Genomic DNA, 107,481 nt, shown 5'->3' with positions numbered 1-107,481 from the left:
TGGCGAAGATCAAGGTAGCCAATCCGGTCGTCGAGCTCGACGGCGACGAGATGACCCGCATTATCTGGCACTTCATCAAAGAGAAGCTGATCCACCCCTATCTCGACATCGACCTGAAGTACTACGACCTGAGCGTCGAGCACCGCGACGCCACCAACGACCGGGTCACGGTCGAGGCCGCCGAGGCGATCAAGAAGTACGGCGTCGGCGTCAAATGCGCCACCATCACGCCGGACGAGGGCCGGGTGAAGGAGTTCAACCTCAAGGAGATGTGGAAGTCGCCCAACGGCACGATCCGCAACATCCTCGGCGGCGTGATCTTCCGCGAGCCGATCATCTGCAGGAACGTGCCGCGCCTCGTGCCCGGCTGGACCCAGCCGATCATCGTCGGCCGCCACGCCTTCGGCGACCAGTACCGCGCCACCGACTTCAAGGTGCCGGGCAAGGGCCGCCTGTCGATCAAGTTCGAGGGCGAGGACGGCACGGTGATCGAGAAGGAGGTGTTCAAGTTCCCGGATGCCGGCGTCGCCATGGCGATGTACAACCTCGACGAGTCGATCCGCGAGTTCGCGCGCGCGTCGATGAACTACGGCCTGAACCGCAAGTACCCGGTCTATCTCTCCACCAAGAACACCATCCTCAAGGCCTATGACGGCCGCTTCAAGGACATCTTCGAGGAGGTGTACCAGAACGAGTTCAAGGCCAAGTTCGACGCCGCCGGCATCATCTACGAGCACCGCCTGATCGACGACATGGTGGCCTCGGCGCTGAAGTGGTCGGGCGGCTATGTCTGGGCGTGCAAGAACTACGACGGCGACGTGCAGTCCGACACGGTGGCGCAGGGCTTCGGCTCGCTCGGCCTGATGACCTCGGTGCTGATGACGCCGGACGGCCGGACGGTGGAGGCGGAGGCCGCCCACGGCACGGTGACGCGCCACTACCGCGAGCACCAGAAGGGCAAGGAGACCTCGACGAACTCGATCGCGTCGATCTTCGCCTGGACCCGCGGCTTGGCGCACCGGGCCAAGCTCGACGACAACGCCGAGCTCGCCCGCTTCGCCGCCACCCTGGAGAAGGTCTGCGTCGACACGGTCGAGGCCGGCTTCATGACCAAGGACCTGGCGCTGCTGGTCGGAGCCGAGCAGAAGTGGCTCTCCACCACCGGCTTCCTCGACAAAATCGACGAAAACCTCAAAAAAGCCATGGCCGCTTAAGCCACCTCATCGCTATGGCTGGGCCTTGTCCCGGCCATTAGGAACGAGAGACAACGACCGATCCAAAGCCCGGCTCCATGCCGGGCTTTTTTGTTGCACGGGTCGCCGCAGCAAGCTTGATAATGTTCTTATTTTGTTCTAAGAATTTATGCATATTTGAGAACCAGTGGATAGTTTATGTCCTCATCGCCCTCCTTTCAGCGCGAATTGCTCGGTGCGCGAAAAGCCCTCGCCATCGCACAGCTTGAACTCCGGAGCCTGCGCCTCGCCCTCGCACATAAGCTCTTCAACCCCAACCAACCGCGTGTTCCGGCTGGGAGTCCTAATGGTGGACGATGGGTGGGAGAAGGCGGGAGTGGCGGCGAAGCCCGCGTCGAGACCGTCAATTGGCCTGCCCGTCGAAGTGGAGGAACCCGCACCATTCGCGGGCGGACCTATGAAACCTCTCCCACTCAGGAAACACTTCTTGCAGCGACGGAGGCGCGTGCAACGGCGCTCGTGCGCGAAGTCCAACGCCGGGATCCGAAATGGAGGCCGCGACCTAGCATCTACGAAGGAGTCGAAGGCGAAATCCTGGCCCATCAGGCCACCGCCGTGCAAGCCACCGCGCGCCTGCGGGAATTGAGGGCACAAGAGCCTGTTTGCCGACCGTTAGGGGAGACTTCTCCACTTTCGCGCGGAGACTCGCTGAATGGCATTTACACTATCCCAACTTCGGAATTCCGAGAATTGCTGGTGGCCGTCACTCCCGGTTCTGAGATTATTCCGTCGCCCACCGGATATCGAGGCCAATGGCTTCGGCAGCCGGACGGCTCCATCTTTGGCGTTCGATGGAGCGAGCGGTACGGCGTAACGTTAGATGTTATTCGCAGCAATAATCCAATGGTCCGGCCAGGCGATAAGGTGCATCAGAAATGACCGACGAACCACGTGAAAAGCGTTCCGGAAAACCGCTGACCGAGTATGTCAAACTAATTGCCGAGGAGCTTCCCATCGACGCTGTCGGCATCTGGCAGATTGTACCCGCCGGACGTTTCGGTTTCGGATTTGAGGGCGAGGCGCTGACCGATTTCGTGCGCCGCTGCATCGCCGAGCTTCTCTCGCGCGGCGCGGTGCCTGTGGTCGGCGGTGGACAAAGCGAGCATGAGTGGATTGTGCAGCGGCAATACGGTTCCACGCCCGCAGAGATCATCGACAACGTCGTCCGTGAATGGCTGGCAAACGGCGCAAAGGACGAAGATCCCGGCGGCCTCTGGTTCGCGCTGCGAGAATACGCCTGGATGCCACCAGAATGAAAGGCACGGCCAAAAATGACCGACGAACCTCGCGAATGGCGTTCCGGGAAACGTTGAGTGAATACATCAAGCAGGTCGCTAACGAATTGCCTGTCGACGCGGTCGGCATGTGGCAGGTCGTGCCTGGAGGACGTCATGGGTTTGGCTTCGAAGGCGAGGCTCTGACCAATTTCGTGCGCCGCTGCGTCGCCGAGCTCCTGTCCCGCGGCGCCGTGCCGGTGGTCGGCGGCGGACTTGATGGCGAGCATGAATGGATCGTGCAGCGGCAGTATGGCTCCAAACCTGAAGACATTGTCGAGAACGTCGTGCGCGAGTGGCTGGCGAACGGCGCCAAGGACGAAGATCCAGGTGGATTGTGGTTTGCGCTGCGGGAGTATGCTTGGACGCCGCCATCGTAACTTTTCGGAGAAGGAAGAAGATCATGACAGATTACAAACCCACTCATACCGGCGGCTGCCAGTGCGGCGCGGTCCGTTACGCGCTCATGTCCGAGCCGACCCATACCAGCATCTGCCATTGCCGCATGTGCCAGAAGGCTTTCGGCAACTACTTCTCTGCGCTCACCGGCGTTTCGCGCAAGGATCTGGTCTGGACGAAGGGGCAGCCGGGCATCTTCAAGAGTTCTGAGGCCGTGGAGCGGAGCTTCTGCCGTGACTGCGGCACGCCGCTGACATTTTCCTATGTGGAGCAGGACCGCATCACCGTCTCGATCGGCAGCCTCGACGAGCCGGGCCGGGTGATGCCGGAAATCCAGTACGGCCTCGAGAGCAAACTCCCCGCCTTCGAGGTGCTGCACACCCTGCCCGGCCAGCGGACGGAGGATTACGCAACCCCGGACGACTTGAAGAAGATGGCGTCGCGCCAGCACCCGGACCACGACTGACGTCAGCCGGGGTTTGGCTACGAGATCTTCCGTCCCCCGCGAGCCTTGGCGACCTTGTGCACATGCTCCGCGATGGACGGGTTCGCCTCCAGCAATTCATGAAGATCGTCGGCATCGAGGACGAGCAGCCTGCAATGGGTCGACGCCTTCACGGTGGCGGAGCGGCGGCGGCGCCTCAGGATCGCCATCTCGCCGAAGAAGTCGCCCGGCCCGAGCCTCACATGCTCGCCCGGCAGCACCACCTCCACGTCGCCGGAGGCGATCAGGTACATGGAATGTGCCTCGTCGCCCTTGCGGACGATGACCTCTCCCGGGGTGCAGCTGCGCGACCGGAGGCATTGCATCACCGTGGCGATTTCGTGCGCGTCGAGATTGGCGAAGAGCGGCACGCGGGCCACCATGCTCCAGGTCACCACGAAGTCGCGGCGATGGATCTCCCGCGAGAAGGCGCTCGCGATGATGCCGACCGGCAGGGCCAGCATGATCAGCCCCATGACGGCCGTCACGGCCGCGATCACCCGTCCGACGGGCGTCAAGGGCACGGCGTCGCCGTAGCCGACCGTGGTCAGGGTGACGATCGCCCAGTACATCGCCTCCGGGATCGTCCCGAACGTGTCGGGCTGTACCTCCCGCTCGGCGAGGTTCATGGCCGAGGCCGCAAGCAGCATGGCGCCGATGAGGATGACCCCGCAGGCGACGAGCGCCCGGCGTTCCGCATAAATCGCTTCGGCAAGGCTCGCGAGGCCCGGCGAATAGCGCGCGAGCTTGAAGAACCGGAACAGCCGCAGCAGCAGGAAAGTCCGCAGGCTCTCCACGTTCCAATAGGCGAGATAGAACGGCAGGATGGCCAGAAGATCGACGATGGATTGCGGATGCATGGCCCATCGCAGGCGCGCGCGCCATGGCCTCATGTGCTGGAACGGCGGATATTCCGGCGCGCACCAGAGACGCGCGATATATTCCAAGGTGAAGATAAAGCCGCTGACGACCTCGATCAGGAGAAAGAGCGTGCCGTGGCTCTGCTGGATCGACGGGACGCTTTCGAAGACGACGGCCGTGACATTCACGGCGATCAACAGGATCAGGCCAAAATGAACAGCGTGAACGACGGGGTCGTTCACGCTGCTGCGTTCGAGGATTTCGTAGATCCTGCGCCGCGTCGGGTGTGGATGAACCCTCGACACGGCGCCCGGCCTCATGCGGCGTCGGAAAGCGCCGCTTCGATGGCGGCGAGAGCCGCTTCGGCCTGCGCCCCGTCGGGACCGCCGGCCTGGGCCATGTCGCGGCGACCGCCGCCGCCCTTGCCGCCGAGCTTCTCCGACCCGACCCGCACGAGGGCGACCGCGTCGACCTTCGCCGTCAGGTCCTCGGTCACGCCGACGACGATGCCGGCCTTGCCGTCCTCAGCCACACCCACGATGGCAACGACCCCGGAGCCGAGGCGCTTCTTGCCCTCGTCGGCGAGGCTCTTCAGGTCCTTCATCTCGACGCCGGTGACCGCGCGGGCCATGAGCTTGATGCCGGCCACGTCCTTGACCGGATCGCCACCGCCCGCAGCGCCGCCGCCCATGGCGAGCTTGCGGCGCGCCTCGGCGAGGTCGCGCTCCAGCTTGCGGCGCTCTTCCAGCAGGGCCGCGAGGCGCGAGGAAACCTCGTCCACCGGGGTCTTGAGAAGGCTTGCGACCTCGCGCAGCTTGCGGCTCTCATCCGCGAGGTAGCGGCGGGCGGCGTCGCCCGTCATCGCTTCGAGGCGGCGAACGCCCGCCGCGACCGCGCCCTCGCCCACGATGGTGATGACGCCGATATCGCCCGTGCGGTTCACGTGCGTGCCGCCGCAGAGTTCCACCGAGAAAGCCCTGTTGGCCTCTCCCTTGCCCATGGAGACGACCCGGACCTCGTCGCCGTACTTCTCGCCGAACAGCGCGCGGGCGCCGGACTCGATGGCCTCGTCCACGGCCATGAGCTTGGTGACCACCGGCTCGTTCTGGAGCAGCACTCTGTTGGCGATCTCCTCGACTTCCTTGAGCTCCGCATCCTCAATGGGCTTGGGATGGCTGAAATCGAAACGCAGGCGGTCGGGAGCCACCAGCGAGCCCTTCTGCGCCACGTGGTCGCCGAGCACCTGGCGCAGGGCCTCGTGCAGGAGATGGGTGGCCGAGTGGTTGGACCGGACGGCGAAGCGGCGCTCGTGGTCGACCGTCAGTTCCAGGGACTGATTGAGCTTCAGGGAGCCGTGCTCGACGGTCACATGGTGCACGAACAGATCGCCGAGCTTCTTCTCGGTGCCGGTCACGAAGACCCGCGCGCCCTCGCCCTGCATCACGCCGGTATCGCCGACCTGACCGCCGGATTCGCCGTAGAATGGCGTCTGGTTGAGGACCACGAGGCCGGTCTCGCCGGCCTTGAGCTCCGTCACCTCCTGGCCGTCCTTCAGGAGCGCCAGGACGATGCCCTCGGCGGCTTCCGTGTCGTAGCCCAGGAACTCAGTCGCGCCCGTGCGCTCCTTGACGGAGAACCACACGGTTTCGGTCGCGGCCTCGCCCGATCCGGACCAGGCGGCACGTGCCATCTCGCGCTGGCGCTTCATCGCGGCGTCGAAGGCATCCGTGTCGACGCCGATGCCCCGGGGCTTCAAGGCGTCCTGGGTCAGGTCGAGCGGGAAGCCGTAGGTGTCGTAAAGGGTGAAAGCCGTGTCGCCGGAAAGGTTCTGCCCCTTGGTAAGGCTGCGGCTTTCCTCGTCGAGGATCGACAGGCCCCGCTCCAGGGTCTTGCGGAAGCGGGTTTCCTCCAGCTTCAGGGTCTCGGTGATCAGCGCTTCGGCGCGGATCAGCTCAGGATAGGCCTGTCCCATCTCGCGCACGAGAACCGGCACGAGGCGGTACATGAGCGGGTCACGCGCGCCGAGCAGCTGCGCGTGGCGCATGGCGCGGCGCATGATGCGGCGGAGCACGTAGCCGCGGCCCTCGTTCGAGGGCAGCACGCCGTCGGCCACGAGGAAGCACGAGGTGCGCAGGTGGTCCGCGATCACCCGGTGCGAGGCCTTGCGGTCACCCTCCGGCGCCACGCCGGTGGCATGGGCCACGGCCTCGATGAGGGTGCGGAACAGGTCCGTGTCGTAGTTCGAGTACACGCCCTGGAGGATCGCCGAGATGCGCTCCAGCCCCATGCCGGTGTCGATGGAGGGCTTGGGCAGGCCGATGCGGTTGCCGGGCTCGATCTGCTCGTATTGCATGAACACGAGGTTCCAGAACTCGAGGAAGCGGTCGCCATCCTCCTCCGGGCTGCCGGGAGGGCCGCCCCAGAGCTTGTCGCCCTGGTCGATGAAGATTTCCGAGCACGGGCCGCAGGGGCCGGTATCGCCCATCTGCCAGAAATTGTCCGAGGTCGGGATGCGGATGATCTTGGAATCCGAGAAGCCGGCGATCTTCTTCCAGAGGTTCGCCGCCTCGTCGTCGTCGTGGTAGACGGTGACCAGCAGCTTGTCCTTCGGCAGGCTGAATTCCTTGGTGATCAGCCCCCAGGCGAGCTCGATGGCCCGCTCCTTGAAGTAGTCGCCGAAGGAGAAGTTGCCGAGCATCTCGAAGAAGGTGTGGTGGCGCGCCGTGTAGCCCACATTGTCGAGATCGTTGTGCTTGCCGCCCGCGCGCACGCATTTCTGCGCCGTCGCGGCCGTGCTGTAGGGACGCTTTTCGGCTCCCGTGAAGACGTTCTTGAACTGCACCATGCCGGCGTTCGTGAACATCAGGGTCGGGTCATTGCGCGGCACGAGGGGGCTCGAGGCCACGACCTCATGGCCGTTCTTGGCGAAGTAATCGAGGAAGGCCGACCGGATTTCGTTGACGCCGCTCATGGAACTCTTAGCTCGGAGTAAGGGGCTCGATCGCCCGTAGTGCTCATGTTTCGGCCGTTTCTAGACGTCCAGGCTTCACCTGTCGAGGTGGCGCTTCGTCCAAAGTGCGACCTCGAGGCCCGTATCGTGAGGGCGAGGCCCGGGAACCTTCGGCTCCCGCTGCCGTCGTCTCCGCGGAATATACCAAGGACAGGCAGCGATGAGCGAACGTAACCCACCGTCCAGAGCCAGTATTGCGGGCCACCCGATCCATCCGATGCTGGTACCCTTCCCCATCGTCTGCTTCACCGGCGCGCTCGCGACGGACATCACCTACTGGCGGACGGCCGACATCATGTGGTCGAACTTCTCCGCCTGGCTTTTGACCGTCGGCCTCCTCATCGGAGGCTTGGCGGCGCTGGCGGGATTGATCGATTTCCTGAGCAGCCGCTCGATCCGCGCCCAGACGCCCGCATGGCCTCATATGCTCGGGAACGTGCTTGTTCTGGGGCTGTCCCTGCTCAACGCCTTGATCCATAGCCGCGATGCCTGGACCTCGGTCGTCCCGACCGGGCTGGTCCTCTCGGCCGTCGTCGTGCTCCTCATGCTCGTGACGGGCTGGCTGGGCTGGTCGATGGTCTACCGCCACCGGGTCGGAGTCCTGTCATGACGGCGTCAATCCGAATCGGCCCTGGCTGGATCGCTCTTCTGGGACTTTCCATGCTGGCCCTCGCCGGTTGCGAGGACGAGGGATCCTTCGACACGCAAAGCCAGATCGGCCCCAATCCGGCTCTGCCCGAGCCGAAGCAATACCTCGTGCCGCCCATGCGCCTGGCAAAGCCCGTGGGATGGGGCGCGAGCGAGACCCCGAAGGTCGCCAGCGGTCTGAAGATCCAGGCCATGGCCCGGGACCTGGCCAATCCCCGGGTCGTCTATCCCTTGCCCAACGGCGATGTGCTGGTGGTCGAATCCGGGGGACCGAACACCGAACCGACCGAGCGGCCGAAAGATCTCATCATGGGCTGGATGATGGCCTCCGCACACGGCAGCACGAAACCCGGCAACCGGATCACTCTCCTGCGCGATGCCAATGGCGACGGCGTGCCGGAGACGAGGACCATCTTCATCGACCACCTCAACTCGCCCTATGGCGTCGCCCTTGTCGGCGAGGATCTTTACGTCGCCAACACAGACGCGATCATGCGCTACCACTATACCCAAGGGCAGACGCAGATCACGGAGCCGGGCACCAAGCTGACCGACCTGCCCGGCGGCCCCATCAACCACCATTGGACCAAAGCCCTCACGGCGAGCCCCGACGGATCGCTGCTTTACGTTGGCGTCGGCTCCAACAGCAACATCACCGAAAACGGCATGGAGGCGGAAAAGGGCCGCGCGGCCGTGTGGGAGGTGGATCGGGCGTCCGGTCGCGCGAGGATCTTCGCCGGCGGCATCCGCAACCCGACGAGCCTCGCCTTCGAGCCGCAAACCAACGTCCTCTGGGCCGTTGCCAATGAACGCGACGAGCTGGGCCCCAATCTGGTTCCCGACTACCTGACGTCCGTTCGCGACGGGGCCTTCTATGGCTGGCCTTACAGCTATTTCGGCCAGCACATCGACCCGCGCGTGATGCCCCAGCGGCCGGATCTCGTCGCGAGCGCCATTGTACCGGATTATGCACTGAGCTCGCATGTCGCTCCGTTAGGCCTTGCTTTCTACACGGGCACCAGCCTGCCGGAGGCCTATCGCGGCGGGGCGTTCGTCGGCGAGCATGGGAGCTGGGACCGCGACCACTTCAACGGCTACAAGGTCGTGTACGTCCCCTTCCAGAGCGGCAAGCCAAGCGGGAAGGCGCAGGACGTGGTGACCGGCTTCCTGTCGGGTGAGGACAGCGCCCATGGCCGCCCCGTGGGCGTCGCGGTGGACAGGACCGGAGCCCTGCTGATTGCCGACGACCTGGGCAATGCGGTCTGGCGCGTCACGGCCGGTCAATGAGGCAGGCAGGCCCGCCTGAGAGCGGCCCGAGAAAGGAAAAGACCGCCGCGATCACTCGCGACGGCCTCTCTTTGCCCTTGAAGGAGAGCAAAAGCTTATTCTGCGGAACCCTCGTCCAGGTCGTCGGCGGTCGGGGTCGCCTGCTCCAGGATGCGGTCGGCGAGAAGGCCGGCATTCTGGCGGATGAGCGCCTCGATCTTGCCGGCAACCTCCGGGTTGTCGCGCAGGAACTGCTTGGCGTTCTCGCGGCCCTGGCCCAGGCGCTGGCTGTCGTAGGAGAACCAGGCGCCGGACTTGTCGACGATGCCGGCCTTGACGCCGAGATCGATGAGCTCGCCCACCTTGGACACGCCCTCGCCGAACATGATGTCGAACTCGACCTGCTTGAAGGGCGGAGCGACCTTGTTCTTGACGACCTTCACGCGCACCGAGTTGCCGATCGGATCATCGCGATCCTTGAGCGTCGAGACGCGGCGGATGTCGAGGCGCACGGAGGCGTAGAACTTCAGGGCGTTGCCGCCCGTGGTCGTTTCCGGCGAGCCGTACATGACGCCGATCTTCATGCGGATCTGGTTGATGAAGATCACCATCGTGTTCGAGCGCGAGATCGAACCGGTGAGCTTGCGCAGGGCCTGGCTCATGAGACGGGCCTGGAGGCCCGGCTGGACCTCGCCCATCTCGCCGTCGAGCTCGGCCTTCGGGGTCAGCGCCGCCACCGAGTCGATGACGAGCACGTCCACCGCGCCGGAGCGCACGAGGGTATCGGCGATCTCAAGAGCCTGCTCGCCGGTGTCGGGCTGGGAGATCAGGAGATCGTCCAGGTTGACGCCGAGCTTGCGGGCATAAACGGGATCGAGCGCGTGTTCCGCGTCCACGAAGGCGCAGACGCCGCCCTTCTTCTGGGCTTCGGCGATGGTGTGCAGCGCCAGCGTGGTCTTGCCGGACGATTCCGGCCCGTAGATCTCGATGATGCGGCCGCGGGGCAAGCCGCCCACGCCGAGCGCGATATCGAGGCCGAGCGAACCCGTCGAGACGGTTTCGATTTCCACCGGCTGCTGGCCCTTGCCGAGCCGCATGATCGAGCCCTTGCCGAAGGCACGCTCGATCTGAGAGAGCGCCGCGTCGAGAGCTTTCGATTTGTCTTTATCCATTGATGAGCTTTCCACCAGTCTCAGGGAGGACTGTGACATGACCTAACATCCTTATGGCAGGAGGAAGAGTGAATCTCAACGCGGTGTTGAGAGAATATATGTACTCACTTTGTTCCTACCCGCAAGTTCTTTTTTCGTTCTCATTAGAGAATTCATAGAACCCGCGCAGGGCACGTTGCCGCAGGGTTAAAAATCAATTAATTCAATGATTTACCGAGCCATCGTCTGCTTCACGGTCTCGACCAGCTGGCGCAGGCTGAAGGGCTTGGGCAGGAAGTTGAACTCCTCCCCTTCGGGCAGGTTCTTGCGGAAGGCTTCCTCGGCGTAGCCGGAGACGAAGATCACCTTCAGGTCGGGATAGAGCTTGCGCAACTCGCGCAGCAGGGTCGGGCCGTCCATTTCCGGCATGACCACGTCGGAGACCACGAGATCGACCGGGGCGCCGCGCTCCTGGATGATCTCCATCGCTTCGATTCCGGAGGCAGCCTCCAGCACCGTGTAGCCGCGCGCGGAGAGCGCCCGGGCATTGACCGCGCGAACCGGATCCTCGTCCTCCACCAGGAGGATGGTCCCCTGCCCGGTCATGTCGGCGGCGGGCTTCTTGGGCGCGTCGGCCTTTGCTTCCTCGGGAGCCTCCTGAACCTCCGGGATGTGGCGCGGCAGGTAGATCCGGAAGGTGGTGCCCTCGCCTGGCTTCGAATCCACGTCGATATAGCCGCCCGACTGCTTGACGATGCCGAAGACCGTGGAGAGGCCGAGGCCCGTGCCCTTTCCCACTTCCTTGGTGGTGAAGAACGGCTCGAAGATCTTTTCCAGGATCTCCTGCGTCATGCCCGATCCCGTATCGGACACCTCGACGACCACGTAATCGGCCGGCGGCATGGCGCTCACGTTCAGGCGGGCGGCCTCCGCGGCCGAGACGTTCCCGGTGCGGATCGCGAGCTTGCCGCCGTTGGGCATGGCGTCGCGCGCATTGACGGCGAGGTTCACCACCACCTGCTCGAACTGGTTCACGTCGGCCTTCACGAACCAGAGATCGCGGCCATGGCTGAGATCGAGTTCCACCCGCTCGCCGAGCAGGCGCTTGAGCAGCATGGAGAGATCATAGAGCCGGTCGTTCAGGTTCAGCACCTCCGGCCGCAGGGTCTGGCGGCGCGAGAAGGCGAGCAGCTGGCGCACCAGGCTCGCAGCCCGGTTCGCATTCTGCTTGATCTGCATGATGTCCTGGAAGGACGGATCGGTCGGCCGGTGGTTGGCGAGCAGCAGGTCGCTGTAGCCGATGATGGCCTGCAGCACGTTGTTGAAGTCGTGCGCGACGCCGCCGGCCAATTGGCCCACCGCGTTCATCTTCTGCGATTGGGCGAGCTGTTCCTCCACCTTGCGGAAATCGGTGGTGTCGAGGGCGTAGAGAATGGCCGTCTCGCCGTCCGCACCCGTATCACCCACGGGCGTCACCCAGACCCGGACGGAACCGCCGCTATCCCCCGTGGTCTGCAGCTCCAGGGGTGGGATGTCTCCCCGGTTTTCCGCCGCCGCCTTCAGAGCGGCCTCGATCGGCCCGCGCTCGCGGAAGGTGTCGAGGATGGATGCCCCGCCCGCCCCGCTCTCGGCCGCGCGCGTCAGCGTGCCGAACAACTTGGTGAAGGGAGCATTGGCATGGACGATCCGTCCGGCCTGGTCGACCGTCGCGATGGCAATCGGCGTGTTGTTGAAGAAGCGGGCGAAGCGCACTTCGGCGGCCCGCTGTCCCTCGTCGACCTCCCCTCCCGCCGAGCGGTTGAGGACCAGCGTCCGGGATGGACCCATCCGGCCGTCCTGCCCGAAGGCGATGCGGTGATACAGCCGCACGGGCAGGAACTGGCCGTTGCGGCGGCGCAGATCGAGATCGAAGGTCTCCGTGCGCACGCTGCCCGGCTCGCCGGTGAATGACGTCATCAACGACACCACATCGCGGGGCACGATGTCGGTGAGGCTCAGACCGCCGGAGCCGACCTGGGCGAGATCGTAGTCGAGCCACGAAGCGAGGGTCGCGTTGAGATAGATGATCGAGCCCTCGGGATCGACCGACAGGAATCCCGCCGGGGCGTGATCGAGATAATCGATGGCGTGCTGGAGCTCCTGGAAGACATTCTCCTGCCGCTCGCGTTCGTGCGTCACTTCGCTGATGGTCCAGAGCGCCGCCTGTCGGCCCCTGGGGCGCGGCACGGGGCGCACGCGCACGCGATACCAACCGAACTCCTGCGCACCGCTCAACGAAGGCGAGAGGCGGATTTCCTCCGCGCCCGTGCGATGCTCGCGCGCAGCCTGGGCCAGCCGATAGATCGCCTCCGAGACTTCGGGCGCACCCATGAACAAACGCTCCACGGGACGCACTTCCCCGCCCTGCAGCCCTGCGATGGAAAGGTAGGATTCGTTGGCATAGGTGATGCGGCCGTCGTCTTCGATCACCACGAGGCCGTTGCCTGACGTATCGGCCATGAGCTTGGTGATATCGTTTCGCGCCGTCTGACCGGAAAATTGAACGACCCCGATGGCCATGGCGAAAAGGAAGAAGACGCCGGCCATGGCGAAGAATGCGAGAAGCCCGAGGATCAGCGGCTGTGTCTGTTCGACATCCAGAAACCGCAAGCTAAGGGTTGCGCCGACCAGAACGCCGGCCAGGAGAAGGACCCATCCGATATGGCCGGGACGGTCAGAACGGTCGATGGCCGCGCTCTTTGGCGTGTCGCCCTCGTAAGCCATGGAGTTTCAACTTCCTCAAACGGAGCCGGATGTGTCTTGAGGCACAGGCTGCAACGTTGCAGCCAACCGCTCGATCTTCGTCGCTCATCATACGCGCCAATTATTGATCGACCTCTAAGGCGGAGCCACGAGCCGATGCAAGCTCTCTTCAGCCCAAGAAGAGCTGCAGAGATACGATTTCGCCATAGGAAATCCCTATTTTCCTTGATGAAAAGGGGATCAGACCCATTTTGGTCCCATCATCGAGGACCGATCCTCATCCACATGCCGCGTCGAAAGCAGCGCTCGTTAACCATCTGTTAACCTTGTCGCTGGCTTTGGCGGTCAATGTGGTACAACCAACACAGAACCGGCCTGCAAGGGCCTGCACAACGCTTGAGAGTTCATCGTGTCATCTCTTTTCGGTATCGAAGCGTCACGGGCAGTCCAATTCGCGATTGCGTTCGCGATCATTCTGATCCTCCTCGTGCTCTTCGGTGTAGTCTTCCGCAAGCTGACGGGCGCCCGGCTCATGATGCCCGGCAGCGATCGCGGCCGCGGCAGCCGTCAACCCCGGCTCGGCATCGTCGATGTCTACGACCTGGACCGGCACCGCCAGCTCCTTCTTCTGCGCCGTGACAACGTCGAGCACCTTCTTCTCATCGGCGGTCCGAACGACGTCGTCATCGAGACCAATATCGTCCGGGTCGCCGGTGCCCGCATTCCCGCGCAGCCCAGCGACGCGGGCGTCGAGCGCTTCGAGCCGACCCTGGACCAGCCGGCCCGCCCGCCGCAGGTGGAGACCAACGGCCGCCCGTCGATCGAAAGCCAGCTCGCGGCCCAGCTCGGCGCCTTCGTGCGGCGTCCCTCGGATGAATCGGATATCGACGAGGAGCTCGCACCCGTCGCCTCGGTGAGCGCCCCGGTTCCGGCCCATCCGGAGCCCGTGCTGAAACCGGATGCCGTTTCCGTCTCCGCCGCCCCGACCATCCAGGGCCTGCGCGCCGAGGCGAGGACGCCCTCGTTCCAGAACGCTCCGTCCGCTCCCACACCGGCCGTGGAGCGCCCCGAGCCGCGGCCGGCCTTTACGCCTCCGCCGTTCCAGTCCCGCGCGACGCCGGTCCCCCCGGCTCCTCCGGTGCAGCCTGAGCCGGTCCGCCCGCCGGAGCCCGCGCCGGTTGAACAGCAGACCGCCTCGCCGCGCCCGGCGTCGGAGGCCGGTCTCCTGTCGGACATGGCCAAGCAGCTCGAAGAAGCCCTGAAGCGCCCGGCGAGCCCTGTCCCGCCTCCCACGATGTCTCCTCCGGCCGAGCCCGCTGAGAGCATCAGGGACGAAGAGCCGGCTCGGGCCGATGCCGAACCCGTCGCCGCTTACGACGATCGTCAAGACGAAGAGCCTGTCGAAGAGGAGGCGGAAGTAGCCCCGCCGTCCAAGCCCGCTCCTGCTCCGGAGCCCCTGCGCCCCGTGCCGCCTCCCCCGCCCGTGACGGCTCCGCTCCCGCCCCAGGCGAAGGAGGCGCCGGCCGCTTCGCAGAAGCCGACGGATCCGTTTTCCGTCGAGGATATCGAGGCGGAGTTCGCAAGGCTTCTCGGACGCCCGCTGGATCCGACCAAGAAGGGCTGAGTTCTTTCCAAACCGGCAAAGAAAAAGGGCTCCGCAAGCGGAGCCCTTTTTTGATCTGGCAATGGAAGGTCTCAGTCGTCCCGGTAGACCCGCTCGTTTCGCTCGTGGCGCTCTTGAGCCTCGAGAGAAAGCGTTGCGATGGGGCGCGCCTCAAGGCGCTTGAGGGAGATCGGATCCCCGGTCTCCTCGCAATAGCCATAGGAGCCGTCCTCGATCCGCGCGAGCGCGGCATCGATCTTGGCAATGAGCTTGCGCTGGCGGTCGCGGGCACGAAGCTCGATGGCGCGATCTGTTTCCGAGGAGGCGCGATCCGCAAGGTCAGGATGATTCTCGTTCTCGCTCTGCAAGGTGGCGAGAGTTTCCTGAGCCTCTTTGAGGATATCGTGCTTCCAGCGGATCAGCTTGCGCCTGAAATATTCCTTTTGCCGTTCATTCATGAAGGGCTCGTCTTCTGTCGGACGGTAACCCTCATCAATCACGATGTCTGTCATGTTCAGCCGTTCTTCCCCGATGAACCGTGGCGCCCCTATATAGGCAAGCAGGATCGGGGACAACGAGATTAAGTGTCATCGATTTGTCTAACGGGCCCGGGCACCACTTTTGCACCTCGAAAAGTCCGGCAAGAACGATTTGCCGCACCCCTAAAGTATCAGTCGCCACGATGCGTCAGCCCCGGGGAGAAGCATCGGATGGGAACCTAATGGCGGGTCCGATGCTTCAAGAGGCCGCCGCCTCGGCCCGGCTGATCAGCTCGCCGGCCACGTCGCCGATCTTGGGCGTCTCCTCGCGGATGAAGGGCAGCGGGCGGCAGACGGACAGCGCAGCAAGGCCGAACCGGGCGGTCATCAGTCCGTTCAGAACGCCTTCCCCGAGCTTGGCCGAGATCCTCGCTGCAAGCCCCAATCCCAGAACCTGCTGCATGAGGCTGTCGCCCACGGCCATGCCTCCCGTCACCGCGAGGTGGTTGAAGGCGGCCTTGGCGAGCCGCAGGAAGCCGAACAGGCCTGGCCGCCCCCCATAGATGCGCGCGAGCGTCCGCAGCAGCCGCACGGCCGCGAAGATGACGAAGGCCACGTCCACGATGGCCCGGGGGCTCACCGCCGTCACGAGGGAGACCTGCTTCGCCGCGCCGGCGATCGCCCGTTTTGCCTGGGCGTCGAGAGGGGCAAGGAGCTCCCGCTCCGCAAAGGCGAGACGATCGTCCGCATCGATGATCTCATCGGTCAGGCCGCGCAGGCGGGCGCTCCCCTGAGCCGCCGAGGCTCGACCTCCGTAGAGGCCCAGAAGATCCGACACGATCCCCTTCGCGGCCTTGTGGTCCTTGACCGCAAGGGCGTCGATGGCGGCCTCCCGCAGGCTTTCGATCTTCTGTTCGCGCCAGATCCCCGCCACCTCCCGGCCGATGATGGCCAGGAAGGCCAGAACGGCCAGGACGGCGAGAGCCAGCGCCACCCAGCCGAGCCAGGGCGCGATGGCGTAGAGATCGACGATCAGGTTCTCCACTGCGAGCCCGAGCCCCAGCAGCAGGAGGCCCGACAGAGCGGAGAGCAGGATGCCGAGCCATGGCGCTCGGCGCTTCTCGCCCATGGGCACGACGATACCGTCGGCGGCCTCGATGGCGTCGAAGGGCTCCTCCGTCACCTGCACGGCACCGGCCGTGACGTTCGGATCGTCGAGACGATAGGCGCGGGGTTGGCGGCTCATGCGAAACGATCCCCCAGCAGGAATTCAAGGGCCCGGTCGAGACGGATATGGGGCATCCTGGCCATGCGGCCCGCCGCATCGACCGGCAGCTTCGGCGGGCGGAAGCGCGGAAAGCGGAACGAGCCCGGCGGGATGGCTCCCTGAAAAACGGCCTCCGGGGTCTCCGGCAACTCGCCGGGAAAGATGGCGGCTTCGGCTTCGCCGTCGAAAATCTCGTCCCCGACCCGTTCACCCGCCTCGGGAACGCCCGTGACGGCGCGCAAGGTCTCGCGGCCCTCGCGGATGGTCGTCTCGCGCGTGGCGCGCACGGAGGCGAGCGCCACGGTTCCGACCCGCGCACCGGCGGCCTCGGTCCGGCGCGACGCGCGGTTCACGAGAAGGCGCAGGATCGCGTCCAGCCGGTCGTGATCCGTATGGTGGATATGATCGGCCTTGGTCGCGGCGAAGAGGACCCGGTCGGCCCGCGGAGAGAACAGGCGGGACAGGAGCGTGTTGCGCCCGATCCGGAAGGCCATGAGCACCCGGTCGAGCGCCTCTTCCAGTTCGGCGAGGGCCACTGGCCCGGCATCGATGGCCGCCAGTACGTCGACGAGCACGATCTGGCGGTCGATGCGCTGGAAATGATCGCGGAAGAAGGGCTTGACCACATGGGTCTTGTAGGCCTCGAAGCGGCGTTCCATGAGAGCCGCGAAGCTGCCCGGAGCAATCGGCTGCCCATGGGGCAGATCGACCGGCGCGAAGGTCAGCGCGGGCGAGCCTGCCAGGTCGCCCGGCATGAGGAACCGGCCCGGCGGCGTGGTGGCGACGGCTTCGGAATCGGCGCGCAGAACCGTGAGGTAATCCTTGAAGGCCTCGCTCGCCCGTGAAGCGAGCATCTCGTCGGAAGAGCCTGCGGGATCGAGGGTTTTCAGGGTTTCGTGCCAGCGGCCCGCCGCCGCGATCCGGTCGCGCTTGCGGCTCGCCTCGATGGTCTGCCGGGACCACTCGGCATAGCCGGCATCGAGAAGCGCGAGATCGAGCAGCCATTCGCCGGGATAATCCACGATGTCGAGGGCGAGCGAGGCCGGGCCCGTGCGCCAGCCGGACTTGCGCTCGTATTCGACATCCACCCGCAACTCGCTGATCCGGTTCGTGGATTGCGGCCAGCGGCGGCTCTCGGTGAGGGCCGCCATGTGCTCCTCGTAGGGAAAGCGCGGCACCACGTCGTCAGGCTGGTGAGCCAGATTCGCCCGTCGGATGCGCCCTTCGGCAGAAGCCCGGAAGGCCGGCAGGTTCGTGCCGCGCGTGAGATGATGCACGAGGGCCGTGGTGAACACGGTTTTGCCGGAGCGGGCGAGACCTGTCACGCCGAGGCGGAGAGAGGGCTGGATCAGCTGCCCGGAGACCTCCCAGAGAGATTGCGCGGCGGACCCGGCGCGGGAGGCGAAATCGGTGATGACAGACACGGGGCTCCGTCGGGTTCCAGGTGATGCCAAGCTTGTTCGTGAACGGGAACATGGTGCTCCGGTTCCCGATTCACAAGCCCGGTCCGAGGCGTTGCCGCCTCGGACGTGGACCGTGCCTGTAAAGGAACGATCAGATCACCAGGAAGTCGTGATAGTCGAGAAAGGCGCCCTTCTTCACGGTCGCGAACTTGACCGCCTTGGTCTTCCCCGTGCCATCGGCATCATAAAAGAGGGATCCGGTTTTCTTGTCGTAGATGATCCGGTCGTCCTTGTCGTGCGCCTTCTTGCCGGCATAGAACATGGAGGCTTTGAGGGCGCCCGCCTTCTTGCCGAGCTTGGTGAAGACGGCATTCTCCAGCGCAATCGTATCGTCCGCCGCCTTGAAATCGAGGATGCTGTCCACGTTCAGGACGGCATCAGGCAAGGTATCGAACACGAAACGGTCCTTGCCTGCTCCACCTGTCAGGACATCCGTGCCGAGGCCGCCAGCAATCGTGTCGCCGCCGAGGCCGCCGTTCAGGGCGTCGTTGCCGCCCTGGCCGTTGAGCTGGTTGGCGCCGTCGTTGCCGGTGACCGCATTAGCGATGTCGTTGCCCGTGGGATTGATCGCCGCCTTGCCGGCTTGCGCGAGCAGGATTTCGACCTCTGCCAGCGATCCGAGCGTGAAGCTCGCGGAGGCCGTCACCGTGTCCGTGCCCTCGCCCGCGAGTTCCGTCACCATGTCGAGCCCGTCGACGAGATAGCTGTCATTGCCGACGCCGCCGCGCAGGTCGTCCTTGCCGGCACCGCCATCGAGCACGTCGTCGCCCTTCCAATCGGTGATCGTGTCGTCGCCTGCCCCGCCGATGAGCTTGTCGTTGCCCTCGCCGCCATCGAGCTGGTCGCGCCCGGCGCCGCCGTCGAGCGTGTTGGCGCCGGTATTGCCATACATGGTGTTGTCGAGGTCATTACCGGTCCCGACGAAGTTTCCGGAACCCTCGAAGGCGAGGTATTCAATGTTGGCGGCGAGCGTGTAGCTGACCGAGGCGAGCACCCGGTCGAAGCCCGCGCCGGAATCGACGACCACGTCGCCCGCGTTGTCGACCCAGTAGAGATCGCTGCCCGCACCGCCTTCCATCCGGTCGGCGCCCGCACCGCCCATGAGCGAGTCGTCCCCTTCGAGGCCGATGAGTGTGTTGTTGCCGGTATTGCCACGGATGAAATTCGCCACGGCATTGCCGGTGCCGGAGATGTTCGCAGAGCCCGTGAGGGTGAGATCTTCGAAATTGACGAAAAGTTTGTAGGCGTCGAAATCCACCTGCACGGTGTCGCGGCCTTCGCCTTCGGCCTCGATGCCATTCAAGGTATGGTCATCGGCATCGATGACATAGGTATCATCGCCTAAGCCGCCGACGAGGCTGTCCGCTCCCGCACCGCCCTTGAGCACGTCGGCACCCTTGCCGCCTTCGAGGGTGTCGTTACCTGCGAGACCATCGAGCGTGTTGTTGCCGTCGTTGCCGAAGAGTTTTTCAGCAAGGTCACTGCCTGTGCCGTCGATATTGGCTGTGCCGATCAGATAGAGTTCCTCAACATAACGTGCGCCCTGCGTCGTAAGGTTGAAGCCTGTCAAGGTGTAAGCCTTGTCGTTCCCCCCTCCATCAAGCTCGGAAATACGGTCGAGGGTATCGACGTAGTAGACATCGTCCCCATCGCCTCCCTGCATGGTGTCAGTTCCAGCGCCGCCGACGAGAGTGTCATTATTGGCCCCGCCGTCGAGAATATCGTTTCCATCTCCGCCATTGAGTGTATCGTTCCCTGCATAACCAAACAGGAAGTCTTGGCCGGCGCTTCCGGTAAGGCTATTCGCGACTGTGGTGCCGATCACAGTACCGGCAACCGTCAGGACAGCATTTTCAATGTTTGGGTTGAGGTAAAGCGTACCTGCTTCGTAGCCGACAATCACCGTGTCATTGCCGGAATCCGGCTGTTCGCTGACGTTATCTCCGGCTGAATCGACATAGTAGGTATCATTGCCAGCACCTCCCGCAAGGACATCGTTCCCCGCGCCGCCGTCGAGCGTGTCGTCATTGTTCCCGCCGTCGAGGGTGTCGGCTCCGTCTCCACCTTCGAGGCTATCGTCGCCATCAAGGCCCCACAGCCAGTTCTTCCCTGCATTTCCGACAATTCTATTGTCGAGTGCATTACCGCTCCCGGTGAGATTGGCAGTGCCCGTCAGGATCAGGTCCTCAATGTTTGCACGGCCCGTGGCATTGAAATCGAACGAAACAGAGGCATAGACGATATCGTGTCCAGAATCCTCGCCAGAGACTTCGATCAGCAGCTCTTGATTACTATCGACATAATAGGTGTCATTCCCGAGTCCGCCGACAAGCGTATCCTCGCCTAAGCCGCCGTCGAGCACATCGTCTCCGCGCCCGCCGGACAGGCTATTCACCCCATCGTTGCCGAGTAGGTAATTGTCGAGATCGTTGCCGATCGCGTCGATATCGATAGTGCCGGTCAGAACGACATTCTCGATGAAGGCGAGAGCCGATTGCCCCGTGAGCGTCAAATCGACAGAAGACTGACTTTCGATCGTGTCCGTTCCGCTATCAGCGGTCTCCTCCTCGATGACATCGTTGCCGGCGGACAGGATATAGGTGTCGTCACCCATGCCGCCTCGCAGGGTATCGGCTCCCTGTCCGCCGTCGAGGATGTTGTTGCCGGTATTGCCTGTGATCGTGTTGTTCTGATCGTTCCCGACCACATTGGCATTGCCATCGCTTACCGCGAGGACGTAGTCCGTCTCGGTCTCTAGAGTATATGTCTTCGTCGCCGGATCATACGTCGCCATCATTGCCCCCAAATTTATAGTTAAACTTTGTAACGTATCAGTTGGCGAGTAGCAATTTTGTGTCATAGAATAACGTTGACAATCCCGGGCGGCGAAGCTTTGGAGTCGTCCGTCAGGGCGGCGCCGCCCTATTGCTCCCGCGTCTGGCCCGTCCGCGCGCTAGCCTCGATGCGTTTGATGGCACGCTGAACGGCCTCCTCGACCAGATCGGGGCTCGCGCGCAAGGTCCCCAGCTCGAAGGCCGACATGGCGAGCATCACGTGGGTCAGGTTCGGTTGGGGCGCTCCGTCCTGGGCGAAGAGTTTGAGGTCGTCATTGGGACCAAGACCTAAACCTTCGACCATGCGGCTCGCGTAGTTGCGGTGGCGCTGGTCCTCGGACGGGCAGGCGGACGCCACCTGAACCTTCGGGATAGGCTTGGGAGCCGCCGAGGCGGTGATCGCCAGTTCCCTGGCGGGTTTGCGGCGGACAACGGCGGCCGGTGGCGGGGACGGCTTCGGCTTCTCGCCCATGCCCTCGGCGATGCTCGGCACCCGGTATTGCGGGGTCTTCGGAGCTATCGGGATCACCACGGAAACGCGGCCCGGTTTCCCGCCCGGACCGGCTTTGGCCGTGTAGCGCACGGCCCCGCCCTGCTTGCGGCGAGAGGCAAGATATTGCGCCCGCACGGTCCCGCCGATGCCCCTCACTGCCAGCAACGCGATGTCCCCGAGGCTGGTGGCGACGTTGCACTCGGCCGGGGCCCAGCGGCGGACGATGTCGAGAGCGGATTTGCGGTTGAACTCGAGATAATAGCGCCGCAGCAGGATGGCGGCGGCATCGGCCCCGTGATCGGCCGAAGCGAAACCCACATGGCCCTCATTGTCGGTCGCGAGCTCGCCGTTCCAGCGGGCACTCTTGATGCACCAGTAATTGTTGAGCTTCACGCAGCGGGTCACGAAAGGCCGCTCGGCCTTGAACAAGGCCACCATGGCGACGACGGGCTTCGGCTCCAAGGCGCCCATGGCCTCACGACGCCAGTTGGTCACCTCGCGGGTGGCCGGCTCGTAGCGCGCCTGGAGAGCCTGGGTGTCCTGGCCGGATTGCGACGCGGCCTCGCTCGCCTCGCGGACATCACCCGGCAGCAGGCTGCCCAGAGCAAGGGCGAGCATCAGAATCGTCTGTGGCGTCATGATGATCGGCCCCCGCTCCGGCCGAAGACGATGGAAAGGCTTTCAGGAAGAACGATGATGGAGCCGCGAGGTTCAGTCTCAAGGCCCGGCGGTGTTTTTCCCGGACGGATGGCACGCAGGCTGACGGAACTCCTCCGCGAATCCGGCGATCAATCCCGACTATGGAACGAACGTGATCTCAGGGCATATCTGACTTGCAGCAGAAGTCCGGACAGAATTCTCTATTCTCCTCTAGATGGGTGTTCCCGGAACGCGATGGACACAATGGATCAACCACCGAACGAGAGCGTGCGGGACAACCCGGCACCCACCCTGAGCCATGCCGAAATCCGCACGATCATTCTCGGCGTCATGCTGTCGATGTTCCTGGCGGCTCTCGACCAGACCATCATCGCGACGGCCCTCCCGACCATCGGGCGCGAGCTCGGCGACCTGGAGCACCTGCCCTGGATCGTGACGGTGTATCTGCTGACCTCCACGGCCGTGACCCCGCTCTACGGCAAGTTCAGCGATTCCTATGGCCGGCGCGTCACCATGCTGATCGGCATCGTGATCTTCATCATCGGCTCCATCGCGTGCGCGCTCGCGCCCAACATGATCGTCCTCATCCTGGCGCGCGGCCTGCAGGGCATCGGCGGCGGCGGATTGATCGCGCTGGCTCAGACCATCATCGCCGACATCGTCGCGCCGCGCGAACGGGGACGCTATCAGGTCTATTTCGCCAGCGTGTTCATGACGTCGAGCCTGCTCGGGCCGGTCCTGGGCGGCTTCTTCGCCCAGCATCTGCACTGGTCGGTGATTTTCTGGATCAATCTGCCGCTCGGTCTCCTGGCGCTGACCATCGCGTTCCATTCCCTGAAGAAGCTTCCCCGCTTCGAGCGCCCGCATCGACTCGACGTGCTCGGCGCGCTTCTCCTCGTGGCCGCGACCGTCGCGCTGCTCCTGGCCCTGAGCTGGGGCGGGCTGCGCTACCCCTGGGCCTCCCTGCCGATCCTCGGGCTCTTCGCCGCCTCCGCGGCGCTCTGGGTGTTGTTCGCGGTTCGCATGCGCCTGGCGCCGGAACCGTTGATCCCGCCCGGAGTGCTTCACAACTCCGTGGTGCGCATGGCCGTGCTCGCCGCCTGTTTCGGCATGGGCACCTATATCGGCCTCACCATCTACCTGCCTGTCTATTTCGAAGCCGTGCGCGGCCTCTCCGCGAGCCTGTCCGGTCTTGCTCTCATCCCGCTCATGGCCGGAACCGTGGTCGGCGCGACGATGTCGGGCCGCAGCATGGCGAAGGTGAAGCACTACAAGCGGCTTCCGACGGTTGGCCTCATCGTGGCCATGGCGACGACGGGCGTGCTTGCAATCTATGGCCAGTCCCTGTCCATCGTGACCGTGGAGATCATCCTGGCCGTGATCAGCGTCGGCCTGGGCACCGTCCTGCCCGTCACCATGGTGACGACCCAGAACGCGGTCGCGCCCCATCAGATGGGGACCGCGACGGGCACGGCCAATTTCTTCCGCTCGCTCGGCGGCGCCTTCATCGTGGCGATCTTCGGCGCCATCGTGCTCGGCGCCTCGGGCCTGGGCGGAGCCACGAGCTTCGAGTCCCTGGGCGCGGTTGCGGCCCAGAGCGGCGTCGACCTGGGCGATGTGTTCAGCTACGTGTTCATGGCCGCCGTCGTCGGGTTCGGGCTCTCGCTCGCGTTTCTGCTCGCCCTCGAGGAGCGCCCCCTGCGCGGCAGCGCGGTCAAGGCCGCCGAGGCGGCGGTCGCCGACTGAGCGTCTTCTCTCATCGCCGATTCTGGCGAAGAAGCGTCCAGAGGAGCGAACCGGCGAGAATCAGCAGAAGGATCGTGCCCACAGTCGTAAAGACCGCATCGGCCCGCGACGCTCCGGCCGGCGGGAGCATGGGCGCATTGGGGTCCTGCTCGATGGCTGAGCGCCCAGCCGCAACCTTGAGGATCCTCGGCGCTCCTCCCTCGCCCGATATGGCCGGGAGGACATGGAAGGCAGGCCGGACGGAAGGCTCGACGGGCATCGATCCTCTCCTTCATCGACGGTCGGCGGGTCTCCTGAAAGTTAATGGCCCTGACGCGCCCCGGTTTCGCTGAACCTGCGGCGTCATGGCTGGGGAAAGTCCATTTCGCCTGTGGAGGACTGCACGTTCCCCGGCACTTCCTTAAGCCTTGCCGTGTTAGGACCGTGCCCGATCGTTTCGGAGTATCGCAAGAGGGAGGCTGATGAAGGTCGGCATCGACATGGGATTGGCGTCCTCCGCCCCGGGGGGACAATCGGCGTTGCTCGACCTGGAAGAGCTTCTGGCGACGCGTCTGCTCGTCCAGGGCAATTCCGGTTCCGGCAAGTCGCATCTCCTGCGCCGCCTTCTCGAGCAGAGCGCCAACCTCGTCCAGCAGGCCATCATCGACCCTGAAGGCGATTTCGTCACCCTGGCCGACAAGTTCGGTCATGTGGTCGTGGATGCGTCCCGCAGCGAAGGCGACCTTCAGCGCATCGCCGCCCGCGTGCGCCAGCACCGGGTCTCCGTGGTCCTGAGCCTGGAAGGCCTCGACGCCGAAGCGCAGATGCGCTGCGCGGCCGCCTTCCTGGGCGGCCTCTTCGATGCGGAGCGCGATTACTGGTATCCCATGCTCGTGGTGGTGGACGAGGCGCAGCTCTTCGCCCCCGCCGCCGCAGGCGATGTCTCGGACGAGGCGCGAAAAGTGTCCCTCGGCGCCATGACCAACCTCATGTGCCGTGGCCGAAAGCGCGGATTGGCCGGCATCATCGCCACCCAGCGCCTCGCGAAGCTCGCCAAGAACGTGGCGGCGGAGGCCTCCAACTTCCTCATGGGCCGCACCTTCCTCGACATCGACATGGCCCGCGCGGCCGATCTCCTGGGCATGGAGCGCCGCCAGGCCGAGATGTTCCGGGACCTCGAACGCGGCCATTTCGTCGCTCTTGGCCCCGCCCTGTCGCGCCGCCCGCTGCCGATCCGCATCGGCGCGGTCGAGACCTCGACCCGCAGCGGCACCTTCAAGCTCATGCCCCTGCCGGAGCAGCCGAAGGAAGAGGCCCGCGACCTCATCTTCAAGGCCGGCGAGGACGAGATTGCCGCCCGCCCGGTCATGCCCCGCCGCGCGCCCCCACCACCGCCGGCGCCTTCCACGAACGATCTCCTGGCCCAGCTCGCCCGCACGAGACCCGCCGCCGCGCCGGAGCCTCAGGCGGAGGAAACCGACCAGTCCAAGGCCGAGCGCGACGCCGCCCTCGATGTGATCCTGCGCGAGATCCTGGACGATCCGGAAGCCGCCTTCCGCTCGGTGGCCGTTCTGTATCAGGACTTCCTCGTCCGCTGCCGTATCCGCCGCGTCTCCGGCGAGCCGCTCAATCTCAACGCCTTCCGCCGCCGTCTGGCTGTCGCCCGCGCGGGCGTCGACACCGCGACCGCCGAAGGCTCCGAATGGGACAGAGCGGTCGCCTTCGCGGCCGATCTGGCGGAGGACATCCAGGGCGTGTTCCTGCTCATCGCCCGCGCGGCCATGGAAGGCACACCCTGCCCGCCCGACGGCGAGATCGCCCGCGCCTGCGGCAGCCGCTCGCCCGGCCGTGCCCGGCGCCTCATCGCCTATATGGAAAGCCGCAACATCGTCGTGACCCGTAACGACCCGCGCGGCCTGCGCATCATCGCGCTCCCCGATCTCGGCTGGGAAACCGGCCCTGGCGACCCGAACGCCTTCGAGGAGCCGCAGGCACCGGAGACGCGGGACCTGTTTGCGATGGGGTAAGGGCCCGATCGCGCTTTTTTTTCGAAGTGACAGACGCCTTGTGATGTCACTCATCAATTAATTTGTCAGTCATTCGTCACCCCGCGGACAAAGATCATTGCATCATTGCGCCCCGTTGGTCCCGTTGATTCGGGCCAAAGCCGCCGAGATGCACCGATGTTCCGCTTCTTCGAGACCCGGATCGACTTCACCAGGCCTCCTCCGGAGGAATCGCCGCCGGACAATCTCTGGGGGTTCTACTGGCACTTCATCGCCCAGGCGAAGGGGCTCTTCGTGGCCCTGTTCGCGCTGGGCTTCGTGCTCGCCGTGGTCGAGGCGCTCGTGCCCTGGCTCATCGGCCGTCTGGTCAATGCGATCTCGCATACCTCGCCCGAAGGCATCTTCCATGAGGCCGGGCCGCTGCTGATCGCCATGGGGACGATCATCCTCGTGGTGCGGCCGGTCGGGACGATCCTGTTCCGGCTTTTGGTCAACCATTCCCTGGCGGTCTCCTTCACCACCATGGTCCACTGGCAGAACTATTGGCATGTGGTGCGCCAGCCCCTGGGCTTCTTTCAGGAGGATTTTGCGGGCCGCATCGCCAACCGGGTGCTGCAGACGGGGCGCCCCTTGCGTGAGACGATCCTGTCGGTGGCCCGCGCCGTCTGGCAGATCCTGATCTTCGGCGCAGCCTCCATCGGGCTTCTCGGCACGCAGGACTGGCGGCTCGCCCTGCCGATGACAGGATGGTTCATCCTTTACGCAACCCTGCTCGCTGTCGCCCTGCCGCGCATCCAGAAGCGCTCCCGCACATCGAGCGAGGCGCGCTCGGCCGTGACCGGCAAGGTGGTGGACAGCTTCACCAACATCATGACGGTCAAGCTGTTCGGACGCCGCAAGGACGAGGACGAATACATCAGCGAGGGCTACCGCTGGCTCAACGATGCCTTCATGAGCCAGCAGCGCATCAATACGCTCTATGTGGCCGGCCTCACCTTTTTGAACGCCATCTTCCTGGTCTCGACGGGCGCCATGGCCGTGTGGCTCTTCAGCGCGAACCGTATCGATGCGGGCACCATGACCACCGCCCTGCTGCTCTCGACCCAGATCGTATCCATGTCCGGTTGGGTGGCCTTCGAGGTCATGGGCATCTTCGAGAATGTCGGCACGGTGCAGGAAGGCATGAAGACGATCTCGCGGCCTCTGACCATGCAGGACAAGCCGACCGCCAGACCATTGACGGTGACCCGCGGCGAAATCCGCTTCGATCGCATCGGCTTCTCGTACGGCGACGGCGACAAGGTCCTTGACCGGTTGAACCTCACCATCCGCCCCGGCGAGAAGATCGGCCTCGTCGGGCGCTCCGGTGTCGGCAAGACGACGCTCGTGAACCTGCTCCTGCGCTTCTTCGAACCCCAGGACGGTCGGATCATGATCGACGGACAGGACATCGCCGATGTGCGGGAGGAAAGCCTGCGCTCGCAGATCTCGGTGGTGACGCAGGATACGTCGCTGCTGCACCGTTCCATCCGGGAGAACATTCTCTACGGGCGGCCTTCTGCGGGTGAGGAAGCCATGCGCAAGGCGGCGCGTCAGGCCCATGCGATCGAGTTCATCGAGCGTCTCGTCGACGGGCGCGGGCGGCGCGGCTTCGACGCCCATGTGGGCGAGCGCGGCGTGAAACTCTCCGGCGGCCAGCGCCAGCGCATCGCCATCGCCCGCGTGATCCTGAAGGACGCGCCGATCCTGATCCTGGACGAGGCGACCTCGGCCCTGGATTCGGAGGTGGAGGCCGCGATCCAGGAATCGCTCTCCACCCTTATGGAGGGCAAGACGGTGATCGCCATCGCCCACCGCCTGTCGACGTTGCAGCTCATGGACCGTCTGATCGTGATGGACGATGCCCGGATCGTCGAGGAGGGCACTCACGAGGAGCTTCTGGAGAACGGCGGCCTCTATGCCGGCCTCTGGTCGCGTCAGTCCGGCGGGTTTCTCCCGGCGCGCAGGGGCGTGGCGGACGAGGCGGTTTAGAGGATCGTTCGCATCGCATCGGCCGATGAAGTTTCGCTCCCGGCATGAGACGACCTCCACCGTCATGGCCGGGCTTGTCCCGGCCATCCCGATCCGGTGAGGCGCGGCGCTTTTAGCAATCGGGATCACCGGCACAAGGCCGGTGATGACGTGAAAGGTGGTCAGATAAGCAGGATGATCGCGAGAGAAGAGCGATGCCATTCCGCCTCGCCTGCCCCGCTAAAGATGAACGTCCCCTCCCTTCCCTATCGGCACGAACCTGATAGGGTTCGCGCCGGTCCCATTTTTGAGATAAGATAACATTATGCATAACGACCGATTGAGCCTTGAGGCCATCGCCCTCCATGTGGATGCCAAGGCACAAGATTATTGCGATTTGAGCGACCGCATCTGGGCCACGCCGGAGCTGGCCTTCGAGGAGCATCGCGCCGTCCGGGAGCAGATCGCCGTGCTGGAGCGCGAGGGATTTCGCATCACGAAGAACGTCGGCGGCATGGCGACAGCCTTTATCGCGGAGTTCGGCAAGGGCGGCCCCGTTGTCGGCATCCTCGGCGAGTTCGATGCCCTGCCCGATCTGGCGCAGGAATCCGGCCTCACCGAGCACCGTCCGACCGTGACGGGGACGCCGGGGCACGGCTGCGGCCACAATCTGCTGGGAGCGGGTTCCGCGCTGGCGGCCGTCGCCCTCAAGGACGCGCTCGAGGCCGAGGGGATTGCCGGAACCGTGCGCTATTACGGCTGCCCGGCGGAGGAGAGCGGCTCGGGCAAGACCTTCATGGCCCGCGCCGGCCTGTTCCACGATCTCGATGCCGCCTTCTGCTGGCATCCGAGCGTGGTGAACGAGGTCCAGACCAGCTCGTCTCTCGCCTGCATCCAAGCCTACTTCCGCTTCAGGGGCCGGGCGGCCCATGCGGCGGCGGCGCCGCATGTGGGCCGCTCCGCGCTCGACGCGGTCGAACTGATGAATGTGGGCGTGAACTACATGCGCGAGCACATGCCTTCGGATGCGCGCGTGCATTACGCCACCACCAACACGGGCGGCAATGCGCCGAACGTGGTTCAGGCCTTCGCGGAATCGCTCTATCTGGTGCGCTCGCCCCATCTGCCCGATACGGAGCGCCTGTTCGAGCGGGTGAAGAAGATTGCCGAAGGCGCGGCCCTGATGACGGAGACCACCGTCACGGTGCAGATCACGGATGCCACCTCCAACGTGCTGCCCAACAAGGCGCTGCAGGAAGCCATGTACGAGAACATGCGCCGCCTCGGCCCGCCCGATTTCGACGCGGATGATTTCGCCTTCGCTCAGAAGCTGCAGAAGGCCGCCCTGACGGACGAGGAGATTCTGGCGAGCGTCAAGCCGCACGATCTCTCCCTCAAGACCAAGGTTCTGCACGACGGCGTGCTCGCCATGCCCGTCCGCGAGGCGGTAATGATGGGCACCACGGACGTGGGCGACGTGAGCTGGATCGTGCCGACAGTGCAATGTCACACGGCCTGCTTTGCGATCGGCACCCCGTTCCACACGTGGCAGCTCGTGACTCAGGGCAACCTGCCCGCCGCGCACAAGGGCATGGTGCTGGCCGCCAAGGCCATGGCGGCGACCGCCGCCGATTGCCTGCGCAATCCCGATCTCATCGCCCGCGCCAAGGTGGAGCTGAAGGAGCGCAATGGGGGCCGCGACTACCTCTGCCCGATCCCGGACGACGTGACGCCCGACGATCTGCGTGCCAAGGCAGCCTGATTTACCTAATCTATAAGAGCCCTCCTCTCCGTCCGATCACGTCGGCATGGAGGGCTCTCCCGCAATGAACCGTCGGAACTCATGTCCGCAAGCTTTTCGATCCGGCCTCTTCGGCCCGCAGACGCCCCGGCCTATCGGGACCTGAGGCTGGAGGCCCTGCAGAGCAGCCCGGAAGCCTTCGGCTCCAGCTACGAGGAAGAGGCGCCGCTGCCTCTGGAGACAATTCAAGCCCGCATTCCCGTATCCGGCCCGAACGCGATCTTCGGCGCCTTCGCCGCAGACACACTCGTCGGCATGGCGGGCTTTGCCGTCTACGAGCGGGTGAAGGCCCGGCACAAGGGCGTGATGTGGGGCGTCTTCGTGACGCCGGAATGGCGCAGACAGCGCGTCGGGAAAGCCCTGGTCCGGCAGGTGATCGACCACGCCTCCCGGCATGTGATCATGCTCGAAGCGGCTGTCGGCCTCACGAACGAGAGGGCACGGCGGACCTATCACGACCTCGGCTTCAAGCCCTACGGCATCGAACACAAGGCGATCCGCATCGGCGAGGTTTTCCACGACGAGGAGCTTTTGTACCTGGACCTTCAGAAGCCTGAAGGAGCCTAATCGTCCTCGCCGCTCCCGAGGGATTTCGGCGTGACGAAGCGTTCGAGCCTGCCGGATTTGTGACCGACATCGGCCCAATCCTCCAAGGCGAAATCGATGACGGCCAGACCGGCCGTCGGGTATTTCTGCCCAAGCCTTAGGATCCCGTCCATGTCGCCTTCCCCGATGAGGAGCTTTGCCAGTTCCTCGAAGCCGGGATTGTGGCCGATCAGCAGAAGGGTGCGGGCTTCGGGCTCCACCTCGCGCAGGACGTCCAGGAGCCGCCCGACCGGCGCCTCGTAGATCCGCCCGTCCCGGCGCATCTCGATCTCGCCGAGGAACGGCTGGACCCGCTCCCAGGTCTCCTGCGTCCGCCGCGCCGGCGAGACGACGACGAGATCCGGCTCGAGCCGTTCGCTCTTCAGGTAGCCTCCCATGACGAGGGAGGCTTCCTGCCCCCGCTTGGCGAGGGGCCGGTCGAGGTCCAGCGTGCCCGAAGGCCAGGCGGCTTTGGCATGGCGGAGAAGCAGGAGACGAAGCATCAGCGGCCTTCCCGTCTGGCGATGAAAGCAAGCTTCTCGAACAGGCTCACATCCTGCTCGTTCTTCAGCAGCGCCCCATGGAGCGGTGGAATCAGCTTGCGGGTGTCGCGCTCCCGCAGCTGCTCGGGACCGATATCCTCCGAGAGCAGGAGCTTGAGCCAGTCGAGCAGCTCCGAGGTCGAGGGCTTCTTACGCAGCCCGGGAACCTCCCTCACATCGAAGAAGATCTTCAGCGCCTCCTCGACCAGCCGGTGCTTGATGCCGGGGTAATGCACCTCGACGATCCGGGCCATGGTCTCGGCATCCGGGAACTTGATGTAGTGGAAAAAGCAGCGGCGCAGGAAGGCGTCCGGCAGTTCCTTCTCGTTGTTCGACGTGATGATGACGATGGGACGTTGGGCCGCCTTCACCGTCTCGCCCGTCTCGTAGACGAAGAACTCCATGCGGTCGAGTTCCAGCAGCAGGTCGTTCGGGAACTCGATGTCGGCCTTGTCGATCTCGTCGATCAGCAGCACGGGCCGCACCTCGGAGGCGAAAGCCTCCCACAGCTTGCCGCGCTTGATGTAGTGGCGGATGTCCGACACGCGCGGATCGCCGAGCTGGCTGTCGCGCAGGCGCGAAACGGCGTCGTACTCGTAAAGTCCCTGCTGGGCCTTGGTGGTCGACTTGATGTGCCAGGTCAGGAGCGGGGCGTTCAGGCTCTTGGCGATCTCTTCCGCCAGAACGGATTTGCCCGTGCCGGGCTCGCCCTTCACCAGAAGCGGCCGCTCCAGGGTGATGGCGGCATTGACGGCCACCGTGAGATCCTCGGTCGCCACATACGATTCCGTTCCGGCAAAACGCGCCATTCTTCCACCGTTCCTTCCAACGACCCCGAACCTATGGCCTGATCCTACCTTTCGGCAATCGTCCTCATAAGGTAAGTCCATGACAAACAAACCGGGAGGATAATGACCTATGGCTTACAATCGCTATCACAAGGACCGAATCGGAAATCACAAGCTGCACCCCGAAACCCTGATGCTGGGCTACGGATACGATCCGACCCTGTCGGAAGGGGCGGTCAAGCCGCCGGTGTTCCTGACGTCCACCTTCGTGTTCAACAGCGCCGAGCACGGCAAGGAATTCTTCGATTACGTGGCCGGCCGCCGCGAGCCGCCGCAGGGCGAGGCCGCGGGCCTCGTCTATTCCCGGTTCAATCATCCCAATTCCGAAATCGTCGAGGACCGGCTCGCGGTCTTCGAGGAGGCGGAGGCCGGCCTCCTGTTCTCCTCCGGCATGTCGGCCATCGCGACGACCATTCTGGCCTTCGCCCGGCCGGGCGACGTGGTCCTCCACTCGCAGCCCCTGTACGGCGGCACCGAGACCCTGATCGCCAAGACGCTCGCCAACATGAACATCGGGGCGGTCGGCTTCGGTGACGGCGTGGACGAGGCCGGCATCAGGGCGGCTGCCAAGGAGGCTCAAGGAAAGGGCCGCGTCTCGGTCATCATGATCGAAACGCCCTCCAATCCGCTCAACACCTTGGTGGACATCGCCCTGATCAAGAGGATCGCGGACGAGATCGGCCAAGCCCAGGGCCACCGCCCGGTGATCGTCTGCGACAACACCCTGCTTGGTCCCCTCTTTCAGAAACCCCTCAAGGACGGGGCCGACATCTCGGTCTACTCGCTGACCAAATATGTTGGCGGCCACTCGGACCTGATCGCCGGCGCGGCGCTCGGATCGAAGGAGCTGATGAAGACCGTGCGCCTGCTGCGCTCGGCCATCGGCACCCAGCTCGACCCCCATTCCTGCTGGATGCTCGGCCGCTCCCTCGAAACGCTGGCTCTGCGCATGAACGCGGCGAACAGCAATGCGGAGATCGTCGCCAAGTTCCTGCATGAGCACCCGAGCGTGGTGAAGGTGCACCACCTCGCCTACCTGCCGGAAGGCTCGCGGGCGAAGGCGGTTTACGAGGCGCAGTCCGACGCGCCCGGCTCCACCTTCTCCTTCGACGTCAAGGGCGGCGAGGCCGAGGCCTTCCGGGTGCTCAACGCCCTCCAGGTCTTCAAGCTGGCCGTGAGCCTGGGCGGTACGGAATCGCTGATCTCGCACCCGGCCTCCACGACCCATTCCGGCGTGCCGAAGGCAACCCGCGACCGTCTCGGCGTTTCCGACGCCACCATCCGCGTCTCCATCGGCATCGAGCATCCGGACGATCTGGTGGCGGATCTGGCGCAGGCGCTGTCGACGTTGGGTTAGAACGTCGGGCCTCACGTGTCATTCTCGGCCTCACGGCGGTCGAGAATGAAACACACCACGTCATGGCCGGGCCTGTCCCGGCCATCCCGATTCAATAAGGCGCCGTGCCTTTTCAATCGAGATCACCGGCACGAGGCCGGTGATGACGTGGGAAGATGGCACATCGGAGGGAGCCTCGACCTTTCCCATGCGCTCATGTAGCGCCCGCCATTCCGCTTCAGGCAGCATTAACTGCTTGCGCATTCCCGGCCGGTAGAACGAAGATGGTTTCAACCGGAAGGAAGCAATGGCCGCTGCGATAGACCTGCAGTCCTATCAGGAACCCATTCTTTTTCTGGCAACGGCCGGCATCGTCGTCCCCCTGTTCCACCGGCTGCGAATCAGCCCGGTGCTGGGGTTTCTGGCGGCAGGCGCGTTGCTGGGTCCCTACGGGCTTGGGCGGCTCATCCCGACTTACCCCTGGGTCGATTGGCTGACCTTCACGAACCCTGAGGGCACCTCGCGGCTGGCCGAGTTCGGCGTCGTCTTCCTCCTGTTCACCATCGGGATCGAGCTGTCCTGGCAGCGCCTTCGCACCCTGCGGCGTCTCGTCTTCGGGTTTGGCTCCCTCCAGGTCCTGTCAGGAGCCTTCATCCTGGGCTTGGCTTTCTATGCCCTCAGGACCGTCGACACGATCACGGGAGCAACCGTGGTCGGTCTCGCACTGGCTCTGTCGTCCACCGCCATCGTGATCCCGGTCCTGGCCGAGCAGAAGCGTCTCAACACGGCGGCCGGACGAGCCAGCTTCTCGGCCCTGCTGTTCCAGGATCTCCTTGTGGCGCCGATCCTGTTCACCATCGCCGTGCTCGACACGAGCAAACCCGATGTGACCCTGTCGTCCTTTGCCATCCTGCTGCTGCAGGCGGGCATTGCGCTGGTTCTGATCATCGGCCTCGGTCGCCTCATCCTGCGGCCCTTCTTTCAATTCGTCTCGACGACGAAAAGCCCCGAGCTGTTCATGGCGGCCTGCCTGCTCGTCGTGCTGGTGACGAGCCTGATCGCCGCCGTCAGCGGCCTCTCGATGGCACTCGGCGCCTTCATCGCCGGCATCCTGCTGTCCGAGACGGAATACCGGCGCGCCGTCGATGTCACCATCCAGCCCTTCAAAGGGCTGCTCCTGGGCGTGTTCTTCGTCTCGGTCGGCATGAGCCTCGACCTGTTCCGCTTCCTCGAAGCGCCGCTTCTGATCCTCTCGCTGGCAGCGACGGTCATCGTCATCAAGGGCCTCACCATCGTGGTGATCGGACGCCCCTACGGCCTCAACACCGCCGAGGCGGCCGAGACGGGGCTGCTCCTCGGGCCCGGCGGCGAGTTCGGACTCGTGATCCTGGGCACCGCGATGACTGCCGGTCTCGTTCCCGCCGGGATCGGCCAGAACCTTCTCCTCGTGACGACCCTCACCATGGTGGCGATCCCGCTCATGGCCCGCTTCGGGCAGCGCCTCGGCCGCAAGCTCGAGGTTCGTCGGCCGCTTGATCCCCTCGTGGCCGTTGCGCCGCCGACGGACGAGGTCGGACGCGTCATCATCGCCGGCTATGGGCGGGTCGGCCAGCTCGTCGCCGAGATGCTCGACCGGCACGAGGTGCCCTATCTCGCCATCGACCTCGACCCTGCCCGCGTCGCATCGGAGCGAAAGGCCGGCAAGCCGGTCTATTACGGCGACGGAACCTATCCCGAGTTCCTGCGCGCCTGCGGAATCGACCGGGCGCTCGCCCTCGTCATCACCCTGGACACCCTGAGTTCCATCGAGGGGGTTGTGTCCGCAGCCCGGCAGGAATGCACGGACATCACCATCGTGGCCAGAGCCCGGGATGCGCGCCATGCGATGCAACTCTATGAACTCGGCGTGGACGATGCCGTGCCGGAAACGATCGAGGCGTCCCTCCAACTCACCGAAGCCGTCTTGAGCGATATCGGTGTCCCCATGGGTCTCGTGATCGCGTCGATCCACGAGCGGCGGGACGAGTTCCGGGAAATCCTCGGCAGGAAGAACCCGAAGCGAGATCCGGACCGGGTCGTTTTCCAAGCGCGTCGGCGCGTCGGCAAGCGGGCTCCCTCGGCGGTGGCCGGGCAAAGGTCCGGGGTCGATACCTGAAGCCTTCTATTGACCTTCCCGGGGATTGCCCGACAATGACGCCTCGTGCGGAAAAGTGGACCCGGTTTTCCGCAAAGAACGATGCGCCGCTTAAGGAAACGATGCGCCGCTTAAGGAATTGAACATCGGATCAATCCCAGAAGTGGACTCCACTTTCGGGTCCGATGTTCTGGCGCGATGTTCCTGACCTTCTTCACTGAGCTGCGCGCGGCCAAGGTGCCGGTTTCCTTCCGCGAATACCTGTCCCTGCTGGAGGCGCTCGACTGCGACCTCGCCGACAAGAGCGTCGAGGAATTCTACTATCTCTCCCGCGTGTGCCTGGTGAAGGACGAGCGGCATTTCGACCGGTTCGACCAGGTCTTCGCCCATGTGTTCAAGGGCATCGAGAGCATGGGCCACGCCGTCGACGAGGCGGGGATCCCTGAGGAGTGGCTGCGCAAGCTGGCCGAGCGCTACCTCACGGACGAGGAGAAGAAGCAGATCGAGGCCATGGGCTGGGAGAAGCTCTGGGAGAACCTTAAGGAGCGTCTCAAGGAGCAGAAGGGGCGCCACCAGGGCGGCAACAAGTGGATCGGCACCGCCGGGACCTCGCCCTACGGCGCCTATGGCTACAACCCGGAAGGCGTCCGCATCGGCCAGGACAAGAACCGCAATTTCCGCGCCGTGAAGGTGTGGGACAAACGCGAGTTCAAGGATTTCGACGACAGCGTCGAACTCGGTGTGCGCAACATGCGCATCGCGCTGCGCCGCCTGCGTCGTTTCGCCCGCACCGGCTCGGCTGAAGAGCTCGACCTTGACGAAACGATCCACGAGAGCGCCCACAAGGGCTATCTCGACGTGCGCCTGCGGCCCGAACGCCGCAATGCCGTCAAGGTGCTGCTCTTCCTCGACGTCGGCGGCTCCATGGACTGGCACATCGAAATCGCCGAGGAGCTGTTCTCGGCGGCGCGGCTCGAGTTCAAGCATTTCGAGCACTTCTACTTCCACAACTGCGTCTACGAGAACCTGTGGAAGGAGAACCGCCGCCGTTTCGACGAGGTGATCCCCACCCTCGACGTGATCCGCACCTACCCGTCCGATTACCGGGTCGTCTTCGTCGGCGATGCCTCCATGAGCCCCTACGAGGTGACGCATCCCGGCGGCTCGGTGGAGCACTGGAACGAGGAGCCCGGCCAAGCCTGGCTCCGGCGTATCCTCGACCATTTCCCGAAAGCCGTGTGGCTGAACCCGGTGCCGCAGCCGCATTGGGGCTACACCCAATCGATATCGCTGATCCGGCAGGTCTTCGGCGAGCGGATGTATCCGCTCAATCTCGAAGGCATCGACCACGCGATGCGTGAGTTGGTGCGGTAAGCCGCACCGTTTGCCGAAAGATCTATGTGCAGCTAAGAAGCCGCATGACCCAGACCTACACCCACAGCCCGAAACCCTTCGGCGGACCGATTTCCTTCATCCTCAAGGGAGAGAGGCTCACGGTGGATTCCGGCCGCAAGGTGCGCGAGGTCCAGCTCGGCGCCGTCGAAACCGTGCGCATGACCTTCGAGCCCGGCCGGCTGGCGCAGAAATCCTTTCGGACGAAAGTGACCATGAAGGACGGCAAGTCCTTCACGTTCAACTCGCTCAACTGGAAGAGCTTGGTCGAGGCTCAGGAACTGACCCAGGAATACCGTGGCTTCACCCAGGCTCTGTGCGAGGCCGTCGCACGGGCCAATCCGCAGGCGCGGTTCGTGGCCGGCAAGCCCATGGGCCTTTGGCTGCCCACCTCGGCGCTGGCCGTCGCGTCGCTGCTGGCCATGGCCCTCATGATCTGGCAGGCCCTTCGGATGGGGGCGACCGGCGTGGCCCTGCTGGGCGCGCTCTTCGCCGTCGTGGGCGTGTGGCAGATCGAACCGATGATCCGGCTCAACAAGCCCCGCCCCTTCCGGGCAGGCGAGCTGCCGGCGGAGCTTTTGCCGAAGGTTTGAACGTTGCCTTTCGGTGGCGCCTGGGCCTGATCCACAGGCCACATTGCTCGCAAAACCTGCAGGGAGGCGTTCCGCCAGCCCAGCATCATTGACAATGAAATGATATTAAATAACGTTTCATTCCAGCATTCAACCGGATGCTCTGGGATTCCAGATAGGGAATGGTCATGAAGCTTAACATCTGCATCAAAATCGCACTGGCTCTCACTCTCATCGGCTCGGCAGCGGCCACCATGGCGTTTCCGAAGGCCGAAGGAACTGTGATCGCTCGTGCGGGCGATCCGTCGCAATGGGGCTAAGAGCTTCCTCAGCCTGAAGATGCTGTCCCGTCTTTCGGGCTAAGCCGGGATATTAGAGATATCCCGGCCTTTGACTGCTTGAATCGGTTGCGTAGAGTTAGGCTCGCACCACCAGCACCGAGCACTTGGCGTGGCGTACGATGGTGGCGGCGTTGGAGCCGAGGAGATAGGTCGCCATGGTCGGCCGGTGCGACCCGATCACCACGAGATCGGCGCCGGTCTTCTCGGCCTCGTCCAGGACCTCGTTGTAGACCGAGCCGAGCCGGACCACGGCGGAGACGCGCTCGGACGGAAGAGCCACCTTGGCGGCCAGCTCGGCCAGCCTCTTCTCCGACTCGCCCTGCTGCTCGTCGTCGAAGGTCGGCGGCATGAATTCCATATAGGTGACGGGCACGATGGCGCGCACATAGATCAGGCGCAGTGAACCGCCCGACGCGTCTGCAAGCTCGACGGCCTTGTCGATGGCGGGCTGCGCCGCCTCCACTTCACCGAGATCGACGGGAACCAGGATCGTCTTGAACATGGGCGCTCTCCAAAGTCAGCCTTGACGGGTGGGTGTGTGAACGACGAGGCCGTCGAGTTCTGGCCGGACGCGGATCTGGCACGAGAGACGGGAATTGGGTCGCACGTCGTACGCGAAGTCGAGCATGTCCTCTTCCATCGGTTGAGGCTGGCCCGTCGCGGCTTCCCATTCCTCCGCGACATAGACGTGACAAGTCGCGCAGGAGCAGGCCCCTCCACACTCCGCTTCGATGCCCGGAATGCCATTACGGATGGCGGTTTCCATGACGGTGGAGCCCTCCTCCGCTTCCACGGTGCGGGCTGTGCCTTCGGCATCGATGAACGTAATATTGATCATTGCGGACCTCTGCTTGTCGGCGCATACTTATGACAGACTGCACCGGAAGACGAGAGACGGGCGCGATACCTGCCGTCTTTTCGCCTTATTTTTCCCTGGTAGAGCAGGTTACTAAGCCGTTAACGACGTTCATAAATGACAGGGGACATCGGGTTTCCTTGTTTCAGATCGGCCGCTAGACTTGCTTGGTAAATGACAGATTACCGTGCGGAATCGCTTGAATGAGGCTCCGCGCCGGTTGAGGCCACGCATTCACCTCGTTTCTCAGGGAATGAAGCGACTTCAACCATCATCAGTTGCGTCACGAGGGCGGATCATGGCGACCGAGAACAAGAAGATGAAGGACCCGGCAGAGGCGGCCCTGTCGGCTGTCGAGCAGGCACTCAACCTCGAAGAGACATTCGTGATCCACACGCCGGAGCGCTCGGGCAACAAGCCTTATGAAGAGCCGAAGCTGCCGGATATCGACGATCACGACTTCACCAAAGGCCCCTTCGGTCTCGGTTCCGACTCCCTGTCCGCCCAGGCAGACGACCATGACCCCAGGCTCGACGACATGGCCCGTTCCGGCTTCATCGCCCCCGACCGGAGCGCCGTCGCCAACGATGATCGTCAGAACGTGGGCGTAATGCTGCAGGCTCTCCAGGTTCGCCCCTCCCGCCGCGCCTATTGGATGGCCACCCTCGCATCCCTGCTCTGGCTCGGCGGAGTCGGAGCCCTGGTCTATACGCAGGGCATCACCACCCCCGAGCAATTGCTCGCCACCTTCTCGACCTCGCAGCTGGCCCTCGGCGCCGTCGGTCTCGTGGCACCTGTCTTCCTGTTCTTCATCGCGGCGATGCTCACGGTCCGTTCGCAGGAAATGAAGCTCGTGGCCCGTGCGGTCGGCGAAGTCGCCGTGCGTCTGGCCCAGCCGGAAAACTTCTCCACCGATGCGGTCCTGTCCGTCTCGCAGGCCGTGCGCCGAGAAGTGGCCGCCGTCGGCGACGGCGTCGAGCGGGCCCTGGCCCGCGCAGGCGAACTCGAAACGCTCGTGCGCAGCGAGATCTCGACCCTCGAGCGCGCCTATTCCGACAACGAAATCCGCATCCGCTCGCTGATCGACGAACTCGTGGCGCAGCGCGAGGCCATCGTGTCGAACGCGGAGCGCGTGCGCGGCTCCATCACCGGCGTCCACCAGAGCCTGATCCAGGACCTCGACGGCGCCAGCGAGCGCGTCGTGTCCGCCGTCAGTGGCGCGGGCGACAAGGTCACCGCGTCGCTCGAACAGCAGGGCGATCACATCACTCAGGCCCTCGGCCGCGCCGGCGAGCGCGTCGTCGAGGAAATGGCAGGCCGCGGCATCGAGCTGGTAGAGCGCCTCTCGGGCTCCAGCGAAGAGATCAAGAACGGCATCTCGGAGGTGGGCACTACCATCACGAGCGCCCTGGAGAGCAAGGCGCAGGACATCACGGGCGCTTTCGAGCGCACCGGCGACCTTCTCACCCGCCACCTGCAGGAAGGCGCAAGCCAGGTCACCCGCACGCTCGCCGAAACCGGCCGCGGCGTGATCGACGCCCTCGCCCAGCAGGGCAACGACGTGCGCGAGGCCTTCGAGCAGACGGCGCGCACCCTCGAGGACAGCTTCGCCCAGCGCGGCAGCGAGATCACCGAGAAGCTGGCGGCCACCGGCGGCGTGATTGCCGACGACATCTCCGCCCGCACGGCGGAAATGCGCGATCAGATCGCGACCGCAGGCGCCCTGGTGGGCGAGGAGATCGCAACCCGCGGCACGCAGGTGCGCGAGCAGCTCTCGACCACCGGTGCCACGCTCGTTCAGGAGCTCACCGCCAGCAGCAGTACCCTGCGTGAGGAATTCGCCCTGACGGCTGGCTCACTGATCGAGGAGCTGGCGAACCGCGGCACCACCCTGCGTGAGCAGCTTGCCACGACAGGAACGGGCGTCGTCGACGAGATCGTCCTGCGCGGCAGCGAATTCCGCGAGCGCCTTGCAACGACGGCGGCCGACGTGACCCGCGAGATCAGCGAGCGCGGCGGCGAAGTGCGCGAGCAGCTCGAAAGCGCCGTGCGCCTCGCCGACGAATCCATCGGCAACCGCGTCGAGGACCTGGCCACCCGCCTCGAGACCGCGAGCCAGCGCGTCAGCGAATCCGTCACCGTTCAAGGGCAGGCCCTGGAGACCAGCCTCACCGAGGCGGGCGAGCGCGTCTCGCTGCTCATGGGCAACCAGGTCGAGGAGTTCCGCACCGCCTTCGAAACCCGCGGCAAGGAATTCTCGGAAACACTTTCCCTCCACACGGACGAGGCTCAGACCCGTCTCGCAACCACGGCCAAGGACATCGTTCTCGCCATCGCGTCCCAAGGATCGCGCGTCAACGAGGTGCTCAGCCGCACGGCGGAAACCCTTTCCACCACGGTCGATTCCCGCACCCGGGAGATGGAGGAGACCCTCGGCTCTCGCCTCACGGCTCTGGAGGGCGTCATGGCCCGCGGCGGCGAGATGGCCGAACGCATGTCCCGCGACGTGGGCAGCCTGACCGAGACGATCAGCGGCCGCTTCGAGGAGATGGATCGTCTCATCACCGTGCAGGGCCGCGTGGTGGCCGAGACCTTCGCCGAGCGTGCCCGCGAAGCGACCGCCGCCATCGAGACGCAACTGGCCGCACTCGAAGAGCACGCCGCGCGGCGCAGCTCGGAGATCACGGGCAACTTCGACACCATCGTCGAACGGGTCGACACCGTTCTCGGTGCCCGCTCCACGGCCCTCAACGAGGCTCTGGTCGTGCGCACCGGCGAAATGGCCCGCGTCATGGCCGAAGGCGGACGCGACGTGGCGGCCGCGCTCCAGGCGCGCGTCGATGAGATCAGCCAGGCGATCACCGCCAAGACCAACGCGATTGCCGACACCCTGTCCTCCAGGGCCGAGCAGATCGGCGAATCCCTGGACGGCCGCATCGCGTCGATCGACGAGGTTCTCGGCAGCCGCGCCGACCAGATCACGGAAACCCTGGGCACCCGCGCGTTCGAGATCAACCAGACCTTGGGAACGCGCGCGGAGGAGATCGCCAACGCTCTCGACCAGAGCGTGACGATGCTCGAAGACCGGGTCGTCAACCGTCTCACCGGCGTTGCCGAGACCATCGACGAGCGTGGACAGGCCGTTCTCGGCTCGCTCACCAGCCGCATCGGCGAGATCCGCTCGATCTTCGACACGGAAGGCACGTCTCTTGTCGAGAACCTGAGCAACCGCGGTGAAATGATCGGCCGAGAAGTCGCCGCCATCAGCGAGACGACCCTGCGCGCGCTCGACGAGCGCAGCACGGCCGTCATCGACAGCCTGCAGGACCGCAGCACCACCCTGCTCTCCTCCCTGCAGGAGCGCACCATGGAGCTGACCGCCTCCTACTTGCAGTCGACGGAGGCCATGCGCAGCGCCCTTGATGCGGGCACGCAGCAGACCGTCGAAACCCTCACCGGCACGAGCGACCGCCTGCGCGGGGAACTCACCGACGTGCTCGGCCGCCTGCAGGATGCGAACCGCCTGCTCCAGCAGGTCGCTGCGTCGGCCAGCAGCAATCTCGGCGCCGTCGAGGATGGGCTTGCCGGACGCGTCCAGCACATCGAGTCGCTCCTTGCGGAGATCGCCATCCAGACGGGCCGCGCGTCCGACCAGGTAGCCGATCAGGTCGACGCCCTGCGCAGCGTGTCCTCTGGGGCCATCCAGCAGGCGCTGGAACTCGCCCAGAGCCTCGAAGAGCGCGGCCGCACGCTGACCGACACCACGAACGAGCAGATGCGTACGCTCACCGAGGCGACGAGCGCGCTGGAGCGTGTCGAGGCTCGCATGAGCGAAGCCCTGTCCGGTCGCCAGCAGGCCCTGGACGTGCTTCTCAGCCGGATCACCGAGCGCTCGCAGGATCTCGAATCCGTCACCCGCTCCTTCACGACCCTGCTGGAAGGATCGCTCGAGAACGCCGATGCGAAGGCGCGCCAGCTCGGCTCGGTCCTCGCCGCGACGGCCGATACGGCGACGAACGCCATCGGCGAGCAGTTCGAGCGCATCCGGACCAGCACGGGCGAGGAAAGCGCCCGTACGGCCGCCGCTCTGCGCGCCAGCTACGAGCAGGCCGCCGCCGAGATGGTCGAGGCGCTGGGCAGCGCCGCCGCGAAGTTCCGCGATACCATGGGCGAATTGCGCGGCATGACGGGCCAGATCCAGCGCGAGCTGGAGGCGACGCGCGCCGAACTCCGCCGCGGCGTCGTGGATTTGCCGCAGGAGACGCAGGAAGCGAGCGCTAACATGCGCCGGGTCGTCGCCGACCAGATCAAGGCGCTCAACGAGCTGTCCGCCCTGGTGTCACGCTCCAACCGCCTGGTCGATGCCGCTCCGGCTGCCCAGCCGCGCAAGGCCGCCGTTAATGAGACGCCGGTGGCCGCCACCATGGCCGCCGTCGCGGCTGCGGTCGAGCAGCGCATCGCGCAGACCCCGCCCCCTGCCCCTGCCCCGACGGTCGCCCGTCAGGCGGAGCCGAAGCCCGCTCCTGCTCCGACGCCGGCGCCTGCACCGGCTCCGGCTCCCGCTCGCCCGGTTCAGCCCTCGGCCGAGCGCCCGGCTCCGCGCCGGGAGGAGGCTTCCGCCCGCGACGCCGGCAACCGCGGCGGCTGGCTGTCGGACCTTCTGAACCGAGCCTCTCGCGAGGAGGAGACGGTGGAGCCCGCCCGCGCACCGGCCCGCGCCGATCGCGCCCGCACCAACAGCCTCGAGTCGCTGGACTCGATCTCGGTCGACATCGCCCGGATGATCGACCACGAGGCGGCCGTGGAGCTATGGGACCGCTATCGCCGCGGCGAGAGCAACGTGTTCACCCGTCGCCTCTACACCCTGCAGGGTCAGCAGACCTTCGACGAGATCCGCCGCAAATATCGCCGCGACGATGATTTCCGTCAGACCGTGGACCGGTACGTGGAGGAGTTCGAGCGCCTGCTGTCGGAAGTCTCCCGCGACGACCGAGACTCCATGCTGACGAAGACGTATCTCACGTCGGAGACCGGCAAGGTCTACACCATGCTGGCCCATGCGAGCGGCCGCTTCGACTGAGGCGATCAGTTAATCATGCAGACATGAAAAGCGCGGCCTTAGGGCCGCGTTTTTGCTTGTGGGACTATCTCGGCGCGAACATCGGGTCCGCAGGATGCGCCGGGCTCAGCCTCCCGGCCTCGTCATGGCGAACTTGGTTTCCGGGGTCGCCACGAAGTAGTCCCGGTAGCCCGAGCGCGCGATGGGGCGCATGGCGGCGGTGTCGACAAGGCCGTTCACGATGCAGCGGTCGTCGATATGGATGCCGACGACCTGCCCGATCACGAGGTAGTAGGATGGATCGCCCCCGCCCATGGGATTGAGCGGCACGGTCTGCAGCCACTTGCATTCGAGCGCGGCAAGAGCGTCGGCCACCCTTGGCGGCTTCACGAGCCGGGAGGCGGCGGGTTTCAGGCCCGCATGCTCCATCTCGTTCTCGCCACGCGGCAGAGCGGCCGAGGTGGCGTTCATCTGCTCGCGCAGATCATAGGTCGCCAGATTGCAGACGAATTCCCCCGTCTCCTCCACGAAGGTGAGCGCATCCTTCTTGCCGGCGGACGAGAACGCCACCATGGGCGGGCGCTCGGATATGGCATTGAAGAACGAGTAGGGCGACAGGTTCACCTCCCCGTTCGCGCTCATGGTGGTGATCCAGCCGATGGGCCGGGGCGTGACGATGGCCTTGAACGGATCGTGCGGAAGGCCGTGGGTGTTGGTCGAGGTTTCGTAGAACATGAGGCGGCAGTTCCCGATGAGAGGTTTAGAACCGCGTCACGATGTCCGCGAGGCTGGGCCGGTCGCGATCGGTCGGCGTCTCCTTGGCCGTGCCGATATGGACGAACCCGGCGATCCGCTCATGAGGCTTCAGCCCCAGGGCATCCAGCACGCGCCGGTCGAACGCGGCCCAACCCGAGAGCCAGGATGCGCCATAGCCGAGGGCGGTGGCCCCGACGAGAAGGTTCATGCAGACCGCGCCTGACGAGAGAACCTGCTCCCAGTCCGGGATCTTCGCATGCGGCACCACGCGGGACACTACGGCGACGACGAGGGGCGCGTTGGAAAAGCGCTCCCGCTCGGCGGCGACCTGCTCGGCGCTGGCCTCCGGATTGTCCGCCTGGAAGGCGGTTGCCAGCACCTCGCCGAGGCGCGCCCGCCCCTCGCCCTGGATCAGGATGAAGCGCCAGGGAACGAGCTTGCCGTGGTCCGGCACTCGGGATGCGATCTTGAGAAGCGTTTCGACCTCCTGCTCGGACGGTCCCGGCTCGCCCAGCCAACGGGGCGGGACCGAGCGGCGCTGCAGAAGGCGGGAGATACTATCATTCATGGGATCTTCATCCGGCTTGAATTATGTGGAACAATGAAGATGGATGCTCAAAGGCGGCAGGTCAGGAAAGCCCCGGCTTGCCATCGTCTCGCCGTCTTGCTGCGTGAGGAAGCGCGGGCATCCCGAAGACGCATCGCTGAACAAAAGAAACAGCAGCGGATGTATAGGGGGAGTGCGGTCAGACGCCAAGCAGGTTTCAAACCGTGGCGGACTCGGGGGCGTGCGCAGGCAGGCCGCCTAATGGGTCTCATGGCAAGAGATGAGTGGGCGGGGCGCCGCGTAGAAAGCAATGCAGACATCGATTTCAGGACTGGATAGTCCAGCTTCCATGCCAGCCTGGTCGCAGCGCCAGACGCTGACGGCTTTTGCCCTGATCCTCGTGGCCTGGGCCCTGGCGGTATCCATCTGGCCCCTGACCGGGACCGTCGTTCCCTGGGACTCCAAGAACCAGTTCTATCCGACCCTGCGCTACCTGGGCAGCGCGCTCGCCCATGGCGAGCTGCCCCTCTGGAACCCCTACCACTTCGGCGGGCATCCATCGGCGGCGGATCCCCAGTCGCTGCTTTTCACTCCCACCATGCTGCTGTTCGGGTGGCTCGTCCCCGAGCCGTCCATGCAGCTCTTCGACGTGGTCGTCTTCGCCCATTTCCTTCCCGGGGCGCTGGCTTTCGTGCCTCTGTTCCGCCGGCGGGGCTGGCATCCGGCGGGCGCCGTGGTGGCAGCCCTCGTCTTCATGCTCGGCGGTTCCGCCACGGCCCGCCTCCAGCATACCGGCATCATCTTCAGCTACGGGTTCTTTCCGCTGGCCTTCTGGCTCCTGGAGGAAGCCCTCGACCGCCGCTCCTACCGTTACGGGCTGCTCTTCGCCCTCAGCGCGGCCATGATGGTCATCGGGCGCGATCAGGTCGCCTTTCTCTGCGGCCTGACTCTCATCGCGCTCGCCGCGCAGCGGATCTGGGCCGCGCCTCGCCCCCTCGCCTATCTCAAGTCCCGCCTTGGGCTCCTGCTCTTCATGGGGCTGATCGGCGGTACGCTTCTCGCCGTCCCGATCGTACTGACGATGCAATTCCTCGCCACCTCGACGCGCCCGTCCTTCGGGTTCGGCGTGGCGGCCATGGGATCGCTGCCGCCGGAGAGCCTGGCGACGATCCTGTTCGGCAACGTCTTCGGCTCCCTGCGCTGGACCTACGATTATTGGGGGCCGGACTGGCACAGCCTCTCCGAGGGAACCTGGACCGACCGGGCGACCAATTACCTGTTCATCGGCACGATCCCGGCCCTCTTCCTGCTTTGGCACGGGGTGGCGGGGGGCCGCCTGTTCGCCCGCGAGTTCCGCTTCTTCCTCGTCATGGGCATCGCGGCCACGCTCTATGCGCTCGGGCGCTACACGCCGGGTTTCGTCGTGATCTTCGATCACCTGCCGGGCGTGGACCTCTACCGCCGGCCCGCCGACGCGACCTTCCTCATCAACATCGCCCTGGCCTTCGCGGCGGGTTATCTCGTCCATCGCTATGTGACGGAAGGACTGCCGCGATGGAGCCGGGCGACGCTCGGCCGCCTCTGGGCGGCCCTGCCGCTCCTGGCCGTTGGCCTCGTGGTTGTCGCCATCGCCAGCGCCATGGCCTTTGCCATCAAGGGGGGCTTCGTCTTCCCGGCCCTGACCGAGATCGGTGTCAGCCTTGCCGCGGCGGTCCTGGCCATCGCGGCCATCACGAAGATGAGCGGCGCGTCCCGCTGGCGCGAGGCCGTCGCCCTCGTGCTCGTGACCCTGACGGGCGCCGAGCTGATCGGCCGCCATGCGGCCTCAGCCCTGAATGCGGAGCCCGCCGAGCGCTACACGATCTTCACGAAGCTGCCACCGGAGCAGTTGCAGGGCCTGCAGATCCTCAAGCGCGAGCTCGCCGATCGCCATGCGAGGGGCGAGTATCCCCGTGTCGAGATCCTCGGCCTGCAGGGGGCGTGGCAGAACGCGTCCATGGTTCTCGGGATCGAGGACACCATCGGCTACAATCCGTTGCGCCTGGCCGATTACGAGCGCGCCATCGGTCCCGGGGAGAACGCGGAAGATCCCAATCTGCGCAGCTTCCCGACGAGCTTCAGGGGCTACAATTGCGAGCTCGCCAGCCTTCTGGGGCTCGACTATGTCGTGCTCGACCGCCCCGTGGAGAAGCTGCCGCGCCATTTCCCGCGTCTGACCGACGCCGAGGTCGTCTATGGCACGGGTCGGATGTGGATCTATCGCCTGAACACCTCCGTTCCTCGCGCCTACGTGGCGCATCACGTCACCCCGGTGGATTCAGAGGCCGTACTGGGCGAGGACGAGCTGCCTGAATTCGATCGCGAGACGGAAGCCCTCGTCGACACCGACAGCATGCCGCTGCTCAAGGCCGCCTACACGCCGGCCGGCACCGCTCCCGATGAAGCCAAGGGCGAGGCGCGCATCGTCAGCTACATGCGCAACTCGGTCGCCCTCGATGTCGAGAGCAGCGACAACGGCATCCTGGTGCTGCACGACATCAATTATCCGGGCTGGGAGGCCTGGGTCGACGGTGAGCGCCGGCCGATCCTGCGCGCCAACCTTCTGTTCCGAGGGGTCGAGATCGGCCCCGGGCGCCACCGGGTCGAGTTCCATTTCCGGCCGATGTCGCTCGAGAATCTGGTTGCGGCCGCCTCCGATCTCGTCAAAAGCGAGGAGAAGCGGATTCAGACGGCGATCGTCTCCCCGCCCCCGTGAGAACCCATTTCAACCGATGCCTCTTTTTTCAAAGCAACTCTTTTCCATCCTCGGTCCGCTCAGCCTTGTCGCCGCCGGCCCGGCCCTGGCCCAGTCGCCCGCCGTGCCGTCCATGTCGCAGAACCTCCCCGCGCTCTCCATCGGGCAGGTGATGCTGAACACCGGAGCGGCCTTCGCAGGAAGCAACGAGCCGATCCGCTCGGGGCTGGTGTGGCGCATCTTCGAGGATCGCGGGGACGCGTCCCAGCCCAACATCATCGCCCGCTCCACGAGCCCTACGCCGAGCTTCACCCTCTCGCCCGGCAACTACATCATCCACGTGGCTTACGGTTTCGCGAGCGCCTCGAAGCGGATCAGCGTGCAGCGGGGTAGCCTCAACGAGCGGCTCGTCATCAATGCCGGAGCCCTTCAGCTCAAAGGCGCCGTGAGCGGAAGCCCCATTGCGGGAAACCGCCTCTCGTTCTCCGTCTACGTGCCGGAGGCGCAGAATTCCGAAGGCCGGCTCGTGATCGCCGATGCCAAAGCCAACGACATGATCCGCCTGCCCGAAGGCACCTATCACGTGGTCTCCACCTATGGCGACGCCAACGCCATCATGCGCAGCGACCTGAAGGTGGAATCGGGGCGCGTCACGGAAGCGACCCTCAACCACCGCGCCGCCACCGTGACGCTGAAACTGGTCGGCTCCGCGGGCGGCGAGGCCTTCGCCGGCACGGCGTTCAGCGTGCTCACCCCGGGCGGCGACGTGATCCGCGAGGCCATCGGCGCCTTTCCGTCCGTCACTCTGGCTGAAGGCGAATACGTCCTGATCGCGCGCCACGAGGGCAAGGTCTTTACCCGCGAGTTCAAGGTCGAGAGCGGCCTCGACCGGGATATCGAGATCATCGCCACGCCTTGAACGGCTGAACCTTTCCCTCCCGGCGGCATTGACCGACAGCCTATGACCGGTCGCGCCGCCCATGAGCCTGAACTCCCAAGGCGTGACCTTGCTGGAGAGGAAGCTCATGAAAATCGCAGAGATCATGACCCGCAACGTCCGCGTGGTGAGTCCCGACCGGACCATCCAGGAAGCGGCGCGTCTCATGGACGAGATGAATGTCGGCGTGCTGCCCGTCTGCGACGGACGCCGCCTGCGGGGCATGGTGACCGACCGGGACATCACCGTCCGAGCGACGGCCGCCGGCCTCTCTCCCGACACGACGCGCGTGCGTGACATCATGTCCGACAATGTCTGGTGGTGCTTCGAGGATGACGACGTCGGCCACATCGTCGAGCTGATGAGCGATCATCAGATCCGCCGACTGCCGGTGGTCGATCATGACAAGCACCTCGTCGGAATCGTGGCGCTCGGCGATCTCGCGACGGATCGCGAAGGCGATGCCTCGCGTGCGCTGAACCGCATCTCCACGCCCTCCGAACCCGACCGGACCGGCACCCCGACGTCCGCCCGAGCCGACCAGACCCGAGGCGGCGGACGCGCCCGCCTGACCGGCGACGAGCGTCGCGAACTGGATCGGCGGCTGAGGAACGACGATGACGACTGGCGTCATCGCCCGCACGACTACCACGACGATCGGCGGGGACGTGACGAGCGCTCCCGAAATCCCGGCCGCGAGCCGTTCCGCTTCCGCGAGGAAGACGACGTCCGCGCCGCCTTCGGCAGCTTCGGCTATCCCGGCGAGGAAGGGGCCCGCAATGCCCGGATGCGCGGCGGCTTCGGCGGTGAGGGCTACCAGAGCTATGGCGACGAATACGCGGGACGCGGCTCCGCCGGCCGAGGCTACCATCCGAAGCGCTTCGGTGCTTCCACGATCACCGGCGAACGCGCGCGTCCAGGCGACGACAGCAACGAGGACGATCGTCGCATGCAGGACCGCGAGCGCACCTGGAGCCTCGTGAACGAGCGGCGGGACCACAGCAATTACGGCATGGGTCCCGGCAACACCCGCTTCGGCAACGACGCCACCGCCAGCCGCGGCGAGGTGCGCCGCGGCGAGCATCAGGGACGCGGCCCGAAAGGATATCAGCGCTCGGACGAGCGCATCCGCGAGGACATCAGCGAGCGCCTCACCGACGATGCCATGCTCGACGCCTCGGAGATCGAGGTTCAGGTTCAGAACCGGGAAGTGACCCTCACGGGCACCGTCCGCGACCGCAACGAGAAGCGGCGCGCCGAGGATCTGGCGGAATCCGTGTCGGGCGTGAGCCACGTGCAGAACAACCTGCGCGTCGGCCAACGCCAGGGAACGCACACCACGGGAACGGAGGCCGGCGATGCGGTAGCGACCGGCAATCCCGGCAGCGGTACGGCAGGCACCACGGCGGGTACGGCTCCTGGCGGGCGCACGACGGGCCGGCAGCGGCAGACGTCCTGATTTCGGAACGTTCACCTCCGTCATCACCGGCCTCGTGCCGGTGATCCCGATGGCCTGAGGCGCTGCGCTTCACCGTATCCGGATGGCCGGCACAGGACCGGCGATGACGTGGGAGTGGTTGATTGAATGCAAAAGGCGGCGTTTCCTGTCGGAGACGCCGCCTTCCTTCATGGGATCCGAATTTACGCGACCGTCCGCTCGACCACGTGATGCCCGTCGAGAGTGGCGTGCCCTTCCGGCTCCGATACGGCCTTCGCCTGGCGTCGGCGGTCGGGAGTGACGGCCTCGGCGGCGAGAACCTTCAGGGCCTCGTCGAGGGTCATGGTCTGCTGGTTGGGACTTCCCAGGCGGCGGATCGACACCGTCCGCTCGGCGGCCTCCTTGCGGCCCACCACGAGAAGCACCGGCACCTTCACGAGCGAGTGCTCACGGACCTTGTAGTTGATCTTCTCGTTGCGAAGATCCGCCTCCACGCGAAGGCCCGCGGCCTCGGCGGCCCGCACCACTTCCATGGCGTATTCGTCGCCCTCGGACGTGATGGTGGCGACGACCGCCTGCACCGGCGCGAGCCAGAGCGGGAAGTGACCGGCGAAGTGCTCGATCAGGATGCCGGTGAAGCGCTCCATGGAGCCGCAGATCGCGCGGTGGACCATGACGGGCGTCTTCTTCTGGCCGTCAGCATCGACATAGAACGCGCCGAACCGCTCCGGCAGGTTGAAGTCCACCTGCGTGGTGCCGCACTGCCAGTCGCGGCCGATGGCATCGCGCAGCACGTACTCGAACTTCGGTCCGTAGAATGCGCCCTCGCCCGGGTTGATCGCGGTCTTGATGCGTCCGCCGGACTGGTCCTCGATCTGCTTGAGGACGCGTGTCATCACGTCTTCCGCATGATCCCACATCTCGTCGGTGCCCACGCGCTTCTCAGGACGGGTCGAGAGCTTCACGACGATCTCGTCGAAGCCGAAATCGGCATAGGTCGACAGGATCAGGTCGTTGATCTTCAGGCACTCGGCCGCCAGCTGATCTTCCGTGCAGAAGATGTGCGCGTCGTCCTGTGTGAAGCCGCGCACGCGCATCAGGCCGTGCAGCGCGCCCGACGGTTCGTAACGGTGCACGTTGCCGAACTCGGCGAGGCGCAGCGGCAGGTCGCGATAGGACTTCAGCCCGTGCTTGAAGATCTGCACGTGCCCCGGACAGTTCATCGGCTTGATGGCGAAGACGCGGTCGTCCTCTGTCTGGGTCGCGAACATGTTCTCGCGGTACCAGCCCCAGTGGCCCGAGGTCTCCCACAGAGCCTTGTCGAGGATCTGCGGCGCGTTGACCTCCTGGTAAGTACCCTTCAGCCGGCGGCGCATGTAGGAGATCAGCTCCTGGAACACCGTCCAGCCCTTCGGGTGCCAGAACACGACGCCCGGCCCCTCTTCCTGGAAGTGGAACAGGTCCATCTCGCGGCCCAGGCGGCGATGGTCGCGCTTCTCGGCTTCCTCGAGTTGGCGGATATAGTTGTCGAGTTCCTCCTGGTTCGCCCAGGCGGTCGCGTAGATGCGGGTCAGCATCGCGTTGTTCGAGTCGCCGCGCCAATAGGCGCCTGCCACCTTCATGAGCTTGAAGGCATTGCCGATCTTGCCCGTGGAGGTCATGTGCGGGCCGCGGCAGAGGTCGAACCAGTCGCCCTGGAAATAGATCTTGAGATCCTGGCCTTCCGGAATCGCGTCCACGAGCTCGACCTTGTAGGTCTCGCCCTTTTCCTTGAAGACCTGTTTGGCCTTGTCGCGGCTCCAGACCTCCTTGGTGAAGGGCTTATCCCGCGCGATGATCTCGCGCATCTTCGCCTCGATGGCGGGGAAGTCCTCGGGCGTGAAGGGCTCGTTGCGGGCGAAGTCGTAATAGAAGCCGTTCTCGATCACGGGACCGATGGTGACCTGCGTTCCGGGAAACAGCTCCTGCACGGCTTCGGCCAGGACGTGCGCGGCATCGTGCCGGATCAGCTCCAGGGAACGGGGATCTTCGCGGTTCAGGAATTCGATCTTGGCATCGCGGGTGATCGGATCGGCGAGATCGGCGACCGTGCCGTCGAGCGCCATGGCGACGGTGCGCTTGGCCAGCGACTTGGCGATGCCTTCCACGATCTCACGGCCGGTGATGCCGGATTCGTACTGGCGCTGGGCGCCATCGGGGAATGTCAGGGTAATCATCAAATGTTTCTCCTGGCTCACTCCTGCCAACGGAGCAGGTAAGCGGGGGCCGACGGTCTGTTGGAAAAGGCGAAATCAGCCGCCGTCAGGTTCGACTTTATCGCACACAATCGGGGGAGCATTGACGCCTCGCCACCGACCATAGGCCCAGGGCTTATACCAGGCGGAGCTTTCGGGCAATGTTTCAGGAACCAGATCGATGCCGTGAGTTCCGAAGGGGCCGCAGCGGCAGATGCGGGCGAGCCCCATCCACCCGCCGGGCCAGAAGCCGTGCCGCTGGATCGCCTCGTCCGTATATTCCGAACAGGACGGCAGGTGGCGGCACTGGCGACCGATCAATCCGGACAGGCTCAGCTGATAGCCGCGGATCGCCGCATGCGCGAGCCGCCGGGGAAGATGCTGTGTCATCGCCCTCTGTGGAATGTCCTTCACTTCAACCCTCAACCCGACAGCACGGCCCAAGCTCACAATGCAAGTCCAACGTGCTTTATTTGGCCACCTCACCTAGAGGATGCAACAAGCACGACGTTCACAAGCATTGCCATATTCAACCAGCGCTGCGTTGTACGCCTACACAACTGTAACGATACTTTATTTTATTTCCAACTCTCGCCTGCCGATCCTCGTAGCGGCACCCCGGGCAAAAACAATGACCGTAGAAATCGGAAAGTTCATCTGGGACATTACCTATTCTTGCCCGCTGCAATGCACGCATTGCTATACGGAATCGGGACGGCGACCCGCCCGCACCCTGGATCGGGATGCCGCCATGCGGGTGATCGACGTCATCCTCTCGGCACAGGCGAAGAAAGTGTCGATCAGCGGCGGGGAACCCTTGTCGGTTCGCTGGGCCATCGACGCCATGAAGCGTCTGCATGACGCGGGGATTGCCGTGACGGTCTTCACGAGCGGTTGGTCCATGCAGGAGAGGACCGCCCTCGCCCTCGCCGATGCGGTCTCGAGCGTGGCGGTCAGCATCGATGGCGCCGACGCAGCCATTCACGATGCCGTTCGTGGGCGGGACGGCGCTTTCGAACGCGGGATGAAAGCATTGGATATCCTGCATCGCGTGAAGAGCGAACGCAAAGCAGCCGGGCAGACCTGCTTCACGCTCGGGATCGATTACACCCTGACCCGCTCGGGCGCGAATGAAGCGGATCTCGAGAGGTTCGTGGCCGCCGCCGTCAAACGGTTCCCGGGCCTCGATTTCATCCGCTTCGGGGCCGTCATTCCATCGGGTCTGGCTGCCGAGCCGGAATTCGAGGCGACCGAGCTTCTGTCCATTCAGGAACTGGTCGATCTCATCGACGTCGGTCGTCGCCTTGCCGACCGCGAAAGCGGCGGCGTCGACATTTCGGTGACGGACGTCAGATATTTCCTGCCCCAGCCCGGCGTGAGCGCGGTCGATCTGGATATTCTCCATATCGAGCCCGATGGAGCGCTTCGCGCCTTTCCGATCTACGAAGCGAAGGTCGGGAACGTTCTCGATGCACCGCTGGACGTTCTTTGGCCGCGGGTACGGAAATGGCGTTCCGACCCATTTGTCGCCGGCCAAATGGAAGCGATTCAGACCATGGCCGACTGGGCCGATGCGGCCCGGATTCTGGACCGTCGCTACGGCTCTGATGACGATCGGGTGCGAATTGCGCGGCGCGGGCAGCCGGCGCTTCTCCCGGCGTAAGGCATCGATACCCTGGACATCTATCCAGCATTCTCCGTTCGCCGGGCCTCGATCTGGTCGAGCGCCTCCACGACGGCATCGAAGGTGAGCAGGATCGAGGCGTGGCGCGCCTTGTATTCCCGCAGCGGCTCCAGGACCTTGAGGTCTTCCCATTTCCCCTGAGGGGCCTCTCCATGGGCCTTCAGCAGACGACTTGCCGCATCGCGGACGTCCCGAAGCTCATCTATGGTCGCGCCGATTATATTCCGCCCCATGATCGACGATGAGGCCTGGCCGAGGGCGCAGGCCTTAACGTCATGGGCAAAAGCTGTCACGACATTGCCGTCGAGCTTGAGGTAGACCGTGACGGTCGAGCCGCAGAGCTTCGAGCGGGCCGTCGCAGACGCATCCGGTGCGGGCAGCCGCCCCAGATGCGGGATATCGGCGGCCAGTTCGAGAATGCGGCGGCTGTAGATATCGTTCAGCATTTCGTCTCATGACATGACGGTTGGGAATGTGCTCATATGCCTATATAAGCGCTGTGACAAAGTTCTGCGACATTGGCCAGCATGGCGCTTGTTGGAAACAAATTAGAAACTGCCGGGCGGCCAAGCTTCCTCGGTGCAACGTTGAGAAAAGAGGCTCCACGTGAGTGATGTGGTTAAGTCCCTGTCCACGCGTCTGACGACCGCTGCAGACAAGCCCGTGACATCCCCGACCCGGGAAGAAGCCGAGGCGGCAGTTCGCACCCTGCTCCGCTGGGCTGGCGACGACCCGACCCGTGAAGGTCTGCAGGACACACCCAAGCGCGTCGTCAAGGCCTTCCGCGAATTCTACTCCGGCTACGCTGAGAACCCCGCGGACATTCTCGACAAGATCTTCGCCGAGGTCGAAGGCTACGACGATATCGTGCTCGTGCGCGACATCCCCTTCTACTCCCATTGCGAGCACCACATGGTGCCGTTCTTCGGCGTCGCGCATGTGGCTTATTACCCCACCAAAGGCGTCGTCGGCCTGTCCAAGCTCGCCCGCCTCGTGGATGCCTATGCCCGCCGGCTGCAGACCCAGGAGACCATGACCTCCCAGATCGCCAAGGCGATGGTCGACGCCCTGGAGCCGCGCGGCGTGGCGGTGATGATCGAGGCCGAGCACATGTGCATGTCCATGCGGGGCGTCCAGAAGGCGGGCGCCCTGACGCTGACCACCCAGTTCACCGGCGTCTTCAAGGAAGATCCGGCCGAGCAGGTGCGGTTCCTCACCCTCGTGCGGAACGGCCGGGGCTGAAAAGGCTAGCCATGAGCGCATCGCCGTCCAATCCCTTCCCGGCGCCCGGCCCCAAGGCCGAGCTCGAAGAGGGAACCGTCCTGTCGCCCCGCTTCGGGGCCGATGGGCTGATCACCTGCGTCGCCACGGATGCCACAACCGGCGAGATCCTCATGGTGGCCCATATGAATGCCGAAGCCCTGGCGAGGACCATCGAGACGGGCGAAGCCTGGTACTGGTCACGCTCGCGCGGGGAACTCTGGCACAAGGGCGCGACCAGCGGACAGATCCAGACGGTCAGGGAGATGCGGATCGATTGCGACCAGGACACCCTGCTGCTGAAGGTCCATGTCGCCGGCGACGGCGGCTGCTGCCACACCGGGCGGCGCTCCTGCTTCTATCGGAAGGTCGAGACGGCGGACGGCACCGCCCGCCTTGCGATCGATTGAGACCGGCAGCCCCTCGATTGTATGGGGCTGACGTCGTCCGGGAAGCGGGTGCAGTTTCCGGATATTCGGGTTAGGAAGACCCGATGACACGACGTGATCTTATCCCCGCGCGGCTGGCGGCCAGCGCCATCTTCTTCGGCAACGGCTTCGGCATCGGCACCTGGGCCGCCCAGCTTCCCCGGTTCAAGGAATCGCTTGGGCTTTCCGACGGCCAGCTCAGCCTCGGCCTCTTGGCCTTCTCCCTCGGGGCGGTCGCACTCATGCCCATCATCGGCTGGGCCGTGGCGCTGGTCGGCAGCCGCACCATGACGGTGATCTCCGCCTTCTCCTTCTCGGCCGCCCTGCTCCTTCCGGGCCTCGCGCCGTCCTTAAGCCTTTTCGTCGCCGCAGCCCTTCTCGCCGGGGCCTGCAACGGCACGATGGACATCGCGATGAACACCAACGCCACGGTGGTCGAGAAGGCCTGGGGCTCGGCCATCATGTCCTCCTTCCATGCCTTCTTCAGCCTTGGCGGACTGGCGGGAGCCGGAGCCTCCGGCCTCCTCATCGCCCTCAATATCGGCATCGTCCCGACGCTTCTGATCTCCTGTCTCGGCATGGGTCTGCTCTTCCTGATCGCCGCCTTCTGGACGCTCGGGGAAACCGAGCGGTCAACGGAGGGACATGGCTTTGCCTGGCCGCGGGGCAGCGTCCTCATCCTGGCGGTCCTCGCCATGTTCTGCTTCCTCGTCGAGGGCGCCATGGTCGACTGGACGGCGATCTATCTCCAGACCGTCGCCGGCGCGAGCCTGGAGGCCGCCGTCACCGGGTTCGCGGCGTTCTCCCTCGCCATGACGGTCTGCCGCTTCATGGGCGACTTCGTCGTCCGGCATCTCGGCCGCGTTCGCACCCTGCAGCTCGGAGGGCTGCTCTCGGCGTTCGGCCTCGCCCTCGCAATGCTCCTGCCACAGCCCCTGCCTGCCGCCTTCGGCTTTGCTCTCGTTGGCGTCGGCTTGGCCAACACGGTGCCGGTCCTGTTCAGTACCGCGGGACAGATGAAGGACTTTCCGCCCAGCATGGGCGTCGCCATGGTGGCAACTTTGGGGTATGGCGGCCTGCTGCTCGGCCCCCCGCTCATTGGGTTCGGAGGAGAAATCTTCGGCCTTCGCGCGATGCTGGGCGTCCTGATCGTCCTCGCCTTCGTGATCATCATTTTGTCGCAGCGGGCATTGCGGCGCGCCACTGTTCAGTTTTCCTGAACCAGTCCTACTTGAAACTTAAGGGCAGCCTTCATGAGGCCTTCATACCGGGACCGCATGATGGGAAAGCAAGGCCTTGGAGCGATCAATGTTGTGGGACGGGATTGCCCGGCGCAGCGCCGGATCAGGGGGTGGCGGGGGAACGGCCGAGGTGAAGCAGCCGACGGAACGCGACCCTCGTGCGAAGACAAGGATCGGCCTGGCACTGGGCGGCGGGGCGGCGCGCGGCTGGTCCCATATCGGCGTTCTCCGCGTCCTCACGGAAGCGGGCATCGTTCCGGACGTGATTGCCGGCTCCTCCATCGGGGCTGTGGTCGGCGGCTGCTATGCGGCCGGAAAGCTCGACGAGCTGGAGGCCTTCGCCCTGTCCCTGACCAAGCGGCGCGTCATGGGTCTTCTCGACTTCCATTTCAGCGGCGCGGGCCTGATCGCCGGCGGGCGCCTACAGAAACTACTCGACCAGGATCTGGTGGACCGCCGGGTCGAGACGCTGCCGGTCAAGTTCTGCACCATCGCGACCGAACTGGTGAGCGGCCATGAGATCTGGCTCACCCGCGGCCCCCTCGTGCAGGCCATGCGGGCGTCCTATGCCCTGCCTGGCATCTTCGATCCGGTCATGATCGGCGGGCGCTGGCTCATGGACGGCGCCCTGGTCAACCCGATCCCGATCACGGCCGCCCGGGCGCTCGGCGCCGATATCGTGATCTGCGTGAACCTCAACGGCGAGGTGCGCGTGCGCGGAACGGTCATCCAGTCCTATGACACTGACACGAGCGACGAGCAGGAGATCGAGCAAGCCATCGAGGAGGTTCCACGGCGATGGGGAATCTTTCCGGGAACCCGGGGAGACAAGCCGCGCAAGCCGAACGCGCCCGGCTTGGCCACGGTCATGGTCGATGCCTTCAACATCACCCAGGATCGCATTGCCCGCTCGCGGCTCGCCGGAGATCCTCCCGACATCATGGTCGCGCCGAAGCTCGCCAAGATGGGCCTGTTCGAGTTCCACCGGGCCCAGGAATGCATCAGCTTGGGCCGGCAGGCAACCGAGCGGGCCCTGCCGGACGTTCTCGAATTGCTGCAGGAAACGCAGGCGAGGTAATCAGGCGGTCGCGATGTATTCCTTGATCGCCTGAGTCTCCGCCTCGACCTCTTCGAGGCGCAGCTTCACCACGTCTCCGATGGAGATGATGCCGGCAAGACGCCCGCTCTCGACGACGGGAATGTGCCGGAACTTCTGCTGGGTCATCAGCTCCATGATGTCGTTGATGGAGGTCTCGCCCGTGCAGGTCACCACCTTCCCGGTCATGAAGCGGGAGACCGGCTCGTCCAGGGCCTTGGCACCGTGAGCAGCGACGGCGCGAACGATGTCGCGCTCCGAGATGATGCCGGAAACCGGGCGGTTTGCATCCACGATGAGCAGAGCACCGATTCTTCGCTCCGCGAGAACCTTGGCCGCCTCGCTCAAGGACCGGCTCGGCTCGATGGTGGCGACCTCGCGGCCTTTGATCGAAAGAATTCGATTGACGATCATTCATTCCCTCCCGTTGTGCGAACGTCGAAGGACGATCAGCCCTCGGTTCGCCAGAGCATCCGACCCAAAAGTGGATCTGCACTTTTGTGATCCATCCGATGCTCTTTCCATAACCGGCGCGTCGTTGGTGCGGACCCGGAGGGCCGCGTCAGCGAAAACCGGATCCACTTTTCGCTGCGCGGCCCGCTGGGTCCGCACGATGCGCCGTACTGAAGTCGGGCTCAAGATCCCAAAAGACCTTGGGATGAGAACCCTACGTCAGCCTTAGGATGATTGGAGTAAACCGTGGTGGTTTCAAGCCGAGATGCGGCTCGGCCGGGCCGGAAGGGGGTCCAGGAAGGGGAAAATCGCGAGACCGGCCAGGAAGCCGCCAATATGCGCCTCCCAGGCGATGCTCGCATCCATCATTCCAACGGGCTGCACGAAAGCGAACACGTAATTGGCCGCAAACCAGATGCCGAGGAAAATCAGCACCTGACGGTTGCGAACCATGTGTCTCAGGGTTTCGCGCGGCCTCTCGTGCGGCTGCGCGAGGCGCCCCTCCCAATGCCATGCCGGCGGAGAGAAGATGAACCAGGACGCCGCCGCCATGAGGCCGGACACCGCGCCGGAGGCACCGATCATCGGCAGGACCTGCATGGGATTCATGAAGGCGTAGAATACGGCTCCGCATACCGTCGAGACGGCCATGAGGATGAGGAAGCGCTTGGCGCCGCAGCGCCTGACGATCGGCGTTCCGAACGCCGCGAGCCAGACCCCGTTGATAAGGACATGGGCCCAGGAGCCATGAAGGAAGGCGTAAGTCAGGGCGGTCCAGGGCCGTCCCTCCTCCTGGGCCAGAACGTATTGCGCCAACGCCATCATGGGTGAAATCGTGTCGTCCGGCACACCCTCCCGAAGGGATTGCATGACCTCGTCGATCCGAACTCCTCCGAACGCCACGGACCAGCGCGCGGGGATCACGGCCCAGTCGATGATCAGCTTGAAGTCCGTTTCATCGGACAGGAGCAGCCGAACCGCATGGATGCCGATCAGCACTGCCAGGGACAAGGTGATGGTCGTCGGCAGGTTGAGAATCGGCTCACGGACGCGGGGTGGGTGTGGGGACATGAACAGCTTTTTGTCTGGCCGCCGCCTTTGATCCTTAAGCCGGCATTCGATTTCGAGAGCATCGGACCCAAAAGTGGGTCCGCTGCTCCAACTCTTGGCTGGCGCACCGCTTTGGCGGAAAACCGGATCCACTTTTCCGCACGATGCGCTAGTTTGAGTAACCCCGATCAGGGTCGTCCGTCGAGTAAAACCCACAGATCCGCAGCGGCCAAGCTTGTCCTAGAGGAACTTTCCTCTTCGCCCTCCCAGATGCTTCGATCTTTTTGTTAACCACGTTGGAACCGGCTGGTCCGCGACGCGTTAACTCACCTTTTACTTTTTTCTTGAGCCGAAAATGCAACCATGTCAGTTTGGTTAAAAGAACGTTAACCGGCTGGTGGGGCATGCGGCAGGATTATTTCAAGAACAGCCTTTTCTGTGGCGTGAATGAGAAGCCTGCCGTTTTCGGCACCTCCATCAAAACAGTTCTTCTAGGCCTCTCCCTCCTCCTTTGCGGCGCTGGCGCTCAGGCCCAGACCCTGGCGTCCCTGCCCTCGTCCAGCGCTCCGATCACGAGCGTCGGTTCGGCCAGGCCGCTCCAGGGCTGGTCGGAGTTCTGCGCGAAATATCGGTCGGAATGCGCCGTGAACGTGTCCGAGGCCGATACGATCGAGATGACCCCTGAGGTCTGGAAGACCCTCGCGTCCGTGAATCAGCGCGTGAATTCCTCGATCAAGGCCGTGACGGACGCCGATCACTGGGGTGTCGTCGACATCTGGGGCTTTCCCGACGACGGGAAAGGCGACTGCGAGGACTTCCAGCTCCTGAAGCGCAAGCTTCTTGCGGACGCGGGCCTGCCCCGCCGTGCCATGCGCATGACCGTCGTGATTGACGAACTCGGCGAAGGCCATGCGGTGCTGATGGTCCGCACCAACCGGGGCGATTTCGTCCTCGACAACAAGAAGAACGCCATTCTGCCCTGGCACCAGACGGGCTACGTCTACATCAAGCGCGAGAGCCAGGATGTGGTCGGCTGGGTGTCTCTCGGCGGCATCATGTCGTCACCCACCACCACGGCGAACCGGTAAAGCTGAAGCCGGCCTTCAGACGCGGGTATTACCTCGAAGATCGCTTTTCATAAGGCGGCTCAGTCGATCCGCCTCAACCCTTTGGCGAAGCGCTTCCAATTGTCCACGTAGTTCCTGGCGGACCAGCGAAGCCGCTCGATCACATCCTCGTCGAGCACGCGGATGGCCTTGGCGGGCGCTCCGACGATGAGGGAATTGTCCGGGAACTGCTTGCCCTCGGTCACCAGCGAATTGGCCCCCACCAGACAATTGGCGCCGATGCGCGCGTGGTTGAGCACCGTGGCTCCCATGCCGATCAGGGAATTCTCGCCGATCGTACAGCCGTGCAGGATCGCCTTATGGCCGATGGTACAGCCGGCCCCGACCGCGAGAGGCGCCCCCATATCGGTGTGGAGCAACGCCCCTTCCTGGATGTTCGTCCCCTCGCCGATATCGATCAGCTCGTTGTCGCCGCGCAGCACGGCTCCGAACCAGATGCCCACATCCAATCCCAGCCGCACCTTGCCGATCACATGGGCATCCGGAGCGACCCAGTAGCGGCCGGGCTCGGGCAGGATCGGGGCGGTGTCGTCGAGGCTGTAGATCGGCATCGGGGGTCCACACAGAAAAACAGCAGAACCTGAGGGAGAGGTTCTGCTGCAGGAGAGCCGGTTTAGTCCTCGAGATCCGTATCGAGGATCGCCATGGTGAAATTGTAGGAGCGGTCTCCGTCCTCGTCGTCTAGGAAGAGCACGCCGACGAATTCCTCACCGATGTAAACTTCCGCCGAGTCAGCCTTCTTCGGGCGACCGACGACGCGGATCGAGTGGTTCGCAAAGGTCTGGCGCAGGTAGCGCTCGACTTTAGCCATCTCGGTTTTGTCCACTACAGGTCCTTTCTTGATGTCACGGATGGTGCACTTGCCATGCCCGGCAAAAGCGAGCAAGCGGGGTCAGGTCGGGAAGCGGCCTCTCCCGTCAGATTCCATCGGCTTCGGCAAAGCAATGATCCATGGAGCGGGCAGGCTCCTCGCATCCGGCCGTGCCGATGACCTTCGCCGGGACGCCGGCCACCGTGGCATTGTGGGGCACGGGCTTGAGCACCACGGACCCGGCGGCGATTCTGGCGCAGTGCCCGACCTCGATATTGCCGAGGATCTTGGCTCCGGCTCCGATCAGAACGCCATGACGGATCTTGGGATGCCGGTCCCCGCGCTCCTTGCCGGTGCCGCCGAGGGTCACGTCCTGGAGCATGGAGACGTTGTCCTCGATGACCGCGGTGGCGCCCACGACGAGTCCGGTGGCATGATCGAGGAAGATGCCGCGCCCGATCCGGGCTGCCGGATGGATGTCGGTCTGGAACGTGTCGGAGGAGCGGCTTTGAAGATAGAGGGCGAAATCCTGGCGCCCCCGGGTCCAGAGCCAATGGGCCAGGCGATGGGTCTGAATGGCGTGGAAGCCCTTGAAATAGAGCACGGGCTCGATGGCACGGCTTACGGCCGGATCCCGGTCCATGACGGCACTGATGTCGGCCCGGAAGGCCGCCCCGATGGTCCTGTCGTCCTCGACCGCCTCGAGGAAGATCTGCTCGATGATGTCGGCCGGGACGGCAGCGTGGCCGAGGCGGGAGGCGACACGATGGATGACGGCGGCCTCCAGGCTCGGCTGATGCAGGATGGCGCTCAGCACGAAGCCGGCGATTGCCGGCTCGGCCTGAACGATGGCCTCGGCCTCGGAGCGCAGGCGGTTCCACACCGGATCGACCTTTCCGGCCACGGCGTCCGGGGCTCCCGGCTTCAGGCGCGTCTGTGTCATCATACTCTCCTCGGCGACTTCTCGACCGTCTTCATAGATAAGAAGCCCGAGCCCCTTACCATAGGTTCCAACGAGCCATGACCTACTCTTTTTCGCCGTCGACGTCCAAGCTTGTCGTTTCCCTTTCGGGCGGCATTGCGACACTGGCCATCGACAATCGGCAAAAGCACAACGCGCTGGACCTGGAGATGTGGACGGCCTTTCCCGACCTCATGGCCGCGCTCGACCGGGATCCGCAGGTGCGTGTGGTCGTGCTGAGGGGCGCGGGCCGGGAATCCTTCGCCTCGGGCGCCGATATCGGCGAGTTCGCGACCCTGCGGGCGGATGCGGAAGGCGGACGCCGGTACGAGGCCACGAACGAGGCGGCCTTCTGGGCCGTCGCCCATTGCTCCAAGCCCGTGATCGCCATGATCCGCGGTTTCTGCCTGGGGGGCGGCTTCGGCCTCGCCCTCTCCTGCGACCTGCGCGTGGCCTCCGAGAGCGCCGTCTTCGGCATTCCGGCCGCGCGCCTCGGGATCGGCTATCCGCCCGGCGCCATGAAGCTCGTCACGGCCGCCGTCGGTGCCCCGGCCGCGAAGGACCTGTTCTTCACCGCGAGGCGGATCGATGCCCAGGAGGCCGCACGCCTGGGCGTGGTGCAGCGCGTGGTCGCCGACGACCGGCTGGAAGAGACCGCGCTGTCTTTGGCCGAGACGATTGCCGGTAATGCGCCCCTGACGATCAAGGCCGCCAAGGCGGCCATCGACGAGGCGGCCGGAGTGGGACATCCCGACGTCGATCAGGTCGCCCTCGCCGACCGGTGCTTCGACAGCGCCGACGCGGTCGAGGGGCGAAACGCGTTCCTGGAAAAGCGCAAACCGGTCTTCAGCGGTCGCTGACCTCAAGCCTCCCGCCGGTACACGAAATAGCGCCCTTCCGGCACCTTCGTCTCGGCGGAGATGTCCCGGCACGAGGGCATGGGGAAGGCGCGGTCCCCGAGGAGGATCCCGCCCGGCTGGAGCAGACCTTCGAGCAACGGCGACAGGCGTCGGGCGAGGCTCAGGTTCGCGTCCTCGTCCCCGGTCCCGATATCGATGTGGATCAGCGCGGCGGAACCCCGCCCATGCTTCTCGATGAAGGGCGGCAGGGTGTCGAAGAGGTCGCCGACGATCAGGTAGCCTTCCGGCGGATAGCAATCGGGATGGGCGGCGGGCGAGCGCTCGAAGACGTAGATCTCGCGCCCTGGCAGCCGATGGCGGAGATGATCGAAGGTACGTCCGTTGCCGAGGCCGACCTCCAGCACGAGCCCGGCCGGGCTCACATTCTGCGCCGCCCAGTCGAGCAGATCGCGCTGGGCGGTCAGGCGCCGGATGGCGCTGTCGAGCCGGGTCATGCGCTCCTCCTGCCCCTCATGGCCTGTTGGCCAGGAAATCGAGCACGCCCTGCTTGTGCACCTTGTCGCCCACGGCGAGGTTGTGGTCCCGCCCCGGAATGTCCAGCGCCGTCGCGTTGGGCATCAGGGCGGCGAGTTCCGGGCCGGAGCCCGAGACGTCGTCGGCCGTGCCGACGGAGACCAGGGTCGGGAGCGTGATGGAGGCGACCTCCGCCTTCGTCAGCACCTGCCGCGAGCCCCGGATGCAAGCGGCGAGCGCCTTCAGGTCGCTGCCGTTCTGATCCGCGAAGGCGCGGAACATGCGCTGCATGGGGTCGGTCAGGTCGTCGAGGGAGCGCGCCTCCATGGCATCGGCGATGCCGAGCGGCAGGCCGACGCCCTCCACGAGATGGATGCCGAGGCCTCCGAGCAGGACCGAGCGCATGCGGTCCGGCGAGGCGAGCGCCATATGGGCCGTGATGCGGGCGCCCATGGAATAGCCCATCACGTCGGCCCGCTCGATGCCCAGGTGATCGAGTAGCCGGCGCCCGTCCTCGGCCATCTTGTAGGAATCGTAAGCCGCGGGATCGTAGAGCTTCTCGCTCTGCCCATGGCCGCGATTGTCGAAGGCGACCACCCGGTATCCGGCCCGCGTCAGGGTCTTGACCCAGAGCGTGTTGACCCAGTTCACCGCGTGGTTCGACGCGAAGCCGTGAATGAGGAGGATCGGATCGCCCTGACCCTCATGAGGCGGAACGTCGATATAGGCGATGTTCACGCCGTCGGAGTTGAAATAGCGCATGGTCCTAAGGGGAAGGTTGCCGGATGGGCGCAACCTAAGCGCCTGCAGGCCCGAATACAATTGCTGAAAAGAGGCTGGCGCGTGGTGCGGAACCCGGAGGGCCCGTCAGTGAAAAGTGGATCCGTTCGCCGTCAAGAATGCGAACGGCCCAAGACAGAGGTGTTTCCGCCGCCCCTTCCAGGCAAGAATGACGCTCTCCCCGTCATCCCCGCGAGGCGGGGATCCATAACCGCGACGTTCAAGACGAGGCGAGCAGCGTCACGCCGTTTTCCGCATCGTCAAAGGCCATGGATCCTGGCCGCCGCTCACGCGGCGCCGGGATGACGCAAAAGAGCTATCATCGGCTGCAACGATCATCCCCAGGCAAGATCAGATCCGCGTCCCCTCTCATATCGCCGCGGCCGATTTCAGGGTTTTCCCTGATGGTCAGATGGGCACGCAGAGGAGAGGCTGCCTCAAGGCAGTTTCGATGCCCGAAAAGCCACGCAACGGGGGCGGCTCATGAGAACAGGTGTGTCGCGATGTCCGGTATGGAAACATTCAGCAATCTGAAACGCGGCTTGTCCCGGCTGCTCGTCACGATGGGAGCCCTGTGTATCGGGCTCTCCTCCGCTTCCGTCGCGCAGCCGCAACAGCCCGTACCTGTCGGCAACACGCCAATTCTCTTCCAAAATGTCCGGATCTTCGACGGAAGGAACGCGGCATTGTCGGCTCCTTCCCATGTTCTGGTGAGAGGACATGTCATCGAGCGCATCTCTGCGGATCCAATCAATGTCGCGGCAGAGACGGAGGTTCGGGTCCTCCCCGGAGATGGGCGCGTGCTGATGCCGGGCCTGATCGACATGCATTGGCATGCGATGCTCGTACGGCCGACGCCCGCACTGCTTCTCGCCAGCGATGCCGGCTATGCCAACCTTCTGGCCGGCGTCGAGGCGACGGCGACGCTGATGCGTGGTTTCACTACCGTCCGCGACATGGGTGGGCCGTCCTTCAGCCTCAAGCGCGCCATCGACGAAGGGCTGCTGCCGGGGCCACGCATCTATCCGTCCGGCGCCATGATCACGATCACCGGCGGCCACGGCGATTTCCGCCAGCTCTCCGACCTGCCGAGGACCATCGGGGGCATGCTCGCCCGTGTCGAGCAGCTTGGCGGAAGCATGATCGCCGACAGCCCGGATGAGGTGCGCATGCGGACGCGCGAGCAGCTCATGCAGGGCGCATCGCAGATCAAGCTCACGGCGGGCGGGGGCGTGGCATCCCCGTTCTCTCCGCTCGACGTCGCGACCTTCACCGAACCCGAGCTGCGCGCGGCTGTCGAGGCCGCCGAGAACTGGGGCACCTATGTCTGCACCCATGCCTATACATCGGTGTCCATTCAACGCTCGATCGCGGCCGGCGTGAAGTGCATCGAGCACGGCCATCTGATGGACGACGCCACCGCCCGTTTGATGGCCGAGAAGGGAATCTGGCTGAGTACGCAACCCTTCCTCGACCTGAGCGCCGCGAGCGGACTGGGTCCGGCGGAACAGGCGAAGAAGGCGCAGGTAGTCGCCGGCACCGAGAACGTCTATGCCCTGGCCAGGAAATACAAGATCAAGACGGCTTTCGGCACGGACATCCTGTTCTCCAAGGAGCTGGCGGAGCGACAGGGCGCCATGCTCGCAGCCCTCACGCGATGGTACACGCCGGCCGAGGCGCTGGTCATGGCGACATCCACGAATGCCGAATTGCTGAAACTGTCGGGTCTCCGCAACCCGTATCCCGGCAAGCTTGGAATTGTGGAAGAGGGAGCGCTCGCCGACCTGTTGCTGGTCGACGGCAATCCCCTAGAGAACCTCGACCTCGTTGCCGATCCAGGCAGGAACTTCCCCGTCATCATGAAGGACGGCAGGATCTACAAGGATGCGTTGTCGAAGTGATGCCTCCGTCGATGTGCGGCTCGTAAGACGTGCATGGCCGGGTCTGATCCCCGGATCACGACCAGGGACGGCCATGCCGGAGTTCGTCACACGACGAAGAAGTCGAGGTTTGTGAGCTTGAGGTTCTTGGCCAGGGTGGCGACCTGGATCGCCTCCTTGGCGCCGCTGCCGTCCGGATCATACCAGAGCGCGCCGGTCTTCTTGTTGTAGATCACCCGATCGTCGCGGTCATGCGCCGCGCTGCCGATGAAGAACTCGCCCTTCTTGAGCACGCCCTTCTTGCTGATCTTGGAAAACACGCTTTTCGCCAGATGGATCGTGTCGTCGGCCACGACGAAGTCGAGGATCCGGTCCAGGTTCTGCTTCTTGTTGAGCGCATTCGTCTTCGCCAGCTTGGCGTCGAACACGAAGATGTCCTGCCCGGCTCCGCCGGTGAGCGTGTCGTTGCCCAAGCCGCCGGAGAGCCGGTCGTTGCCGCCATTGCCGTAGAGCTGGTCCTTGCCGGCAAGCCCAGAGATCACGTCGTTGTTGCCGCGTCCCGCGAGCGTATCCGCCCCGGCGGTGCCGGTGAGCGTGAGCGGCGCGTCGCTCGGGCTGCCGGGATCGCCCGGCGTGCCGGGGGTGTCGCCGATGTCGGCGACCGTAAGGGTGATCTCCTGCGTGGTCTCGAGGCCATACTGGTCCTTGGCCGTCACCGTGACGCTGTAGCTGGTCTTGGCCTCGTAATCGAGCGACTTTTGCAGCACGAGCACAGTGCCATCGAGCCTGAACGTGCCGGTGGGATCCGTCAGCGTGTAGGTGAGCGCATCGCCCTCGGCATCATGCGCCGACAGCGTGGCCAGCGGCGTGTCGGTGAGGAGGTCTTCTGCGAACGTGGTCTTCGAGAACGCGATGCCGTCCGGCTTGGTGTTGTAGAGCAGCACCGTCTGGCTGTCGCCCTGGAACTTGATGAAGCGGATATTGATGAGCCGATCGATTCCATCACGGCTATCGACATGGTCTTCGATTAGATAGCTACCTGTTATACTCGGGCTAATATCGTACTCTGCGCTTTTCCCAGAGAATACGGCCGTGTTGCTGCCGGCTCCGCCATCGAGAGTATCGTCGCCTTTGCCGCCGGTGAGCGTATCGTTTCCGCCCAGTCCATTCAGGATGTTCGCCGTCCCGTCACCCGTCAGGCTGTCGCTGCCTTGTGCGCCGCTGAGCGTCGAGGCGAGCGCGGCGCGGTTCATCTGGCCGCTGGTCAGATCGATGGTGTAGGGCGTGACGAGCGTCTGGTCGCCCTCGCGCAGCGTTACCGTGGCGGCTTTCTGGCCTGGGCCGGCATAGGCATGCGCAAAGGACACTTTGCCTGCGGCAGGCGTTGCATCGTCGACCGTACCATCGCCCCACGCGACGCTGACGGCAGAGGCATTGCCGACGAGGAAACTCGCCTCCACGAAGCGGCCCTCGGTCACGGCGCGCTCATGGGCCTTCAGGAGAAGGTTGGTCAGATAAATATCTCTGACGTCATTCGTATCGTCCGCCGCGATGCGGGCTTCACTGGTGAAGACAATCGACTTTCCGTCGGGGCTGAACGTGGCGCCAAAGCTGTACCCGGCCTGCGACCCATCCGCGGAGATGCGGGTGATCGCACCGCTGACGAGGTCCTTCAGGTAGATATCGCGCTCATCATTGGTGTCGTCGGCGGTGATCCGAACATCGCTCTGAAAAATGATCTGCGTTCCATCGGGGCTGAACGCCGGAACAGCGCTGTAGCCTGGCTGGGATCCGCCTACGGAGATCCGGGTGATCGCACCGCTGACGAGATCCTTCAGGTAGATATCCTGAAAATTATTATCATCATCTGCGGTCAGCCGGACGTCGCTTTCGAAAACCACGTGCTTTCCATCGGGACTGAAATGGCCACTAAAACTATCGCCTGCCGTTGAGCCGCCTCCGGTCAACAGGGTCATCCCACCGCTGGCAAGATCCTTCAGGTAGAGATCTGTAGACCCTGCATCCGTGTCGTCTGCGGTGAACTTCCCGGTGGTCTCGATGAGAACCGATTGTCCATCGGGGCTGAACTGAGCGGCGAAACTATCTCCGGCTTCCAGAGAGCCCGTGGTCAAACACACGAGAACTCCGCGACTATCCCTGACATAGACGTCTATATTGGTGTTTGTATCAGTCTGGCTAAGTTTGGCGCTTGTGCTGAACAAAACTGATCGCCCGTCAGGGCTGAAATGTACGCTTTCACATTCGGAGTTGGATTGTTCCAGGGGATCAGGCGTGATGCGAACGATCGACCCGCCAATGGTGTTCAGATATAGATCGCCGTCATTGTTCCTGTCGTCAGATGTCAGACGATCCGTGCTGAAGAGAAGAACCGCCCTGCCATCGGAGCTGAATTCAAGAGGCATCGTGCCCCCCTGTGATCCGACGGCGAGCCTGCTGAGATTGCCGTCGAGATCCATGAGATAGGTGTCGTAGTAATTATTTTGATCATCTGTCACCAACCCGGCCTTGGTCACGAAAACGATCGATTGACCGTCGGGATTCCAGAGGGCGCCGAGATTATCGTTAAGGTCTGCCCCTCTCGCCGGAAGACAGGTCAGCGTGCCGGAGACCAGGTCCTTGAGGTAAAGGTTGGTGGCGTTGTTGGTATCGCCCGATGTGAGCCGGTCTTTGCTCTCGAACAGCACGAACTGTCCGTCCGGGCTGAATTGTGCCTCGTAGCTCGCTCCCGTCGTGCTCCCGGTAGAAAGGCGGGTGGTGATTTCGTCGGCGGTGGCGCGGTGGAAGGACTGGATCGTCAGCGTGGGCGACATGGCAGGAATTCCCTGAATGATTTGAAATTATATTACGGTTTGTGCCCGCCCTTGTCCACGCCGCAGGCCGGGCTTCTTCACAGCTCGCCCGCCGTCGGCGGCAACGGCATCAGCCGATGGACGTTCGCCGATGCTGCGAAGCGGTCCTTCGCGTCGATCGGGGATGACACCCACCCCGTCATGGCCGGGCTTGTCCCGGCCATCCCGATTGTTTGACGCGCGGCGCTCTTCGGGTCGGGATCACCGGCACGGGTCCCCGGATCAAGTCCGGGGAGGTGATGACGTGGAGCAGGCGGCGAAGCGAACGTTATGTTCTCTCTTTGTTCTTGACAGCCGCCGCAACCTTGGCTATAGTGTTGCCTATCCTCACCTGACGAGGGGCGCGCTCGCGAGGCGTCAGCCAGTGTGGGGTGAGGAACGGTCCGGTCGCAGGCCTCGCACCCCTGTGGCCGGAGGCCCTTGGTGCCTGCGGGCTGCCAAGTTTAAACGCCTAAAAGAACCGTGCGTGACGAGCAGTTCGGCTCTCACAACCATCATTAGACATCGAGCCGGGCTGCCACTCGCGCCACCCTCGATTGCCTTCGACCTCCGGGCTCTCACAGCCCGGAGACGAAGGCTCATGCCTGTCCCTGTTTCATCTCCCGCCCAATTGCCGAAAGATCATTCCATGCAACGCTTTCATCCCATACTGCCCGATTGCGACGATACCCTGCGCCGCCTCGCCGACGTGCTGCAGATGCCGGTCACCTGCCGTCACCAGGACGAGCCTGGGAGCAATGACAAATCCAGGCAAATCATCGCTCCTTATCTTTCTGTTATAACATCTTTAATCCCGCGGGCCGTATACCGACGGTCTCACCATGGAGAACGAGACATGCTTCGTGCGGTATTGGCCACAGCAGTGATTGCCACCGGTGCATTCCTTGGAGCGCCGACGGGTGCGCAGGCGCAAGGTTTGGTGCCCTGCTCGCGGGAGGGTGGATTCTGCCGCGTCCCCTACCCCACGCGAGTCATATACGGCGTTCCCGGGCGGAGCGCGGAGATCTTCGTCGGCAGGGGCGGCATCTCCTGCTCGAACAGCATCTTCGGCGACCCGGCTCCGGGCACGCCCAAGCGCTGCGCCTATGTCGCCCGCCGCTACGACAGGGACGAGCGGTGGCGCGGCGACGGCTATCGCGGGCCGCCGCGCGGCTATGATCGCGAGTTCAGGGAATACGACGAGGGTTACGAGCGTCCTGTCCGCCGATACGTCTACTGACGAATGGCATGGGCAGGCGGGCAGACACTCGGCCGCTCGGCCGAACGCGTGTATGCATCGCCCGGCCCGTACTCCCTCGTATCTACTCCCCCAGGGTTCCAGGGTTACCTACTCGGGGCCCACGCAGAATCGGAGCAGGAACGTATTCTCGAAAGTGCCTTATGGGGAGGCTGACACATGAGAATCCAGATTTCCGCCTGCACCGACAGGGTGTTCGCCGAAGGGCTCTTGCCACTGGCCCATCTGACGGGGAGTTCCGCGCTTGCCGTCAACGACAATGGGCTCCGCTCGCACGGCAAAACGAAAATTCGCCTGCATCTGAGGCGCGCCGCGTGCCTCTCACAGCATGCCGCTGGGTAAGCATCGAGTGCGGCACAGCACATCCGTGCGACCAGCCATGAGGTAGCGTTCAGCTGCCTTTCATGGAGGCTGCGATGAATCAGGTTATGTCCTATTGCACGGCGCGGCTCTTCACACGGGCTTTCGTACCGCTCGCCCCGCTCCGGGCCCGGAAGATCGAACCCGGGAACGACAACGACCCGTGGGTCTCATTCCCATCCGTGTGGCAATGAAGATCTCATCCGGACTCGGTGACCGGCGCTCCCCTCGCCCATGATGGCCGCAGCGTAACTCCTTTGGACATTTGAACTCTCGTGCCCGCGGCTGCGACATTCCTCTGCCGTCGAAAACGCTGACTCGGTCCGGATGGAGAGGATATTGACCACCGCTCATGATCTTGAAGAGATGGTCGATCTGTTTGCCATCGGCAGACCGTCACGGAACGCCGATCTCATGCCGGTGAAAGTTGCGACCCTTCCTCTCAAGAAGGCCGTTGCCGTGGTGATCGAGGACTGGTCCGACGACAAGTTCAGGCAGTTGAGCGCCGTGATCCAAAGGCAAACGGGTCCCGCCATCCGCAGCCTCGACGACATCAGGCATCTCTACGATTGCGCATGTGCCGACGCCGGATGCCGCAAAAGGGGAAACAGGCCGGCTGATCTCTGAAAGCTCGCCGTACACTCGGGCGCGCTCGCATCGGCCCGTGCGAGCTATGCGTTGGATTATGGGGGCTATGACCGAATAACGCTCGACTCTTTCTGAAGCTTGAGATTTCCTTCCTGCAAAAATCGGAGGAAACGAAAACCCGCCATGGATGAGGACGACGACGACTTTCCCGAACCGGCCCGCGACAACCCGGCCAACGACAAGTGGGCCCAGGCCCTCCGGTGGCTCGGTCTGCTATGCGGCCTCGCGATGCTCGGATGGACCGCCGTCCTCCTCGGCTGACCTGAGAGGAGATTCGGCCCTCGCCCAACACCTCTACGGCAGGCATCCGAGCGAGCGCGCCAGGCGTCCTATCAACGAATCGTAGACCTGCCTGCTGGCGATCGGATACGTCACGCGAATCTCATGGGTGGCGCCGCAGCCCTGGATGACCTTCACATAGACGATGTCACCGTCCCTGGTGCCGGAAGCGACAAGCCATTCCTTACCTTTCGCCGTGTAAGTGACGACCACACCATCCGTCCTGAGCTGATCCAGCAACCAGGTCCGATAAGCGGCGAAATTCTCCGTGACCGTCGCGGCCCCATGGCTTCCGAAGACGCGAAGCTCCGCGCCGTCGGCAGACCTGTAAGTGCGCCCGTCGCCATTCGCGGACGCAGGCTCAACAATCGTGAAAATCCCCGGCACGTCGACGGACGTGCCGAAACGCGCGTTGCGGTAGCGGCTCCATGAATCCTCGCGTTGCGCCAAGTTCTGACTCAGGCTCAACGCAGGCAGAAAGATCAGGCCGACAGCAACGGCGAAGCGGATGCGCCCGACCATGTTCCGCCCTTACGGCTTCACCACGCGGTCGAGCCTGTTGTTCACGAAGAAATAAAGCTCGCGCCCGCCGGGCTCGGAATAGAGCACCTGCACCTCGCGCTGTCCCTTGCCGCTCTCACCAACGAGGACATCGGTCGCAGGCTTGCCCTTCAGGCGCACGAGATCGCACTCGGTGATCCCGGGCGCGATCGCGGTCGCCGTCCCAAAAGCCCTTACGGTGCACTGGCCGTCCGGTCCGAGCACGGGCCCGTCGATCACGGGCCCCAAGGATGCCGAGGGCGCAGGAGCGATCGTCACGGCAGGAGCAGGCGGCGCAGAGCTCGTGCTGGTGCAGCCGGCTAGAACCAACGCCACGAACGTGGCGCCCGAGAGAACCTTTACACGCATCACCATCAATCCCCGTTACCGGTCGCCCTCACCTGCAAGGCCTGTTCGAAAAGCCGCTGCACGTCGCTCCTGAAGGCCTGCCGCGACGCCTCTCGCGAATAAAACATGTGGCCGCCGTCGTAAACACTCAAAGCCACACGGTTCTCGAGACCGAGGGCGGGAAGCTGGTTCAGGAGAAGCTGGGAGGCATAGTAGGGCGTCACCAGATCGGTGAAGCCGTGCGCGACGAGGACGCGCAGTTTGCCGTCGAGGGAAAGGGACTGGCGCAACTCGTCGAGGTTTTCAGGCCCGTTGCGTCCGCCGCCCCAGCGCCACGCGCCGGTGACCTGTCCGTTCAGCAGGTTGTAGCGCCCTTCGGCCTTGTAGTTCAGCGTGTCGGTCAGATGATGGATGATCGCGCTCGTCAAGGGCGCGGTCATCGCGTCGAGCACGGGATCCTCGAAGCGCGAATTCTGGGATGTCGGATTGGGGTCGGCGATGGCGACATTGGTGTCGTAGGCGCTCACCACTTCCGATGCCCCGCGCCGCAGCTCCCGCTGAGCCGTGCGCATGTCGATGCGCCCTGCAAGGCGGCGAGTCAGTTCGGAATCGAGTCCGCTGAACTCCGCCACGCGCCGGCTGATCCGGTCCACGGCCTCCTTGTCCTGCAGGCCCCGCATGAGATCGACGAGATACTCACCCGACGCGTAGGTCTCCGCGTCCTTCAGAGCATCCCGAGACACGGTTCCGTCGCGTGAGATCCTTGCGGCGGCCAGGGATGGCAGGAGCGCCGCATGGGTCCACGGAGCCCCTGCAGTTCCCTGCTCGAGCCAGTCGAAATCGAAGACCGGTGAGACGAGAACGAGCCCGCTGAAGCCGATGCCCTGGTCGCTCTGCAGCTTCTGTGCCAGGAGCGGCCCGCGGAAACCGCCATAGCTCTCGCCGACGAAGAATTTCGGCGAGGTGAGCCGGTTCTTCTCCTTCAGCCAGCGCATCACGAAGGCGGCGAGCCCGTCGATGTCGCCCTGCACGGAGTAGATCCGCTCCCGCACCTGCTCGCCGCCGACCACGCGGCTGTAGCCCGTGCCGGGCGGGTCGATGAACACGAGATCCGTGAAATCGAGCCAGGTCTCGGCGTTGGGCACGAGAGCCGTCGGGGCCGAGGGGCTGATCGTCGTTCCATCGAGCGGCAGAAGCCAGGGGCCGATGGCGAGAAGATGCAGGTAGGCCGATGAAGCGCCCGGTCCGCCGTTCACGGCGAACGTCACCGGCCGAGCCCCCGCATCGGCATCATCCCGCGTATAAGCCACGAAGCCGATCTCGGCCTGGGGGGCGCCCTGCTGATCCGTCAGGGTCAGGTGGCCCGCCGTGGCGGTGAAGGACAGGGTCCGGCCCGGAAGCTGCAGGCTGTGGCGGGTCACAGATTCTGGCGGCAGAGCCTGTGTGCTCCTCGCCTGGGCTTGGGGCCGGCGCGCCTCCTGCTGCTGGCCCTGCGCCTGCTGCTCCCGATTGCCCGCCTGCTCCTGGGCGCCCACCGCAAGGGGTATCGCAAGGGACAGGGCAAGGGCGGCATAGACGGGAAGACGCATCGCTCGGGTCATGGGAAGATCCTTTCGGCCTCCCTCAAACTGGAGCCTTCGATGTCCCTTGCAAGCTTTCAGGCGATGAAGAGTTCGTGTTCAGGCGAACTGTTACTCGCCTTGCCTGTCAGATCACGAAAAAGTGCGCATAAGTCAATTTCAGGCCCTTGGTGAGCTTGGCAAAGCTAATCTGCGAGGCAGCGCCGGTGCCATCGGGATCGTAGTACAGGTATCCGGTATTCTTGTTGTAGATGATCCGATCCTCGGCATCCTGTGCTTTGCTCGCCTTCACAAACATGTCGGCATTAAGCTTGATCCCTTTGGACGAACCCTTGCCGAGCTTGCTGAAGAACTTGTTCTCGAGCCAGAACTTATCCGCCTTAACGTTGAAGTCGGTTAGGGTATCGACGTTCGTACTCTTGTTGAGCTTGGTATCGAATACGAAAGTGTCCTTGCCCGCTCCGCCGGTGAGTCGGTCGTTGCCGAGCCCGCCATAGAGCTTGTTGGCACCATCATTGCCGATGAGCGTATTGGCGTATTTGTTCCCGGTCAGGTTGATCGCAGCGCCGCTTGTGGCGTTGAGCGTTTCAACCTCGGAGTTTGCATCAAGGACATAGCTGACGCTAGTGAGGATCGTGTCCGCGCCCTGGCCGGAGACCTCGATCACCTTGTCACCACTGCTGTCGACGATGAAGGTGTCGTTGCCAGTTCCACCAGACAACATGTCAGCACCCAGACCACCGTCGAGGCGGTCATCGCCGGCCTGGCCATCGAGGATGTCGTTGCCCGCGTTGCCATACAGACTATCGTTGCCATCCGCACCATAAATACTATCGTTGCCGGTGTCGCCGACAATGACGTCCGCCGCTACGGTGCCCACGACATATTCAGGGCTCATGTTGCTCACCGAGATCGTGAAGACCTTGTCCAGGACGAAGTTGCCGTCGGTGAGGCGAAGGGTCACCGTATGCGTCCCTGCCTGCTCGTAGTCGAGCAGGACACCGTTCTTGACTACGAGCTGGTTCCCTGCGAGCGCGAAGCGTCCGCCGGCATCGTCGATCAAAGTGAACACATGTCCGGCGGGGCCATCCACGTCGAGCCCGGCAAGCGTGCCGATCGGGGTGCCGGCGGCGGCCGCCTCCGTAACCGCGGCGCCGGTTAGGGTAAGATCGGTCGGGGCGTCGTTGACAGGCGTCACGGTGAGCGCCGCCTGTGCTGTTGCGTTGGGCCCGAGACCGGCATCGGTATCAGACTTAGAGGCCGTCACGGAAAAGCTCGCCTGCCCGAAGAAATTCTCCGCAGGCTTGAAATAAAGGATTGTCTCCTTGGCCGCCAAAGCGACGAAGCTGTCGGCGGCAACAGCCTGCGTACCGGCGGCGTCGAGGTACAGAGTCCCGCCGGTGACGGCACCGATCTTATAGTGCGATGTCGGAGTGGTGTCGGAATCGTCTGCGTCGCTGCGGACGATCTTGACCTGCACCGGAGCTGAATCCTCAAGCAGCGGGCTCGCCGGCAATACGACAGTGGGCTTGTTGGCTGCCGGGTCATAATACGGTCCGTCGACAGTCCCGGTAGCGACATTGAAATCGTAGATGACTTCGAAACCTTGCGCGAAGAGAGCCGCTTTCTGCTGGTCGTCGAGGGCCGCGTTGGTGAGTTGGAAGGCGTCGAGCGTTCCGGCCGTGGCATCGAACGATTCAAACTGCCCATACATCTGGTTCGACAGCTTCACCACGGTGCTTGCGCTCAATCCTCGAAACTGCGTCGTCACGGACGCATCACTTGTTTCGAGCACTTCGAAATTGCTGACCGTGATGTTGTCCGTGAAGTCGAAGATGCCGCCCCCGGTGAGAACGAGCGTGTCGGTCCCTCCCCCACCGTCGAAGACATCGCCGGACGTCAAGGTCTTCGCCCTGATCGTGAGGGTGTCGTTAGCCCCGTCTCCAATAACCTCGTCGGCAGCCGCCGTGAGAACGCCGTAAACGCGCTGATGGATGTCGAATGAGCCTGCCGCAGCCTCGTCCGTGCGCCACGTGACGACCCAGCCCCCGCCGGCGAGAGCCGTGACGCTGGGAAGGCCTTGATTGTTCGACGCTTGCGAGATGACCTCTTCCGCAAAACGTGGTGTCCCGTCCGCGTTGTAGACGCGCTGGTGGATGTCGAAACTGTTGACGGTCACCTGATCCGTCTGCCAGATCACCACCCAGCCGCCGTCATGCGGATTGTCGGGATCGTCTGCGAGCGCCGTCACGACGGGGGCAGACTGGGTGTTTGCCGCCTCTGCGACCGTGATCTCGCTCCCGACGAGCGTTCCATTGGCCGCATAGACGCGCTGGTGGATGTCTGCGCCGCCGTTGCTCGTCTCCTCTGTCTGCCAAGTCACGACCCAGCCACCGTTAGGAAGCGCAGTCACGCTCGGGGCGTATTGGTTGTTGGCTGCTTCCGAGACCACGGTCTCGGGTCCGAGGGGCGCCCCGCTCACGGCATAGGCGCGTTGGTGGATGTCGGAGGTGCCTCCCCCTTGCGTCTCCCAAGTTACCACCCAGCCGCCATTGCTGAGCACACTCACGCTTGGGGAGGTCTGATTGCTGGACGCTTCAGTGACGACGGTCTCAGGTGCGAGAGGTGCTCCATTCGCATCATAGATGCGCTGATGAATATCGTTATTGCCGTTTTCTTTCGTCTGCCAGACGAGAACGTAACCGCCGTTGGGAAGCGCGCTCACGCTCGGAGCGGCCTGGCTGTTCCCCGCCGCCGAGACCACGGTTTCGCCGACAAAAGATCCATCCGGTCTATAGACGGCCTGACGAAGGTCGGCGGTGCCGTTGTTCTGGATTGTCTCCCAGATCACCACCCAACCGCCGCCGGCAAGTCCAGCGACGACGGGGAACTGTTGGATGTTTGGGGCAGCCGCAACAATTTTTTGATCCGCGATGACATTGCCGTCCGCATCATGGGCCAGCGTGCCGTCGGCGGCGTAGACGCTCTGATAGATATCGAAATTGTTGCCCCCTACCTGGTTCGACTGCCAGGTGACCACCCAGCCGCCATTGGGAAGCGCGCTCACGCTAGCGATGTCCTGGCTGCTGCCCATCAGCGCTGAAACGACTGAATCGGTCTTCTGCCTGATCTGTAAAGCCATTCGCCCCTCCGTTAAGCCCAATTTCGGCTAATTTACTATATAACATTACATTTATAGATCCTTCTGTGAATGGCTAATCCGAATGATGCAGCCGACCGATTGCTAGGTCACAGGCTCAGCTCACGCCTTCCTTTGCCAGCGTCCGTTCTCGTCTTGCTGCCAGTAGGTTGCGTCGTGACCTCCGTCCTTCACCGCGCGCCATTGGTCACGGGCAACGGCGAGAGCCTGGATGTCGTTGCCGTCGAACAGGATCGCCAGCCGCTCGTAGGAAGCGATGTCGCCAGGCAGATCCGCGCCTTCCACGAGGAAGCGGATCGAGGCGCCGTTGGGATTCTCGCCCGACAGGGTGATGAGGATGGGCTGGTCCGCCGCGTGGGCCTCGCGGTCCGTACCGTGTGGGAGGAAGCTTTCGTCGGTAAAGGTCCAGAGGTGATCGTCGAGCGCGGACATGCGCTCTTCGGTCGTTGCCTGCACCACCGCGCGCCACCCCCGCTCCAGGGTCTTTTGCAGGAGCGTCGGCAGCACGGCCTCGAGCGGCTGATGCTGGAGGTGATAGAACAGGACCTCGGTCATCGCTGATCACAATTCCTTGCAACCGCAACGGTCGCAGCGCGCCAGAGGTCCCTTCCCGCCATCGCCATCAGGCCTCGTAATGGTCGCGGACCAGCCGGTCGAGGAGGCGCACGCCCCAGCCGGAGCTCCAGCCCTTGTTGATCTCGGTCGCCGGCGAACCCATGGCCGTGCCGGCGATGTCGAGATGGGCCCAGGGTACGTCGTTGACGAAGCGCTGAAGCAAGGCCGCAGCCGTGCTCGATCCGCCGAAACGGCCGGCGGAGTTCTTCATGTCGGCGAACTTGGACTCGATCATCTTGTCGAATTCCGGCCCAAGGGGCATGCGCCACACCCGCTCGCCGGTCGACTTGCCGGCCGTCGTCAGACGCTCGGCCAGCTCGTCGTTGTTCGAGAAAAGGCCCGCATATTCCTGTGCCAGGGCCACGAGAATCGCGCCGGTCAGGGTCGCGAGATCGATCATGAACTTCGGCTTGAAGCGGTCCTGCACGTACCAGAGCACGTCCGCCAGCACGAGGCGGCCTTCGGCGTCCGTGTTGATGATCTCGATGGTCTGGCCCGACATGGTGGTGACGATGTCGCCAGGGCGCTGGGCGTTGCCGTCGGGCATGTTCTCGACGAGCCCGATGGCACCGACCACATTGGCCTTCGCCTTGCGGCTTGCGAGCGCATGCATAAGGCCGACCACGCAGGCGGCGCCCGCCATGTCGCCCTTCATGTCCTCCATGCCGGCGCCCGGCTTGATCGAGATGCCGCCCGAGTCGAACACCACGCCCTTGCCGATGAACGCGATGGGCTTGTCGTCTGCCTTGCCGCCGTTCCAGCGCATGATGGCGACCCGGCCGCCGCGCACGGAGCCCTGCGCAACGCCGAGAAGCGCATTCATGCCGATCTTCTTCATGGCCTTGTCGTCGAGGATCTCGACTTCGACCCCAAGCTTGCTCAACTCCTGGGCACGGGCGGCGAATTCCTGAGGACCGAGGACGTTAGGCGGTTCGTTGACGAGGTCGCGGGCAATGGCCACGCCCTGCTCGATGCCCTCCCGAGCCTTGTAGACCTTCTTGGCCGCGGCGGGATCCGCCACGCTGAAGACGAGGCGACCGCCCTTCTTGGCGTCGTTGTCGTCCTTCTTGGTCTTGTAGCGGTCGAAGCTGTAGCGGCGCAGCTGGGCGCCGAGCGCAATGTCGGCGATGGCATCCGGCGTGACCTCGATCCCGGGCAGGTCCAGCACAGCCGTCGCGAGCTTCCCGTTCGCCTTGCCGGCGATTAGGCCACCCAGCTGAACGAAATCGACATTCGCCCGGTCCTTCTCTCCGCCGAGGCCGATCACGATCAGCCGGTCAACCGTCAGGCCCGTGGGAACGACGATGGACATGGCGGACTTAGCCTTGCCCTTGAAAGTCTCGGCTGCCGCAGCCTTTGCGATGAGATCGATGGCCTGCGGGCCCAGCTGATCGGCGACGGCGCCGGAGGGCGCGAGATCGTCCCCGACGAAGACGATGAGATCGCCGGTCTCGACATTGCCGTGGGCCTGAAAATCGATCTTGAAGCTGTCGGCCATGAATTCCTCGTTGTTCTGATGCACATCACCGGTCTTCGGGCCGGATGCGACGCTCACGATGGGGACATATATCATATGGCGGGTTAAGGCACGGGGAAGCTGCCGTGAAATCGGCGCAATCTCGGTCTGTTGAAAACGGCCGTCTTGCCTGAGATGCTGTGACACGATACCCAGGGCTCCGCCGCCCAGGGGCGAAGGGCCTTATGACACTCCTTGAACGCTATATTCTGAAGAACACCTTCAACGCCTTTCTCGCATGCCTCGTCGCCCTGACGGGCGTGATCTGGATCACGCAGGCGCTGCGCGAGCTCGACCTGCTGACGGGCAAGGGCCAAACCGTGGTGATCTTCCTGACGGTAACGGGCCTTTCGCTGCCCGCCCTGATCAACGTGATCGCTCCCGTGGCCCTCTTTCTGGCGACGATCTACACCCTGAACAAGCTGAACGGCGATTCCGAGCTGATCGTCATGAGCGCCGGCGGCATGCCGCCGCAGCACCTCCTGCGGCCCTTCCTGGCCCTGGCCACCTTCGTGTGCGCCGTCGTGGCCATCATCTCCGTCTATCTCATGCCTGCGAGTTTCCAGGAGCTGCGCCAGCTGTTCACGAAGATCAGGGCGGATTTCGTGGGCACCATGGCCAAGGAAGGGCAATTCATCACCCTGGAGAGCGGCTTCACGTTCCATTACCGGGAGCGCTCGGGGGATGCCCTCCTCGGGATCTTCATGGAAGATCTGCGGGACAAGGACAAAGCGATCGTCTATCTCGCCGAGCGCGGACAAACCGTCGAACAGGGCGGCAACGCCTATCTCGTGCTCCAGAAGGGCAGCGTCCAGCGTAAGGAACCCAACAGCCGCGATACGTCGATCGTCGCCTTCGAGCGCTATGCCGTCGACCTTTCCGCCTTCAGCAAGGAGGGTGGGGATGTCGTCTACAAGCCGCGCGAGCGAAGCACAACCCAGTTGCTGTTCCCCGACAAGGGTGAGTACATTTATCAGGAGCAGCGCGGGCGCTTCCGGGCCGAGCTGCACGATCGCTTGTCATCCTGGCTCTACCCGCTCGCCATGATGGTCATCGCCTTCGCGGCCTTAGGCGAAGCGAGAACGACCCGTCAAGGGCGCGGTCTCGCCATCGCCAGCGCGGTCGTTGCCATCGTACTGCTGAGAATTCTCGGCTTCGCTGCATCGAGCGCCGTTGCGCGGACGGCGGCGGCGGTGGTGGCCGTCTATGGCGTTCCTCTGGCAGGCATTCTCATCAGCCTGCTGTTCATCTTCAAGGGACCGGCCATGCGATCCGCACAGGCGAAACTCCATGCGGCCATCCGCAACCTGTTTTCATCGCGCTCCCCCACACCTCGGAAGGCCTGACCATGCTGATCGGCCGCACCCTCGGGTTCTATTTCTCACGACAGTTTCTTAAGACTATTTTCCTTGTTTTCGCGACAGTCTTCACCCTCGTCTACACTCTGGACTTCGTGGAGCTCATGCGCCGGGCGGGCGAGGCGCCGGCCGCGACACCAGCGGTGATCGCCCAGCTCGCCCTGTTCCGCACACCGGCCATCGCCGAACAGGTCATGCCCTTCGCGGTACTGTTCGGCAGCATGGCCGCCCTCCTCCAGCTCAGCCGCAAGCTCGAGCTGGTGGTGGCGCGGGCCGCCGGCATATCCGCATGGCAATTCCTTCAGCCGGGTCTTCTGATCGCCCTGCTGATCGGCATCCTGAGCGTGACCGTCTACAACCCGGTCTCGGCTACTCTCAAGCAGCGGGCCTCCACATTGGAGACGCAGACGTTCTCGAAGGTTACCCAAGCCCGGGAGAAGCCGATCTGGATCCGCCAGAGGAGCCAGGACGGGCAAGCCATCCTTCGGGGCGCCGGGTCGGCCACCGACAGCCCGACCCTTTATGGGGTCACGGTCTACGCGTTCGACCCGGCAGGCGTCTTCACCCACCGGGTCGAAGCCAAGGAAGCGACCCTGCACGAGGGTTTCTGGGAGCTGAAGGATGCCCGTATCCTCTCGGCCACCGAGGAGCCGCAGTCCCATGAGCGATATTTGATCGCATCGAACCTCCAGCCCTCGCAGGTTCGACAGAGCTTCATCGAGCCCGATGCGGTGCCGTTCTGGGACCTGAAGAACACCATCGAGCGCATGGCGCAGGCGGATATCAACGTCACCGCCTATCAGCTCCATTACGACCTGCTTCTGGCCCGCCCCTTGCTGTTCATCGCCATGGTCTTCGTGGCCGCATCCGTCTCATTAAGATTCTTTCGATTTGGCGGTGTAGCGATGATGGTTCTGGGTGGCGTCGCGGCCGGCTTCATGCTTTATGTCGCCACGGAGCTAATGGCGGAGCTTGGCGCCGCCGGAATCATCAGTTCCCTTGTTGCAGCCTGGTTCCCAGCTGTAGTAGGCAGTCTGTTAGGGACCTTGGCGTTATTGCATCAAGAGGACGGCTGACCGGCCTCAATAAAAAGGTTTGTTAAGGAGTGGGGATGCGGCAGCGGCTTAAGACAACGATCGCAATGTCTGCGATCGCAGCGGCTCTTTTAGCTGCTGGGTCTGTGCCTACGCTTGCCCAGGGCACCCTGAACGAGGCCATTGCCGGGCGCGCCAAGTCCGGATCGGGTCAGGATCGCCTTCTCGTTGACGCTAAGGAAATCGTTTACGACAACGACAAGAACACGATCGCCGCCTCCGGCGACGTCCAGATGAACTACCAGGGCCGGACGCTCCAGGCCGACCGGGTCACCTACGACCGGAATACCGGCCGCGTCTTCGCCGAAGGCAATGCCCGCCTGACCGATGCCAGCGGCACCGTCGCCACGGGCGACCGATTCGAGCTGACGGACGACTTCAAGAACGGCTTCATCGATTCCCTGAGGGTGGTCCAGACCACCGTCGAGCAGGGTCGTCCCCTCACGACCCGCTTCTCCGCCCCTCGGGCCGAGCGCGCCGAGGGCGAGACGACGGTCTTCGAGCGCGGCACCTATACCGCCTGCGAACCCTGCAAGGACAACCCGGAACGGCCGCCCCTCTGGCAGGTCAAGGCCGCCAAGATCATTCACAACAATAGCGAACGGACGATCTATTACGAGGATGCGACCCTTGAGCTCCTCGGCATTCCGGTCGCCTACATGCCGTATTTCTGGACGCCTGATCCGACGGTCAAGCGCAAGACCGGGTTCCTGTCGCCCCGTTATGTCTACTCCTCCGCCCTCGGCTACGGCGCCTCCGTGCCGTTCTTCTGGGCGATCGCGCCAAACTACGACCTGACGCTCAACCCGACCTACCTGAGCCGGCAGGGCTTGCTCGCCCAAGCCGAGTGGCGCCACCGGCTCGAGAACGGCGTCTATACCGTCCGGGCCGCCGGCATCTCGCAGCAGGACCCCGAGGCCTTCCTCCCGCCTCCTCACGGGGCCGGAGATCGTGACCTCCGTGGCTCGCTGGAGACGACCGGCCTTTTCTACATCAACCAGAACTGGCGCTGGGGCTGGGATATCGCCCTGCTCTCCGACAAGTGGTTCCTGTCGAATTATAAGATCCGCAGCGAGAGCCTCAGCTCGTACTACATCAAGGAATCGATCTCGACCCTGTATCTCCAGGGACAGGGTGACCGCTCCTACTTCGACATGCGGGGCTATTACTTCCAGACCCTGTCGAGTTCCGACTGGCAGAAGCAGCAGCCCGTCGTCGCCCCTGTTCTGGACTACAACAAGCGCTTCACGCCCTCGACCATCGGCGGCGAGTTTGCCCTCGACGTGAACGTGACTCACCTCTCGCGCGAGGCCGCCCAGTACGATCCGCTTTCCGTCGCCAATACGACCTATTTCGGCGTCGCGCAGACCTGCATCGTCTTCGATCCTGCCGCATGCCTCGTACGGGGCATCAGCGGCTCGACGTCCCGGGCATCCGTCACAGCCTCCTGGCGCCGTGAGTTCGTCGATCCGATCGGCCAAGTCTGGACGCCGTTCGCCTATGTCCGGGCCGACAATTTCTGGATTTCCCCGGATTTCGCCCGGTATCAGAACCCGCAGCTCGCCAACTTCCTCGATACCGGGGACGATTATCTCTTCCGGGCCATGCCGGCCGTCGGCGTCGAGTATCGCTATCCCTTCATCGCCAGCCTGGGAACCTCGGGCAAGCAGGTCCTCGAGCCGATCGCGCAGGTGATCGCCCGTCCGAGTGAGACCCGGATCGGCAGCCTCCCCAACGAGGATGCCCAGAGCCTCGTGTTCGACGACACGTCCCTGTTCGATTGGGACAAGTTCTCCGGCTACGACCGGGTCGAGGGAGGCGTTCGCGCCAATGTCGGCCTCCAGTACACGGTGACGGGCGCAGACGATTTCTACGCCAATGTGCTCTTCGGGCAGTCCTATCAGATCGCCGGGCTCAACTCGTTCCGGGAGCCCGATCTCGCCAATGTCGGCCTGGACTCCGGGCTTGATTCCCGTGCCTCGGATTATGTGGGCCGCTTCCAGATCTCGCCGAATGCGAACTTCGCTTTCGTGACCCGGGCGCGCTTCGACCAGGAGGACTTCGGCCTCAACCGGCTTGAGGCCGGCTTCAGGGCGAACTTCAATCCCTACCTGCCGGTTTCGACCTCGCTGACCTATGCCAATTATGCGGCCCAGCCCGCTATCGGGTTCCCGCTCCGGCGCGAAGGCCTGCTCGGCACGGCCCGGTGGGATGTCTCGCCGAACTGGTACATAACCGGCTCGGTTCTTCTAGATCTCGACCGCTACCTCCTGGCACGCGAGACCTTCCTTACCCAGTACGCGATCAACCCTGAGACGGCCGTTTATAACCGTGAAAACGTCGCCTATGTCAGCGGCATGTCGCTCGGGCTCGGGTATATGGACGAGTGCACCACCTTCTCGCTCAGCTACAGCGTGACACCGCGAGAAGTGGTCCGGAACTCGGGTGAGAAGAACCAGAACCACACCATCGCCTTCACTCTCGAGTTCCGTTCACTCGGCGAAGTGGGCTATACTCAAAACCTCAGCGGCCTTTCCTCGGACGAAGGTGTGTCCGCCCAGTGATTGGGCTTGATAAGCGCTCTCCTCTCCTGCTGACGCAGGGCGATCCAGCCGGGATCGGGCCCGAACTGAGCCTGAGAGCTTGGCTGGAACGAGAGGCGGCGTCCCTTCCGCCTTTCGGAATAGTAGGCGATCCTGGGCATCTGGGTCGTGTCGCGCAGGGATACGGCTGGGACGTCCCCATCGTTCCCGTGGAACCATCCGGTATCCAAGCGACCTTCCCCCGGGCTCTTCCTGTCGTTCCGCTGGACGCTCCGGTTTCCGCCCAGGCAGGACGGCCCGATCCCGCCAACGCTCCATCGGTCATCGCATCCATCGAGACAGCCGTCCGGCTTGTCCGAGCGGGCTCGGCAGCCGCCGTCGTGACGAATCCCATCGCCAAGCACATTCTCTACGAGGCCGGTTTCCGGCATCCCGGTCATACGGAGTTTCTTGCGGCTCTCGCTGCGGGAGGCGGCCCGCAGACCTATCACCCGGTCATGATGCTGTGGAGCGAGCAGCTTGCCGTCGTCCCCGTGACGGTGCATATCCCCCTGTCGGATGTGCCCTCGGCCTTGACCACGGATCTGATCGTCCTCACCGGACGGATCGTCGCCCGGGAGCTGCGGCAGCGTTTCGGCATCGGGAAACCGAGGCTCGCCCTCGCGGGGCTCAATCCTCATGCCGGCGAAAGCGGTGCGATGGGAACGGAGGACGAGGCCGTCATCGTTCCGGCCGTCAACATCCTTCGGGCAGATGGGATCGAGGTGGTGGGCCCCCTGCCGGCGGACACCATGTTCCACGCCCGCGCGCGCAGCCGATACGACGCAGCCCTTGCCATGTATCACGATCAGGCGCTGATCCCGATCAAGACGATCGCCTTCGACGAAGCCGTCAACGTGACGCTCGGGCTTCCTTTCGTGCGGACATCGCCAGATCATGGAACCGCCTTCGACATTGCAGGCAAAGGGATCGCCCGCCCAGACAGCCTCATGGCGGCCCTGAAGCTTGCCGCCCGCCTGGGGAGCCCATGAGCCAGATCGACGATCTTCCCCCTTTGCGCGAGGTCGTGCGCACGCATGGGCTGATGGCCAAGAAGTCGCTCGGTCAGAACTTCCTCTTCGACCTCAATCTTACCAGCCGCATCGCCCGCTCGGCCGGTCCGCTGGAAGACGCCACCGTCATCGAAGTCGGTCCCGGTCCCGGCGGCCTCACTCGTGCCATCCTGGCAGCCGGTGCGAAGAAGGTCATCGCCATCGAGCGCGACAGCCGCTGCCTGCCTGCCCTCGCAGAGATCGCCGATCACTATCCGGGGCGCCTGGAGGTGATCGAAGCCGATGCGCTGGAATTCGATCCGCGCCCGCTGGTCGGTGACAGCCTTGTGCGCATCATCGCCAACCTGCCCTATAATGTCGGCACAGCCCTCCTGACCGGATGGCTCACGGGCGAGGCCTGGCCGCCCTGGTGGGCGTCGCTCACTCTCATGTTCCAGCGCGAGGTTGCCGAACGCATCGTCGCGGACGAAAGCGATCCGAAGAACTACGGCAGGCTCGGCGTTCTCTGCGGCTGGCGGACGGAGGCGCGCATCCTCTTCGACGTTCCCCCCTCAGCCTTCGTGCCGCCGCCGAAGATCACGTCGAGCATCGTGCATCTGACCCCGCGGACCAACCCTCTGCCCTGCCGCATCGGCGCCCTCGAAACCGTCACCCGCGCGGCCTTCGGGCAACGCCGCAAGATGCTGCGCCAAAGCCTGAAGTCCATCGCTCCCGATCCAGCCGCGATCATCGAAGCAGCCGAGCTCGAGGAGACGGCCCGTGCCGAGAATATTCCGGTCGAAGGCTACGTGGCCCTGGCCAATGCTTATGATGAGATGCGAAAGACCTAACGGTGCTGAGCTTCAGATAAGCTTCTTCAGCTGCAAAAGGCCGAATGAGGCCACGGTCCCGGCATCCTGAATCTCTCCATTCAGGATCATTGCCTCCAGGTCCGCAAGAGCGAACGACTTCGTCACGAGGTCCTGCTCCTCCCGCTCTAATCTCGATCTCCCTTGTCTAAGACCCGTAGCCAGAAAAATCCGGAAACTTTGCGAAACGGTGCCGTAGAGAGGAAAGAGGCAACCGATCTCGGTGATCTCTTCGGCAACAAGGCCGGTCTCCTCTTCCAGCTCACCTCTTGCGACATCTGCGGGATGACAGGCGGAGTCCCCCTCCCAGCTGCCTTGAGGGAATTCCCACTGCCTCTGCCCGATGGGATAACGGTATTGTTGAACGAGGTGCACGATTCCATCCTGGATCGGCGCGACGATCACGAAATCCGGCTTGTCGACGAAGCCATAGATGCCTGTTGATCCGTCTCTTCGCCGAACCTTGTCCTCATGAACTCGCATCCAGCGGTTTTCATAAACGGTCCTTCTCCCGATCTTCGTTATATCCGGATCTGCTTCGCTCATACCGACACCGCTTCCACGACCATGAATAGGACAATGTAACCTCGTCGTAGGCGGGAAACCAAGATTGACGTCGGCTCCTTGCGATGTTCGCTCGCCCTCTCGCCATCCCGGCCTATATGAAGCCGCTGAACCGGGCCGGGGGCTGCTCTTCATGAGACCTTAACCGCGCCCTTCCATGATTGATCATCGTGAGCGGTCCCAATCGGCCGTGAGAGGAGAAGGCGGGAATGTCGCAGCCGCGCAAGACGATCGGGCTTCTGTTCGGGGGACGCTCTGCGGAGCATGAGGTCTCGAAACTGTCGGCGGCCAATGTCCTGCGGGCTCTCGATCCCGACCGCTACGACATCATCCCCATCGGCATCGGCCGGGATGGGCGCTGGCTTCTCTGCGACAGCGGCAATGGCGGCGGAAGGGGCGCGCAGGCCCTGGAGATCCCGGAAGGAGCCCCGCAGGTGGCCCTGCTCCCCGGCGGCGCAGGCGAGACGATCGTGCTGAACAGTCACGGATCATCGCGCTCCCTGCGGCTTGATGCGGTCGTGCCGGTGCTCCATGGTCCGAACGGCGAGGACGGGACGGTTCAGGGCTTTCTCGAACTGGCCAATGTTCCCTATGTGGGCTCCGGCGTCATGGGCTCCGCCGCCGGCATGGACAAGGACATTGCCAAGCGACTGCTGCGCGATAGCGGCCTCCCGATTGTACCCTTCCTGACCCTAACCTCGCGCAATCATGCCGATTACGATGCCGCCGTGAACGCGCTCGGCACGACCGATCTCTTCGTCAAGCCTGCCAATATGGGCTCGTCGGTCGGCGTATCCCGCGCATCGTCCGCGGAAGAATTCGACAGGGCCTGCGAGCGCGCCTTCCGGTATGACGGCAAGGTGCTCGTGGAGCGCAGCGTGACGGGAGCACGGGAAATCGAGTGCTCGGTGCTGGAAGATGCCTCGGGCGAGGTCCGCGCCTCCCCGCTGGGCGAGATCCTGCCGGCCGAAACCCACGGATTCTACAGCTACGACGCCAAGTACATCGACGCGGACGGCGCCCTTCTGCGCATCCCGGCGCAGCTCTCGCCGGCCCAGGCTGGCCGCTTCCAGGAGCTTGCGGTCGCGACATTCAAGGCCCTTGCCTGCGAGGGACTGGCCCGCGTCGACTTCTTCCTGGACCCCAGGAACGACGACGGCCTCTTCATCAACGAGGTGAATACCCTGCCGGGCTTCACGGCGATCAGCATGTACCCCAAGCTCTGGGAAGCCGGTGGTCTGCCTCAGAGCGCGCTGATGGACGTGCTGATCGGGCACGCCATTGCCCGTCACGAGCGGCGGAATGCGCTCGCGCTGGTGTAAGGGCGCAACGTTCAGTCGATCTTTTCCGCCAGCAATCCTTCGACGAAATCCGAGAGGCCGACGAGGCGCTCGCGCTTGAGACGCTCGGCTGCCTGAATGGCCTTCAGGCTCTCGAATGACTTGCCGAGATCCTCGTTGACGATCACGTAGTCGTACTCGACCCAGCGCTCCATCTCGACGCGGGCATTGGCGAGGCGCTTGGCGATGACATCGGGCGCATCCTCAGCCCGGCGTTCGAGCCTGGCCTTCAGCTCCTTGAAGCTCGGCGGCAGGACGAAGACCGTCACCACGTCGTCCGGCAGTTTCTGCCGAACCTGGCGGGTGCCCTGATAATCGATGTCGAAGACCATGTCCTGGCCAGAGGCCAGCGTCTTCTCCACGGGCTTGCGCGGCGTGCCGTAGAAGTTGCCGTGCACCTCGGCCCATTCCAGGAGTTCGTCGCGGTCCCGCATCGCCAGGAACTCTTCGACGTCGATGAAATGATAGTGCCGCCCCTCGATCTCTGAGGGACGTTTGGGGCGAGTCGTGACGGAAACGGAGAGCACCCCGGCCCGCTCTTCTACGAGGCTGCGGGTGAGCGTGGTCTTACCGGCGCCGGACGGCGAAGACAGGATGAGGATGAGGCCGCGACGGCCGACCGGAGACTTCGAATCTTGACTCACCGCATCACTCCACATTCTGAACCTGCTCGCGGAATTGTTCGATCACGGCCTTCAATTCAAGCCCGATCCGCGAGAGGGACACGTCATTGGCCTTTGCACACAGGGTATTCGCCTCGCGGCCGAATTCCTGTGCCAGGAAATCGAGCCTTCGGCCGACAGATCCCGCCTCCTGCATCAGGCCCCGGGCGGCATCCACATGGGCGCGCAAACGGTCGAGCTCCTCGCGGATATCGGCTCGCGCGGCGATGAGCACAGCCTCCTGATGCAAGCGAGCCGGATCGAGACTGGCCTTGCCATCGAGCAGCTCGGCAATCTGCGACTCCAGGCGAGTACGAATGGCATCGGGCTGACGAGCCGGCGCCGCTTCGGCTTCGTCGACTAAGCGAGAGATGATGTCGAGCTGCTGGCCGAGAACTGCGGCGAGTGCCTGTCCCTCCTGCAGCCTCACGGCCTTGAGAGATTCGATCAGAGCACCGACCCCTGCCCGCAGGGCCGCCACGAGTTCCTCGTCCTGCAACGGATCGGCGACATCGTCGTCCAATTCGACAACGCCGCGCACGGACAGGAGACCGTCGAGGGAGGCAGGTTTCACGTTGTCCGGAAGCGACAGATCGCCGATCGCCGAGAGCAGCGATTGCAGCACATCCTGGTTCACGCGCAGCTTGGCCGCGGAGGAGGCCTTGCTGAGCGACAGGTTGAGCTGGCCCTGGCCTCGGGTCAGCGCCTTGAGGATCTGCCCTCGCGCTTCCTCGCCGATGGCATCGAGGCCTGACGGTGTCCGGACGCGCACTTCAAGGCCGCGGCCGTTCACCGTCTTGAGCTCCCAGGCCCATTGATAGGAACCGGTGACGCCGGCTTCGCGGGCGAAGCCGGTCATGCTCGCAATGGACATGCGCTAACCTCAAACTGAATGAAAAATCGGCGCGACCATAATGCGCGCCGATCCAAGAGTCGATGATAAGGAGCTTGAACCTGCCTACGCGATTCACGGTTGCCGGAGGGCCGGAACGTTCTTCGGGCTGTTCAGGTCGAAGCTCTTGTTCTTGAGCGGATCCCTTTCGGTTCCCTCGCTGGCATCGAAGCCGCGTCCCGGACGTCCGCCGGACGTCGACTGCGCATTCGCGGAGCCGCGCAGGGCCGGCGTCGCACCAGGAGGCAAGCTCGTCTGATCACCGTCAGGCACCACTCGATCGACATCATCGGCCTCGGGCGTTGGACGGCTCTTCTCGATCTGGCGCCAGCGCGCCACGTTGCGCTGGTGCTGCTCGTACGATTCGGCGAAGGCATGACCTCCGGACCCGTCGGCCACGAAATAGAGATCCTTGGTGCGGGACGGGTTGGCAACGGCTTCGAGCGCGGCGCGTCCCGGATTGGCGATCGGGCCGGGCGGCAGACCTTCGACCACATAGGTATTGTAGGGTGTTGCAGCCTCGATCTCGCTGCGCAGGATGCCACGCCCCAGCGTGCCCTTGCCGCCGACCAATCCGTACACGATCGTCGGGTCGGACTGGAGCTTCATCCGCTTCTGCAGGCGATTGATGAAGACGCCCGCCACACGGGTGCGCTCGTCCGCCCGGCCCGTCTCCTTCTCGACGATGGAGGCCAGGATCACGAGTTCCTGCGGGGACTTGATCGGCAGTTCGTTGGAGCGGCGCTGCCAGATCTGCTCGATGGCCTGGCGCTGGGCCGCCTGCATGGTGCCGATGATCTGCTGACGGGTCGTGCCGCGTTCGAACTTGTAGGTATCGGGCAGGAGCGTTCCCTCGCGCGGCGTTTCCGTCACATCGCCGGTGAGGATCTCATGCTCGTAGAGCCGGGCAACGATCTGCTCGCTGGTCAGTCCTTCGGGGATCGTCACTGCATGCAGGATCGCCTTGCCCTGGATCAGGGTATCGATGGCATCCTCGATGCTGGTGCCAGCCTTGAACTGGAACTCGCCGGCCTTCAGCTGGCCGCGCTGCCGGTTGATATGGGCGTAGACCTGAAACAGCAGCGGCTGATTGATAACACCCTCCTCCTTGAGGATGTTGGCGATCTCGCCGGTGCCGGTGTTCCGAGGAATGACCACCACCTTGTCGCTCTGCAGCGGCCCCTGGGCCGTTACCTCGTGCTGCAGCACGGAGAAGCCGAATATCCCGGCAATCGCCAAGGCGACCAAGAGGGTCAGCAGACCGCTCAGGAGCGACAGCATTCCCCGGCGGCGGCGGCGGAGCTTCGGCGGCGGAGGCGGCGCCATCGACGGCTTGATGGCTTCATTGGGTGACCGGGGGGCGAGACGGGGCTGCGCCGATCCGTGCTCGGATTCGTCTGCAGGAGGGAGAAGGATCTTTTTCTTTCGTCCGAACATCACGCCGCTTTTCTGGTATCGGCCGGCGGTCCTGCCGGTCCGCCGACACCCTAACAGGGATTATGGCGAAAAGCCGTAACAGGCCTCCCGCGCTCAGGATACACGACGAAGAATGAGCGAAGCGTTAGTCCCGCCGAACCCGAAGGAGTTCGAGAGAGCCACGTTGACCTCCTTGCGCTTGGCCTGCTTGGGCACGAGATCGATGGCTGTTTCTACAGACGGATTGTCGAGGTTGATCGTCGGCGGGATGATGCCGTCGCGCATGGCCAGGATCGAGAAGATCGCCTCAACGGCGCCTGCAGCCCCAAGAAGATGGCCGATCGCCGACTTCGTGGAGGACATGGAGAGCTTGCCCGCCGCGTTGCCCACAATGCGCTCGACCGCCTTCAGCTCAAGCTCATCACCGAGCGGCGTCGAGGTCCCATGAGCGTTGACGTAGTCGATCTCGGAAACGTCGATGCCGGCGCGCTTGAGGGCAGCAGCCATGCAACGATAGGCGCCGTCGCCATCCTCGGAGGGCGACGTGATGTGGTAGGCATCGCCCGACAGGCCATAGCCGATGACCTCGGCATAGATCTTGGCGCCACGGGCCTTGGCGTGCTCGTACTCTTCCAGGACGACGACGCCAGCGCCCTCGCCCATGACGAACCCGTCGCGGTCCTTGTCGTACGGACGCGAGGCGCGGGTCGGATCGTCGTTGAAGTTCGTGGACAGGGCGCGGCAGGCGGCAAAGCCCGCGATGGAGAGCCGGTTGATCGGCGATTCCGTCCCACCGGCGACCATCACGTCCGCATCGCCGAGTGCGATGAGGCGGGCGGCATCGCCGATGGCGTGGGAGCCCGTGGAGCAGGCCGTCACGACCGCATGGTTCGGGCCCTTCAGACCATGTTCGATGGACACGTAGCCGCCGGCCAGATTGATGAGCCGGCCCGGGATGAAGAAGGGAGAAATGCGGCGGGGGCCACGCTCGATCAGAGTGGCGGAAGCCTCGTAGATGCCACCGATGCCGCCGATGCCGGAGCCGATCAGCACGCCGGTCGCGCATTGATCCTCATAGGATTTGGGCTCCCAGCCGGAATCCCGCAGCGCCATGGTGGACGCGGCCATCGCATAGACGATGAAGGGGTCGACCTTCCGCTGCTCCTTCGGCTCCATCCATTCATCGGCATTGAAGGTGCCGTTGGAACCGTCGCCGCGCGGGATCTGGCAGGCGATCTGGCAGGCGAGATCATCGACCTTGAAATCCGTAATCTTGCCGGCACCGCTCTGCCCTTCGACAAGGCGGGACCATGTGGCGTCGACGCCGCTTCCCAGCGGAGTGACCATGCCAAGACCTGTGACAACTACCCGGCGCATGAATTCCTGCCCTATCGATTCATAAAATTCGGGCGTCGGATGAGTCACCCGACGCCCTTTACCAGCCTTTTTAGGCTGCGTTCTTCTCGAGGAAGCGGATGGCGTCGCCGACCGTCACGATGGTCTCAGCCGCGTCGTCCGGGATCTCGACGTTGAACTCTTCCTCGAACGCCATCACCAGCTCGACCGTATCTAGGCTGTCGGCGCCCAGGTCGTCGATGAAGTTGGCGTTGTCGGTCACCTTGTCGGCTTCGACGCCGAGGTGCTCGACAACAATCTTCTTCACGCGATCAGCGACGTCACTCATCGTTTTTTCCTCAGTGGCTGCCGCCTCAGGAATTGGGCGGATTAAGAAATCAAATTAGATCAGCTGTTCAGCTGACAACGCTGAAACGGCTACCCTGCGCCGTGCAAAGCCGCATTTTTAAGCGCCGGTCAACCCCTTTGACCTGATCAGGATCATGCTTAACACAAGCTTATCCTGTCTGGCGAGGGGTGAACGGCACCTGCAAACAGATTCCGGAACGGGCGATAAGTTCCTTTAGAACATAGCCATTCCACCATTTACGTGCAGGGTTTGGCCCGTCACGTAGGCGGCCTCAGCGGAGGCTAGATAAACAACCGAAGAGGCGATCTCATCCCCTTGGCCCAGCCTTCCCATAGGGATGGTTCCAAGGATTCCCTCGCGCTGCTTTTCGTTCAGCACGTCGGTCATGGGAGACTCGATGAAGCCAGGAGCAACAAGATTTACAGTGATATTACGGCTCGCAACCTCTGCCGCGAGCGCCTTGGTCATGCCGATCAGGCCCGCCTTCGAGGCGGCATAGTTGCCCTGCCCCGGGTTGCCGGTCGAACCCACGACCGAGCCGATATTGACGATGCGGCCGTAGCGGCGGCGCATCATGCCCTTCACGGCCGCCCGCGACAGGCGAAAGGAGGCGGTCAGGTTGACGGCGATAACCGTATCCCACTCCTCGTCCTTCATGCGCATGAAGAGGTTGTCCTTGGTCACGCCCGCGTTGTTGACCAGGATGTCGAGCCCATCCATGGCCGCCTCGGCCGCCGGAACGAGGGCTTCGACCGAGTCCTTGTCCGCCAGGTTCGCCTCGACGACATGGACCCGCTCGCCCAGGGACGAGGCCAGTTCGTCGAGGGCAGAGCGCCGGGTGCCGGACAGGGTCACGGTTGCACCCTGGGCGTGAAGGGCGCGGGCTATGGCGCCGCCGATGCCGCCCGTGGCGCCGGTGACGAGAGCCTTGCGGCCGGTGAGATCGAACATGCAGGGCTCCTTATGCGTTCAGGGAAGCTTTGAAGGCGGCGACATCCTCAGGGGTCCCGATGGCCGTAGCCATGGCCCCGGCGGCGATGCGCTTCACGAGTCCGGTCAGGACCTTGCCCGACCCGACTTCGTAAAATGAATCGACCCCTTGGGCGGCCATAGCGGCCACGCTTTCCCGCCAGCGGACCGTGCCCGTGACCTGGCGGACGAGGGCGTCCCGGATCGCCGCCGGGTCGGTGATGGGGGCGGCTTCCACATTCGCCACGACCGGAACCGCGGGAGCATTCACCGTCACGCCGGCCAGGGCCTCGCGCATGGCGTCGGCCGCCGGCTGCATGAGAGCGCAATGGAAGGGGGCAGACACGGCCAGCATCACGGCGCGCTTGGCGCCCTTTGTCTGGGCAATCGCCACGGCCCGTTCCACGGCAGCCTTATGGCCGGAAACGACCACCTGGGCCCCGCCATTGTCGTTGGCTGCGTCGCAGACCTCGCCCTGTGCCGCCTCGCGGGCGACCTCGAGAGCCGTGTCGTATTCCAGGCCGAGAAGCGCTGCCATGGCACCTTGCCCTACCGGAACGGCGTTTTGCATGGCATTGCCGCGAATCCGGAGCAGGCGGGCCGTGTCGGAGATCGAGAGGCTGCCGGCTGCGGCGAGCGCCGAATATTCGCCCAGCGAGTGTCCGGCCACGAAGGCAGCGTGCTTCTTCAGGTCGAGACCGGCCTCGGCCTCCAGGACACGGACCGCCGCCAGGCTCACGGCCATCAGGGCGGGCTGCGTGTTGGCCGTGAGGGTCAGCTCCTCTGCCGGGCCTTCCCACATGATCGTGGAGAGCTTCTGGGAGAGAGCCTCGTCCACCTCGTCAAAAACGGCCTTGGCCTGCGGAAAGGCGTCGGCCAGGGCTTTGCCCATGCCGACGGCCTGGCTTCCCTGGCCGGGAAAAATGAATGCGCGCTTCATCGGGAGCGGACCCCTTCCTTGATAGAATCCGCGCGGGACTCGCACCGAGACGCCGAGGAGTCAAGGCGCAGAGCCGCTGTTCGGCCCTTGGCCTGTTCATCAGATAAGACGCCGCCAGCCGGTCAGAAGGCTCCTGTCGACGCCGCCTGGCCGGACGCGGAGCATGGCCAGAAACCAGGCGATGGAATGCCCTGGCGCAAACCGCCCTCTGAGTAAGCTTGTCAACGCGCACCTGAACTTACATGACAACAGCCCAGCTTGTAGCGGCGGAGACCGGGAACGGGCGTGTCCGGGCGCACGTCCGGTTAAGTCCCTGCCGGAGAACGCTTCCTCTTGTTTTCTTGGCCCAACCGGTGTATCCGGTCCCCCTTCCGATATTCTCATGACTGAAGAAGGAGCCCCGCATGGCTCGCGTGACCGTCGAAGACTGCATCGACAAGGTCGACAACCGGTTTGAGCTCGTTCTGCTGGCAAGCCACCGGGCCCGCCTCATTTCGTCGGGTTCCCCGCTGACGATCGATCGCGATCGCGACAAGAATCCCGTCGTGGCGCTGCGCGAGATCGCCGACGAGACGATCGCTCCCGATGACCTGAAGGAGCAGCTCATCCACTCGATGCAGAAATACGTCGAGGTGGACGAGCCGGAGGCCGAGGCCGTCCCTATGCTCAGCAACACGGCTGCCGCCCCCTCGAACGGCGGCGACAACGATGCGGACGTCCAGTTCGACCGCATGAGCGAAGAAGACCTGCTTCGCGGCCTGGAGGGTCTCGTTCCCCCGAGCAGCAGCGCGGACGACGACGACCGCGAATAAGCTTTCGAGACGTTTTCAAAAGCCCGGCTCAGCGCCGGGCTTTTTTGTTGGCCGGCTTAACCACGCCCCCGCATAGGTGCCCTGCGGCAAGCTATTCGGCTTGCGGTTGGAAGATGTTGTACAATATCTTCGATAGCTTCGTGATTTCAGCCAGATAACAGGACCGAAGGGAACCACGGCCGCATGATGCGCCAGTACGAACTTGTCGAGAGGGTCAAGCGTTACAACCCCTCGGCCAATGAGGCGCTTCTCAACCGCGCTTACGTGTATGCCATGATGGCCCATGGCAACCAGAAGCGCGCATCCGGCGACCTGTTCTTCGGCCATCCCCTCGAAGTCGCGGCCATCCTCACGGATCTGAAGCTCGACGACGCCACCATCGCGGCGGCGGTTCTCCACGACACGGTCGAGGACACCCAGGCGACCCTTGAGGAGATCAACAAGACCTTCGGGCCGCAGATCGGCGCTCTCGTCGACGGGCTGACCAAGATCAAGAGGCTCGATCTCGTCTCGAAACGGGCCGCCCAGGGTGAGAACTTCCGCAAGCTCCTCCTGGCCATCGCGGACGACGTTCGGGTGCTGCTCGTCAAGCTTGCCGACCGCCTGCACAACATGCGCACGCTCCAGTTCATGCCGGCGGAGAAGCGCAAGCGTATCGCGGAGGAGACCCTCGACATCTACGCGCCCCTCGCCGGACGCATGGGTATCCAGGAGATGCGCGAGGAGCTGGAGGAACTGGCGTTCCAGAACCTCGACCCGGAGGCCTACGAGGCCATCAAGCGCCACCTGCACGAGCTGTCCGCCAAGAACGAGAAGCTCGTCGAGGAGATCGAACGCACGCTGACGACCAAATTGCGCGCGCAGGGTATCGAGGCGACGGTGTCGGGACGTCAGAAGCGGCCCTATTCCATCTGGCGCAAGATGGAACGGAAGTCCGTCTCATTCGAGCAATTGTCCGATATCTTCGCCTTCCGGATCATCGTGGGCACCATCGACGAGTGCTACAGGGCACTCGGCGTCGTCCATACCAGCTGGCCGATGGTTCCGGGGCGCTACAAGGATTACATCTCGACACCCAAGCAGAACGACTACCGGTCGATCCACACCACGGTGATCGGTCCCGGCAGCCAGCGCGTCGAGCTTCAGATTCGCACCGAGGACATGGACGAGGTGGCGGAGTACGGCATCGCAGCCCACGCCCTCTACAAGGAAGGCGTCAACGACAACTCGCGCCTCGCCACGGAAAGCCGTGCCTATCAATGGCTGCGCCGAACCATCGACCTCCTGGCCGAGGGTGACAATCCGGAGGAGTTCCTCGAGCATACGAAGCTCGAACTCTTCCACGATCAGGTCTTCTGCTTCACGCCCAAGGGGCGCCTGATCGCCCTGCCGCGCGGCGCAACGCCCATCGACTTCGCCTATGCGGTGCATACCGACGTGGGCAATACCGCCGTCGGCTGCAAGATCAACGGCCGCATGTCGCCGCTCCTGACAGAACTGCAGAACGGCGATGAGGTGGAGATCGTCCGCGCCGAGGGACAGACGCCGCCGGCGGCCTGGGAATCGCTCGTGGTCACCGGCAAGGCCCGCGCCTCGATCCGCCGCGCCACCCGCGCGGCCGTGCGCCGGCAATATACCGGCCTCGGCCACCAGATCCTCGAACGCGCCTTCGAACGGGCCAACCGCCCCTTCTCCGACGAGAAGCTGAAAGGCGCCCTGCCCCGCCTGGCCCGGGTATCCGTGGAAGACGTCCTGGCGGCCGTAGGCCGGGGCGAGATGTTCTCCGGCGACGTGGTGCGGGCCGTCTACCCCGATTACCTGGACGAGCGCCGTGCCGGTCCCGACGGCAAAGGCGGTGGACAACCCGACGGCGCAGGCAAGAAGGTCGCGAGCGAGCATCCGGGCGGCATTCCGATCCGCGGCCTCAACAGGGACATGCCGATCCGATTCGCCCCGGAAGGCGGCGCCGTGCCGGGAGACCGCATCGTCGGCATTCTCACCCCCGGCGAAGGGGTCACGATCTACCCGATCCAGTCCCCGTCGCTGGCAGCCTTCGACAACGAGCCGGACCGGTGGATCGACGTTCGCTGGGACCTGGAGTCAGGATCCGCGCAGCGCTTCCCGGCGCGCATCAAGCTGCAATCGATCAATGAGCCCGGTTCGCTCGCGCAGATCACCCAGGTGATCGCCGATCATGACGGCAACATCGACAATGTCTCCATGAAGCGGCGCACCCAGGACTTCACCGATGTGACCATCGACCTGACGGTATGGGACCTGAAACACCTCAACGCCATCATCGCGGAGCTGCGCGCCAAGCGCGTGGTGAGCCGCGTCGACCGTGTCACGGGTTAGAGGTCATGTCAGACAAGCCCCGCATCGCCGTCATCATGGATGAGAATACAAGTGTCGACGGCACACGGTATGACATGACGAAAGCATATTTCGTCGCGATCCAGCGTGCAGGCGGCCTACCCTTTGGCATCCCCTATATTCAGGAGATGATCGAACCGGTCATCGACGAGTTCGATGGCTTCCTGAGTGTCGGCGGTCGCTTCGCCTTTCCCGATTCCTGGTATGTGGACGGGCAAGTTTCCGATTCACCGCCGTCGGATCGCTTGGAGATCGAGATCGCGCTGATGCGCGGCTTTCTGGAACGGGACAAGCCGGTTCTCGGCATATGCAACGGCATGCAGGTCCTCGCGGCCCTTCACGGCTGTCGCCTGTCTCCGGATGTGCGCTCGCTGGGAAGCGGTGTCATGGAGCACGACAAACGTGGTTTCCTTCATCCTGTCGCGATCAAGCAGGGTACCTTTCTCGCGCGCATCCTCGGACAGCCCGAGATCACCGTGAACACCTTCCATCGCGAAGCAGTGGTGGAGATATCGGCTCGAGCGGTGGCGAGTGCCCATGCTGGGGATGGGATCATCGAAGCCATTGAGATTCCGACCCGGAGCTTCGCCGTCGGCGTCCAATGGCACCAGGAATTGTTTGCCGCGCAGGATCATCCCGGCAATAGGCTCTTCAAGGCTTTCGTGGATGCAACGGGGATGAACTGAGGCGCACACGAACGCCCTCCCGTCACTGTGACGTCGTCACGATATGCGTCGAGGCCCATATTGCCGCTTGTGTCCGGTTCTTCGCTTTCAGTTTCCGCAGGATCGCCTTGACGTGAACTTTGACGGTGGCCTCGGAGATATCCAGCATACGGGCGATGACTTTGTTCGATGCGCCTTCTGCCAGACATTCAAGAACGGCGATTTCGCGGGCGGACAGCGTACGTCCGTTATTCCGAGCGAAGGCCGCCGGCCCACGGAGCTGGGTCAGGATGGTCGCTAGAAAAACCGTCTCGTCCAGCATGACGAGATCCAGCACCTTGACGAGAGCCTCATGTGAGGTCGATTTCATGAGACAAGCTGCGGCTCCCGCCTCGAATATGGTCAGCATCTGCTTGAGGTCGTATCGCTCGACAAGCATGACGACCCTTATGGACGGATTATACTCTTTAAGGGCTCGGACCTGTTCGCATGCCTCAACGGGATTGCTGACCGAATCGAGGATCAGAAGAAGCGCATCGTCTTTCGCTTCCAGACTGAGGCGCACCTCATCAAGACTTGCAGCAGCCACTGCCGGATAATACGCCGTCTCGGCTAGAAGCCGCTTCAATCCTTCACGGAAGAGGCCATTCTGGTCGACCACGATCGTCTCGATCTGACGAGTGCTCGCTTTGTCTCTGGTGGTTAAGTCGCCCCTTTCGTCCATCTGGCGGATCTCGGCATTGCCTTTGGCAACATCCCTACAGACCTCAGCGTCCCCGATTGCGACCTTTCCGACAGGCCAAGAATTGGTTATGTCAAAAGAATTCATCCGCACAGATGATTTATCATCCGATCTAGCGGCTGTAACTTTCATGTCAGACCCTCATAAGCCACAGTAAATACACAGATGCGCATAGTTTCCATAATCTATATTGTTAGACTACACATCTGATGTATTTTTGTACGACAGCTTCTCGCCAAATCATTTTTTAGAGACGATCAGCAATTCACTCTATACATAACCGACATGTATCGGCTTCATGGCGTCTTATAGATGGAACGTCATAATGTTTTTCAAGTGTGATTTAACACATCACCCAAAATTGCCGCGGACGCTTTTTAATTTCATTGCCCGAAAAATATACTTGCTCGAATGCCCTTGCCTCGCACCAATCCACCTGCCAAACAGCCCCCAGCAGGAGATCCGATGTCATGACCCAGAATGAAGTTCTCGACGAATTCCGCTCCGCGGGAGCGCTGCTGGAGGGGCACTTCATTCTCTCGTCGGGCCTGCACAGCCCTGTCTTCCTGCAGAAGATGTTCGTGTTCCAGGATCCGGCGCGCACCGAGCGGGTCTGCCGGGCGCTGGCCGAGAAGATCAAGGAAACCTTTGGGGTTGTCGACTACGTGGTCTCTCCCGCGGTCGGCGGCATCGTCCCCGGCTACGAGACGGCCCGGCATCTCGGATGCAAGGCGATCTTCGTCGAGCGCGAGAATGGGGTTTTCGTTCTGCGCCGCGGCTTCACGATTCCCGAAGGAGCCCGGGTCGTCATGGTGGAAGACATCGTCACGACCGGCCTCTCCTCCCGGGAATGCCTGACCGCCCTCCGGGAGCATCCCGGCACGATTCTCGGCGCCGCCTGCCTCATCGACCGGTCCGGCGGCAAGGCGGATCTCGGCGTTCCATTGGTGTCCCTGGTTCAGCTGGACATTCCGGCCTATGCTCCGGACCAAATTCCTGCCGATCTGGCCGCTCTTCCGGCCACCAAGCCGGGCAGCCGCAGCCTTAAGTCATAAAAGCTGTTTAATTGTCACACAAAGGCTTGACTGCCTTGGTTCCGCCAACTTGACTCTTGGAATTTGCACGCCATTAAGTATTTTACTTTGTGGGTTTTACTCGTCCGAAGGGTTAATAGCAGCCTGAACGAAGGCGCGTCGTGATTTTATCGCGCAATTTTATTGCTAGCGTAAATAATGGATGCCGCTTGTATAGTAAAGGTTGTTATGCCGCTCCGGCAGACACGAATAGAGAATACTTATGTCAGGCCAGCAGCGGATTGCGCTCTTCATTGACGGCGCCAACCTATACGCTACCACTAAAACACTCGGTTTCGATATCGATTACAAGCGCTTGCTGAAGGAGTTCCAAGGCCGAGGCGTTCTGGTTCGGGCTTTTTACTATACCGCGCTTGTAGAAGATCAGGAATATTCTTCCATCCGTCCCCTGATCGACTGGCTCGACTACAATGGCTATCGGGTGGTCACGAAGCCGACGAAGGAATTCGTCGATTCCGCCGGTCGCCGAAAAGTGAAGGGCAACATGGATATCGAGCTCGCTATCGATGCGCTCGAGCTGGCCCCTTACATCGACCACATGGTCCTGTTCTCCGGCGACGGTGATTTCCGGTCCCTGGTTGAGGCCATGCAGCGCCGCGGCGTTCGGGTTTCGGTTGTCTCGACGGTCACCACCCAGCCGCCGATGGTGGCCGACGAACTGCGCCGTCAGGCCGACGAATTCCTCGACCTGTCGCAGCTCGCCTCCCGCATCGGGCGCGACCCCTCGGACCGCCAGCAGCGCACCGCGAGCGAGGGTGGCGAGCGCTCGCGCCCGCAGCAGCCCCGGAACGGCGCCCTGGAGAGCCGCTACGGCATCCGACAGGCGCCGGACGACGAATTCGACATTTAAAATATTAGACCATCGAAGAGATGCAAATGGCCGGGCCCGCCCCGGCCATTTGCATTTAAAGCGAACTTTCCTCTACGTCACAATCCAGACTGAGAGACCCGGCCGTGTTGCTGACCGTCGCAAGGCACAGATCCGTCCGGTCGGCGGGAATCGAGACGGCGAACCGGGTCACGTAAAGTCCGCCTTCGGCATCAGGGAGCTTGCGGGCTTCGAGGCGCACGATATTGGCCTCGTATTGCTTGAAAACTTCCGAGAGGCGCGCCACGAGACCGAGCTGATCACCGCCGCTGATGGCAATGCGGTGTGTGATCTGACCGGCAGGGCCCGGGCTCGGATCGAAAGCATAGGGGACGGCCCGGACCTCAGCCCCCTCCAGCTCAGGCAGCTGCTTCAGTCCGGCCTCAATGTCGGCGGCCGTCAGATCCGTGGGAAGTTCGCAAAGGGCGACGAATTCGGCGCCCGTTCCCAGAGCCGCGAAGGTCGTGTCCCGCAGGTTCACGCCCACGTCGAACAAGTGCTCGGCAATCGCCGCCACGAGACCGACCCGATCGGGCCCAAGAACCGACACCAGAGCAACGGACGCCATTCTTCCCTCCCTACCAACGCGCGAGAAGGTAGCGCAGGCTGACGGAACGTCAGCCCTTATCGCGCATCAGACGCGCCTTCTCCCGGTTCCAGGAGCGCTCCTTCTCCGTCTCGCGCTTGTCGTGCAGCTTCTTGCCTCGCCCGAGGCCGAGCTCCACCTTGGCCCGCCCGCGATCGTTGAAATAGATCTTGAGCGGAATCACGGTGAAGCCCTCCCGCTGCGTGGCGCCGATCAGCTTGTCGATCTGGCGCTTGTGCAGCAGCAGGCGGCGCGGGCGTTTCGTCTCGTGGTTGAAACGGTTCGCTTGAAGGTATTCAGGGATATAGGCGTTGAAGAGGAAGAACTCCTCGCCCGAGGGTCCGGCATAGGCCTCGCCGATGGTCGCCTTTCCCTGACGGAGGGATTTCACTTCCGTACCGGTCAGGGCGATCCCCGCCTCGTAGGTGTCGAGGATCTCATAATTGAACCGCGCTTTCCTGTTGTCGGCAACGACGCGGTTGGCACTCTTTGTATCTTTTGCCATGAGCTCTTTAGGTGTTGATCAGCCCCGCGTGGACCATGGCCGAGCGGACTGCCTGCTTGGCATTCTCGGAGGCGGGCACCAGCGGCAGGCGCACCGTGTCCTCCATGAGGCCGAGCAGCGACGCAGCGTATTTCACGGGGGTTGGATTCGTTTCGATGAACAGGTTGGTGTGCAGGGGCATGAGGCGATCCTGCACTTTCAGGGCCGAAGCGTAGTCGCCCTTCAGGCAGGCGCTCTGCATCTCCGCGCAAAGCCGGGGCGCGACATTCGACGTCACCGAAATGCAGCCATGACCGCCGTGGGCCATGAAGCCGAGGGCGGTTGCATCCTCACCGGACAGCTGGATGAAGTCGGGTCCCAGCACCTGCCGCTGAAGGCTCGCACGGGCCATGTTGGCGGTTGCGTCCTTCACGCCGGCGATGTTCTTCAACTCGTAGAGCCGCGCCATCGTCTCCACCGACATGTCGATGATCGAGCGGCCGGGGATGTTGTAGATGAAGATCGGAATGCCGATGGCGTCATTGATGGCCTTGAAATGCTGATAGAGGCCTTCCTGCGTCGGCTTGTTGTAATAGGGCGTGACGATCAGCACCGCGTCCGCGCCGACCTTTTCCGCATGCTTGGAGAAGGCTACCGCCTCCGCCGTGCTGTTGGAGCCCGCGCCCGCGATCACGGGCACCCTGCCCTTCGTCTCCTGGACGCAGATCTCGACGACCCGCTCATGCTCCGCATGGCTGAGCGTGGGGCTCTCGCCCGTCGTTCCCACGGGAACGAGGCCGCTCGTGCCCTCCTGGATTTGCCAGTTGATGAAGGACCGGAACGCCGCCTCATCCACAGCTCCATCCTTGAAGGGAGTCACCAGAGCCGTGATGGAGCCTTTGAATTGGGTCATGGGGTATCCTCGAAATGGGCGCCGGGCCTTCTCTTGGGCCACAAGGGTTTAGACATAGGGGGTGCGGCGCATGCGCGCAAACATTCGTTCGGGGAGTTGTCCTAGCTCGGCTCTTAGTGTTTCCTCAAGAGAAACGTCGTCACAATAAGATAAAAGGCGGCAGCAAGGGGGTAGCGGGTGAGCCTCAACATGCGTCCTTTCATATGTCTTGTGACATCCGTCGCGCTTGTTCAATTGTCCGCTCTCACCGTTTACGCAGCCGAGGCCCCTCCCGACCCACCGCCGGCGGCCCAGCCCACTTCGCTGGAAAACTTCGTACCGCCCGCGCCGATCCCGGGAGACCTGGATCACCTGCCCTCAATCTTCAAGGCCTACAGAGACAACGATCCGACCGAGGCTCAGATCCTCAAGACGAAACTCTCCCAGCCAGCCGCTCAGGCGTTGGTCGACTGGTTCGCGATCCGCAGCGGGTTCACCACGGGCCTCGATCGCATCGTCGCCTTCCAGAAGGACTATCCGGAATGGCCGGTATCCAGCCAGCTCCGTCGACGGAGCGAAGATGCCCTGCTGGCCGAACGCAGGTCTTCCGCCCAGATCCGCGCCTTTTTCGCCAAGCAACCTCCTGGAACGCCTGCGGGCCGGATCGCCCTTGCCTTCGCGCTCCAGACGGACGGCCTCGTGCAGGAGGCGAACGACAAGATCCGGCACATCTGGCGGGAGGACAATTTCGGCCCTGACATGGAGCGCCGCATCCTCGACCGCTTTCCCGATGTCCTTGCGAAAGCCGACCATCGCTTCCGCATGGAGAGACTTCTCCTGAAGGAGAACTGGGGCGGAGCCCAGCGCGCCGCCTCCTATGCGGGTAAGGATTTAGAGTTGCTCGCCAAGGCCCGGCTGGCCATTTTCCAGGGCAAGAAGAAGGCCGAGAAAGCCTTCGCGGCCGTGCCGGCCTCCTTAAGAAGCGACCCGTCCTACCTGTTCTCGAAGGCGCTGCTTCAGCGCCGGAGCAACAATCTGGAGGAAGCCGCCGGGATCATCATGCAGGCACCGCGGGATCCCGATCTGCGCGTCGACGGCGATGAATGGTGGGCCGAACAGCGCCTGATCACCCGGGCCCTGCTGGACAAGGGCAATCCCAAGCTGGCTTATGAGGTGGCGAGTCATCACGCAGCGGAATCGCCGGTGCAGCAGATCGAGGCGGAGTTTCACGCAGGATGGATCGCGCTCCGTTTCCTGAATGATCCGGCAACAGCCTCCAGGCACTTTGCAACGGTCGCCCAGACGGCCTCGACGCCGATCTCCATTTCCCGCGTCGCCTACTGGCAGGGACGCGCAGCGGAGGCCGCCGGTCAGGGACAGGACGCCAAGATATTCTATCAACGCGCGGCGGACCAGCCGACGACCTATTACGGCCAATTGGCCCAGGCTAAACTGGGCCGGGCCATTTCGCTCCGCAAAGTCGATCCGCTCTCCGAGGAGGAGCGCAGGGCGTTCGACGCCCTTGTTCCGGTCCAGGCGGTGAAACTGCTGCAGCAGATCGGCGAGCAGGACCTTGCCCTCAGCCTTTACACCGATCTCGCCCAGTCCTTGAGCGATCCGGGGCAGCTCGATGCCCTGGCCGACCTCGCTACGTCCCAGCAGAATCCCCGTGCCGTGCTCGCCATCGGCAAGACCGCCCTGCAGCGCGGCTTCCCGCTCGATCAGCATGCTTATCCGCTTGCTGCCATTCCCGATTTCCAGCCGGTGGGCGACGAGGTGGAACCGGCGATGGTCTACGCCATCGCCCGGCAGGAAAGCGCTTTCAATCCGCGCGCCGTATCGAGTGCGGGCGCGCGCGGCCTCATGCAGCTCATGCCGGCGACCGCGAAGCGAACCGCGCAGAGGTTCGGCGTTGGCTTCGATCTGAACCGGTTGACCGACGACCCATCCTACAACGCGAAGATCGGTTCGGCTCACCTGGGTGAGCTCATGGAAGACTGGAAAGGCTCCTACATCCTCGCTTTCGCCTCCTACAATGCAGGCGGCGGCAACGTGATCAAATGGGTGAGAACCTATGGCGACCCTCGCAATCCCGAGGTCGACGAGGTCGACTGGGTGGAGCGGATCCCGTTTTACGAGACGCGCAACTACGTCCAGCGCGTGCTGGAGAATTTGCGGGTCTACCGGCAGCGCCTGAACGGCAAGCCCACTCCTGTCGTCCCGGCGACGGCGGATGCGACAAGCACCAATTGATGATGCAGGATGCACCTGACTGGAATCATATAGCCGGGCCGAAATGAGCTATTCCTATCGCGACCTGTTCGTATCCGCCGCCGACGGATTGCGTCTCTACGCCCGCGACTATGCTCCCGAAGCCCGCGATGCTTTGCCCGTCATAGGCCTGCCCGGACTTGCCAGGACGTCTGCGGACTTTCACGACCTGGCGCAAGCACTCAGCCAGGCCCCTGTCCGACCACGCCGGTTCGTATCACTGGACTATCGCGGGCGCGGGCGATCCCACTGGGACCAGGATTGGCGCAACTACGACGTCAAGCTCGAGGTGAGCGACACCCTGCAGGTTCTGGCCGCAGCAGGGATCGAAAAGGCGATCTTCGTCGGCACGTCCCGCGGCGGCTTGATCACGATGGCTCTCGGCGCGGCCCGTCCCGACCTCATGGCCGGTGCAATCCTGAACGATGTCGGCCCGGTTCTTGAAGCCGATGGGCTGAAGCGGATCCGAAGCTATATCGGCAAGCAGCCCACGCCCCGAACCATCGAGGAGGCCGTCGACATCCTGCGGCGTCAATCCGAGATCCAGTTCCCCCGTTACACGAATGAACAATGGGAGAAGATGGCACGAGGGACATGGCATGAGAGCGCGGACGGGTACGTACTCAATTATGATCCCCGTTTGATGAAGACACTCGAGGGGCTCGATCTCGAAGCGCCATTGCCGGATCTGTGGCCTCTCTTCGAAGCCATGAAGCCGTTCCCTGTTCTGGCCATCCGCGGCGGCAATTCCGATCTGTTGACGGCAGCGACCCTGCAGATGATGAAGGAACGGCATCCGGACCTCACGCCGGTCACAATCCCTGACCAAGGCCATGCGCCTTCCCTCGAAGGCGATCTCATCCAGGTCATCAAGGACTTCATCGCCAGGATCGATCCTCGAGACTGACAGGGATCGCCTTTAGATTAAAAGGTCCAAAAATCCTCCTCTTCGCGAGAGCGGTTTTGCCTGCTCGGCCCGCAGATGCTTTGACAGGAACATCGAATTCACCCCGCCGGTGGTTTACCGACGGAATGGCGAGTGCGTTGGAATCTTCCCAAAACGGAAAAACCCCGGTGTTGCCACCGGGGTTCTCCTATCCAATCTGGATTGACCGATTAGAAGTCGCGCTGAACGCGGATACGGCCTTCCCAAATGTCCTGGTTCACGTTGGACGGAACCGTACCACGCGGGTCGATGTTGGCGTAGAGAACTTCGACGCCGAGATCCAGGCCAGCCACCGGCGACCAGATCACGTTCGTGCCAGCGCGCCACTCGGTGAACTCGGCGCCGACGCCGATCGTGCCAACCGGGAAGGCGAGCGGGGCAGCGTTGTCATACTCGACGCGAGCCCACGAACCGAACACGTTCTGGCGGATGGTCGGGGTCCAGTAGTGACGCAGACCACCAGCGATCGACCAGCCCTGGCCGGTGTGGATGTCGCCATCCGCGCCGATGTAAGCATCGACAACCGACTCGCGGATCGAGCCGACGGTGACCGACGAACCGAAGCCGAGGTAGCCGAGAGCGCCGTCAGCATAGGACACGGCAAGCCAAGCGGCATCGCCAGCGCCGAGAGCCGGCAGGTTCAGAGAGCCCTGGAACGACACCGACCAGCCGAGTTCGCTGTCCGGATAATCGAAGACGCCGGGAGCGAGGATGGGAGCAACGGGAACCAGGTTGTCGCTACGCAGCTGGTGCAGAGCACCGGAGATCTGAGCCGTACCCCAGGTGCCGGCGTACTTCAGGTTACCGACCAGGTCAGGATAGGTCTGACCGGCTTCGAGGAACACCGGCGTCGTGCCGATGCTGGTGCCGGTGAAGCGGCCTTCTTCAGCCGAGATCGTGGCCGAGAAGCCGTTGCCGAACGAGAAGGTGTAGGCGAACAGGTTCACCGTCGGAGCGTCCGAGAAGCGGAGCGTGCCGAAGTGGCCGGTGGGCAGGTCGCTGTTGTCGTAGAACGACACGGTACGACCGGCGGTGAGGCCGCCGAACTGCACGAAGGCCTGGTCGACGTTAGCCGTCGTGGAGCTGAAGCCGTAGACGCCGGTATCGCGGGTCATCTCGAAGCGCACGAAGGTGCGGAGCAGACCGTAGGCGGTGGCGGTACGAGCGTCGAGCTGGATGCGGCCACGAGCACGGAAGCCGATGGCATCATCCGAACGATCTTGCGGCTCGACATAGCGGAATTCGGCGCGAACACGGCCGCCGACGCGGAGGCAGGTTTCGGTGCCGGGGATGTAGAAGAAGCCTGCGCCGTAGGTGGAGCAGACGCG

General features: G+C 63.9%; 92 protein-coding genes. 46 read left to right on the top strand and 46 right to left on the bottom strand.

Annotated features, from left to right (window positions below; translation table 11 throughout):
- Positions 1-8 precede the first annotated feature (8 nt).
- The 4 genes from DDF70_RS15355 (at position 9) to DDF70_RS15335 (ending at position 3,392) form a co-directional block, all read left to right on the top strand.
- Positions 9-1,214, top strand: a complete 1,206-nt coding sequence (locus DDF70_RS15355) for an NADP-dependent isocitrate dehydrogenase (RefSeq protein ID WP_245435504.1) — start codon at positions 9-11, stop codon at positions 1,212-1,214.
- A 914-nt stretch (positions 1,215-2,128) separates the two neighbouring features.
- A complete protein-coding gene (locus DDF70_RS15345) occupies positions 2,129-2,509 on the top strand; it encodes a hypothetical protein (RefSeq protein ID WP_114945730.1) in 381 nt (126 codons plus the stop codon).
- Positions 2,510-2,544: 35 nt separating this feature from the next.
- A complete protein-coding gene (locus DDF70_RS15340) occupies positions 2,545-2,907 on the top strand; it encodes a hypothetical protein (RefSeq protein ID WP_114945729.1) in 363 nt (120 codons plus the stop codon).
- Between the two features lie 23 nt (positions 2,908-2,930).
- The gene (locus tag DDF70_RS15335; RefSeq protein ID WP_114945728.1) at positions 2,931-3,392 is read left to right on the top strand and encodes a GFA family protein; all 462 of its coding nucleotides are present in this window, start codon (positions 2,931-2,933) and stop codon (positions 3,390-3,392) included.
- Between the two features lie 17 nt (positions 3,393-3,409).
- Here the strand turns inward: DDF70_RS15335 and DDF70_RS15330 are convergent, their stop codons facing one another.
- Together DDF70_RS15330 and alaS are read right to left on the bottom strand one after the other, a co-directional pair.
- The gene (locus tag DDF70_RS15330) at positions 3,410-4,576 is read right to left on the bottom strand and encodes a cyclic nucleotide-gated ion channel (protein ID WP_114945738.1); all 1,167 of its coding nucleotides are present in this window, start codon (positions 4,574-4,576) and stop codon (positions 3,410-3,412) included.
- Between the two features lie 11 nt (positions 4,577-4,587).
- Entirely contained in the window at positions 4,588-7,242 is a 2,655-nt protein-coding gene (gene alaS, locus DDF70_RS15325; RefSeq protein WP_114945727.1) for an alanine--tRNA ligase, read from the bottom strand.
- Positions 7,243-7,441: 199 nt separating this feature from the next.
- On the opposite strand from alaS, the gene DDF70_RS15320 reads away from it, so the two are divergent.
- Together DDF70_RS15320 and DDF70_RS15315 are read left to right on the top strand one after the other, a co-directional pair.
- Entirely contained in the window at positions 7,442-7,891 is a 450-nt protein-coding gene (locus DDF70_RS15320; RefSeq protein WP_114945726.1) for a DUF2231 domain-containing protein, read from the top strand.
- The gene (locus DDF70_RS15315; RefSeq protein ID WP_114945725.1) at positions 7,888-9,216 is read left to right on the top strand and encodes a PQQ-dependent sugar dehydrogenase; all 1,329 of its coding nucleotides are present in this window, start codon (positions 7,888-7,890) and stop codon (positions 9,214-9,216) included. The genes DDF70_RS15320 and DDF70_RS15315 overlap by 4 nt, the downstream gene beginning before the upstream one ends.
- Before the next feature lie 95 nt (positions 9,217-9,311).
- On the opposite strand, the gene recA is transcribed toward DDF70_RS15315, so the two are convergent.
- Positions 9,312-10,406 carry a recombinase RecA gene (gene recA, locus DDF70_RS15310; RefSeq protein WP_009489491.1) on the bottom strand — a complete coding sequence of 365 codons (1,095 nt, stop codon included), beginning with the start codon at positions 10,404-10,406 and terminating at the stop codon, positions 9,312-9,314.
- A gap of 171 nt (positions 10,407-10,577) precedes the next feature.
- Positions 10,578-13,109 carry a cell cycle histidine kinase CckA gene (cckA, locus tag DDF70_RS15305; protein ID WP_114945724.1) on the bottom strand — a complete coding sequence of 844 codons (2,532 nt, stop codon included), beginning with the start codon at positions 13,107-13,109 and terminating at the stop codon, positions 10,578-10,580.
- 388 nt (positions 13,110-13,497) lie between these two features.
- On the opposite strand from cckA, the gene DDF70_RS15300 reads away from it, so the two are divergent.
- A complete protein-coding gene (locus tag DDF70_RS15300; RefSeq protein ID WP_114945723.1) occupies positions 13,498-14,712 on the top strand; it encodes a hypothetical protein in 1,215 nt (404 codons plus the stop codon).
- Between the two features lie 71 nt (positions 14,713-14,783).
- Here the strand turns inward: DDF70_RS15300 and dksA are convergent, their stop codons facing one another.
- The 5 genes from dksA to DDF70_RS15275 form a co-directional block, all read right to left on the bottom strand.
- Positions 14,784-15,203, bottom strand: coding sequence for an RNA polymerase-binding protein DksA (dksA, locus tag DDF70_RS15295; protein WP_114945722.1), 420 nt, complete (start codon positions 15,201-15,203; stop codon positions 14,784-14,786).
- A 226-nt stretch (positions 15,204-15,429) separates the two neighbouring features.
- Complete coding sequence (locus tag DDF70_RS15290; protein ID WP_114945721.1) at positions 15,430-16,416, bottom strand: YcjF family protein; 987 nt, start codon at positions 16,414-16,416, stop codon at positions 15,430-15,432.
- Complete coding sequence (locus tag DDF70_RS15285) at positions 16,413-17,861, bottom strand: YcjX family GTP-binding protein (RefSeq protein WP_114945720.1); 1,449 nt, start codon at positions 17,859-17,861, stop codon at positions 16,413-16,415. Before DDF70_RS15285 ends, DDF70_RS15290 begins: the two co-directional genes overlap by 4 nt.
- A gap of 130 nt (positions 17,862-17,991) precedes the next feature.
- Entirely contained in the window at positions 17,992-20,694 is a 2,703-nt protein-coding gene (locus DDF70_RS15280; protein ID WP_162820423.1) for a beta strand repeat-containing protein, read from the bottom strand.
- A 128-nt stretch (positions 20,695-20,822) separates the two neighbouring features.
- Entirely contained in the window at positions 20,823-21,866 is a 1,044-nt protein-coding gene (locus DDF70_RS15275; protein ID WP_114945718.1) for a hypothetical protein, read from the bottom strand.
- 255 nt (positions 21,867-22,121) lie between these two features.
- Here DDF70_RS15275 and DDF70_RS15270 point away from each other — a divergent pair, with 255 nt between their 5' ends.
- Entirely contained in the window at positions 22,122-23,633 is a 1,512-nt protein-coding gene (locus tag DDF70_RS15270) for an MDR family MFS transporter (protein WP_114945717.1), read from the top strand.
- Between the two features lie 10 nt (positions 23,634-23,643).
- Here the strand turns inward: DDF70_RS15270 and DDF70_RS15265 are convergent, their stop codons facing one another.
- Entirely contained in the window at positions 23,644-23,892 is a 249-nt protein-coding gene (locus DDF70_RS15265) for a hypothetical protein (RefSeq protein ID WP_114945716.1), read from the bottom strand.
- Between the two features lie 202 nt (positions 23,893-24,094).
- On the opposite strand from DDF70_RS15265, the gene DDF70_RS15260 reads away from it, so the two are divergent.
- From DDF70_RS15260 to DDF70_RS15245, 4 genes are all read left to right on the top strand, one after another.
- A complete protein-coding gene (locus DDF70_RS15260) occupies positions 24,095-25,639 on the top strand; it encodes a helicase HerA domain-containing protein (protein WP_114945715.1) in 1,545 nt (514 codons plus the stop codon).
- 156 nt (positions 25,640-25,795) lie between these two features.
- Complete coding sequence (locus DDF70_RS15255; protein WP_114945714.1) at positions 25,796-27,649, top strand: ABC transporter ATP-binding protein; 1,854 nt, start codon at positions 25,796-25,798, stop codon at positions 27,647-27,649.
- A gap of 304 nt (positions 27,650-27,953) precedes the next feature.
- Entirely contained in the window at positions 27,954-29,390 is a 1,437-nt protein-coding gene (locus DDF70_RS15250; protein ID WP_114945713.1) for a M20 family metallopeptidase, read from the top strand.
- A gap of 81 nt (positions 29,391-29,471) precedes the next feature.
- Positions 29,472-29,996, top strand: a complete 525-nt coding sequence (locus DDF70_RS15245) for a GNAT family N-acetyltransferase (RefSeq protein WP_114945712.1) — start codon at positions 29,472-29,474, stop codon at positions 29,994-29,996.
- Here DDF70_RS15245 and DDF70_RS15240 read toward each other — a convergent pair.
- Together DDF70_RS15240 and DDF70_RS15235 are read right to left on the bottom strand one after the other, a co-directional pair.
- Complete coding sequence (locus tag DDF70_RS15240; RefSeq protein ID WP_114945711.1) at positions 29,993-30,517, bottom strand: SixA phosphatase family protein; 525 nt, start codon at positions 30,515-30,517, stop codon at positions 29,993-29,995. The two genes, DDF70_RS15245 and DDF70_RS15240, sit on opposite strands and share 4 nt — an antisense overlap.
- Complete coding sequence (locus DDF70_RS15235) at positions 30,517-31,365, bottom strand: AAA family ATPase (protein ID WP_114945710.1); 849 nt, start codon at positions 31,363-31,365, stop codon at positions 30,517-30,519. The genes DDF70_RS15240 and DDF70_RS15235 overlap by 1 nt, the downstream gene beginning before the upstream one ends.
- A gap of 109 nt (positions 31,366-31,474) precedes the next feature.
- Between DDF70_RS15235 and DDF70_RS15230 the strand changes: the two genes are divergently transcribed.
- From DDF70_RS15230 to DDF70_RS38755, 5 genes are all read left to right on the top strand, one after another.
- On the top strand, positions 31,475-32,761 hold the full coding sequence (locus DDF70_RS15230) for a cystathionine gamma-synthase family protein (protein ID WP_114945709.1): 1,287 nt from the start codon (positions 31,475-31,477) through the stop codon (positions 32,759-32,761).
- Positions 32,762-33,047: 286 nt separating this feature from the next.
- Positions 33,048-34,895: a cation:proton antiporter domain-containing protein gene (locus DDF70_RS15220; RefSeq protein ID WP_114945707.1), complete on the top strand. Its 1,848-nt coding sequence runs from the start codon at positions 33,048-33,050 to the stop codon at positions 34,893-34,895.
- A 177-nt stretch (positions 34,896-35,072) separates the two neighbouring features.
- Complete coding sequence (locus DDF70_RS15215; RefSeq protein ID WP_114945706.1) at positions 35,073-36,248, top strand: vWA domain-containing protein; 1,176 nt, start codon at positions 35,073-35,075, stop codon at positions 36,246-36,248.
- Between the two features lie 44 nt (positions 36,249-36,292).
- Positions 36,293-36,859, top strand: a complete 567-nt coding sequence (locus DDF70_RS15210; protein ID WP_114945705.1) for a hypothetical protein — start codon at positions 36,293-36,295, stop codon at positions 36,857-36,859.
- Between the two features lie 167 nt (positions 36,860-37,026).
- Positions 37,027-37,158 carry a hypothetical protein gene (locus DDF70_RS38755; RefSeq protein WP_281024366.1) on the top strand — a complete coding sequence of 44 codons (132 nt, stop codon included), beginning with the start codon at positions 37,027-37,029 and terminating at the stop codon, positions 37,156-37,158.
- A gap of 97 nt (positions 37,159-37,255) precedes the next feature.
- Here DDF70_RS38755 and DDF70_RS15205 read toward each other — a convergent pair whose 3' ends face one another.
- Positions 37,256-37,681, bottom strand: a complete 426-nt coding sequence (locus tag DDF70_RS15205; protein ID WP_114945704.1) for a universal stress protein — start codon at positions 37,679-37,681, stop codon at positions 37,256-37,258.
- 15 nt (positions 37,682-37,696) lie between these two features.
- The gene (locus DDF70_RS15200; RefSeq protein WP_114945703.1) at positions 37,697-38,017 is read right to left on the bottom strand and encodes a 2Fe-2S iron-sulfur cluster-binding protein; all 321 of its coding nucleotides are present in this window, start codon (positions 38,015-38,017) and stop codon (positions 37,697-37,699) included.
- Between the two features lie 316 nt (positions 38,018-38,333).
- Here DDF70_RS15200 and DDF70_RS15195 point away from each other — a divergent pair, with 316 nt between their 5' ends.
- On the top strand, positions 38,334-43,115 hold the full coding sequence (locus DDF70_RS15195) for an apolipoprotein A-IV repeat region-like domain-containing protein (RefSeq protein ID WP_114945702.1): 4,782 nt from the start codon (positions 38,334-38,336) through the stop codon (positions 43,113-43,115).
- A 105-nt stretch (positions 43,116-43,220) separates the two neighbouring features.
- On the opposite strand, the gene DDF70_RS15190 is transcribed toward DDF70_RS15195, so the two are convergent.
- Complete coding sequence (locus DDF70_RS15190; protein ID WP_114945701.1) at positions 43,221-43,829, bottom strand: flavin reductase family protein; 609 nt, start codon at positions 43,827-43,829, stop codon at positions 43,221-43,223.
- A 25-nt stretch (positions 43,830-43,854) separates the two neighbouring features.
- The gene (locus DDF70_RS15185; RefSeq protein WP_114945700.1) at positions 43,855-44,418 is read right to left on the bottom strand and encodes a nitroreductase family protein; all 564 of its coding nucleotides are present in this window, start codon (positions 44,416-44,418) and stop codon (positions 43,855-43,857) included.
- Positions 44,419-44,746: 328 nt separating this feature from the next.
- Here DDF70_RS15185 and DDF70_RS15180 point away from each other — a divergent pair, with 328 nt between their 5' ends.
- The 3 genes from DDF70_RS15180 (at position 44,747) to DDF70_RS38035 (ending at position 49,527) form a co-directional block, all read left to right on the top strand.
- A complete protein-coding gene (locus tag DDF70_RS15180) occupies positions 44,747-47,152 on the top strand; it encodes a glycosyltransferase family protein (RefSeq protein WP_114945699.1) in 2,406 nt (801 codons plus the stop codon).
- A gap of 16 nt (positions 47,153-47,168) precedes the next feature.
- Positions 47,169-48,050, top strand: coding sequence for a hypothetical protein (locus tag DDF70_RS15175; RefSeq protein WP_114945698.1), 882 nt, complete (start codon positions 47,169-47,171; stop codon positions 48,048-48,050).
- 106 nt (positions 48,051-48,156) lie between these two features.
- Positions 48,157-49,527: a CBS domain-containing protein gene (locus DDF70_RS38035; RefSeq protein ID WP_245435503.1), complete on the top strand. Its 1,371-nt coding sequence runs from the start codon at positions 48,157-48,159 to the stop codon at positions 49,525-49,527.
- 182 nt (positions 49,528-49,709) lie between these two features.
- Here the strand turns inward: DDF70_RS38035 and thrS are convergent, their stop codons facing one another.
- Together thrS and yidD are read right to left on the bottom strand one after the other, a co-directional pair.
- Positions 49,710-51,722 carry a threonine--tRNA ligase gene (gene thrS, locus DDF70_RS15160; RefSeq protein WP_114945697.1) on the bottom strand — a complete coding sequence of 671 codons (2,013 nt, stop codon included), beginning with the start codon at positions 51,720-51,722 and terminating at the stop codon, positions 49,710-49,712.
- A 75-nt stretch (positions 51,723-51,797) separates the two neighbouring features.
- Entirely contained in the window at positions 51,798-52,130 is a 333-nt protein-coding gene (yidD, locus tag DDF70_RS15155) for a membrane protein insertion efficiency factor YidD (RefSeq protein ID WP_114945696.1), read from the bottom strand.
- A 241-nt stretch (positions 52,131-52,371) separates the two neighbouring features.
- Between yidD and DDF70_RS15150 the strand changes: the two genes are divergently transcribed.
- Positions 52,372-53,403 carry a radical SAM protein gene (locus tag DDF70_RS15150; protein WP_114945695.1) on the top strand — a complete coding sequence of 344 codons (1,032 nt, stop codon included), beginning with the start codon at positions 52,372-52,374 and terminating at the stop codon, positions 53,401-53,403.
- A gap of 20 nt (positions 53,404-53,423) precedes the next feature.
- Here the strand turns inward: DDF70_RS15150 and DDF70_RS15145 are convergent, their stop codons facing one another.
- Complete coding sequence (locus tag DDF70_RS15145; protein WP_114945694.1) at positions 53,424-53,870, bottom strand: iron-sulfur cluster assembly scaffold protein; 447 nt, start codon at positions 53,868-53,870, stop codon at positions 53,424-53,426.
- Positions 53,871-54,030: 160 nt separating this feature from the next.
- Here DDF70_RS15145 and folE point away from each other — a divergent pair, with 160 nt between their 5' ends.
- The 4 genes from folE (at position 54,031) to DDF70_RS15125 (ending at position 57,431) form a co-directional block, all read left to right on the top strand.
- Positions 54,031-54,666, top strand: coding sequence for a GTP cyclohydrolase I FolE (gene folE, locus DDF70_RS15140; RefSeq protein ID WP_114945693.1), 636 nt, complete (start codon positions 54,031-54,033; stop codon positions 54,664-54,666).
- A gap of 11 nt (positions 54,667-54,677) precedes the next feature.
- A complete protein-coding gene (hisI, locus tag DDF70_RS15135; protein WP_114945692.1) occupies positions 54,678-55,094 on the top strand; it encodes a phosphoribosyl-AMP cyclohydrolase in 417 nt (138 codons plus the stop codon).
- An 83-nt stretch (positions 55,095-55,177) separates the two neighbouring features.
- Positions 55,178-56,332, top strand: coding sequence for an MFS transporter (locus DDF70_RS15130; RefSeq protein WP_114945691.1), 1,155 nt, complete (start codon positions 55,178-55,180; stop codon positions 56,330-56,332).
- A gap of 88 nt (positions 56,333-56,420) precedes the next feature.
- Complete coding sequence (locus tag DDF70_RS15125) at positions 56,421-57,431, top strand: patatin-like phospholipase family protein (protein WP_114945690.1); 1,011 nt, start codon at positions 56,421-56,423, stop codon at positions 57,429-57,431.
- Here the strand turns inward: DDF70_RS15125 and DDF70_RS15120 are convergent, their stop codons facing one another.
- Both DDF70_RS15120 and DDF70_RS15115 read right to left on the bottom strand, forming a co-directional pair.
- Positions 57,432-57,863 carry a CBS domain-containing protein gene (locus tag DDF70_RS15120; RefSeq protein WP_114945689.1) on the bottom strand — a complete coding sequence of 144 codons (432 nt, stop codon included), beginning with the start codon at positions 57,861-57,863 and terminating at the stop codon, positions 57,432-57,434.
- A 294-nt stretch (positions 57,864-58,157) separates the two neighbouring features.
- Entirely contained in the window at positions 58,158-58,973 is an 816-nt protein-coding gene (locus DDF70_RS15115) for a rhomboid family intramembrane serine protease (protein ID WP_114945688.1), read from the bottom strand.
- A 383-nt stretch (positions 58,974-59,356) separates the two neighbouring features.
- On the opposite strand from DDF70_RS15115, the gene DDF70_RS15110 reads away from it, so the two are divergent.
- A complete protein-coding gene (locus DDF70_RS15110) occupies positions 59,357-60,040 on the top strand; it encodes a transglutaminase-like cysteine peptidase (RefSeq protein WP_245435502.1) in 684 nt (227 codons plus the stop codon).
- A 59-nt stretch (positions 60,041-60,099) separates the two neighbouring features.
- Here the strand turns inward: DDF70_RS15110 and DDF70_RS15105 are convergent, their stop codons facing one another.
- The 3 genes from DDF70_RS15105 to cysE form a co-directional block, all read right to left on the bottom strand.
- Positions 60,100-60,630 carry a gamma carbonic anhydrase family protein gene (locus tag DDF70_RS15105; protein WP_114945687.1) on the bottom strand — a complete coding sequence of 177 codons (531 nt, stop codon included), beginning with the start codon at positions 60,628-60,630 and terminating at the stop codon, positions 60,100-60,102.
- Between the two features lie 62 nt (positions 60,631-60,692).
- Positions 60,693-60,905 (bottom strand): DUF3126 family protein, encoded by a 213-nt coding sequence (locus tag DDF70_RS15100; RefSeq protein ID WP_040637969.1) that lies wholly within the window; start codon positions 60,903-60,905, stop codon positions 60,693-60,695.
- 91 nt (positions 60,906-60,996) lie between these two features.
- Positions 60,997-61,836 (bottom strand): serine O-acetyltransferase, encoded by an 840-nt coding sequence (gene cysE, locus DDF70_RS15095; protein WP_425374080.1) that lies wholly within the window; start codon positions 61,834-61,836, stop codon positions 60,997-60,999.
- A 74-nt stretch (positions 61,837-61,910) separates the two neighbouring features.
- Between cysE and DDF70_RS15090 the strand changes: the two genes are divergently transcribed.
- A complete protein-coding gene (locus DDF70_RS15090; protein WP_114945685.1) occupies positions 61,911-62,711 on the top strand; it encodes an enoyl-CoA hydratase in 801 nt (266 codons plus the stop codon).
- A gap of 2 nt (positions 62,712-62,713) precedes the next feature.
- On the opposite strand, the gene DDF70_RS15085 is transcribed toward DDF70_RS15090, so the two are convergent.
- Together DDF70_RS15085 and DDF70_RS15080 are read right to left on the bottom strand one after the other, a co-directional pair.
- On the bottom strand, positions 62,714-63,205 hold the full coding sequence (locus tag DDF70_RS15085; protein WP_114945684.1) for a class I SAM-dependent methyltransferase: 492 nt from the start codon (positions 63,203-63,205) through the stop codon (positions 62,714-62,716).
- Between the two features lie 16 nt (positions 63,206-63,221).
- A complete protein-coding gene (locus tag DDF70_RS15080) occupies positions 63,222-63,986 on the bottom strand; it encodes an alpha/beta fold hydrolase (protein WP_114945683.1) in 765 nt (254 codons plus the stop codon).
- A 521-nt stretch (positions 63,987-64,507) separates the two neighbouring features.
- On the opposite strand from DDF70_RS15080, the gene DDF70_RS15075 reads away from it, so the two are divergent.
- On the top strand, positions 64,508-65,905 hold the full coding sequence (locus DDF70_RS15075) for a metal-dependent hydrolase family protein (protein WP_162820422.1): 1,398 nt from the start codon (positions 64,508-64,510) through the stop codon (positions 65,903-65,905).
- A gap of 86 nt (positions 65,906-65,991) precedes the next feature.
- Here the strand turns inward: DDF70_RS15075 and DDF70_RS15070 are convergent, their stop codons facing one another.
- Positions 65,992-68,715 carry a cadherin domain-containing protein gene (locus tag DDF70_RS15070; RefSeq protein WP_114945681.1) on the bottom strand — a complete coding sequence of 908 codons (2,724 nt, stop codon included), beginning with the start codon at positions 68,713-68,715 and terminating at the stop codon, positions 65,992-65,994.
- A gap of 51 nt (positions 68,716-68,766) precedes the next feature.
- Here DDF70_RS15070 and DDF70_RS36600 point away from each other — a divergent pair, with 51 nt between their 5' ends.
- The 4 genes from DDF70_RS36600 (at position 68,767) to DDF70_RS36595 (ending at position 71,260) form a co-directional block, all read left to right on the top strand.
- Entirely contained in the window at positions 68,767-68,931 is a 165-nt protein-coding gene (locus DDF70_RS36600; RefSeq protein WP_162820421.1) for a hypothetical protein, read from the top strand.
- Between the two features lie 658 nt (positions 68,932-69,589).
- Entirely contained in the window at positions 69,590-69,973 is a 384-nt protein-coding gene (locus tag DDF70_RS15065) for a hypothetical protein (protein ID WP_114945680.1), read from the top strand.
- A 717-nt stretch (positions 69,974-70,690) separates the two neighbouring features.
- Positions 70,691-70,978, top strand: coding sequence for a hypothetical protein (locus tag DDF70_RS15055; protein ID WP_245435501.1), 288 nt, complete (start codon positions 70,691-70,693; stop codon positions 70,976-70,978).
- A gap of 144 nt (positions 70,979-71,122) precedes the next feature.
- Positions 71,123-71,260, top strand: a complete 138-nt coding sequence (locus tag DDF70_RS36595; RefSeq protein WP_162820420.1) for a hypothetical protein — start codon at positions 71,123-71,125, stop codon at positions 71,258-71,260.
- A 33-nt stretch (positions 71,261-71,293) separates the two neighbouring features.
- On the opposite strand, the gene DDF70_RS15050 is transcribed toward DDF70_RS36595, so the two are convergent.
- The 6 genes from DDF70_RS15050 to DDF70_RS15025 all read right to left on the bottom strand — a co-directional run bounded on the left by DDF70_RS15050 (position 71,294) and on the right by DDF70_RS15025 (position 79,019).
- Positions 71,294-71,800, bottom strand: coding sequence for a hypothetical protein (locus DDF70_RS15050; protein WP_114945677.1), 507 nt, complete (start codon positions 71,798-71,800; stop codon positions 71,294-71,296).
- Positions 71,801-71,809: 9 nt separating this feature from the next.
- Positions 71,810-72,193 carry a hypothetical protein gene (locus DDF70_RS15045; RefSeq protein WP_114945676.1) on the bottom strand — a complete coding sequence of 128 codons (384 nt, stop codon included), beginning with the start codon at positions 72,191-72,193 and terminating at the stop codon, positions 71,810-71,812.
- Positions 72,193-73,767 (bottom strand): S10 family peptidase, encoded by a 1,575-nt coding sequence (locus tag DDF70_RS15040; protein ID WP_114945675.1) that lies wholly within the window; start codon positions 73,765-73,767, stop codon positions 72,193-72,195. Before DDF70_RS15040 ends, DDF70_RS15045 begins: the two co-directional genes overlap by 1 nt.
- A gap of 106 nt (positions 73,768-73,873) precedes the next feature.
- Positions 73,874-76,888 (bottom strand): hypothetical protein, encoded by a 3,015-nt coding sequence (locus tag DDF70_RS15035; protein WP_114945674.1) that lies wholly within the window; start codon positions 76,886-76,888, stop codon positions 73,874-73,876.
- 120 nt (positions 76,889-77,008) lie between these two features.
- The gene (locus DDF70_RS15030) at positions 77,009-77,461 is read right to left on the bottom strand and encodes a DNA polymerase III subunit chi (protein ID WP_114945673.1); all 453 of its coding nucleotides are present in this window, start codon (positions 77,459-77,461) and stop codon (positions 77,009-77,011) included.
- A 67-nt stretch (positions 77,462-77,528) separates the two neighbouring features.
- Entirely contained in the window at positions 77,529-79,019 is a 1,491-nt protein-coding gene (locus DDF70_RS15025) for a leucyl aminopeptidase (RefSeq protein ID WP_114945735.1), read from the bottom strand.
- A 203-nt stretch (positions 79,020-79,222) separates the two neighbouring features.
- Between DDF70_RS15025 and lptF the strand changes: the two genes are divergently transcribed.
- The 5 genes from lptF (at position 79,223) to rsmA (ending at position 85,914) form a co-directional block, all read left to right on the top strand.
- The gene (gene lptF, locus DDF70_RS15020; RefSeq protein WP_114945672.1) at positions 79,223-80,383 is read left to right on the top strand and encodes an LPS export ABC transporter permease LptF; all 1,161 of its coding nucleotides are present in this window, start codon (positions 79,223-79,225) and stop codon (positions 80,381-80,383) included.
- 2 nt (positions 80,384-80,385) lie between these two features.
- Positions 80,386-81,471 carry an LPS export ABC transporter permease LptG gene (gene lptG, locus DDF70_RS15015; RefSeq protein ID WP_114945671.1) on the top strand — a complete coding sequence of 362 codons (1,086 nt, stop codon included), beginning with the start codon at positions 80,386-80,388 and terminating at the stop codon, positions 81,469-81,471.
- 65 nt (positions 81,472-81,536) lie between these two features.
- A complete protein-coding gene (locus DDF70_RS15010) occupies positions 81,537-84,053 on the top strand; it encodes an LPS-assembly protein LptD (protein WP_245435500.1) in 2,517 nt (838 codons plus the stop codon).
- Complete coding sequence (gene pdxA / locus DDF70_RS15005; RefSeq protein ID WP_170316079.1) at positions 84,050-85,063, top strand: 4-hydroxythreonine-4-phosphate dehydrogenase PdxA; 1,014 nt, start codon at positions 84,050-84,052, stop codon at positions 85,061-85,063. The genes DDF70_RS15010 and pdxA overlap by 4 nt, the downstream gene beginning before the upstream one ends.
- A complete protein-coding gene (rsmA, locus tag DDF70_RS15000; protein ID WP_114945669.1) occupies positions 85,060-85,914 on the top strand; it encodes a 16S rRNA (adenine(1518)-N(6)/adenine(1519)-N(6))-dimethyltransferase RsmA in 855 nt (284 codons plus the stop codon). The genes pdxA and rsmA overlap by 4 nt, the downstream gene beginning before the upstream one ends.
- A 12-nt stretch (positions 85,915-85,926) precedes the next feature.
- Here rsmA and DDF70_RS14995 read toward each other — a convergent pair whose 3' ends face one another.
- The gene (locus DDF70_RS14995; RefSeq protein ID WP_245435499.1) at positions 85,927-86,478 is read right to left on the bottom strand and encodes an NUDIX domain-containing protein; all 552 of its coding nucleotides are present in this window, start codon (positions 86,476-86,478) and stop codon (positions 85,927-85,929) included.
- A gap of 227 nt (positions 86,479-86,705) precedes the next feature.
- On the opposite strand from DDF70_RS14995, the gene DDF70_RS14990 reads away from it, so the two are divergent.
- Positions 86,706-87,818 carry a D-alanine--D-alanine ligase family protein gene (locus DDF70_RS14990; protein ID WP_114945668.1) on the top strand — a complete coding sequence of 371 codons (1,113 nt, stop codon included), beginning with the start codon at positions 86,706-86,708 and terminating at the stop codon, positions 87,816-87,818.
- Between the two features lie 11 nt (positions 87,819-87,829).
- Here DDF70_RS14990 and gmk read toward each other — a convergent pair whose 3' ends face one another.
- The 7 genes from gmk to fabD form a co-directional block, all read right to left on the bottom strand.
- Positions 87,830-88,495 (bottom strand): guanylate kinase, encoded by a 666-nt coding sequence (gene gmk, locus DDF70_RS14985; protein ID WP_114945667.1) that lies wholly within the window; start codon positions 88,493-88,495, stop codon positions 87,830-87,832.
- Entirely contained in the window at positions 88,485-89,372 is an 888-nt protein-coding gene (locus tag DDF70_RS14980; protein ID WP_114945666.1) for a YicC/YloC family endoribonuclease, read from the bottom strand. Before DDF70_RS14980 ends, gmk begins: the two co-directional genes overlap by 11 nt.
- A 93-nt stretch (positions 89,373-89,465) precedes the next feature.
- Positions 89,466-90,827: an endolytic transglycosylase MltG gene (gene mltG / locus DDF70_RS14975; protein WP_114945665.1), complete on the bottom strand. Its 1,362-nt coding sequence runs from the start codon at positions 90,825-90,827 to the stop codon at positions 89,466-89,468.
- 93 nt (positions 90,828-90,920) lie between these two features.
- A complete protein-coding gene (gene fabF, locus DDF70_RS14970) occupies positions 90,921-92,183 on the bottom strand; it encodes a beta-ketoacyl-ACP synthase II (RefSeq protein WP_114945664.1) in 1,263 nt (420 codons plus the stop codon).
- A gap of 70 nt (positions 92,184-92,253) precedes the next feature.
- Positions 92,254-92,490 (bottom strand): acyl carrier protein, encoded by a 237-nt coding sequence (locus DDF70_RS14965; RefSeq protein ID WP_009764365.1) that lies wholly within the window; start codon positions 92,488-92,490, stop codon positions 92,254-92,256.
- A 234-nt stretch (positions 92,491-92,724) separates the two neighbouring features.
- Positions 92,725-93,462, bottom strand: a complete 738-nt coding sequence (gene fabG / locus DDF70_RS14960) for a 3-oxoacyl-[acyl-carrier-protein] reductase (RefSeq protein ID WP_114945663.1) — start codon at positions 93,460-93,462, stop codon at positions 92,725-92,727.
- Between the two features lie 10 nt (positions 93,463-93,472).
- Positions 93,473-94,420 carry an ACP S-malonyltransferase gene (gene fabD, locus DDF70_RS14955; RefSeq protein ID WP_114945662.1) on the bottom strand — a complete coding sequence of 316 codons (948 nt, stop codon included), beginning with the start codon at positions 94,418-94,420 and terminating at the stop codon, positions 93,473-93,475.
- Positions 94,421-94,824: 404 nt separating this feature from the next.
- Between fabD and rpoZ the strand changes: the two genes are divergently transcribed.
- The 3 genes from rpoZ (at position 94,825) to DDF70_RS14940 (ending at position 98,291) form a co-directional block, all read left to right on the top strand.
- A complete protein-coding gene (gene rpoZ / locus DDF70_RS14950) occupies positions 94,825-95,232 on the top strand; it encodes a DNA-directed RNA polymerase subunit omega (RefSeq protein WP_114945661.1) in 408 nt (135 codons plus the stop codon).
- A 183-nt stretch (positions 95,233-95,415) separates the two neighbouring features.
- The gene (locus DDF70_RS14945; protein WP_114945660.1) at positions 95,416-97,587 is read left to right on the top strand and encodes a RelA/SpoT family protein; all 2,172 of its coding nucleotides are present in this window, start codon (positions 95,416-95,418) and stop codon (positions 97,585-97,587) included.
- A 5-nt stretch (positions 97,588-97,592) separates the two neighbouring features.
- Entirely contained in the window at positions 97,593-98,291 is a 699-nt protein-coding gene (locus DDF70_RS14940; RefSeq protein ID WP_114945659.1) for a gamma-glutamyl-gamma-aminobutyrate hydrolase family protein, read from the top strand.
- A 22-nt stretch (positions 98,292-98,313) separates the two neighbouring features.
- Here DDF70_RS14940 and DDF70_RS38030 read toward each other — a convergent pair whose 3' ends face one another.
- Positions 98,314-99,144 (bottom strand): LuxR C-terminal-related transcriptional regulator, encoded by an 831-nt coding sequence (locus tag DDF70_RS38030; protein ID WP_114945658.1) that lies wholly within the window; start codon positions 99,142-99,144, stop codon positions 98,314-98,316.
- A 338-nt stretch (positions 99,145-99,482) separates the two neighbouring features.
- Here DDF70_RS38030 and pyrE point away from each other — a divergent pair, with 338 nt between their 5' ends.
- Both pyrE and DDF70_RS14925 read left to right on the top strand, forming a co-directional pair.
- On the top strand, positions 99,483-100,067 hold the full coding sequence (gene pyrE / locus DDF70_RS14930; RefSeq protein WP_114945657.1) for an orotate phosphoribosyltransferase: 585 nt from the start codon (positions 99,483-99,485) through the stop codon (positions 100,065-100,067).
- 241 nt (positions 100,068-100,308) lie between these two features.
- A complete protein-coding gene (locus DDF70_RS14925; protein ID WP_114945656.1) occupies positions 100,309-100,956 on the top strand; it encodes a LabA-like NYN domain-containing protein in 648 nt (215 codons plus the stop codon).
- A 55-nt stretch (positions 100,957-101,011) separates the two neighbouring features.
- Here the strand turns inward: DDF70_RS14925 and DDF70_RS14920 are convergent, their stop codons facing one another.
- Genes DDF70_RS14920 through dapA form a run of 3 tightly spaced genes read right to left on the bottom strand, consistent with a single transcriptional unit; the run spans position 101,012 to position 102,957 of the window.
- Positions 101,012-101,542, bottom strand: a complete 531-nt coding sequence (locus tag DDF70_RS14920; protein WP_114945655.1) for a glycine cleavage system transcriptional repressor — start codon at positions 101,540-101,542, stop codon at positions 101,012-101,014.
- Positions 101,543-101,591: 49 nt separating this feature from the next.
- The gene (gene smpB, locus DDF70_RS14915) at positions 101,592-102,065 is read right to left on the bottom strand and encodes an SsrA-binding protein SmpB (protein WP_114945654.1); all 474 of its coding nucleotides are present in this window, start codon (positions 102,063-102,065) and stop codon (positions 101,592-101,594) included.
- Between the two features lie 7 nt (positions 102,066-102,072).
- Positions 102,073-102,957, bottom strand: coding sequence for a 4-hydroxy-tetrahydrodipicolinate synthase (gene dapA / locus DDF70_RS14910; protein WP_114945653.1), 885 nt, complete (start codon positions 102,955-102,957; stop codon positions 102,073-102,075).
- A gap of 189 nt (positions 102,958-103,146) precedes the next feature.
- Between dapA and DDF70_RS14905 the strand changes: the two genes are divergently transcribed.
- Both DDF70_RS14905 and DDF70_RS14900 read left to right on the top strand, forming a co-directional pair.
- Complete coding sequence (locus DDF70_RS14905; protein WP_114945652.1) at positions 103,147-105,189, top strand: lytic transglycosylase domain-containing protein; 2,043 nt, start codon at positions 103,147-103,149, stop codon at positions 105,187-105,189.
- Positions 105,190-105,232: 43 nt separating this feature from the next.
- Complete coding sequence (locus tag DDF70_RS14900; RefSeq protein WP_114945651.1) at positions 105,233-106,114, top strand: alpha/beta fold hydrolase; 882 nt, start codon at positions 105,233-105,235, stop codon at positions 106,112-106,114.
- Positions 106,115-106,323: 209 nt separating this feature from the next.
- On the opposite strand, the gene DDF70_RS14895 is transcribed toward DDF70_RS14900, so the two are convergent.
- On the bottom strand, positions 106,324-107,481 hold a 1,158-nt coding region (locus DDF70_RS14895), incomplete at its 5' end, for a porin (RefSeq protein ID WP_162820419.1).

This window comes from Microvirga calopogonii, from assembly GCF_003347665.1.
GTDB lineage: Bacteria > Pseudomonadota > Alphaproteobacteria > Rhizobiales > Beijerinckiaceae > Microvirga > Microvirga calopogonii.
This window is presented reverse-complemented; position numbering and strand designations above follow the sequence as displayed.

Excerpts from the sequence above, each read along its gene's own strand:
- DDF70_RS15035 (WP_114945674.1), bottom strand. The coding sequence starts at position 76,888 with ATGGCTTTACAGATCAGGCAGAAGACCGATTCAGTCGTTTCAGCGCTG.
- DDF70_RS15125 (WP_114945690.1), top strand. The coding sequence starts at position 56,421 with ATGTTGTGGGACGGGATTGCCCGGCGCAGCGCCGGATCAGGGGGTGGC.
- DDF70_RS15190 (WP_114945701.1), bottom strand. The coding sequence starts at position 43,829 with ATGTTCTACGAAACCTCGACCAACACCCACGGCCTTCCGCACGATCCG.
- DDF70_RS15235 (WP_114945710.1), bottom strand. The coding sequence starts at position 31,365 with ATGGCGCGTTTTGCCGGAACGGAATCGTATGTGGCGACCGAGGATCTC.
- DDF70_RS14965 (WP_009764365.1), bottom strand. The coding sequence starts at position 92,490 with ATGAGTGACGTCGCTGATCGCGTGAAGAAGATTGTTGTCGAGCACCTC.
- DDF70_RS15250 (WP_114945713.1), top strand. The coding sequence starts at position 27,954 with ATGCATAACGACCGATTGAGCCTTGAGGCCATCGCCCTCCATGTGGAT.
- DDF70_RS15150 (WP_114945695.1), top strand. The coding sequence starts at position 52,372 with ATGACCGTAGAAATCGGAAAGTTCATCTGGGACATTACCTATTCTTGC.
- DDF70_RS15185 (WP_114945700.1), bottom strand. The coding sequence starts at position 44,418 with ATGAATGATAGTATCTCCCGCCTTCTGCAGCGCCGCTCGGTCCCGCCC.
- DDF70_RS15110 (WP_245435502.1), top strand. The coding sequence starts at position 59,357 with ATGCGGCAGGATTATTTCAAGAACAGCCTTTTCTGTGGCGTGAATGAG.
- DDF70_RS15065 (WP_114945680.1), top strand. The coding sequence starts at position 69,590 with ATGCTTCGTGCGGTATTGGCCACAGCAGTGATTGCCACCGGTGCATTC.
- pyrE (WP_114945657.1), top strand. The coding sequence starts at position 99,483 with ATGACCCAGAATGAAGTTCTCGACGAATTCCGCTCCGCGGGAGCGCTG.
- DDF70_RS14995 (WP_245435499.1), bottom strand. The coding sequence starts at position 86,478 with ATGAGCGAAGCAGATCCGGATATAACGAAGATCGGGAGAAGGACCGTT.
- fabD (WP_114945662.1), bottom strand. The coding sequence starts at position 94,420 with ATGAAGCGCGCATTCATTTTTCCCGGCCAGGGAAGCCAGGCCGTCGGC.
- lptF (WP_114945672.1), top strand. The coding sequence starts at position 79,223 with ATGACACTCCTTGAACGCTATATTCTGAAGAACACCTTCAACGCCTTT.
- DDF70_RS15195 (WP_114945702.1), top strand. The coding sequence starts at position 38,334 with ATGGCGACCGAGAACAAGAAGATGAAGGACCCGGCAGAGGCGGCCCTG.
- yidD (WP_114945696.1), bottom strand. The coding sequence starts at position 52,130 with ATGACACAGCATCTTCCCCGGCGGCTCGCGCATGCGGCGATCCGCGGC.
- DDF70_RS15345 (WP_114945730.1), top strand. The coding sequence starts at position 2,129 with ATGACCGACGAACCACGTGAAAAGCGTTCCGGAAAACCGCTGACCGAG.
- lptG (WP_114945671.1), top strand. The coding sequence starts at position 80,386 with ATGCTGATCGGCCGCACCCTCGGGTTCTATTTCTCACGACAGTTTCTT.
- DDF70_RS15180 (WP_114945699.1), top strand. The coding sequence starts at position 44,747 with ATGCCAGCCTGGTCGCAGCGCCAGACGCTGACGGCTTTTGCCCTGATC.
- DDF70_RS15290 (WP_114945721.1), bottom strand. The coding sequence starts at position 16,416 with ATGAGCCGCCAACCCCGCGCCTATCGTCTCGACGATCCGAACGTCACG.
- DDF70_RS15260 (WP_114945715.1), top strand. The coding sequence starts at position 24,095 with ATGAAGGTCGGCATCGACATGGGATTGGCGTCCTCCGCCCCGGGGGGA.
- DDF70_RS15130 (WP_114945691.1), top strand. The coding sequence starts at position 55,178 with ATGACACGACGTGATCTTATCCCCGCGCGGCTGGCGGCCAGCGCCATC.
- alaS (WP_114945727.1), bottom strand. The coding sequence starts at position 7,242 with ATGAGCGGCGTCAACGAAATCCGGTCGGCCTTCCTCGATTACTTCGCC.
- gmk (WP_114945667.1), bottom strand. The coding sequence starts at position 88,495 with ATGTGGAGTGATGCGGTGAGTCAAGATTCGAAGTCTCCGGTCGGCCGT.
- DDF70_RS15240 (WP_114945711.1), bottom strand. The coding sequence starts at position 30,517 with ATGCTTCGTCTCCTGCTTCTCCGCCATGCCAAAGCCGCCTGGCCTTCG.
- mltG (WP_114945665.1), bottom strand. The coding sequence starts at position 90,827 with ATGTTCGGACGAAAGAAAAAGATCCTTCTCCCTCCTGCAGACGAATCC.
- DDF70_RS14990 (WP_114945668.1), top strand. The coding sequence starts at position 86,706 with ATGTCGCAGCCGCGCAAGACGATCGGGCTTCTGTTCGGGGGACGCTCT.
- dksA (WP_114945722.1), bottom strand. The coding sequence starts at position 15,203 with ATGACAGACATCGTGATTGATGAGGGTTACCGTCCGACAGAAGACGAG.
- rpoZ (WP_114945661.1), top strand. The coding sequence starts at position 94,825 with ATGGCTCGCGTGACCGTCGAAGACTGCATCGACAAGGTCGACAACCGG.
- DDF70_RS14940 (WP_114945659.1), top strand. The coding sequence starts at position 97,593 with ATGTCAGACAAGCCCCGCATCGCCGTCATCATGGATGAGAATACAAGT.
- DDF70_RS15175 (WP_114945698.1), top strand. The coding sequence starts at position 47,169 with ATGCCTCTTTTTTCAAAGCAACTCTTTTCCATCCTCGGTCCGCTCAGC.
- recA (WP_009489491.1), bottom strand. The coding sequence starts at position 10,406 with ATGTCACAGTCCTCCCTGAGACTGGTGGAAAGCTCATCAATGGATAAA.
- DDF70_RS15340 (WP_114945729.1), top strand. The coding sequence starts at position 2,545 with ATGGCGTTCCGGGAAACGTTGAGTGAATACATCAAGCAGGTCGCTAAC.
- DDF70_RS14925 (WP_114945656.1), top strand. The coding sequence starts at position 100,309 with ATGTCAGGCCAGCAGCGGATTGCGCTCTTCATTGACGGCGCCAACCTA.
- DDF70_RS15090 (WP_114945685.1), top strand. The coding sequence starts at position 61,911 with ATGACCTACTCTTTTTCGCCGTCGACGTCCAAGCTTGTCGTTTCCCTT.
- DDF70_RS15080 (WP_114945683.1), bottom strand. The coding sequence starts at position 63,986 with ATGCGCTATTTCAACTCCGACGGCGTGAACATCGCCTATATCGACGTT.
- DDF70_RS15010 (WP_245435500.1), top strand. The coding sequence starts at position 81,537 with ATGTCTGCGATCGCAGCGGCTCTTTTAGCTGCTGGGTCTGTGCCTACG.
- DDF70_RS38755 (WP_281024366.1), top strand. The coding sequence starts at position 37,027 with ATGAAGCTTAACATCTGCATCAAAATCGCACTGGCTCTCACTCTCATC.
- DDF70_RS36595 (WP_162820420.1), top strand. The coding sequence starts at position 71,123 with ATGGATGAGGACGACGACGACTTTCCCGAACCGGCCCGCGACAACCCG.
- DDF70_RS15275 (WP_114945718.1), bottom strand. The coding sequence starts at position 21,866 with ATGACGCCACAGACGATTCTGATGCTCGCCCTTGCTCTGGGCAGCCTG.
- DDF70_RS15265 (WP_114945716.1), bottom strand. The coding sequence starts at position 23,892 with ATGCCCGTCGAGCCTTCCGTCCGGCCTGCCTTCCATGTCCTCCCGGCC.
- DDF70_RS14900 (WP_114945651.1), top strand. The coding sequence starts at position 105,233 with ATGAGCTATTCCTATCGCGACCTGTTCGTATCCGCCGCCGACGGATTG.
- DDF70_RS15335 (WP_114945728.1), top strand. The coding sequence starts at position 2,931 with ATGACAGATTACAAACCCACTCATACCGGCGGCTGCCAGTGCGGCGCG.
- DDF70_RS14920 (WP_114945655.1), bottom strand. The coding sequence starts at position 101,542 with ATGGCGTCCGTTGCTCTGGTGTCGGTTCTTGGGCCCGATCGGGTCGGT.
- DDF70_RS15205 (WP_114945704.1), bottom strand. The coding sequence starts at position 37,681 with ATGTTCAAGACGATCCTGGTTCCCGTCGATCTCGGTGAAGTGGAGGCG.
- DDF70_RS15280 (WP_162820423.1), bottom strand. The coding sequence starts at position 20,694 with ATGGCGACGTATGATCCGGCGACGAAGACATATACTCTAGAGACCGAG.
- DDF70_RS15200 (WP_114945703.1), bottom strand. The coding sequence starts at position 38,017 with ATGATCAATATTACGTTCATCGATGCCGAAGGCACAGCCCGCACCGTG.
- cckA (WP_114945724.1), bottom strand. The coding sequence starts at position 13,109 with ATGGCTTACGAGGGCGACACGCCAAAGAGCGCGGCCATCGACCGTTCT.
- thrS (WP_114945697.1), bottom strand. The coding sequence starts at position 51,722 with ATGATTACCCTGACATTCCCCGATGGCGCCCAGCGCCAGTACGAATCC.
- DDF70_RS15105 (WP_114945687.1), bottom strand. The coding sequence starts at position 60,630 with ATGCCGATCTACAGCCTCGACGACACCGCCCCGATCCTGCCCGAGCCC.
- cysE (WP_425374080.1), bottom strand. The coding sequence starts at position 61,836 with ATGATGACACAGACGCGCCTGAAGCCGGGAGCCCCGGACGCCGTGGCC.
- DDF70_RS15025 (WP_114945735.1), bottom strand. The coding sequence starts at position 79,019 with ATGGCCGACAGCTTCAAGATCGATTTTCAGGCCCACGGCAATGTCGAG.
- DDF70_RS15320 (WP_114945726.1), top strand. The coding sequence starts at position 7,442 with ATGAGCGAACGTAACCCACCGTCCAGAGCCAGTATTGCGGGCCACCCG.
- DDF70_RS15120 (WP_114945689.1), bottom strand. The coding sequence starts at position 57,863 with ATGATCGTCAATCGAATTCTTTCGATCAAAGGCCGCGAGGTCGCCACC.
- smpB (WP_114945654.1), bottom strand. The coding sequence starts at position 102,065 with ATGGCAAAAGATACAAAGAGTGCCAACCGCGTCGTTGCCGACAACAGG.
- DDF70_RS15245 (WP_114945712.1), top strand. The coding sequence starts at position 29,472 with ATGTCCGCAAGCTTTTCGATCCGGCCTCTTCGGCCCGCAGACGCCCCG.
- DDF70_RS15220 (WP_114945707.1), top strand. The coding sequence starts at position 33,048 with ATGGCCGCTGCGATAGACCTGCAGTCCTATCAGGAACCCATTCTTTTT.
- DDF70_RS15045 (WP_114945676.1), bottom strand. The coding sequence starts at position 72,193 with ATGGTGATGCGTGTAAAGGTTCTCTCGGGCGCCACGTTCGTGGCGTTG.
- DDF70_RS15040 (WP_114945675.1), bottom strand. The coding sequence starts at position 73,767 with ATGACCCGAGCGATGCGTCTTCCCGTCTATGCCGCCCTTGCCCTGTCC.
- DDF70_RS15315 (WP_114945725.1), top strand. The coding sequence starts at position 7,888 with ATGACGGCGTCAATCCGAATCGGCCCTGGCTGGATCGCTCTTCTGGGA.
- fabF (WP_114945664.1), bottom strand. The coding sequence starts at position 92,183 with ATGCGCCGGGTAGTTGTCACAGGTCTTGGCATGGTCACTCCGCTGGGA.
- DDF70_RS15215 (WP_114945706.1), top strand. The coding sequence starts at position 35,073 with ATGTTCCTGACCTTCTTCACTGAGCTGCGCGCGGCCAAGGTGCCGGTT.
- DDF70_RS15230 (WP_114945709.1), top strand. The coding sequence starts at position 31,475 with ATGGCTTACAATCGCTATCACAAGGACCGAATCGGAAATCACAAGCTG.
- DDF70_RS38035 (WP_245435503.1), top strand. The coding sequence starts at position 48,157 with ATGAAAATCGCAGAGATCATGACCCGCAACGTCCGCGTGGTGAGTCCC.
- DDF70_RS15030 (WP_114945673.1), bottom strand. The coding sequence starts at position 77,461 with ATGACCGAGGTCCTGTTCTATCACCTCCAGCATCAGCCGCTCGAGGCC.
- DDF70_RS15085 (WP_114945684.1), bottom strand. The coding sequence starts at position 63,205 with ATGACCCGGCTCGACAGCGCCATCCGGCGCCTGACCGCCCAGCGCGAT.
- rsmA (WP_114945669.1), top strand. The coding sequence starts at position 85,060 with ATGAGCCAGATCGACGATCTTCCCCCTTTGCGCGAGGTCGTGCGCACG.
- DDF70_RS15270 (WP_114945717.1), top strand. The coding sequence starts at position 22,122 with ATGGACACAATGGATCAACCACCGAACGAGAGCGTGCGGGACAACCCG.
- DDF70_RS15115 (WP_114945688.1), bottom strand. The coding sequence starts at position 58,973 with ATGTCCCCACACCCACCCCGCGTCCGTGAGCCGATTCTCAACCTGCCG.
- DDF70_RS15210 (WP_114945705.1), top strand. The coding sequence starts at position 36,293 with ATGACCCAGACCTACACCCACAGCCCGAAACCCTTCGGCGGACCGATT.
- DDF70_RS38030 (WP_114945658.1), bottom strand. The coding sequence starts at position 99,144 with ATGAAAGTTACAGCCGCTAGATCGGATGATAAATCATCTGTGCGGATG.
- fabG (WP_114945663.1), bottom strand. The coding sequence starts at position 93,462 with ATGTTCGATCTCACCGGCCGCAAGGCTCTCGTCACCGGCGCCACGGGC.
- DDF70_RS15050 (WP_114945677.1), bottom strand. The coding sequence starts at position 71,800 with ATGGTCGGGCGCATCCGCTTCGCCGTTGCTGTCGGCCTGATCTTTCTG.
- DDF70_RS15255 (WP_114945714.1), top strand. The coding sequence starts at position 25,796 with ATGTTCCGCTTCTTCGAGACCCGGATCGACTTCACCAGGCCTCCTCCG.
- DDF70_RS14905 (WP_114945652.1), top strand. The coding sequence starts at position 103,147 with ATGCGTCCTTTCATATGTCTTGTGACATCCGTCGCGCTTGTTCAATTG.
- dapA (WP_114945653.1), bottom strand. The coding sequence starts at position 102,957 with ATGACCCAATTCAAAGGCTCCATCACGGCTCTGGTGACTCCCTTCAAG.
- DDF70_RS14945 (WP_114945660.1), top strand. The coding sequence starts at position 95,416 with ATGATGCGCCAGTACGAACTTGTCGAGAGGGTCAAGCGTTACAACCCC.
- DDF70_RS15145 (WP_114945694.1), bottom strand. The coding sequence starts at position 53,870 with ATGCTGAACGATATCTACAGCCGCCGCATTCTCGAACTGGCCGCCGAT.
- hisI (WP_114945692.1), top strand. The coding sequence starts at position 54,678 with ATGAGCGCATCGCCGTCCAATCCCTTCCCGGCGCCCGGCCCCAAGGCC.
- DDF70_RS14980 (WP_114945666.1), bottom strand. The coding sequence starts at position 89,372 with ATGTCCATTGCGAGCATGACCGGCTTCGCCCGCGAAGCCGGCGTCACC.
- DDF70_RS15070 (WP_114945681.1), bottom strand. The coding sequence starts at position 68,715 with ATGTCGCCCACGCTGACGATCCAGTCCTTCCACCGCGCCACCGCCGAC.
- DDF70_RS15075 (WP_162820422.1), top strand. The coding sequence starts at position 64,508 with ATGTCCGGTATGGAAACATTCAGCAATCTGAAACGCGGCTTGTCCCGG.